Below are 113389 nucleotides of genomic sequence, written 5' to 3'. Positions count from 1 at the left end.
GCACGTGATGATCTACCGCGGCACACGCCGCGGTGAAACCGCCGGCCTCGGGTGGACGGAGGTGTACGACAAGGCGGCCGAGATCGAGATCAACACGCAGCTGACCGAAGTCGAGTACGAGGTGGAGGAGGGCGACCCGAAGTCGGAAGTGTCGACCCGCCGCGTGCCGCTCGACGATGAGGGGATGCGGCTCCTGCGCGAACACCGCGCACGGCAGCGTCGGGAGCGGCTGCGCCTCGGCCCGGCATGGGTGGACTCCGGGCGGGTCTGGACCCGCCCGGACGGTTCGGCCCTTCGGCCGTCGTGGATCGGCGACGAGTTCGAACGGCACGGCCGAGCCGCGGGCCTTCCGCCGATCCGGCTGCACGATCTCCGACACGTCGCGGCCACGCTCATGCTCGCAGCGGGTATCGACCTGAAGGTGGTCCAGGAAACGCTCGGACACTCGTCGTGGGTCGTCACGCGGGACACGTACACGAGCGTTCTTCCCGAGCTGGCACGCTCAGCCGCCGAGGCCACGGTGGCACTGGTACCCCGACGGAAAACACCAGGTAGATGGGTGTTTTCGATGGGAATTGAAGTGAGCCGCCAAGGGGGCTCGAACCCCTGACCTTCTGTTTACAAGACAGATGCTCTACCAGCTGAGCTATAGCGGCCGTGCCCAGGGCAGCCCGGGCAAGCCCAGTATATCGGCGCCCGCTCAGCCGTTCGCAGGCCGCACCCAGGGCTCCCCGGCCACCGTCCGGAAGCCGTGCGCGAACGTCACGGCGGTCGCCGGGTCTCGGCGGTCGGCGACGTAGTACCAGTTCATCCGGACGGCGTCCGGGGTCACTTCGAGGACGCCGGGGCCGTGCGAGTCGAGTTCCACGAAGCGAACGTGCGGGTTCAGCGCGCGGATGGCGGCCTCGACCTGGAGCGAGCCGGTCCGCGGTGGGACGCCGAGCTGCTCGTCGATGTTGTCCGAGGTGACCGACGGGCAGACGAACTCCACCGCGACACTCGTCCCGTCCCGCGGCACGTCGTTCGCCCACGAAGAGTGGACGTCGCCGGTCAGGAACACCGTGTTGCCCCGTCTCTGCGCCGCGACGGCGGCCAGCACCCGGCGGCGGTCGGCGGTGTAGCCGTCCCACTGGTCGGTGTTGACCGTGGTCGGCTGGCCGTCGAGCAAGTGGCCGAGCGCGAGTTTCTCGCGGGTGGGCAGCGCGGGGATCTTGAGCGGCGTGACCATCACGGAGTTCCCGATCAGGTTCCACGACGCCGTGCCGTGCGCGAGGCCTTCGAGGAACCACTGCCGCTGGTCGGCGCCGAGGATCGTGCCCTCCGGGTCCTCGGCGGAGCCGGGCTCGGGCTGCCGGGTCCGGTAGGTCCGCAGGTCCAGCATGGTCAGGTCGGCCAGTTTCCCGAACTTCAGCCGCCGGAACAGCCGGTCGCCGCGATGCCGCACCGGCATCCATTCGAAGTACGCCTGGTGCGCCGCCCGCATCCGGTCGAGCCAGTCGCCCTCGGTCGCCGGATCGTGCGACGGCGACCCGCCGGACCAGGCGTTGTCCGCCGCCTCGTGGTCGTCCCAGGTGGCGATCATCGGATGGCGGGCGTGCAGCCGCCGGAGATGATCGTCCGTCTTGTACATCGCGTGGCGCTGCCGGTAATCCGAAAGGGTGGTCAACTCGTGGGGTGGCAGCGAGGGCCGGAGATCACCCACGGGATTGGGAGCGCCCTCGTAGAGGTAGTCACCCAGGTGGATGAAGGCGTCAAGATCGTCACGGCCGGCCAGGTAGCCGTAGGGGGCGAAGTGACCGACAGCCCAGTTCGCGCACGAGACCACACCGAACCGCAGCCGCGCGACGTCCTCGTCGTGCGCGGGCGCGGTGCGCGTCCGCCCGATCGGCGAGGTCCGGCCCCGCGCGGTGAACCGGTAGAAGTACACGGTCGACGCGCACAGCCCGCCGGCCGTCACCTTCACCGTGTGGTCACGTTCCGGGCCGGTCCGGGCATGACCACGAGCGACGACGTCGGTGAACCCGGCGTCCCCGGCCACCTCCCACCGGACGTCCACCGGCGGTCCCACGCCGGACCCCGGGGTGGCGTCCGCCGAGGGAGTGACCCGGGTCCAGAGAAGCACCGAATCGGGCATCGGGTCACCCGAAGCGACACCGTGGGCGAAAACCGGGGCCTCCGCCCCGGTAGATGCACCCGAAAGGGTGAATGTCGCCGCCGTTCCGGCTGCGGTGACACCGGCTGCGCGAAGCATCGAACGCCTGGTCAAGGAAGGCCCCATGGCAGGCAGTGTGCCGCAAACCGACGAAGCCGCGACGATCTTCATCGGACGTGGCGGACGCCACTTCGGGTTACCTGCAACGGTCGGGCCACCGGCCCCGATGGTCCTCGGGAAAGTCCTTTGAAGAGACCTACGGACCAGAGTGAGGAGGTGGATCGATCATGAAGATCAACGAGCACACCAAGGGGGCCCGGCGCGGCAAACGCGGACTCGACAGGAACCAGGACGAAACACCCGAACGTGGCGAATGGCTGCTGGAAGCGCCGCGCCAGCGTGACGGTGAGCGATCGAACCACCAGGCGCGCTCGCACCGGCCGAACCTGCTGCGCCGCCGCGCCTGGCAGATCCTCGAAGCCCCGACGGCGGAACAGCCCGTCGTCGACGGCGCCGAGACGATGGGCCCGAAGCCGCCCGACGACACGACGGTCAACTTCGTACTGGACCTCGCCCTGCGCATCGGCGAGGTCCAGATGTCGAGCGGCGCCGGCGCCTCCGACGTCACGGCGACGATCATCGCGCTGACCTCCGCGCTCGGCCTCCCGCACTGCGAGGTCGACGTGATCTTCACGTCGATCACGGTGACCTGTCACCGCGGCACCGACATGGCGCCGGTGACGGCGCTGCGCGTGGTCCGTTCGCGCAGTCTCGACTACACGCGGCTCACCCAGACGGAGATCCTGGTCCGCAAGATCGTCCGCGGGAACATCGGCGCCGAAGAGGCGCAGCAGGAACTCCAGCGGATCACGACCGCGCCGCATCCGTACCCCCGCTGGGTGGCCACGGCCGCCTGGGGCGGGCTCGCCGGGTTCATCACCCTGATCCTCGGCGGCAGCCTCGACGTCGCGCTGGTCGCGATGGTGATCAGCGCGGTCATCGACCGGCTCGGCCGGTTCCTCAATCGCTTCGCGCTGCCGTTCTTCTTCCAGCAGGTGGTCGGCGGCCTGGTCGCGACCCTGTCCGCGATGGCGATAGTCAGCAGCGACCTGCTCACCACGGACAAACCGACACTGGTCGTCGCCGCGGCCGTCACCGTGCTGCTGTCCGGGCTCTCCACCGTCTCCGCCGTGCAGGACGCCATCACCGGCTACAGCGTGACGGCGGCCGGGCGCACGATGGAAACCGCGCTGATGAGTGCCGGGCTGATCGCCGGGGTGGTGCTGGCGCTGAAGATCGCGCTGCTGCTCGGCCTGCCGCGGACGCCGCTGCCGGAGGTCCTCTCCTCGACGCCGCAACAACTCCCGCTCATCGTCATCGGCAGCATCGGCGCGGCCGGCTGCTTCGCGCTCGCGTCGTACTCGACGCTGCGCGCGATGCTCGTCGCGTCGGCGGCCGGGGCGATCGGCGGCGCGGTGTACGGCGCGCTGATGCTCACCGACTTCCAGGCCGTCAGCTCGTCTGCCATCGCCGCCACCCTGGTGGGCTTCTGCGGTGGCGTGCTCGCCAGGCGGCTCAAGGTCACGCCGCTCGTGGTGGCTGTGTCCGGCATCACTCCGCTGCTTCCCGGCCTGTCCACCTATCGTGGTCTATACCAATTGGGCGTCGAGCCCGGCGGGGACATCTCCACGTTGATGACCGCGGTCGCAATAGGGCTTGCCCTGGCAGCGGGCGTGGTACTCGGTGAATACCTGGCGCAACCGGTGCGCACGGGGCTGGGCAGGCTCGAACGGAAGCTCGCCGGGCCGCGGATGGCGGGTCCGATGGAACCCGCCGAACGACGCTTGGAGTGATCGCGCGACGACCGGCCGTCGCCTCGGCGCGCGATAGGGTTTCCGCTTAGGGCAGCGACCCGCGATTCGAGGGAGCGGCTGGTGGACGAAGTGATTGCTGAGACGGGCAGAACGAATTCCGCGGACTTCGTCGTGGTGGCGAACCGGCTCCCGGTGGACCTCGAACGGACCGCCGACGGGAGCAGGCGCTGGACGGCGAGCCCTGGCGGACTGGTGTCGGCGCTCGAACCCTTCCTGCGCTCCCGCAAGGGCGCCTGGGTCGGCTGGCCGGGTGTGCCCGACGTCGAGGTCGAGGAGTTCGACGACGACGGCTTGGTGCTGCACCCGGTCTCCCTGACGTCGGACGACGTCCGCGACTACTACGAGGGCTTCTCGAACGCCACGCTCTGGCCGCTGTACCACGATGTGGTGGCCAGGCCGGTGTTCGACCGGAGCTGGTGGGAGTCCTACGTCCGGGTGAACCGGCGCTTCGCCGAGGCGAGTGCGCGGGTCGCCGCCGAGGGCGCGACCGTGTGGATCCAGGACTACCAGCTGCAGCTGGTCCCGGCGATGCTCCGCGAACTGCGGCCGGATCTCCGGATCGGGTTCTTCCTGCACATCCCGTTTCCCCCGGTCGAGTTGTTCATGCAGATGCCGTGGCGGACCGAGATCGTCCGCGGCCTGGTCGGTGCCGACCTCGTCGGTTTCCACCGGCCGGGTGGCGCACAGAACTTCCTCTGGCTGGCCCGCCAGCTGGCCGGGCTCGAATCCAGCCGGGGCGCGGTCGGTATCCGCACCCGCCCCGGCCTGATGCAGGTCGGCGACCGCACGGTGCGGGTCGGCGCGTTCCCGATCTCCATCGACGCCATCGGCCTGGACAAACTCGCCAAGACCAAGGGCGTCGCCGAACGCGCCGCCCAGCTGCGGCGTGATCTCGGCAACCCGAAGAAGGTCCTGCTCGGCGTCGACAGGCTCGACTACACGAAGGGCATCGACCTGCGGCTGCAGGCGCTGCACGAGCTGCTGCACGAAGGCCGGGTGCGCCCGGAGGACGTCACGTTCGTCCAGCTGGCCACGCCGAGCCGCGAGCGGGTGGAGCACTACCAGCGGATGCGCGGCGACATCGAGCAGATGGTCGGCAGGATCAACGGCGAATTCGCCCGCGTGGGTCACCCGGTCGTGCATTATCTGCATCAGTCCGTCGATCGCACGGAGCTGGCCGCCTTCTTCTCGGCGGCCGACGTCATGGTGGTCACTCCCCTGCGTGACGGGATGAACCTCGTCTGCAAGGAGTACGTCGCCTGCCGCCACGACCTCGGCGGCGCGCTCGTGCTGTCCGAGTTCGCCGGCGCGGCGGCGGAGCTGACCAGTGCTCTCCTGGTCAACCCGCATGACCTGGACGGGGTGAAGAACGCCTTGGAGACTGCCATTACGCTCGACCCCGCAGAGGGCCGCCGCCGCATGCGCGCCATGCGCCGTCAGGTCCTCACGCATGACGTCGACCGCTGGGCGCGCTCGTTCCTCCAGGCGCTCGGTGCCGAACCGGCCGACTGAAGCACTCCCATCCCCGCATAGTTCCCGAGGAGAAATCGTTGACCGCCGAGGCACTGCCCGCCGAGCTGCGGCGCGCGATCGTCCAGGTCGCGCGCACTCCGCGGCTGCTGGTCGCCTGCGACTACGACGGCACGCTGGCTCCGATCACGGCCAATCCGGACGAAGCCCGGCCGCTGCCCGAATCGGTAGGCGCGCTCAGGTCGCTGGCCGGCCTGCACGAGACGACCACCGCCGTCATCTCCGGCCGCGCGCTGCGTGATCTCGCCACCCTGTCCCGTCTCCCGGCCGAGGTGAACCTGGTCGGCAGCCACGGATCCGAGTTCGACATCGGTTTCATCCACGCCCTCGACGACAAGGCCCGCGAGCTGCACAGACGGCTTGAGGCCGAGCTGGAGAACCTGGTACTCGACGTACCGGGCGTCTCGCTCGAGGTCAAACCCGCCAGCATCGCGGTGCACGTCCGCCGCGCCGAGCACGAGGCGGGCCGCCGCGTCCTGCGCGATGTCCACAATGGACCTTCGCAGTGGGAGGGCGTCTCCACGACGGACGGCAAGGAGGTCGTCGAGCTCGCGGTCGTCCAGACGGACAAGGGCCGCGCGCTGGACACCCTGCGCCACCAGGTCGGCGCGACCGCGGCGATCTTCCTCGGCGACGACGTCACCGACGAGAAGGCGTTCGCCCGGATCTCCGGCCCGGACCTCGGCGTGAAGGTCGGCGAAGGCGAAAGCCTCGCGCAGTACCGGGTTCCGGACACCGTCGACGTCGCGCTCGTGCTCGCTTTCCTGCTCGAAGAACGCCGGAACTGGCTCTACGGCGAGCAGGCCCCGCCGATCGAGCGGCTTTCCATGCTGGCCAACGAACGTTCGGTCGCGCTGGTCACGCCGGACGCCCGGCTGACCTGGCTGTGCCACCCCGGTCCCGACGCGCCCGCGATCTTCGCCGACCTGCTCGGCGGCCCCGGCGCCGGCCACTTCTCGATCAAACCGCACCGCAACGGCCTGCCGCTCGGGCAGCGCTACCTGCCGAACACCATGACGGTGGAGACCCGCTGGTCGCGGCTGCTCGTCACCGACTACCTCGAGCCGGAGAGCCCCGCGCACCGCACGGATCTCGTCCGGGTGATCTCGGGCGAGGCGGCGGCGGAGATCGTGTTCGCGCCGCGGCCCGAATTCGGCGGGGTGCCGGTGAAGCTGGTCGCCCAGGGTGACGGGATCCTGGTGCAGGGCACCTCGGAGCCGTTCGCGCTGCGTTCGCCGGGTGTGGAGTGGGAGATCACCTCCGACGGGATGAACGACACCGCGACAGCGCTGGTGACGCCCTCCCCGGAGAAGCCGGTGGTGCTCGAACTGCGGTGCGGCACCACGGATCTCGGACCGCACGAACTGTCCGAAGTGGAGCGCCGGACCCGGGCGGGCGACTACTGGAGCACTTGGGCGCGGACGCTCAAGCTGCCCAGCGTGCAGACCGACCTCGTCGGCCGCTCCGCGCTCACCCTGCGTGGCCTGGTCAACACCGACACCGGCGGCGTGCTCGCGGCGGCGACGTCGTCGCTGCCGGAGGAGATCGGCGGCGTCCGCAACTGGGACTACCGCTACTGCTGGATCCGCGACGCGGCCATGACCGTGCGCGAACTGGTCCACCTCGGCTCGCTCGAGGAGGCCGAAGGCTACCTCCGCTGGCTGCACGGTGTGCTGTCCACTTTGGCCGGTCCGGAACGGCTGCACCCGCTGTACACCTTGGCGGGCAGCGTGATCGGCGCCGAGGCGGTCATCGAGTCGCTGCCCGGGTACGCCGGTTCGCGGCCCGTCCGCGTCGGCAACCTGGCGAACCACCAGGTGCAGCTGGACGTTTTCGGCCCGGTCGTCGAACTCGTGCAGACGCTGGCCGAGGCGCGCGGCGAACTGCGCGACGAGGACTGGCAGATGGTGCGCGCGATGGCCGAGGCCGTCACGCGGCGCTGGAACGAGCCGGACCACGGCATCTGGGAGGAGCGGCACGTGCCGCGCCACCGGGTGTACTCGCGGGTGATGTGCTGGGTGACCATCGACAGGGCGGTCAAACTGGGCGAGGTCTACGGCCGCGAGGTGCCGGGCGCGTGGCCGTCGCTGCGTGACGAGATCGCCGCGGACGTGCTGGAGAAGGGCTGGAACGAAGAGGTCCAGGCCTTCACCACCGCCTACGACGGCACCGACCTCGACGCCGCGTCGCTGTTCGTCGGGCTGACCGGGCTGATCGATCCGGCCGACCCGCGGTTCCAGTCGACGGTCACCGCGATCGAGGCGGAACTGCGCAGTGGGTCCACTGTGTACCGCTACCGCCGCGACGACGGCCTTCCCGGCGGCGAGGGCGGCTTCCACATCTGCGCGGCTTGGCTCATCGAGGCGTACCTGCTCACCGGGCGGCGCACGGAGGCCGAGGAACTGTTCACGCAGATCGTCGACGCCGCCGGGCCGACCGGCCTGCTGCCGGAGCAGTTCGACCCGATCGCGGAACGCTCGCTGGGCAACCACCCGCAGGCGTACTCGCACATCGGGCTGATCCGCTGCGCGAACCTGCTTTCCCGGTAACCCTCACGTGTCATAAGGGGTCCCCATAGGACGATTTTCGTCCTATGGGGACCCCTTATGACACTCAGCCACCGGCGACGGACGGGATGATCTGCACCTCCCTCGCCCCGGCGAGCGAGGTCTTGGCGCCGTCGAGACGGCGGCATTCCTCACCGTCCACATAGAAGTTCACGTACCGCCGCAGCGCGCCGGTCTCGTTCCGCAGACGGCGTTCCAGCGCGGGGAACTCGGCGCCGAGGGAATCCAGGACGGCGTCGAGCGTCGGGGCGTCGACCTGGAAAGTCCCCTCGCCGCCCGCGAGCGGCCGCAGCATCGCGGGCAGCAGGACCCGGACCACCTAGACCACCTGGGCCCGCACGCACAGCACGTCCGGCAGATGCGCGGCCACCTGATGCCAGGTGTCGCCCTCGTCCGGACTCGCCCACACTTCACCGGACCGCGTGCCGAAGTAGATCCCCGCCTCCTGATCGACGCACATCCCGTCCCGGAGCACACCCGCGTAGAAACCCTTGTCCGGCAAGCCGTTTCCGAGCCCGGTCCAGGTCTCGCCCGCGTCCTCGCTGCGGTAGACGCGGCAGCGGCCGTCCGGCGGGAAGCGGAGAACGTCGGCCACCAAAGGGAAGTTGTAGACGGTGTCCGGTTCGGCGGGATGGACGACCATGGCGAACCCGAAGTCGTTCGGCAGGCCGTCCGCGATCGACGTCCACGTCCTCGCGTCGTCGTCACTGCGGTAGACACCGCCGTGGTTCTGCAGGAAGAACCGCTCGGGGCGGGACGGGTGCATGGCGACCTTGTGCACGCACTGGCCGAATTCCGGCTCCTCGTCCGGCAGGAAACCCGCGCTGATACCTCGATTCGACGCCGTCCAGCTCTTGCCGCCGTCCTCGGTGCGGTAGACCCCGCCGGTCGACATGGCGACCGTGATCCGCCCCGGATCGGTGGGATGCGGCAGGATCGTGTGGATCATCTGGCCGCCGCCACCCGGAGTCCAGTGTGGACGGTGCTCGTGCTCCCACAGCCCGCGCACGAGTTCGAAGGTCTCGCCGCCGTCCTCGGAGCGGAACAGCGCGGAGGGTTCGACACCCGCGTAGACGACGTCACCGGAGACCACGATCTGCCAGATGCCTTCGAGCGCGGTGCCGGTGTCGGCGGGGAAGGCCACCGGGGCGTGGTCGGGCTCCGACCAGGTCTCCCCGAAGTCGCCGGACGTCGCGATCGAGGGGCCGAAATGCTCGTTGACCGCCGCGGCGTAGACCCGGGACGGCGTCAGGGCGAGCGCCCGGACGGCCTCCATCGGGAACTTCGGAGTGGACAGTTCCCAGTTCTGGCGGTCCTCGCTGCGGGCGAGGAACAAGCCCTTCCTGGTCCCGATCCCCAGCTGGAACTCCACGACGGCGTCCTCCTCGGTCGATGCTGTGACTCAGGTCACTCAGCACCGTACTACCGGGAGCGCGTGAAGGCCCCTTCGCTGGCGCCTGCGGGCGCGAACCCCGGCGTTGATGAAGGAATTGGGACACTCAACGTCCCAATTCCTTCATCGTCGGCCTGCGCCATGACGAAGAGGTGCCCGACCTGCACGATGCCGCCTTTGCCGGGACCCTGGCGTCCAGCGCAGCCAAGGATGCCTTCACGTACTACCCGTCCGACCGTAGGCCACAGCGCCTACCAGGGCGAGCGTGTTGGAAGTCCGTGAAGGCCTCCTTCCCTACCCTGAAGGTAGGCAAGGAGGCCTTCACGGACCAGAAAATGGAGGCGTCGCGCCGGCTGCTGTCCAAGGGGTCGCGACCTTCGCCTTCTCGGGAGAACGAAAGTCACAGACGAGCAGCCGGCGCGACGGGCTTGCGGGGTGTCAGGACCCGTTGATCAGGCGCAGGGCCAGGTCGGGGCTGAACGTTCCGGCTTCGACGTTCGGCGCGATGCCGCATTTGCCGTCGGAGTCGCCGGGGACCTTGACCCAGAGCAGCATCTCGGCGCCGCCGCCGGTCTGCGAGGTCACCCCGAGCTTGCGCCCGGCCGGATTGCACCACTCGGAGCCCAGCGGGCCGTTGCCGTTGCGGCTGGTGTCGATCACGAACGGCTTGGTGTAGCCGTACTTGCTCGACAGCGCCGCGCTGACGGCCTTGCCGTAGTTCGCCGAGTCGGTGGTGGTCTTGTAGTTCGACACGTTGATCGCGAGGCCGCGGATCGACTTCACGCCGGCGGCGTTGAGCCGGTCGGCCATGGTGGCGGCGGGGATCCAGGTCGAGTTGCCGCCGTCCATGTACGCCCAGGTGTTCGGGGCCTTCGAGGCGAACTGCTCCGCGGCGAACCTGAGCAGGTCGAGGCGGGTCTGGCGCTCACCGGTCGGCAGGCAGTCCAGCTGCGCGAGGGCGTCCGGCTCGATGACGACGACCGCGGGCTTGCCGCCGATGCCGGCGGCGAAGTTCGAGATCCAGCTCCGGTACGCGTCCGGGCTGCCGGCGCCGCCGCCGGAGTGCCCACCGCAGTCCCGGCCGGGGATGTTGTAGGCGACCAGGATCGGCAGCTTGTCGACCACGTCGGCGGCGTAGGTGTAGCCGTCGACGGCGGACTTGATGTCCCCGCTCCAGTTGCCGAACCAGCGTGCGCCCGCCTTGGTGGCGATGGCGGCCCTGATCTGGTCGGCGGTGCCGCCCGGGTGGTTCTTCACCCAGACCGCGGGATTGGAGTTCGGGTCGGTGTAGAAGCCGTTGGTCTTCTCAAGGGGGTTGCCGTCGGCGGCCTGGGCCGGCGCGGCGATGAGGGCCAGCAGCGAGGCGGCCAGCAGACCGAGCGTCTTGATGCGCATACCCATCAGGATCCAGCCGTCCCGTACAAGATTCGTACAACCCCACCCATTCAGTCCTCTGGTTGCGGCATTCCGCGTGCAAGTTACGCGACCAGAGGACTGAATGCGTCCGGGATCAGGCCGAGTAGCCCTTCGGTGGGATCAGGGTGGCGAGCTGGTTGAAGGTGAGCCAGTAGATCTGGTTACCGCCGAAGTTGGCCGGGTCGGCGATCTTCACGGTCATGTTGTCGGCGTTGTAGCCGATGACCGTGAAGTAGTGGTAGATCGTGTAGTTCGGGTAGCCCGGCGGGTGGTTGTTCGCCGGGGCGACGATGTTCGCGACGATCGCGTAGCCGTTGTTGATGTCCAGCACGATGTCGCGCCACAGGAGGTCACGCTGCGCCTGGGTCGGCGGGTCGTTCGGCATCTCCTTGGTCTCGTACCAGCCGCCCGCGACGTGGTTGTTGAGGACGCGGGTGACCTGGCCGATCCAGTCGGTGCCGTTGGTGGTGGTCGGCAGCTCGTTCGCAAGCTGCTGCTGGCTCGGCGGATTGCCGTTCTTGGCGGAGATGGCGATCCGGGTGGCGGCCGGGCCACACCAGTAGCCGGTCTGCTGGATCTGGTACTGGATGTTGAGCTCCGCGGCCGCCCTGACACCTTCGACCTTGGCGGGCGCGGGCATCGCTTTCACGAAGTCGGGCGCGGGTACGACGTATCCGTCTTGAGCGACGGCCACCGCCGGGGCGGTGAGCAGAGCGGACGCCGCAAGCGCGGTGACGACCGCGGTCCTGAGTCGACGCATGGTAATCCTTCCCCAGTTCCGATACTCGTTGGTGAATATCGAATAGATCGATATTCGCGTTCTTCGCGGCTTTTGTCTTGACCTCCACCTGGGCTTTCACCGATCGGCCCACGACGAAAGTAGGGTCGGATGAACGCTCGAGGGGACATCGGGCAAGAGGGATCGTGCAGGTGATGAACAAAGATCTCGGCCAGCCCGGCTCCCGGGGGCCGGACCGGCCGGATCTCGGCGGTCCCGACCCCGCGCCGGTCTTCGGCATGCTCTTCGACGCCCACGCGGCCCCGCTGCAGCGTTACCTCGCGCGCCGCGTCGGCACCGATACCGCGCACGACCTCGTCGCCGAGACGTTCCTGGTGGCGCTCCGGCGGCGGGAGACGTACCGCCCGGAGGCCGGGACGGCGCGGGCGTGGCTCTACGGCATCGCGACGAACCTGCTCCGGCACCACGTCCGCACCGAGACCCGCGCGCTCAACGCGACGGCGCGGCTCGCGGCCGCCGATCAGGTGGTCTCGGCCGGGCACGACGGCCGCGTCGCCGAGCGGGTCGACGCGCAGCTCCGCGCGGCCCAGCTGGCGGGCGCGCTCGCCGAACTGAGCGTGGCCGACCGTGACACCCTGCTGCTGGTCTCCTGGGCGGGACTGGAGCCGGGCGAAGTCGCCGAGGCGCTGGGAATTCCGCCTGGAACGGTCCGGTCCCGGCTGCACCGGATACGAAGATGGTTGCGTGCCAACGCGCCGGAGCTGAAGTCGGAGTCCACAGAGGACAAGGCAAGTGGAGAAGAGGTGCGCGAAAGTGGACGACGGTAGCGTCAGGAAGGTGTGGTCCGAGGCCGAGCTCGACGAGGCGCTGGCCGATCTCCACGCCGAACCCGAAGTCCGGCAGGACGAACTGTCCCGCGCCAGGGCCGCACTCCTGCGTGCCGCTGGCGAGGTCGAGGACGAACTCGTCCCGGTGGCGGTGCCCCCGGCAAAAAAACGGCCGGGCTCGTGGCGATGGATCGCGGCCGCGGCCGCGGCGGCACTGGTGTCCGGCGGGGGGATCGTGGCGGCGAACGCCTTCACCGGCGGCGACGGCCCGGACCCCGCGGCCCACTCGATCACCGCCCCGGGCGATGACGTCCTCGACGCCCTCCGCGGCGACGACTTCCCCCTTCGCGTGAACCAGTACCGGCTCGTCACGGAGTCCACCTGGACAACACACGTCACCAAATCCGGGCTGGTGTACCAGACCCACGAGATCACTGAGCGCTGGCTTTCGCCGCATACCTTGAACCTCGCCAAGAAACGGGTCACCACGACCGGCGAGATCCGCTGGATCAAGGGCGACTACCAGTCGGCGCAGGGGCTGGGAGAGGCGCTGCCCGGCCCGTCGACTTCGATCGGTGTGGACGAGATCCCGGCGCCGACCACGACCTCACAGGCGCCCCCGACGACGACAACGACCGGGCCGCCGCCGCCCATCCCGTCCAAGGCGCAGCTGCGACCCGAAAGCGGGTGGACGAACCCCACCGTGGAATTCCTCGCGGACCTGCCCACCGACCCGGCGAAGATGGCCGAGCGGCTCCTCCGGGACAGCACCTGGCGGGACGACCGGACGCCGGAGCGGCTGGACGCGGCACACGAGATGTTCCGGATGGCCTTCACCGTCCTCCGCTCCTCCCAGGGCTTCGGCGCCCAGCGGGTGGCGCTGTGCAAAGCCCTCGCGCGCATGCCGGGCATCACCACGGAGAGCACGGTCACCGACGGACGGCCCGCGTTGTCCTTCTCGGTCGCGTCGGCGGACCAGACCCGCACCTTCATCGTCGACGTGGCGACGGCGGCCGTCGTCCGCAACCGTGCCGTCCGGGCCCGCACCGACAAGGACTGGCCGGGACTGACCTTGTTCGACACGGCGATCTCGGTGGTGATCACCGACGCGGGCGGCCCGCCGGGCGGGCCCTAGCGGGCGTGCTTGGCGGCGTTGAGCGCGCTGCCGACGTCCGCCACTTCGAGTACCCGGATCCCCGGCGGGATCTTGCCGGAGTCCGGCGGCACCAGCGCGTAGGTGAAGCCGAGCCGGGCGGCCTCCGCGAGCCGCCGCCCGACGCTCGGTACCCGCCGGACCTCACCGGACAGCCCGACCTCACCCATCGCGACGAGCTTGGGTGAGAGCGGGGTGTCCCGCGCCGACGAGATCAGCGCGAGCACCACCGCCAGGTCGATCCCCGGCTCGGTGATCTTCATGCCGCCGACCGTCGCCACGTAGACGTCCTTGTCGCCGACCTTGATGTTCGCCCGCTTCTCGACCACGGCCAGCACCATCGCGACTCGCGCCGAATCAAGGCCGCTCACCGCGCGCCGGGGCTGCGGTGACTGGGTCGCCGACACCAGCGCCTGCACCTCCCCCAGCAGCGGCCGCTTGCCCTCCATGGTCACCGTGACCGCGGTGCCCGCGACCGGCTCGGCGGTGTGGCTCAGGAACAGTCCCGACGGGTCGGGCACGCCCACGATGCCCTCTTCGACCAGCTCGAAGCAGCCGATCTCGTCGGCGGCGCCGAAGCGGTTCTTGATCCCGCGCAGCATCCGCAGCGTCGAATGCTTGTCGCCCTCGAACTGCAGGACGACGTCGACCAGGTGCTCCAGTACCCGCGGCCCGGCGACCGAACCGTCCTTCGTCACGTGACCGACCAGCACGATCGGCAGCCCGCGCTCCTTGGCCAGCGCGACCAGCCCGGAGGTGACCGCGCGGACCTGGGTGACCCCGCCCGGCGCGCCCTCCACCTGAGGCGAGGCCATGGTCTGGACCGAGTCGACGATCAGCACACCCGGTTTGACGGCGTCGACGTGGCCGAGGATCGCGGAGAGATCACTCTCGGCCGCGAGGAACATCTCGTCGTGGACGTTGCCGGTGCGCTCGGCGCGCAACCGCACCTGGCCAGCCGACTCCTCGCCGGTGACATACAGCGCGCGGCCAGCGGTGGCCGCCCACTGGTAGGCGACCTCCAGCAGCAATGTCGACTTGCCGACCCCGGGCTCGCCCGCGAGCAGGATGACCGCGCCCGGCACGAACCCGCCGCCGAGCACCCTGTCCAGTTCGGAGACGCCGGTGGGCTTGGCGCGGGCCGTCTCGACGTCGACCTCGCCGATCGGGCGCGCCGGGGCGCTGGGTGCGCCGGCGGCGACCCTGGCTATCGCGGGGCGGGCGTCACCGCGCTCCTCGATGGTGCCCCATGCCTGACATTCGGGGCAGCGTCCGACCCACTTCGCCGCTTCGTACCCGCATTCACCGCAGCGGTAGGTGCTGCCCTTCTTGACCACTCCGCGAGGCTAGCGGGCACCACCGACAAACCCCGGCACCGACGGGCTGAAGGGGCCCTTCACCGCATCTGACGCAGCGAAAGGGCCCTTCACCGCGTCTGATGCGGTGAAGGGCCCTTTCGGCTCAGCTTTGGAGGACTAGTGCCCGCCGCCCTCGGCCTTGGGCTTCTCCGGCGCCGGCGCCCGGCTGCCCGGGTGCGACGGCGCCGCGATCGGCAGGTCCAGCGTGATCGAACCGGAGTTCTTGAAGACGAAGGTGACCTTGATCGTCTGGCCAGCCCACACCGGCTGCTTCAGCCCCTGCAGCACGACCGTGGCCTTGCCCACCTGGTCCGGCGCGTTGGACGGCTCCGGGCCCACGGTCGGCGTGACCGTCCCGGCGGCGCTCGACGACGGGGCGCCGGACTGGCTGCTCGACGGAGCACCCGAAGAAGACGGGGCACCCGAAGAAGACGGCGCGCCCGAGGACGGGGCACCCGAGGACGGCGGCGCGGAGGAGGCGCTGGTCGGAGCGACCTCCTTCGTCGACTCGACCGCGTCGGACGGGCCGATCACGAGCGCGTGGCTCGAGACGATGGCCTTGGCCCCGGAGATCTTGGCGTCACCGGTGGCGACGTCGGAGGTGACCGAGACGAGTTCGTCGTCCTGCTTGCCCTGGTTCACGATGGTCAGCGTCAGCGGCACGGCGGAACCGGCGGGGTACGCCTGGCCTTCCTCCGGGAACTGGAGCGCGGCGTTCCGCAGCACCAGGTCCTTCGCCTGTGCGTACGTCCCGTTGACCGCGGGCTGCTGCGAGTCGGTCTGGGTGATCTGACCAGCACCGCAGCCGGCGAGCACGAGCGCGGCGCCGAGCGCCAGCACACCTGCGCCGAACACGCGACGATTCTGCAGCCTCACGTCGGAGTCCTTCCATCTCACGGCCTCTTCACCGCGAAGACTAGCCGGGCGGCTTCCCGGCCGGAGAACCCGGTGCGTGTTGACACCCCACCAATGCGGTGACTTGCCCAAGATCAACCGTCCACAAAGGATTTGGAAACCGTTCGCTTCTCACCTGCATGAGCATGGGCGAATTGGGTTTGTCAACCCCCGGGCGGGCCACCGTCAGGCCGCTGACCTGCGACGACGATCGCGGGCCGCTAGGTGGGCCTCGTCGGCACGTGCTAAGATGAATTCAGCGAAAGGGGCAGAGGACACATGGTTTTCAAGGTCGGAGAGACCGTCGTCTACCCGCACCACGGTGCCGCACTCATCGAAGCCATCGAGACCCGCGTGATCAAGGGCGAGGAGAAGAAGTACCTCGTCCTCAAAGTCGCGCAAGGGGATCTTACGGTTCGCGTGCCCGCTGACAACGCCGAGATCGTCGGCGTTCGTGATGTCGTCGGGCAAGAGGGACTGGACAAGGTTTTCGACGTTCTGCGTGCTCCGCACACCGAAGAGCCCACTAACTGGTCTCGTCGGTACAAGGCCAACCTCGAGAAACTCGCCTCCGGCGATGTGAACAAGGTGGCCGAAGTGGTGCGCGACCTCTGGCGGCGAGAGAAGGACCGCGGACTTTCAGCCGGTGAGAAGCGCATGCTGGCGAAGGCGCGGCAAATTCTGGTCAGCGAGCTGGCGCTCGCGGAGGGCACCGACGAGGACAAGGCTGAAGTCCTCCTCGACGAAGTTCTGGAAACCGCGGCAGTCTGAACCGGCGGGTGTCCCACGCCAGGTGAGGCTGCGCGGGATACCTCTACGATCGCGCACATATGAGCACCGACCATATGAGCACGATCGTGTTCGTCACTGCCGTTCATCACCATGCCTCCGACGCGGAGCTCGCTCTCGCGCCGGTCAATGGTGAAGCATTACTCACGCACACCGTGCGGGGGCTGCTCGCTATGCCGGATCTCGATCTGGTCGTCGTAGCGGCCCCCGAGCGGTGTGCTCATTTGTTTGAGGCCGCTTTGCCCGGCTTCCCAGCGCGTTGCCGGATAGTACCCGGCCCGTCACTCCGGCATGTTTTCGACACCGTCGAAAAAGAGATCGCCGGAAATCCCGTCTTCCTCGTACACGACGCTTTGCGGGCATTCACTCCCGCGGACACGGTCCGTGCCGTCGCGGACGCGGTGCGTGCGGGATCGCCTTTCGTGGTTCCCGTGCTGCCGATGGCGGACACCGTGAAGGTGACCGACGCGGCGAAGGTGATCACGGGCACCGAAGACCGGGCATATCTGCGCACGGCGCAGACGCCCCTCGGCTTCACTCGTGAGACTTTTCTCTCTTATGTCGACAAACCGTCTCTCGGCGGGGCGCACACCGTCGCCGGGCATCCCGATGCGATGCGCGTCACCAACTCGTTCGAACTGAAACTGGCCGAAGCGATCGCTTCCGCCGGAAAAGAGGAAACCCTGTGAGGATCGGGAACGGCGTCGACGTCCACCCCATCGAAGCCGGCCGCGAATGCTGGATCGCCGGTCTCCTCTGGCCCGGCGTCGACGGCTGCGCCGGACATTCCGACGGCGACGTCGCCGCGCACGCGCTGTGCGACGCGCTCCTGTCCGCGGCCGGGCTGGGTGATCTCGGCGCGGTGTTCGGCACCGGTGATCCGCGGTGGGCGGGCAAGCACGGCGTCGAGTTCCTCGCCGAGGCGCGACGGCTGGTCGAGGCGGGCGGCTGGACGGTGGGGAACGCGACCGTCCAGATCGTGGGCAACGCACCGCGCGTCGGGAAGCGCCGCGAAGAGGCGCAGAAGGTGCTGAGCGAGGCCGTCGGCGGACCGGTGAGCGTCTCCGGGACGACGACCGACGGGCTCGGCCTGACCGGACGCGGTGAGGGCATCGCGGCTTTCGCGACGGCGTTGCTCCTGCCCTCGCAGGAATAGGCCGCGCCGGGCGGCGGTTCGGGCTGTCATGGCAGTCACACTTCCCGAACCGGTCCGCGAACTGGTGGACGGCAAGAACTTCGCGACCGTGGCCACGCTGGACGCCGACGGCGGCCCGCAGACCTCGGTCGTCTGGGTGGGCCTCGACGACGGCGATCTGGTCTTCAGCGCCACCGAAGACCGGCTGAAGGTGCGGAACCTCCGGCGCGATCCGCGCGCGAGCGTGTCCATCACCGACGCGGAGAACCCGTACCGGCACACGCAGCTGCGGGGCACGGTCACGATCACCCCGGACCCCGGCAAGGAGCTCCCGACGGGGTTGAGCCACAAGTACCTCGGCCAGGATCCGCCGCCGGAAGGTCCGGAGGTCGAGCGGGTGATCGTCCGCCTGCGGGTCGACAGGATCGCCGGGAACGTTCGTTGATTAGGCTCTCGCCATGGGTGTGACCTTCAACGACGCGACCAAGAAACTCCTCGACGGCAACAACTTTCCCGTCCTCGCCACCATCAACGCCGACGGCTCCGCGCAGACGTCCGTGCTGTGGGCGAAGCGGGACGGCGACACGGTGATCTTCGCGACCGTGCGCGGCCGTCTCAAGGAGCGGAACATGGCCAGGGACCCGCGGGTGTCCGTCACGGTCTTCGACCAGGAGAACCCGTACGACTACGTCGAGATCCGCGGAACCGTGGAGATGACCGACGAGGGCGGGCGCGAGCTGATCAACGAGCTCTCGCACAAGTACCTCGGCAAGGACTACCCCGATGAGCCCGCGGAGGTCGTCCGCGTACTGGTCCGGATCACGCCCACCAAGATCACCGGCAACGCCGCCTGACCCTGGGGCGCGCATGTTATGAACGGGACTTTCATTGCAAAATTTGTAATGAAAGTCCCGTTCATAACACCGGCGAGGAGAGGCGAACGTCCCCCGATCGTGGTTAATGTGGGCTTCGTGACCTTTCGCGCTGTGTTGTTCGACTTCTCCGGCACGATCTTCCGGCTCGAGCAGGACGAGACCTGGCTCGCCGACCTCACCGACCACGACGGGGAACGGCTCGACGTCGAGGCCCAGACCGAACTGATGCGCCGGATGACCGCGCCGGTCGGCCAGGTCGTCGATCTCGACGAGGAGCATCTGCACGCCTGGCACCACCGCGACCGCGACCCGGTGCTGCACCGCAAGGTGTACCTCGAGGTCCTCAAGCAGTCCGGTGTCCCGCACGCCGACCAGGCCGTCGCGCTCTACACGCGACTGATCGATCCCAGCCAGTGGACGCCGTACCCGGACACCGAGGCCGTCCTCAAGGGCGTCTCCGGCAAGGGCGTGAAGCTCGGCGTGCTGAGCAACATCGCCTTCGACATCCGGCCGGCCTTCAGCCGCCGCGGCTGGGACGCCTTCGTCGACGAGTTCGTCCTGTCCTTCGAGGTCGGAGCGGTGAAGCCGGAGCCGGAGATCTTCCGGCACGCCGTCGAGCGGCTCGGCGTCGACCCGGCGGAGACGCTCATGGTCGGCGACAGCGAGGAGGCCGACGGTGCCGCACGCGAGATCGGCTGCGCGTTCGCGCTGGTAGAGCCGCTGCCGACGACCGAGCGGCCGGACGCCCTGCTCACCGTCCTGCGTGCCCATAACGTGCTGTAATACGGTCACTGCGACACCGCTCACGCCGACCCCGTACCCTTTTAGGGTGGCACTACACCTCTATGACACGGCGACCCGGAGCGTGCGGGAATTCCATCCCGCCCGTAGCGGAACGGCGTCCATGTACGTGTGTGGTGCCACCGTGCAGGGCATCCCGCATATCGGCCACGTCCGCGGCGCGCTGAACTATGACGTTCTCCGCCGATGGCTCGTCCACAGTGGACTCGACGTGCTGATGGTCCGCAACGTCACCGACATCGACGACAAGATCCTCACCAAGGCCGCGGACGCGGATCGACCCTGGTGGGAGTGGGCGGCCACGCACGAGCGCGCCTTCGAGTCGGCCTACGAGTCGCTGGGCTGCCTGCCGCCTTCGATCGCCCCTCGGGCGACTGGGCATGTCACGCAGATGGTCGAGCTGATGCAGCGGCTGATCGACGGCGGGCACGCCTACGCCTCCGGCGGCGACGTGTACTTCTCGGTCAAGGCGTTCGACGGCTACGGCGACCTCTCCGGGCAGAAGCTCGACGAGGTCGTTCAGGGCGAGAGCCTCGGCGAAGGCAAGCGCGACCCGCGCGACTTCACCCTGTGGAAGGCCGCGAAGCCGGGCGAGCCGTCGTGGCCGACGCCGTGGGGCTCCGGCCGTCCCGGCTGGCACCTCGAATGCTCGGCGATGGCGACGTCCTACCTCGGCTCCGAGTTCGACATCCACGGTGGCGGCATCGACCTGGTGTTCCCGCACCACGAGAACGAGCGGGCGCAGTCCAACGCGGCCGGTGACCCGTTCGCGCGGTTCTGGCTGCACAACGCCTGGGTGACCCTGTCCGGCGAGAAGATGTCGAAGTCGCTGGGCAACACGGTCTCGATCCCGGAGATGCTCAAGAACTACCGGGCGCCCGAACTGCGGTACTACCTGGTCCAGCCGCACTACCGGTCGACGATCGAGTACTCCGACGGAGCACTCACCGAGGCCGCGCAGGGCTACCGGCGGATCGAGCAGTTCCTCCGGCGCACGGCGGGCATCGCGGGCGCGGTCCACCTCGGCGAGATCCCGGCGGAGTTCGCCGCGGCGCTCGACGACGACCTCGCCACCCCGCAGGCGTTCGCAGTGCTGCACAACACGGTCCGCGACGGTAACGCCGCCCTCGACGCGGCCGACAATTCCAAGGCACTCGAAGTCGCCGCCTCCGTGCGCGCGATGACCGACGTGCTCGGCCTCGACCCGCTCTCCGCGCGCTGGTCCGAGGCGGGCGGCAATGAGACGCCCACCCGGCAGGCACTGTCCGAACTCGTGGAAGGGCTGCTCGCCGAACGGCAGCAGGCCCGCGCCGAGAAGGACTTCGCCCGTGCGGACGCCGCGCGTGACCGCCTCCAGCAGGCGGGCATCGTGGTGGAAGACACCCCGAACGGTCCACAGTGGACCGTCAAGGACGTCTGACACTTACTCGGTTTCTAGCTCAAGGATTCTCACTGATGGCAGGCAACTCCCGGCGCCAGGGCGCTATTCGCAAGCCCGGCACGAAGAAGGGTCAGGTCGTCGGTTCCGGCGGCCAGCGCCGGAAGGGCCTGGAAGGCAAGGGCCCGACCCCCAAGGCCGAGGACCGGCCAGGGCACAAGGCGTACCGCATGTCGAACGCCCGTGACCGCAAGGAACAGGCGCGGCAGAAGAAGGCCGACAAGCCGGAACTGATCGCCGGCCGCAACCCGGTCGTCGAAGCACTCCGCGCCGACGTGCCGGCCACCGCGCTGTACGTCGCGGTGAACATCGAGATCGACGACCGCGTCAACGAGGCCGTCCGGCTCGCCGGTGACAAGGGCATCTCCATCCTGGAGATCCCGCGCGAAGAACTCGACCGCAAGACCAACCGGGCCATGCACCAGGGCCTCGGCCTGCAGGTGCCGCCGTTCGAGTACGCGCACCCCGGCGACCTGATGACGGCGGCGAAGGACTCCGGCAACACGCCGCTGTTCGTCGCGCTCGACGGCGTCACCGACCCCCGCAACCTCGGCGCGGTGATCCGCTCGGCCGCCGCGTTCGGCGCGCACGGTGTCCTCCTGCCGGAGCGGCGCAGCGCGGGCATGACCGCGGTCGCGTGGCGGACCAGTGCCGGCACCGCCGCCAAGCTGCCGATCGCCGTCGCGACCAACCTCACCCGCCAGCTGAAGGCGTGGAAGGACGACGGTCTGATGGTCGTCGGCCTCGACGCGGACGGCTCGGTCGACATCGACGAACTGAACCTCGCGGCGGACCCGCTGGTCATCGTGCTCGGCTCGGAGGGCCGTGGCCTTTCCCGGCTGGTGCGCGAGACCTGCGACGCGACCGTTTCGATCCCGATGGCGGCCGGTGTCGAGTCGCTCAACGCGTCGGTCGCGGCCGGCGTGCTCCTGGCCGAGGTGGCGCGCCGCCGCCGCATCGCGGGACGTGTCTGACCCCGCAGTTCGTCGACAAGGTGCGGGGCGCTCAGGCTAAGGTCACCAGCGGATAACGCGTAACCGCCCTGGGGGACCCCGCACCGATGTCGTTCATTTCGCCGCTGTTCCTGTGGTACTTCATGCCGGCGGTACTGCTCGCCGTGCTGGTGTGCCCGCGCAGCTGGCGCAACGGCATCGTCGCCGTCGGCAGCCTGATCTTCTACGCCACCGGCGCCGGGCCGTACACGCTGGTGCTGATCGGCTGCATGGTGGTCAACTTCCTGGCCGGGCCGGCGCTGGAGCCCAACGCCTGGGATCTGCAGAACACGCGGCGCAAGCGGCTACTGCTCGGCGTCATCGGCCTCAACGTCGGCATGCTGCTGATCTGGAAGTACGCGGGGTTCGCGACCCAGCAGATCGCGGCCGTGACGCACTGGTTCGGCGGTGGCTTCCCGGTGGCCGACCTGGTCATCCCGATCGGCATCTCGTTCTACACCTTCCACCACATCTCGTACGTGGTCGACATCTACCGCGGTGAACGCCGCGCCCTGCGCAATCCGGTTTCGTTCGCCGCCTACATCGCGATGTTCCCGCAGCTGGTGGCCGGGCCGATCGTGCGGTACCGGGAGATCGCCGACCAGCTGCCGCAGCAGCGGTCGCACCGCCTCGACGACATCGCGGCCGGTTTCCCCCGCTTCGCGCTCGGGCTGTGCAAGAAGACGATCATCGCGGACTCGCTCAGCCCGATGGTGGACGCCTGCTTCAACACGCCATCGGACCAGATGACCTTCGCGATCGCCTGGCTGGGCGCGATCGGCTACACCCTTCAGCTGTTCTTCGACTTCTCCGGATACTCCGACATGGCGATCGGGCTCGGCAGGATGCTCGGCTTCCGGCTCCCGGAGAACTTCGCGCGGCCGTACTCGTCGGTGACCATCACCGAGTTCTGGCGGCGCTGGCACATGTCGCTGTCCCGCTGGTTCCGCGACTACGTCTACATCCCGCTGGGCGGCAACCGCACCGGCGCCGGGCACACCTACCGGAACCTGTGCATCGTGTTCGTGCTGACCGGGTTCTGGCACGGCGCGCAGTGGACGTTCCTGGTCTGGGGCATCTACCACGGCGCGCTGCTGATCGTGGAACGCGCTTTCGGCTACGACGTCACCCCGAAGACCCAGGCCGCCCGGATCGGCCGCCGGGCGCTGACGCTCGTGCTCGTGGTCTTCGGCTGGGTGTTCTTCCGCGCCAAGGATCTGCCGCACGCGCTCAACATGATCGGGCACATGGTGCTGCCGGACTTCACCGGCCTCACCGACGTCGTCGAAGGCGCGGTGACCAACCAGCGGCTGATCATCCTGCTGTGCGCGCTGGCGATCGTGTTCCTGCCCGCGCATCCGGTGACCGGGCCGCTGCTGGAGTCCTCGCGAAGCCGCCCCGCCACGGCGCTGCGGATCGGCGTGATGACCGTGGGCCTGGTGTACGCGGCCATCCTGATCGCGACGGGCACGTTCAGCCCGTTCCTCTACTACCAGTTCTGAGGGAGCCCGGAGAATGACCGAAGCGACCGATCTGGCCAAGCTGCCGGGCGTGATCCCCTACGTCGACAACCACGACGGCCCGCGCCGCCTGCTCACCATCGACGTACCTCCCGTCAGCATGAACGCGGTGCGTCATTACGTGCCCTTCACGAGCATCGACGGGCGGCAGTACGTGGTGTCGTGGGGTTCGGTCACCTTCGAGATCCCCGCCGACCGGAACGTGCATGTCAGCGTGCACCTGCAGACCAACTACGCGGCCGGGCTGACGTCGACCCCGTACGCGTCGATCGTCCTCGCGCCGCACCCTTCGCCGGTCAGGCTGGCCACTCGATTCACCGACGCGGAGGGCTCGCTCTTGCCGGTCGGCTAGCTTGGTCGCATGACCGACGGCTGGACGCGGGTTTCGCGGTGATCAGCGATACGCAGTTTTTGCCGGGTTATTCGTCCTGCTGACCGACACTCCCGGCGTCGGCCGGTTGACCGATCTGCCGCGGACGCGGCGGCTGGAGTTCTCGGCGGACATGGAGTCGCTCGGCGAAGCGATCGAAAACGTCTGCGCGCGAAGGGATCCGGCCTTTCGCAGGGTGAACCTGGAGATCCTCGGCAACACCGACCCGTTCCTGCACGCCCATGTCTGGCCACGCTACGACTGGGAACCGGCGGACGTGGCCAGGCGGCCGGTCTGGCTCTACCCGGCGGAAAAGTGGGCTACGGCTCCGCTGGGCCCTGAGCACGACTCACTGCGTTCCGAGCTGACCGCGGAGATCGACAGACTGCGTGCCTGAGTACCCCGGGGAGCGCCCCGCCGCCGAAACCGGCGACGGGGCGCTGTCTCAGACGAGACCGGTCAGCAGATCGGCGAAGACCCGCGGCCGGCTGAAGTAGCCGACGTGCGACGAGGCCAAGGTGTGCACCTTGAAGGGGTTGTGCGGAGTCAGCTCGTCGGCCTTGCGGATCATGTGGTCCTGGACCGCCGGAGTGATGCTGAGATCCGCGGTGAGCCGGACGTAGGTATGGGGGACACGTCCCCATCCGTCCGACTGAACCAGCGCGCCCGGCTCGAGCACCGCGTAGCTCTCGTCCGGATCCAGGGAGTCGAGCAACAGCCGGAACTGGTGGTCGGTGGAGTCGGCCATGATGGCGGTCTTCAGTTCGGCGAACAAGGCCGGGTCACCGTGGGCACTGCGCCAGTTCAGCCGGGCCACCCCGGGTTCGTGCACGTCAGGCACGGCGATCCGCGCCGACAGCGCGTCCAGCAGGTTCTCGTCGACCACATCCCACGGTTCGGTGAGCATGGCCGGGTCGCTGAGACAGAGGGCGGAGAGATAGACGAGGCGGTCGAGCAGTTCCGGCGCGGCGTTGGCGACGGCGCTGATCGTCAGCCCACCGAGGCTGTTGCCGACCAGGACGAGCGGTCCTTGGCCCTCGAGCCGCCGGAGGGTGTCCACCACATGCCGCACGTTGTCCCGCAACGTGACTCCGCGCAGCGGGGAGGGAGCGGCCGCCAGTGCCGCGAGGTCCTGCGGTTGCCGGTAGTAGGCGGCGGGGCTGTCCGCGAGGTCGCCGTGACCGGGGAGGTCGACGGCGTGCGAACGGTACCCGAGCAGAGCCAGTTCGTTCTGCAACGGACCCCAGGCCCGTGCGTTACTGGAGCCTCCGTGAACGAATACGAAAATGGGGCGCGAAAGTGCGCTCATGATCAAGATCCTTGTCATCCTTTGGCGAACGGTGGACGTGGACCTCGACGCCGACGACGGGCGGCATCAGGTCAGCGCGCCGGCCGGATGCGAATGGCCTGCCAAGTGTGGATGACGGAACACATGCCGGGCACCTTAGCCGGAAGCTCCGCCGGACACCCCCGATTTACCGGGAGCCGGAGATCGACAGACTGCGTGCCGCGTCGAACACCAGGCACGAGAACTCCTGACCGCGCGCCATCGGCAGGTAGTGCCCCGCCTTGGGGACGTTGACCAGCCTGCCGTCGGCGCAGACGTCGAAGAAGCGGCGTTCGTGGCGCCTGAAGTGGTCGCGTGAGCCGTTGATGAGCCAGGTCGGCCCCGGATAGGCCGCGAGTTCCGCGAGCACGTCGAAGTCGGCGAAGGCCTTGGCGACGTCCGGGATCACCTCGGTCGCGATGCCGCCGTCGAGCACGGCTTGGGCGAGCTTCGGCGGGAGCACGCTTTCGAACTGCCGTCGGCTGAGTCGCTCCCCGCGATCGGGCAGCCGCATGAGCAGCCGATGCGCGAGACGGAACGGCGTCTCCAGTGTCTTGCCCGGCACGCAGGTCGAACCCGCGACAAGGAGGCCCGCGACGCGATCCGGATGCCGTGCCGCCGCGGCGACCGCGACGTAGCCGCCGAGGGAGTGCCCGACGACCAGAGCGGGCTCGTCGATGGCTTCGACGACGGCGTCCACCGCGCCGGCGAGGGTGAACCGTTCTCCTCGGCGGGCGCCGTGCCCGGGTAGATCGACCGCCGTGGCGGGCGGGTTCGCGCGTTCCAGCTGCTCGGCCCAGGCGGCGCCGCTGAGCCGGATTCCGTGGACGAAGACGACGGGGACCATGGACTACCTCCTGAATGCAACGCACCGTTGCGTTGCAAAGTACGCGCGTCACCCGAGCAACGCAACGATGCGTTGTATTCTTCGCGAGTGCGCACTCAGGACGGCCCCCGCAAGGCCGAGGCGATCTTCGCCGCCACTCTCGAACTGCTGACCGAGCACGGGTACGACAAGCTCGCGATCGAAGCCGTGGCCACGCGGTCCGGCGTCAACAAGACGACGCTCTACCGGTGGTGGCCGTCGAAGGACGCGCTTCTGGCCGCCGCCCTGCGCGATTCAGGGCTCTTCGCCCTCGACGTCCCGGACACCGGCAGCCTCCGGGGCGATCTCCTCACGGTGGCGACGCAGATCCACCGGTTGCTGACTTCGGAGCACACCGCGCCCGTCGTCACCGCGACGCTCACCGCGGGCCCACGCCGACCGGAACTCGGTGAGGTGTCACGGAGTTTCTTCGCCGACCGCATGGCGCGCGAACAGCCGATCTTCGAACGTGCCGCCGCCAGGGGCGAACTGCGGGCAGGCGCCGATCCGGTCGTCGTGATGGATCTGCTCGCCGGGTCGATCTGGTTCCGGCTGCTGCTTCGCGGCGGCGAAGCGGATCCGAAATTCCTCGAAGAAGCCGTCGACACCGTACTGAACGGAGCCTCGTGAAAAGCGCGCTGAAGATCGAATCCGAACGGCTCGAAGATTATCTCGTCGCCGACACGGTCGTCGATCACGATCATCCGCTGATCCGCGAAACGGCTGACGGACTGTCACCGACCGGCGGCACCGAGGTCGACGTGATTCGTTCGATGTTTCACTTCGTGCGCGACGACATCGCCCATACGGTGGACGCCGCCGATTCCCGCGTCACTCTTATGGCGTCCGAGGTTCTGCGCGAGCGGGTCGGCCTCTGCTACGCGAAGGCCCATCTGCTGGCCGCTTTGCTGCGCAGCCAAGGCATCCCCGCCGGGTTCTGTTATCAGCGGATCGGCGTTCTGCACGGGCTCAACGCCGTGTACCTCGCTGGTCTGGACCGCTGGATCCGGCTCGACCCGAGGGGCAACAAGAACGGCGCGAACGCCCAGTTTCCTTTCATACGAAAGAGTTCCGTGGAAGACGAGCGGCTCGCGTGGGACCTGGACCCCGCCAAAGGCGAGATCGACTTCCCCACCGTGTACACCGCGCCGTCTTCGGCGGTAGTCGAAACACTGTCGGCGGCGAAGCCCGGTCCGGCGTGGTACGAAGGAATCCTTCCGCACGCTCCGTGAGTGGTTTTTCCGCGATCCGGCGAAACCTCCGATGCGAAAGCGACATCGCCGAGCGTCACACTCGTTGTTGGGACCTTTCCCCCGAATTTCTTATTTCGACATTGTCACGATGCGCGTAGAGTAACTCCCCGCACTCAAACAGATACGCAATGCGTTCGTCCGTTCGAGTGCGGATCAAGGAGGTGACCCCCGTGCCCGCGGAAGCCGACCGGCTCCGCCGTACCCCACTGCAAGAGATCTTCTGGACCAGGACAAGTCTTCTGCTCACCGTACTGGTCGTCGTCGCGGGCCTGAGCCTGTGGATCTCCAGCATGATGGATCCCGGCGCCGGTAGAACACTGCTCACTTCACTGGGCACCGGCACCCTGATCTCCGCGGTGGTCGGCTTCGGCCAGACCCTGATCACCGCCACCGCGTCACAACGCGCGATGGTGACCCCGCTGATCGAGGAAAGCCGCCGCGCACTGGAAGCACTCAGCGCCGAATACCGTTCACTCAACAAGGAATTCTTCCCCACCCACGTCTTCGAGGCGACCACGGACCCCGATCCGTTGTTCAACCGGGTCATGACCGAAGACCTCGACGCGACCCGGCACTACTTCTTCCGCGGGTTCTCCGGCAGGCACGCCGCGGCCCGGTTGCTGTTGTCCCGCACCGAAAGGGAGCTTCGCGTGGTCATCGCCGACCCACGCGACGAGGGCGCCATCAGCGGCAGGGCGCGCTATCTCCTGCGCAGCGAAGAAGCGGGCTTGGACTACGAGACCATCCAAAAGCGGCTCGACGACGAGATCAGTATCGGACTGGTCGGGCTGTTCCTGGCCCGCAGCCGGTGCTCGCTGGTGGACATCACCGTCGTCGCCGACCCGCCGCTGGACCGGCTCGAAGTGTTCGACGAGAGCGTGTGGGTGACCTTGTACAGCGACATCCGCGGCGCCACCACGCTGTATCCGCGCACGTTGCGGTTCAGCGAAGGCTCCTTCCTCTACAACAAGGAGCGCTCCGAATTCCTGCGCGTGTCACAGTCCCGGTCCGGACGGCACTTCCGCATCTCCACCACGACGACAAGGGCGGATTTCCTCGCTCTGTACGAAAAAATCACCGGTTCTCCCCTGACCGAAGAGAACTTCCTCGAACTGGAAGGGAAATTCCACGCCTTCCGGAAGGAGTTCACCACACTCGCCGAGCTGAAGCCCTGACTTCGCGGCGCCGAAGAGTACTAGAACTGAGGAGCTGAAGTTGCTCACTCGCTTGTCCCCCCTCACCCAGCTGGCCGGGCTGCTCCGCACCACGGACCTGCCGCTGGCGCAGCATTGGCAAGTCGTCGACGAGATCTTCCGGGACTGGACGTCGAGACCGGATCTGCGCACCGATCTTCGGCGCCATCTGGAATCGCTGAGCCCCGACGAGGCCGACGCGGTACTCGGACGATCGCGCGAAACGACCACCCATTTCGCCTGGTGCCTGCTCGACTCCCCGACGGATCCCTTTTCGATCTGGCTCCACGAGTACAAGGCGCCGGAGGACTGGCGCGAGGGCTACGCCGATTCCGTGCACAACCACAGATATCACTTCTGCACCACGCTCCTCCGTGGCAACTACGTCCACGAGCGCTACTCGACCCTGCGCGATCCGATTTCGGGATTGATCACATCGGTTCGGTTACGACGTAGCACTCTGTGTCAGGCAGGGTCGGTAGGCGTCATGTACGCGGACGAGTTCCATCGGATTCCTGAAGCCACCGAAGGGACTATGACATTCTTGGTGAAATCACGCCCAGTAAGCGAGTTCAGTCTTTCCTATGACCCGAAGACCGGAATCGGGCACCGTCACGTTCCGGTTGAGGTCCGATTGGGGGACCTGGCCGCCCGCATCTAACTACACACCGCCGTCGAAGGCGCATACCATTACTCCACCCGTCGGTAAGCGGGATCGGAGAGGTGTATGCGCGCGCGAAAAAGCACGATTCCTTCCCAGACCATTGACAACGTCGAGCATCGCGTCCGGCAACTGTGCTGGCGTTATGCGGACAAACTGCAGTTCCACGGCTGGCATCATGTGAGTTTCGTCCGGGCGAAGGCCGCCGGATTCGCCGAGCACAACGGTGCGGATCGCACCGTCGTCGAGGTGGCGGCACTGGTCCACGACGTGAACTACATCGTGCTCCGGAACTCCCCCGCGGCCGCCGGACGAGATCTCCGGATGGGCATCCTGCGGGAGTGCGGAGTCGAGGACACCGTGGCGCGGTGGATCGACGACATCATCGACGAAGCCGAGATGGCCACCCGTGGCCGGGACATCTCGCTGGAGGCTCAAGCACTGAGCGACGCCGACACGCTGTTCAAGGCGCTGCCGGTGACGCCCGTCGTGCTCGCCCACCGCTATCTGCGGGAGAACGGGCTGAGCCTGCGCGAACTGGCGCACAAGATCGTCGGCGAACAACGCGACGTCCATGACAGCGGTTACTACTTCTACAACCCGAAGGCCGCGGAGACCTACTCCCGGTGGGCACTGGCGAATCTTCAGTTGTGGCAATGCATCAAGGAAGCCGTCGACGATCCGACGGTCGTCGAACTCCTCGACGCGGTGCACGCCGTCGACGACCTGGCCCTCGAAGCCGAGCCTGCCGCTTCCTAGCGCTGGCCGTAGCCGCGGAGTTTGGCCACGACATGCTCGATTTCGGCGGGCGGGAGCAGATTCGGGGTTCCCGCCGCCCGCGCCGTCAGCCAGACCTGGCAGACCCATTCGAGCTGCTGCGCCCGGCTGTACGCGGAACCGAGGCCGTCGCCGAAGGTGATCGTGCCGTGGTTGGCGAGCAGGCAGCCTCGGCGGCCTTCCAATGCCTCCAGCATGGCCTTGGCCAGTTCTTCGGTGCCATAGGTGGCGTACGACGCGACGCGGGCCGTCGGACCGATCGCGGCCAGCATGTAGTGGATCGGCGGCACCTCGGTGACGAGGGTGGAGACGGCCGTGGCGTGCACGGAATGCGTGTGCACCACGGCCGAGACCGGCTTGCCGTCCGGATCCGCGGCCTGCCGGTACACGGTGAGGTGCATCGGGAGTTCGCTGGTCGGTTTGAGTGAGCCGTCGACGATCTCGCCGTCGAGGCCGACCACCGGCACGTCTTCGGGCCGCAGCCCGGCGTAGTCGACGCCGGTCGGGGTCACCGCGACCAGTTCGCCCTGCCGTGCGGAGACGTTGCCGGACGTACCGACCACGAGGCCGTCCGCGGTCATCCGGCGGGCGAATTCGCAGACCGCCGCGCGTTCTTCGGCCAGGATCATCGGCGCGGGTAAGGCGTCGGTACAGCTGGTCGTGAGTGGCGATTCGGGTTAGAACCCGAATCGCCACTCACGACCAAGGCGACCGTCCTACGACGTCGCGCGATCAGGGCGAGGACCGTTGGTCTTGGTGGGGGTCGGCTTCTGCGCGGCCTCCGGTTTGGCCGATTCGGCGTCAGGGGCGGGCGCCAGCAGCCGGATGGCTTCCTGGACGGCGACATCCGTGGCGGAAAGCCGTTCGGCGACCTTCGTCCGGAGTTCCAGCGCGAGCTTCCGGGCCTGCTGAGCCTCGGCCTGCTGAGTCTTCGCGTCGGTGAGAGCCTCCGCGACCTGCTCCTGCTTCGCCGCGATGTCCTCGGCCGAAGACTTCTCCGCCTTGGCGATCTTCTCCGCGGAGATCCGCTCGGCTTCGGCGCGTTTCTCCGCCGACACCCGATCGGCTTCCGCGATCTTGTCGGCGGACGCCTTCTCCGCCTCCGCGCGGCGAGCCGCCGAGGCCTCCTCGGCCTTCTTGTCGGCGGCGGCGCGGGCCCGGACGCTTTCCATGTCCAGTTCCTTGCGCTTCTGCGCCGCCTCGGCGTTCAGCCGCTCGATCTCGGCCTTGGCGTCCGCGAGCAGTTTCTCCCGCTCGGCCTGCGCGTCCTTCGCCGCTTTGTCGCTGGCGCGCTGCGTCTCGTGGGCGTACCTGTCCGCCTCGGCACGCGTCGAGGTGGCGTCCGCTTCCGCGGCGGCCTTGAGGTCGGCGATCTCCTCCTCGGCCAGCTGCATCATCATGCGGACGCGTTCGGCCATCGCGCCGGCGCCGGACGGGCTCGAACTCATCCGGACGAGGGCGGCCTTGGTCTCGTCCAGTTCCTTCTGAGCGTGGCCGAGCGCCTTCGTGAGTTCAGCGGCGGTGGCCACGGCCTCGTCGCGGTTGCGCGAAAGCTGCTTGAGTTCGGACGACAGTTCGGCGAGCCGCTCGTCGACCTGACGCTTGTCGTAACCGCGGACAGAGCCCGCGAATTGGGGCGATTTCGCTGAGGGCGCCTGAGGCGCCGACTTCTCAGGAGCGACCATGGCGGCCACCTTAATGAGCAGGGGCCAGTCGAGTAGTACCGCCAAACGGCTGCACTCGGCACGCGACCGGTCGATCACATGGCATCCTGCATTGTTGACAGGTCGTAAGCAGGGGAGGCCCGGGTGGACATTTCGGCGATCCTCGACGACATCCAGGCGCACTGGCACGTCTACGCCACGATGCCGTTCATCGCCGCGCTCATCGGGTACATCACGAAACGCGTGGCCATCGAGATGATGTTCCGGCCACTGGAGTTCGTCGGGATCAAACCCTTCCTCGGCTGGCAGGGGGTCATCCCGGCCAATTCGCGCCGGATGGCGACCACCGCGGTCGATCTGCTGACCAAGAACCTCGTCGATCCGCAGGAGATCTTCTCCCGGCTCGATCCCGACGAAGTGGTCAAGGAACTCGAAGAGCCGCTGCTCAAGGCCGTCGAGGACGTGACCCGAGAGGTCATGGAGCAGTACCAGCCCCGGCTGTGGGAACTCCTGCCGACGCGAGCCCAGCGGATGCTGGTCGACCAGGTCAGGGCACAGGCGCCGAAGGTCGTCGCGCGGCTGATGCGTGAGGTGTCGACGAACATCGACGAGGTCCTCGACGTCAACGAGATGCTGATCAACGCGATGGTCCGGGACAAGTCGCTGACCTGCCGCCTGATCAAGGAGGTCGCGACCCCGGAACTCCGCTTCATCGCCCGGTCCGGGATCTACTTCGGCTTCGTGATCGGCCTGGTCCAGTTCGTCGTGTGGGCGCTGACGAAGCAGCCGTTGATCATGCCGATCTTCGGTTTCGTCACCGGATTCGTCACCGACTGGCTGGCCCTGAAGATGATCTTCTACCCGCGGGAGCCACGCCGGTTCCTGTTCTTCAGCTGGCAGGGGATGTTCCAGAAACGCCGCCAGGCGGTCGCCCGCGACTACGGCGCGCTGATCGCGGACGAGGTCCTCACCGTGCGGAACGTGATGGAGGCCGTCCTCACCGGGCCGAAGTCGGACAAGCTGTTCACGATGATCACCCGCGAGGTCCAGCGGACCATCGACGCGCAGGCGAGCATCGCGAAACCGTTGGTGGCGCTGACCGTCGGCGGCAAGCAGTACCAGGAGATGAAGAAGGCCGCGGCGGAGAAGGCGATCGCGTACCTCCCCGAAACGGTGAAACATGTGGAGAGTTACGCCACTGACGCGCTCGACGTACGCAACACGATCGTCGTGAAGATGCAGCAACTGACCCCGCTCGAGTTCGAAGGGATCCTGCGACCCGCCTTCCAGCAGGACGAATGGAAGCTGATCGCGGTCGGCGCGGTGATCGGCGGGCTCGTGGGTGAACTTCAGGTCCTGCTCCTCCTCCACTGAGGACAGGCGGCTAGGTTCCCCTCAAGCGAGACGCGGGAGGGGCTGCGAGTGGACGCCGTCATCGCCGATCTCGGCGAGCACTGGCCGGTGTACGTCACCATGCCGTTCATCGCCGCGCTGATCGGCTACGTCACCAAACGCGTCGCCATCGAGATGATGTTCAAGCCGGTGGAATTCGTCGGCGTCAAGCCGTTCCTCGGCTGGCAGGGCGTACTGCCTGCGAACGCCGAGCGGATGGCGGCCACCGCCACCGAGATGCTGACGAACAACCTCGTCGATCCGAAGGAGATCTTCGCCAGGCTCGACCCGGCGCAGGTCGCGAAGGAGATCGAGCAGCCGCTTCTCCGCGTCGTCGAGGACGTCACCCGCGAGGTGATGGAGCAGTACCAGCCCCGGTTGTGGGAAGTGCTGCCGAACACCGCCCAGCAGCTGCTGCTCAAACGCGTGCAGGGCGAGGCTCCGCGCGCGATCACGAAGATCATGGGCGAGATCGCCGAGAACATCGAGGACGTCCTCGACCTCAAGCACATGGTCGTGACGAACCTGGTGCGCGACAAGGCCTTGCTGAACCGGCTGATCCGGGACATCTCGCGGCCGGAGATGCGGTTCATCGCGCGGTCGGGGATCGTGTTCGGCTTCTCCCTCGGCTGCGTCCAACTGCTCGTCTGGGCGCTGACGAAGTCGCCGATCGTGCTGCCGCTGTTCGGTATCGGCATCGGCTGGTTCACCGACTGGGTCGCACTGAAGATGATCTTCCTGCCGCGGGAGCCGAAGCGGTTCTTCGGCTTCTACACCTGGCAGGGCGTGTTCCAGAAACGCAAGGACCAGGTGGCCGCCGACTACGGCGACATGATCGCGCGCGAGATCATCACCATCCCGAACCTGCTCGAAGCCGTGTTGAGCGGGCCGAAGTCGGACAGGCTGTTCACGATGATCACCCGCGAGGTCCAGCGGACCATCGACGCGCAGGCCAGCGTCGTGAAGCCGTTCGTCGCGATGGCCGTCGGGAGCAGGCGGTTCCAGGAGATGAAACAGACGGCGGCGGCGAAGGCGGCGGCGCGGATCCCGGAGACGATCCGGTACGCCGAGAGTTACGCGGTAAACGCACTCGACGTCCGGAACACCATTGTGGACAGAATGCGACGGCTGAACCCGCTCGAATTCGAGCAGCTGCTGCGCCCGGCGTTCCGGCAGGACGAGTGGAAGCTGATCGCCGTCGGCGCGGTGATCGGCGGCCTTGTCGGTGAACTTCAGGTGCTCCTACTGCTTCACTGACGGCTACCCGATACCGTTTCCCATCCCCGGAGTGCGAGCGAGGAGGTCCCATGGACGCCGTCCTCGACGACCTCGCCCGGCACTGGTGGCTGTACACCGCGATCCCGTTCATCGCCGCGCTGATCGGCTACGTCACCAAACGCGTCGCCATCGAGATGATGTTCAAGCCGCTCGAGTTCGTCGGCATCAAGCCGTTCCTCGGCTGGCAGGGCGTGGTGCCCAAGCACGGCGGGCGGATGGCCGCCGTCGCGACCGAGTTGCTGACGTCGAACCTGTTGGACGTCAAGGAGGTCTTCCGCCGGATCGACCCGGCGATCATCACGCGCGAGATCGAGCAGCCGTTGCTGCGGGCCGTGGACGAGGTCGCCCGCGAAGTGCTCGAAAAGCACCATCCCCGGCTCTGGGAGGTCATGCCGACGATGGCGCAGGAGCTGCTGATCAAGCAGGTCCAGGCGTCGACGCCGCGGCTGGTGCGCGAGTTCATGGCGGAGATGACCGAGAACCTCGACGAGGTGCTCGACTTCCAGCACATGACCGTGCAGCGGCTCACCAGGGACAAGAAGCTGCTCGTCCGGCTCGTCCGCGAGACGTCACGGCCGGAGATGGCGTTCATCGCGCGCACGGGGATCTACTTCGGTTTCGGGCTCGGTGTCGTGCAGGCGATCGTCTGGGCGGCGACGAAGGAACCGTGGGTGCTGCCGATCTTCGGTGGCTGCATCGGGCTGTTCACCGACTGGCTGGCGATCAAGCTGATCTTCGTGCCGCGGGAGCCGGTGCGGGTCGGCCGGGTGATCCTGCAGGGCAAGTTCCAGCGGCGGCGGGCCGAGGTCGCGCGTCAGTACGGCGAGCTGATCGCGAACGAGATCCTCACCGTGCCGAACCTGCTCGACGCGGTGTTGCGCGGGCCGCGGTCGGATCGGCTGTACGCGCTGGTCGAGCGGCTGGTGGCGAACGCCGTCGACGAGCAGGCGAGCGCCGCGAGGCCGATGGTGGCGATGGCCGTCGGCGGGCAGCGGCTGCACGAGATCAAACAGGCGGCCGCGCGGAAGGCGCTGGAGCGGCTGCCGCCGACGATCCGCTACGCCGAGGGCTACCTGACCGAGGCGATGGACGTCGCGAAGATCGTCGAGCGGCGGATGCTCGGGCTGACGCCGCTGGAGTTCGAGGGCCTGCTGCGGCCCGCGTTCCGGCAGGACGAGTGGAAGCTCATCGCCGTCGGCGGCGCTATCGGCTTCCTGGTCGGTGAACTCCAGGTCCTGCTCATGCTCCACTGACCGCGTCGCCTTTAGCGGGCTAAACGCGCTCCGGGCGCACTTGCGTTTCGCCCCCTAATCGCGATCCGCGGGAGGCGGGGCCGCGTCGCGTTTAGCGGGCTAAACGTGATCCGGGGCGCGGAAGTGAGGCGTTCTCACGTGCGCGCGACACGGGGTGATTACGGTGGTGGGGTGGCGTCCGAACCTCAGCAACTGCCCGCCGTGCACGAGGCGTGGCTTCCCCGCGAGCACGCGCTGCACCGTCCCCGTCACGGCGGCAGGCAGCTGACCGCGCTGGTCAGCGCGCTGCTGTTCTTCACCACCCCGGCACTGCTGTGGGTCTTCGGCGTGCGGCCGGGCGAGATCGAGAACCACAAGCTCGCGAGCTTCCCCGGCCTGGACAAGGGCTGGGCCTTCTTCACCGACCTGCCGGCCTGGGCCATCGACCAGCTGTCGTTCCGGCCGGGCGCGATCGCCGCAGCCGACGCGATCAGTCGCGGCGTCTTCGGCGAGGGCGCCCCGCTCGACCAGCCGCCACCGCAGCAACAGGCGGGCCCGATCCCCGCCCCGCCCGCCCCCTCGCCGACCAAGACCGCACCCACCCAGGGCCCGACGCCGAACGCCGCGTCCGGCTACCGCCGCGTCGTCCAGGGTCGCGACGGCTGGCTGTACTACGGCTACGACGCCGACGCGAAATGCGATCCGTCCCGTCCCCTGCCCGAGACCATCGCCAAGATCAACGAGCTGCGGCGCGCGGTCGAGCAGTCCGGGCGGCGGTTCGAACTCGTCGTCGCGCCGGACAAGTCGACGATGGTCCCGCAGTTCCTGCCCGACACCTACCCCGGCAAGGACTGCTCGCGGTCGGCCGAGGCGAGCACCTGGCACCGGATGATCAAGGACGCCCGCGCGATCGACCTGCGGCCCGAACTGCGCGCGTCCGAGGGCCGGGTGCAGCACCCGATCTACCCGTCGAACGACACGCACTGGGCCGACGAGGGCGCGCTGGTGATGACGCGCGCGATCGCGAACGCGATCAAACCGGGGGTCACGCAGACCTGGGTCAGCGTGCCCGTCGGCCAGTACGACACGGTCGCGGACCTGCCGCCGCTGATCAACAAGCAGGGCACCAAGACGAACACGCTCTACAGCCTCCGCCCCGACGGCGTGGTCGAGCGCGCGGGCGAATCCAACGGCGACATCGACCGGCCGGTGTACCGCACCGCGAGCCCGCTGATCGGGACCGTGGACGACAAGATCCTGATCTACGGCGACTCGTTCACGAAGGCGTCTTCGCGGTACCTCTCGGGCGCCTTCACGAACCTGACGATGCTGGCGCACTTCACCCAGAAGACGTCGCAGGCCGAAGCCGTCGACGCCTTCGTGAACGCGAACGTGGTCGTCCTCGAAGCGGTGGAACGGAGTGTGGCCGGTGGCCAGCTCGCGTTCATCGACCCCGGTTTCCTGGAAGCGGTCAAGAAGGCGCTCGCCGAGCACCCGATCCGCTAGCGCAGGACGGGCTGGGCCGCCGCCGTCGGCTCGACGCGGACCCGCGAACTCCGGCCGCGCAGCCACGCGATGAGGCGGCAGACCAGGTAGATCACGAACGAGATCGTCGTGACGAACGCGCTCACCGGCTTCCCCGGCGCGAGCGAAAGGATGATCCCGCCGAGCGCCGCGGTCTCCGCGAACACGATCGACAGCACGGTCGCCTTCCAGGGGCTGGCCGTGACCCGCGCGGCCGCCGCGGCCGGGGTCACCATCAGCGAGACCACGAGCAGCGCGCCGACGATCTGCACGCCGAGCGCGCTCGAGATCCCGACCAGCACCGCGAAGATCAGCGAAAGCAGCCGCACCGGTACGCCGCGCGCCGCCGCTACCGCGGGGTCGACCGTGGCGAACAGCAGCGGCCGGTAGATCGCCGCGAGCACCACGAGCACGACGACCGAGGCGCCGACGAGCAGGTTCAGGTTGGTCGAGTCGATGGTGATGATCTGCCCGACGAGGATGCCGAACTTGTTGGCGCTGCGGCCTTCGTAGAACGAGAGCAGCAGGACGCCCATGCCGAGTCCGAAGGCGAGGATCACGCCGATCACGGAGTCGCGTTCGGACTCGCGGCCGCCCAGGATCCCGATCAGCAGGGCGGCGATGACCGCGCCGGCGAGGCCGCCGAGTTCGACGCCGACGCCGAGCAGCAGCGCGCCCGCCGCGCCGGTGAAGGCCAGTTCGGCGGTGCCGTGCACGGCGAACGACATCCGCCGCATGACGACCAGCGGGCCGAGCACGCCGGCCACCAGGCCGAGGACGGCGGCCGCGAGCAGCGCCGTCTGCACGAAATCGAGACCGAGGAGTTCGCCGGTCAGGGCGAAGTCGAACATCTTGTCCACGGCGCTACGAGACCTGTTCGTCGATGTGGTGGGGTTCGTCCTCGCACAGCGCGCTCTGCGCCCCGGCGACGTGGATCTGGCCGCCGACCTTGAGCACCTCGATCCGCGTGCCGTACAGCTCGGACAACGTCTCCGAGTTCATCACCTCGTCCGGTTTACCGACCCGGAACTGGCCGTTCACCAGGTACAGCATCCGGTCCACATAGGACAGGATCGGGTTGATCTCGTGGGTGACGAACAAGACCGCGGTGTTCGCCGAACGCCGCCGCTCGTCGATCAGCTCGCTGACCGCGCGCTGGTGGGCGAGGTCGAGGGAGAGCAGCGGCTCGTCGCACAGCAGGACTTCGGGGTCGCCGACCAGCGACTGCGCGACGCGAAGCCGCTGCTGCTCGCCACCCGAAAGCCGTCCCACCGGCTGTTTCGCGTACGCCTGTGCCCCGACGGACTCGATCGCCCGCGAGACCAGCTGACGTCGTTTAGCGAGGCCGAAGAGCCCCGTCCCCCACCGGTGTCCGTCCAGGCCGAGGCCGACCAGGTCCACCCCGCGCATCGTCAGGCCCTCGTCGAGGGCGCGCTGCTGCGGGATGTAGCCGATCCGCCGGTTCTGCCCACCGGGGCGCCGCCCCGCGATCTCGACCGTGCCCTCGGGTAGTCCCTGCTGACCGAGCAGCACCTTGAGCAGGCTGCTCTTCCCGGAGCCGTTGGGCCCGAGGATCGCGAGGAACTCGCCGGGTTCGACGTCCAGGTCGAGTCCGGACCAGAGGGTCCTGGTGCCGAACGCGAGGCTCGCCCCGCGGACACGGACCGCGGGGCGAGCCTCGGCAGGTACGGAGCTCACTACTTCAGCGCTCCCGCCAGCGCGTCCACTTCCTTGGTCATCCATGCAATGTAGTCGGTCACACCCTGCGGCAGCGTTTCGGTGACGTCGACGACCGCGATCCCGGCGCCCTTGGCGTCGCCGACCACCTGCTGGGTGACCGGGGTGGTGGTCTGCGCGTTGTTGATCAGGGCCTTGACCTGCTTGCCGGTGATCAGCTGCTTGACCTCGTTGAGCGCGGCGGCGGGCACGTCCTGCTCCGCTTCCACGGCCTCGGCGAAGGCGGGCGGAGTCGCGTCGGTGACCTTCGCGCTGTCGAGCAGGTAGTGCGCGACGGGCTCGGTCGCGACGACCTTGGCGTTCGAGGCGCCCAGGCCCGAAACCTTCTTCAGCAGTTCCTGGGTCTTGCCCTTGAACGCGGTCGCGTTGGCGGTGAAGGCGTCCTTCGACGCGGGCTGGATCTCACCGAGCTTCGCGGCGACCTGGTCGGCGACCTTCTCGACGCCGGGGAGGCTGTACCAGACGTGCTCGTTCTCGTTGCCGGTCGCGGCGATGTCGACGGCGACCAGCTTCTGCGCGCCGGCGGCCTGGTCGGCGAGCTTCGAGAAGAAGTCGTCGTAGCCGCCGCCGTTGGACAGCGTCAGCTTCGCGTTCTTCGCGGCGACGGCGTCGCTGGCGGTGGTCTCGTAGGAGTGCGGGTCGGCCGAGGGGTCGTGGATGATCGAGGTGACCTCGACCTTGTCGCCGCCGACGGCGGTCACGACGCTGCCCCAGACGTCGGTCGAGGCGACGACCTTGATCTTCTCGCCGCCACCCGGGTTCGCGGCGGAGGCGTTCTGGGAACCGGATCCTGTCGACGCCTGGTCGCTCGACGCGCAGGCCGTCGCGCCGAGGGCGAGGACGGCCATGGCCGACACGGCCGCGAAAACACTCTTGGTACGGCGGGAATTCATCTACTGCACTCCTGCGGATGCCCAGGCCAGGTGTCCCAAATGCCGGGTAATGGAAACCGTTGTCAGATTCAACTGTACCCCACTCGGATGACAGGGCCTCATCGATCGCCGTCGGCTGTACCCAGGGTCACTCTGAATCGAGACCTGCCACACGTCGGGTGATGCTTCTGCAAAACGTTCTGAACCGTTACGGTTTGCGAATGGGCCGTCCTATCCGCACCAGGAGGCAGGCGACACTGGCGTCGCTGGCCGCAGAGCTCGGTGTGTCGAGGACCACCGTCTCGAACGCCTACAACCGACCGGACCAGTTGTCCCCTGAGCTGCGCCGCCGTGTCCTCGAGACAGCGCGCCGCCTCGGCTACCCGGGCCCGGACCCGGTCGCTCGTTCACTGCGGACGCGCAAGGCCGGCGCTGTCGGTCTTTTGCTCACCGAAAACCTCTCCTACGCCTTCCGCGACCCCGCGGCCGTCGGCGTGCTCGAAGGGCTCGCGCTGGCCTGCGAAGACGCGGGCGTCGGCCTGCACCTGGTCCCGGCCAGCCCGGGCCGCGAGGACGTCGCGGCGGTGCACCGCGCCGGTGTCGACGGCTTCGTCGTCTACTCCGTGCCCGACGACGACCCCCATCTGGGCGCCGTGCTGGAACGCCCGGTGCCGACGGTGATCGTCGACCAGCCCCGGGTGGACGGCGTCGACCGGGTCGGCCCGGACGACGCGGCCGCGGTCACCGCCATGGCCGAGCACCTCATCTCGCTGGGCCACCGCCAGATCGGCGTGCTGTGCATGCGGCTGGCCCGCGAGCGCAACGACGACTTCGTCTCCATCCAGCGGCAGAGCGCCGCGCACTTCCACGTCCAGCGGATCCGGCTGGAGGCGCTGGCCGCGGCCTTCTCCGCGGCGGGCGTCGACTGGGCGACCGTGCCGGTGGTCGAGCGATTCGACCACACCGTGGACGACGGCGCGTCGGCCGCGCGACAGCTGCTCGACGCGTATCCGCAGGTCACCGCCGTGATCTGCACTTCGGACATCCTCGCGCTCGGCGCGCTCGCCGAAGCCGAGCGCCGCGGGCTGCGCGTGCCGCAGGATCTGACGGTCACCGGTTTCGACGGCATCACCGAGGCCGAACGGTCCGGGCTCACCACGGTCCACCAGCCGGTGCTCGAAAAGGGCAAGGCGGCCGGGAAGCTACTGCTCAGCGCGGCCGACCGGGTCGGGCCGAAGGTGATCACCCTCGCCACCGAACTGCGCGTCGGCCGCACCTCGGCCCCGCCGCGGACGGTCGAGGAACGCTGGTTCGGGCCGTGACATGAACCCCGAAGAGTTGCCCTCCACCGGCTCACCCGGTTCCAATGGGCCGGTGACCTCCATCGACGTACTGCTCAAGCGCAATCAGGAGCTGGGCGATGTCACCCCTGGTGACCGCTCCTCCCCGAGGCCATCGCTCCACGTGACGATTCTGACCTGCATGGACGCCCGTATCCGGGTGTTCGAGATCTTCGGCCTGATCCAGGGCGAATCGCACATCCTGCGCAACGCCGGTGGTGTCGTCACCGACGACACGATCCGTTCGCTGGCGCTCAGCCAGCGGAAGCTGGGCACGCGCGAGGTGCTGATCGTCCAGCACACCGACTGCGGCCTGTCCATGGTCACCGAGGACGACTTCAAGGACGAACTCGAAGCCGCCAGCGGGCTGCGCCCGACCTGGTCGGTCGAGGCGTTCCGCGAGGTCGAGGACAGCGTGCGCCGGTCGGTGCAGCGTGTGCGGCGCAGCGACTTCCTGCCGCACCGGGACAACGTGCGCGGCTTCGTCTACGACGTGAAGACGGGGCGCCTGAACGAAGTCGCGTAAGGGTTTTAAGCTTGGCCACGTGGGCGTCGACGCGGTTGTGCTGAGCGAGTGGTTCGACGAGGTGGGACGCGACCTGCCCTGGCGTGAGCCCGACTGCACCGCCTGGGGTGTGCTCGTCAGCGAGATCATGTTGCAGCAGACGCCGGTCGCGCGCGTCCAGCCGATCTGGCTCGACTGGATGGCCCGCTGGCCGGTCCCGTCGGCGCTGGCGGCGTCGTCGCAGGGCGAGGTCGTCCGCGCCTGGGGCAAACTCGGTTACCCGCGGCGCGCGCTGCGACTGCATGCCGCGGCGGCCGTCATCGCCGCCGAACACGGCGACGTCGTTCCGTCCGATGTGGACACTCTGCTCGCGTTGCCTGGCATCGGCGCGTACACCGCCCGCGCGGTCGCCGCCTTCGCCTACGGCAAGCGGGCGCCGGTGGTCGACACGAACGTCCGGCGCGTGGTGGCCAGGGCGGTACACGGCGCGGGTGACGCCGGGCCGCCGTCGAACACCCGTGACATGGCCGACGTGGAAGCGTTGCTGCCACTCGAAGACGCTCCGGCGGCGAAGCTCTCGGCCGCGCTGATGGAACTCGGCGCGCTCGTCTGCACCGCCCGGTCGCCGCGCTGCGCGGACTGCCCGATCTACGACGACTGCGCCTGGCAGCACGCGGGCAAACCCGCCTACGCCGGGCCCGCGAAACAGGTCCAGAAATTCGCCGGTACCGACCGGCAGGTACGCGGGCTGCTGCTCGACGTCCTGCGCGGAACCGAAGGGCCGGTGGAAAAGGCGCGGCTCGATCTCGTCTGGCACGAATCCGGGCAGCGCGACCGCTGTCTCGACTCCCTGCTGGTCGACGGCCTGCTCGAACAGACCGGGGACGGCTTGTTCGCCCTCCCCGGTGAACACTAACGCATTACGACAAAAGTTGGTCAATGGTTGTCATCGGCGCGATGGCGGGTTAGCTTTCCGGCCAAAGCGCATGACGGGAGCACGCCCATGGCCGATTTCGACCGACGCACCGCGCTCAAGGGCGGCCTGACGGCAAGTGCCGTCGGGCTACTGGGGACAACGACCGTTTCCGCCGCGAACGCGGCGTCCGGGGTACCGGAACCACAGATCCACGGCACGGCCGCCTGGGGCGCGCGCCCGCCGAACGGGACGATCGAGGTGCAGAACCACAAACCGACGTACATCGTCGTGCACCACACGGTCGAGCCGGGCAATGTCACCGACTACACGCTCGAACACGCCTTCTGGGCGTCGCGCTCGATCCAGAACTTCCACATGGACACACGCGGCTGGATAGACACCGGCCAGCAGTTCACGAACAGCCGCGGCGGGCACCTCACCGAAGGGCGTCATCGCAGCCTGGAAGTGCTCCGCGGCGGAACCCGGCATGTGCTGGGCGCGAACGTGGGCAACAACAACAGCACCTGCATCGGGATCGAGAACGAGGGCCTCTACAGCACCGAAGACGTCACCCCGGCGCTGTGGAACTCGCTGGTGAAGATGGTCGCGTACATCGCGTCGCAGTACGGCATCAAACCGGAATTCATCAAGGGACATCGGGACTTCAACTCGACCGAATGCCCGGGAACCGTGCTGTACAACCGGCTTCCGGAACTGCGGACCGAGGTCGGGAAGCTCCTGGGTTCGGCGTCGCCGAAGGTGGACGTGCCGGAATGGCCGTTGCTCAAACCCGGCGACACCGGGCCCCGGGTGCGGGTGGCCCAGGAACTCCTGCGGGAACGCGGTTTCGCCGTTCCGGTCGACGGCGTGTTCGGTCAGTCCACAAAGGACGCCGTCGCCGCGGTGGCGGCCCGGAACGGACTTGAGCGCGACACCTGCGGAGCGACAGCGGTGACCGACGAGACCGGATTCCTCGGCTCCGACGTCTGGCCGCTCATCGCGCGACCCGGGACGCGATCGGGGGCACTGAAAGCACGACTCGCCGGCTGAACAGCAGCGGCGAGAGGATCACGAAGGCGGCGCACCACGGGAGCAGGAATGTTCCCAGCGGCAGCACCAGACCGCCGAGGAGCGCCCCACCGGCGACGGCGCCGTTCCAGGCCGCGATCGTGAGCGACTGGGCGGCGTCGGCGGTGGGGCCCGCGATCAGGGCTGTGACGGCTTGGAACGCTGTCGGAGCTCCGCCGAAGGCCAGGCCCCACAGGCAAGCGGCGGTCAGCACCAGGCCGGGGACGCCGTCGCCGAGTCCGATGAGGACGATGGCGGCGGCCGTCGCGGCGGTGCAGGTGATCAGGACGGCGCGCGGACGGCGGTCCAGCGCGGCGCCGACAGCGATCAGCCCGCCGACCGTGGCGCAGCCGAACACCAGCAGCACCGCGCCCAGCATGCGCACCGAGTCCAGTCCGGCGAGGATCGGGCCGATGTAGGTGTAGGCCAGGTTGTGCCCCAACGAGAACAGGACCACCGTCGCCAGCAGGGGCCGCATCCCCGGCAGCCGTGACGCGGCCAGCGGCCGGGTGGGCCGCACCGGATCCGCGGGCACGGCCGGTACCGCGACGAGCACCCACACCAGCAGCGGCACGGTGATCAGCGCCATCCCGGCGAACGCCCAGCGCCACTCGGCCAGTTCGCCGAGCGCGGTCCCGGCGGGCACGCCGAGCGCGAAGCCGATCGGGGTGCCGGACATGGCCACGGCCAGCGCGCGCCCGGCGAGTCCCGGCGGGGCGAGACGCATCGCGTATCCGGCCACGAGCGACCACATCACGCCGGTCAGCGCGCCGGAGAAGACCCTCGCGGCGAGGATCAGCGGGTACCACGGGGACAGCGCGATCAGCAGGTTGGTGACCAGGAATCCGGCGATCAGCGCCAGGAGCAACCGTTTGCGCGGAACGCGGAGGGTCGCCGTCGTGAGCGGGATGGCGGTGAGCGCGGTGGTGATCGCGTAAACCGTCACCAGCTGCCCGGTGGCCGACGGGGACACCCCCAGGTCCGCGGACATCCCCAGGAGCAATCCGGCGGGCAGGACTTCGGCGAGGCAGCCGAGGAAGACCGTCGTGGTCAGCGCGAGCAGCGCCGGGAGGGGCAGCATGCCTCGACGATCCCGTCGCGGAGGCGACGCGGGATAGTCCCGGGCGGTCATGCCGCGGGGTTATCGGGCGCCAGCTTGCACCCTCTCAAGCTCTGGTGAGCGGGAGCGGCCGGGCCGGTGTGTGGAAATAGGGACGTTGAGTGTCTCTGTTTCCACACACCGGTCACGTTCGGTCAAACCTCGGCGTCGTCGCCGCGAAATGGCGACGAACCCCGGCTTCTGACTTGAGGCTGTCGATGAGGGTGAGCCCCGGGAGCGGCCGGGCCGTGAAGGACTCCTTCGGGGACTCGCTTGCCTGCCCGCCGCTCCGGCTCGCGCCCCGAGAGCCGCACGCTGTGTGGCGGTGGCCCGTCGATGAAGGAATCGGGACACTCAACGTCCCAATTCCTTCATCGACGAGGTCGGTCGCGCCACTCACGCCCCTCGCCTCGATAACCCCAAGGCATGACCGGCTGACAGTGCCGCGCGCGGCGCGGACGATCGCACGATGACCGGGCACCCTCCCCCGTAGAGAGAAGGCTCGTTCATGACCGTGCGGATTCGGTGGCAGGAGCCACTGTGCACCGCGTTGCTCGCCACCACGATGATCGGCACCTGCCAGGCCTCGGCGGCGCAGCCGTCCCCTGGCAGCGACGGGTACGTGCACGTCTCGCCCAACGGCACCGTCCTCGGCGCCGATCCCTACTACCCCAAGGACGGCAACGGCGGCTACGACGTCTCCGCCTATTCGCTCGCGCTGGACTACGCGCCGTACTCGATGCTGGTGAGCGGCAAGGCGACGATCACCGCGACGGCCACCCAGGACCTGAGCCGGTTCGACCTCGATCTTCGCGGCCTCACCGTGCGCTCGGTGACCGTCGACGGCGTGGCCGCCACGTTCCGCCGGGCGGGTGAGCACGAGCTGGTGATCACCCCGCGGAAGCCGGTGGCCGAAGGCGCTCAGTTCACCGTGGTGGTCGGTTACGACGGGCGGCCGGAACCGATCGGCACGGCGCGTGGCCGGACCGGCTGGCTGGCCACGTCCGGCGATTCCGCCGTCGCCACCGGCCAGCCGCATTCGGCGATGACCTGGTTTCCGGTCAACGGCACCGAAGTCGACAAGGCGACCTTGCGTGTGTCCGTCACCGTCCTCGATGAATTCTCCGTGGTGGGCAACGGTTCCCAGGTCTCCGACGTCCCGGCGGGCTACGGACGGCACACCGTCACCTGGGCGGAGGACACCGCGCTCGCGCCGAATACGGCGATGCTCGGCATCGGGCGCTGGGAGGTCGAGCGGATCACGCTTCCCGGCGGCCGGACGGCGATCAACGCCTATCATCCGTGCGCCGTCGACCAGCGGAAGATCGGCGGACGGCTGCCCGAGGTGCTGGAGTTCCTCACCGGGAAATTCGGCGACTACCCGCAATCCGCGGCGGGCGGGCTGTTCCTCGACCGCTCGCTCGGCTACACGCACGGCGCCCAGACCCGGCCGGTGTACGGCCGCACGGCGACCATCGCCGATCTGGTGTACGCCACCGCGTACCAATGGTGGGGAGCGGGCGTGACCGGGAAGATGTGGCGTGACGCGCTGATGACCGAGTCCGTCGCGCGGTACGCGGTCTGGTTGTGGGACGAGGCCAAGAACGGCATCGACCTGGATCGGCGCTACCGAGACCTGGTGGCCGGGGTACGCGATGACGCCGGCTTCTGGGCGGCCAAGCTCACCGATCCAGGCAAGGGAACCGAATTCGCGCCCTCCACCAAGGCGGTGCTGCGGGTACACGCGCTGCGCCGTCTGCTCGGCGACGACGTGTTCTTCCAGATCATGGCGGGCTTCCCGCAGATCAACCCGCAGGGCAACCAGAACTGGCACGACTTCGAGCTGTACGTCTCCGCGATGGCGCAGCTCGACCTCGGCGAGTTCGACCGCGCGTGGCTGGACGGCACGGTGCGGCCGCCGGACGAACACCTCTACCCCGGGCCGCTGCGCCCGGCTCGGTGAAAACTCCCGCCCGGGTGGCGTGACCCGATCATCCGTCACCCGGGCGGGGCCCGAACTCACCTCGGGAAGCCAGATATCCGGCGTAGACCGGCGAATCAAGCGCCTCACGCCAGTACGTGTCGATCAGGGCGGCGGTGAGTTCCTCCTGCCGCGCCGTCACGAAGGTGTCCCGGTTCCAGGCGAGAATATGCCTGCGCAGCAACACATCCCCGCTCAGCGGACGGCTCACGATGCCGAGGTTCCGCGGATCGCAGATCGGTTGCGCGAGGCCGGCGGCGCCCGCCCGCACCACCAGCAGCGCCACCTGCTGCGAAGTCACCTGGTGGGTGACCGACGGGCTGAAACCGTGCCGCGCGCAGGTGTCGGCGAAATACTTGGTGAACGTGGCCGCCGACGAATCGGACACCATCACCCACGGCTCGTCCCGCAGTTCACCGAGGTCGATGATCTCCTTGTGCGCCAAGGGATGGAACTCCGGCAGCAGCACGAAGGTCGGCTCGATCGCCACCACCGCGGTGTCCACGTTGGCAGGCACTTCCAGTTCGTGGCCGGGATAATCCTTGACCAGTCCCACTTCCACGCGCCGCTGCGCCAGCAGGGAAAGCAGCCGTTCGGGATGGTCGTCGTGCACCACGGCCGCCTCGGACACCTCCGGCCACAACCGGGTCACCAGCGAGGGCAGATGCGCCACCAGCGCACTGGCCACCGCCGCCACCCGGACGACCTCCGGCGGGCCGCTGGGGCAGACGCGCTGCTCGATGTCTTCGAGCAGTTTGTCCAGCTGTGGAAGCAAAGCTGCCGTTCGGCGCAGCAGCAACTCACCCATCGGTGTCGGTGTCACGCCGTTCTCGCGACGCTCGAACAGCTGATAGCCCAGCATGTTCTCCAGCCGTTTGAGTTGCGCGGACACCGCGGGCTGCGTGATGCCGAGAGCGATCGCGGCACGGGTCAGGCTGCCCGTGTCCGCGATCGCCCTGATCACCCGCAGGTGGTGGACATCCAGCTGTACGACGTCGAACTCCTTTGTCACGTACGGGTTTTCGTCCCGTCGGAAGAAGTCATCGCCACGGAAACCGATGCGGCCGTGGTCCGTCTGCCGAGAAGAATATACAGGAGAAAAGCGCCGAAAACGGAATTCACCGTGGGAATTCCCCAGGGCAGCCAAGCACCCACCGCGGCCCCGGCCACCCAGCAGATCAGCGCGGCGGGTACCCACGCCGGACAGGTCCGCGGCAACTCGCCCGACGCCCGCGTCGCCGCGAGATCCGGTTTCCAGCGCCGGACCACGTAGTACTCGGCGATCACCACCCCGGCCACCGGTGGCGTCACCACGCCCACCCAGGTCAGGAAGGTGGTGAAGTGGTCGAGGATGCCGATCGCGGAGAGCACCGTGCCGAGGCCGCCGAGCAGCAGGGTGGCGGTGGTGCGGTCCAGCCGCCGGGAAAACAGCACCTGCACGGTGTTCACCAGGCCGAGCGAGGACGAGTACAGGTTCCAGTCGTTGATCTTCAGGATGGCGGTGACCAGGATCAGCGTGCCCAGCACACCGGAGGACGAGGTGATGATCCCGACGACGTCCGCGCTTTTCGCCGCGTGCGCGAGCAGTACGCCGATCAGTCCGATCAGGTACTGCCCGAGGGTGATGCTGACCAGGGTCTGCTTCACCACGTCGGACGCCGTCCGGTTGAACCGGGTCATGTCCGGGGTCATGATCGCCCCCATGATGAACGCGCCCGCCACCAGCGTGGTGCCCTGTGCCAGCGACATCGCCGGTCCCGGCGGCGGCGCGGACACCAGCGCGGACAACGCGTGGTCGTCGAGAGCCGTGATGATCGAATACCCGGCCAGCGCGAGGAAAGCGGGCACCGTCAGGTAGGCCGTCCAAGCCATCGCGTGGAAGCCGAACACGACGATCACGGTGACCAGCGCGCCACCTGCCAGCGCCCACACCCAGACCGGCGGGCCGCCCATCAACGCGTGGAGGCCGTGCGCGAACACGTCGTTCTGCACCCCGAACCAGCCGGCCAGGCTCAGCGTCATGAGCAGACCGACCAGGGAGGACCCGCCGGTGCCGAAACCGGTCCAGCGCGCGAGCACCGAGGTCGACAGGCCTTCGCGGGTACCGGCGATGCCCATCAGGATGGTGATGATCTCCAGCAGTACCGAACCGATCGTGATGGCCAGCACCGCGTTCCAGAACGTCATGCCGAAGCCGAGTACCGCGCCGAGCAGGAACTGGTGGAACGAGGAGACCTGCCCGAATCGTTGCAGCGCGACGGAAACCCAGGAGTAGCGGCGTTCGGCGGGAACCCGGCGCAGGGAGAAGTCGTCGTGCTCCACGGTCACTCCGCTCGTTCCGGGACGGCTTGTTCGAGGACGACGAAGCCCTGTCCCGGCAGCGGCCGCCACGACAGCTCGCCGCGGTACAGCCGTTCGAGGAACGGGACCCGCTGGTGGTAGGCGAACACGGAACTGCCGACACCGGCCACCGCCACGGTGCCGACGAACATCGGCAACTCGGCCAGGAAGTACCGGACCGCGCTGCGCAGCTGATCGGGAGTGGGGTGCTCGCCTTCGGGCAACCGCCGGTCCAGCACCCAGCCAGTGGCTCCGACGCACTGCGCGGCGAACTCCGGATCGGTCGCGAAGCGGTGGTGCGCCTCGGAAAGCAGGCCAAGATAGGCGGGGTCGGTTTCGAGCACGGCGGCGTCCAGGATCAGGGTGCGCGGATCGGAAGGGCACACCTGCTCCAGCGCGCGGATGATCTTGTTGCGCGTGTAATTGCCTTGCCGCTGCGCCTTCTGCGCGGCGCGGACCGGGTCGTAGCCGAGTGCTTCGAGGGTGAACGCGGACGGGCCGTCCGGGACGAAGAAATGGAAACCGCGGAAGCCCGACATGGCCCAGCGGGCGAGATCGGCGATACGTTCCACCGTGAAATGACTGTTGAACGGGCTGACGCCGAGGCACACGTGCTCGGCACGCGACAGTGGATCAGCGCAATGCTCGGTGAGCGGCAGTGGTCGCAGCAAGACGGCTCCTGATTCGCGGGATATGCGCCGGAGAAGAGGCGTCGACCGAACGTAGCCACGGCGGGGAACCGGCGGTATTGCCGATGATGACTGCCGTCGCGTTATGGGTCGTGAGTCGCGCGACCTTCGGAGGTGCCGGACGCCGGGCGAGGCGCGGTATACGAAGTCATGGAGATTCAGGTTCGGCATCTTCGCGTGCTCTGTGAGATCGCTTCCTCCGGCAGCCTCAACCGTGCCGCGGCCGGACTGGGGCTGGGACAGCCCGCGCTCAGCCACCAGTTGCGCCGGATCGAGCGGATGGTCGGCGGTGCGCTGTTCCACCGCGACCAGCACGGCGTCCGGCCGACCGAACTCGGCGCGCTGATCCTGCGGCGGGCCAGGGCCATCGTGCTCACCTTCGACGAATTGGACCACGACTTCCACCGTCAGGAACCCGCACCGGGCGAACCGCTCAGAATCGGCTGGAACGACAGCGCCATCACGGGTTCGCTGCTCGGCGTGCTGCGCGAACTGCGGCCGGGCGAACCGGTCCGCACCCGCGCGGACACCTCGCGCACCCGGCTGCTCGCCCAGGTCGCGAACCGCGGCATCGATCTCGCGCTGATCATGATTTGCGGCGGCCGCGGCCTGCCGGTGCCGCCGGAGGTGCGGACCACGACGCTGGCCACGGAGCCGTCGTTCGTCGCGGTCCCCGCCGGACATCCGCTGGCGGGCGAGGAGGAGATCGAACTCGCCGGACTGGCCGGGGAGGACTGGATCGTGTCGAGTGGTGGCGACGGTTGCCGCGTGGTGTTCCGGGAGATGTGCCTCGCGCACGGTTTCGATCCGCGGATCACCCACGACGTCGACTTCGACATCGCGCGGGAGGATCTGGTCGGCGGCGGGTACGGCGTCGGACTGGTCCAGCCGACCCGGCAGGCGGCGGACGGACTGGTCATCCGGCCGCTGGCCGGCGCGCCGATGTGCGTGCGGCACGTACTCGCCTGGCGCGAGGACGGTCCCTGCGCGGCCACCGTCCAGGACCTCGCCACCGAGGCGACGGCGGGATATTGGCGGCTGGCCGAGCGGACCGCGCCGTACCGGACCTGGCTGCACCGCCATGGCAGGCTGGCCGCCGGATAACCCCCTGGCATGCGGATGCGGCACTAGAGCGTTCTTCGCGCGACAACCGACGATGGGAATCGTCAATCACGGTCGTGGAGAGAAGGAGCACCATGCTGCCGCTGATCACTCGTACGGAATTGCTCTCCGGGATGGAGGCCGGAACGGTGGTCGTGGTCGACACCATGCCGGTCGCCTATTTCGAGAAGGAGCATCTTCCCGAAGCGCGCAACATCCCCGGGTTCCCGTACGAACAGGCCGCCGAATTCACCGACCGGCTGGCACCGGTGGTGCTTCCGGACAAGACCGCCGCGATTGTCGTCTATTGCGCGAACACGCCGTGCCGCAACAGTGAATTCGTCGGACGGCGCCTGCTGGAGCTCGGATACACGAATGTCCGCAAATACCGCGAAGGCATCGAGGACTGGGTCGCGAACGGACTGCCGACCGGTTCTTCGTCCTGAGTGGTTCCCCGCATCCAAGGAGATCGTCTTGTCCAAGTGCAAACGGTTCGTCTGTGTGCTGGCCGGTGTGCTGGCGCTCATCACCGGCTTCGGCAACGGCGCGGCTTCCGCCGCCCCTACGGCCGAGAACGTGATGACGGTGACGTCGGCCAACTACGCCGAGGTCATGAACATCTCGCGGCAGAAGCTGGTCATCATGGACTTCGGCGCGACCTGGTGCCCGCCGTGCCGCCAGATGAAGCCGGTGATCGAACGGCTCGCCGGTGAATACGGCGGCCGGTTCCTGCTGGGCGAGGTCGACGTCGACCAGAGCCGGGACCTGGCCGGCCGGTACAACATCCGCTACCTCCCGACGCTGGTCGGTGTCCGCAACGCCGCCGAACTGCCCAACTCGCGCAACATCGGCTACCCGGGCGAGACCCGGTTGCGCGCGTGGATCGACGCCCAGCTGGCGAAGGGCTGAGCAGGGCTACTTGACGACGTCGGAGAGGAACGCTTCGACAGCGCCGAGATAGGTCTCCGGCGCTTCGTCGTGCACCACATGCCCGGCGCCTTGGACGACGATGTGCCGTCCGAGGCCGCCGGGCACCCGCGCGGCCAGTTCGGCCTGCTGGCCGGCGGGCATCGCCGTCCGCTCCCCTTCGATGGCGAGCAGCGGACACTTGACGCGCTCGACGAACTCCCAGAAATCGCGCCGTCCCCATTCCGCCGCGATCTCGTACAGATCCGGGAGCGACGCGATCAGGTGATAACCGTCCTCGCGTTCTTCGACGCATTCGATGAAATAGTCGCCGGTTTCGCCGAAGAATTCGCGTACGTGGGCGAGCGAGCGGAACGGGACCGGCCACGACTCGAAGTACCCGCGCCAGGTGTCCACGGTCCGGCCACGCTGGTCCGGCGCGAAGTCCTCGCAGACCACGGCGCGGACGAGGCCGGGATGCCTGGCCGCGGTGACCCACGCGTGCAGGCCGCCCATGGAATGTCCGATCAGGACCGCGGGCTCGCCGAAGGTCCGCAACACGTCGGCGACGTCGTCGGCGAACCGCTCGGTGCGCCACGGTCCGCCCCGCGGGCCGCGGCCGTGGCCGCGCGCGTCGAGACCGAAGACACGCCCGTACGGTTCGAGCCGTCGCGCGACCCGCCACCACGTCGTCGCCCTGCCCATCAACCCGTGCAGGAGGACGATCGGCGGCCCCTCACCGCCGAAAGTGATCAACCCGTCGCGCTGAATCACCACTAAGCTCCCCTCCATGCGCAGCCGTGTCCCCGCAGCCGGTCTGGTCCTGGGGGTCGTCAGCGCCCTGATTATCGGCTGCAGTACCGATACTCCCCCGGCCCCGCCCCCTCCGCCGCCGCCGATGAACCCGGCACCGGGCGCTTCGGGCGCGGGTGACCCGTACTACCCGATGGACGGAAACGGCGGTTACGACGCCGTCGAATACCAGGTCGGGATCACTTACGACCCGGCGAAAGGGCGTCTCGACGGCGACACCACCGTGACCGCGAAAGCGACCCAAGACCTCAATCGGTACAACTTGGACTTACGCGGCTTGACGGTCCAATCCGTTGAAGTGGACGGAAAACCGGCGAAATTCGCCCGCGAAGGCGAATTCGAGCTGGTCGTGACGCCCGCCGAGCCGCTCCGGAACGGGACGACCTTTCACACGAGGGTCCTCTACGGCGGCGAGCCGTCGGCGACCCCGAAGGCGGGTGGCAGCGAGAACGGCTGGCAGAAGTCGAAGGACGGCGGCGCGTTCATCGTCGGCGAGCCGCATTCGGCGTCGTTCTGGTATCCCGTCAACGAAACCCCGCGTGACAAGGCGATGTTCACCCTCAGCGCCCGGGTGCCGGACGGCTGGACCGTCATCTCGAACGGACGCGAGATCCAGAAGACCTCGGCCAACGGCTGGTCCACGACGTCCTGGCAGGAGCGCACGCCCGTGGCGGCCTACCTGACCACGGTCGCGATCGACAAGTTCACCGTCGACCGGATGGCGCTGCCCGACGGGACGCCGCTGGTCAACGCGTACGCGCCGGGTGCGGAGGACAGGCGCGACACCGGCAGGCGGCTGCCGGAGATCATCGGCTTCCTGACCTCGAAATTCGGGCCGTATCCGGTGGACGCGGCAGGCGGGATCTATCTCGACGAGGACATCCACTTCTCCTTGGAGACCCAGACGAGGCCGACCTACGCGAAATGGGCCGACCTGATCACCGTGGTGCACGAAACGGCACACCAATGGTTCGGCGATTCGGTGACGCTCGATTCGTGGTCCGACATCTGCCTCAACGAATGTCTCGCCTCGTACGCGCAATGGCTGTGGCAGGAATCGCGGGACAACGAGAACCTCGACGACCGCTACCGCGCCGCACTCGAGATCATGCGGGGCAGCCCGGATTTCTGGACGCCGAAACTGGTCGGCATGGGGGCCGGGCAGGAATTCCACGGCGTCTACGACAAGGGGATCCTGGCCATCCACGCGCTGCGGCGGAAAATCGGCGAAGGGGCGTTCGCGCGGCTGCTCAAGGAGTGGCCGGCGGCGCACCGGAACGCGAACGCGTCGTGGGCGGACTTCGAGGCGTTCACGATCAAGCTTTCGGAGCAGGACCTGCGGCCGTTCTTCGACGCGTGGTTCCACGGCACGGTGATCCCTCCCGACGCCGAGCTGCTCCCGGGCACCCTGCGAGGCTGAGCCCCCAAGCGCCTTTAGCGGGCTAAACGCGCCCAGGTGCCCCCGCGACTTCGCGTTTAGCCCGCTAAACGCGACGCTCCGGCAGGTTCCCCGCATCACGTCGCGGCGCGAAAGAGTTTCGTCGTAGGCTGGCGGCATGGCAGTCGTGAAGATCAACGCGATCGAGGTCCCCGAAGGCGCAGGCCCCGAGCTGGAGAAGCGGTTCGCCGCGCGGCTGCACGCCGTCGACAACCAGCCCGGCTTCCTCGGCTTCGAGCTGCTCCGCCCGGTCTCCGGCGAGAGCCGCTACTTCGTCTACACGAAGTGGGAGTCCGAAGAGGCGTACCAGGCGTGGGCGTCCGGTCCGGCGCGCGAGGCGCACGCGGGCGAGCGCGCGAAGCCGGTCTCCAGTGGGGCGAATCTGCTGGAATTCGAGGTCGTCCAGGCTTCGAAGCCGGGTGAGTGAGCTCGAACGAGCCGCGGAACTGATCGACGGCGCCGGCGCGCTGCTCGTCTGCGCCGGCGCCGGAATGGGCGTCGACTCCGGCCTGCCCGATTTCCGGGGCGACGAAGGTTTCTGGAAGGCGTACCCGCCGTACGAACGGCTGGGCATCAGCTTCGTCGAACTCGCCGACCCGCGACATTTCGCCGAAGACCCCGGGCTGGCCTGGGGTTTCTACGGGCACCGGCTCGCGCTGTATCGCGCCACCGTGCCGCATGAGGGCTTCCGGCTCCTGCTGTCCTGGGGAGCGCGGAAACCCGGCGGCGTCCGCGCGTTCACGTCCAATGTGGACGGTCAGTTTCAGAAGGTGGGGTATCCGCTGGTCGCCGAGGCGCACGGATCCATCCACCACCTGCAGTGCCTCGCCCGGTGCACCGCCGAGATCTGGTCCGCGGCCGACGTCGAGGTCCCGGTCGACGAGGAAACGATGCGCGCGCCGGACCCGTTGCCGTCGTGCCCGCGCTGCGGCGGCCTCGCGCGGCCCAACATCCTGATGTTCGGCGACTACGACTGGCTCGGCGGGCGCAGCCAGGCCCAGCTCGACGAGCTGACCGCGTGGCGGCGGGCGCATCGCGACCTCGTGGTGGTGGAACTCGGTGCCGGGCAGGCCGTGCCGACGGTGCGGCGCTACTCGGAACTGGCCAGCGCCGCGACAGGCGCGCTGGTGCGGATCAACCCGCGCGAGCCACAGATCCGGCACGGCCGCGGTGTCTCTCTCGCGGCCAACGGCCTCGAAACGCTCCGGGCGCTGGACGCACTGCTCAGCTAGGCAGGACGATCTCGGCGTAGACGGCGTCGTGATCACTGCCCGGCGTCTCCAGCACCTTGAAGTCCGCGATCGCCGTCCGCTTGTCCGCCAGGACGTGGTCGATCGGCACCGGCGGCACCATCCCGTTCGTCCAGGTCCCCGTCAGCGCCTTCCCCAGCTGATCGGCCGCGTCGACATAACCCCTGGTCAGCAGCTCACGGAAGAGCGAGTGGTCCAGACTGGCGTTGAAGTCGCCCGCCAGGATCCGGATGTCGTGCTCGGCGTCGGCGTAGGGCAGGTCCTTGGCCTCGGCGACCCACGCGTGCCTGTCCCACATCGGCGCCGCCGGATGGACCGCGACGACCTCGATCCGGACGCCGTCGCCGAGGTCGGCGCTCGCGCTCGGCTGTTTCGCATCCGAATCGCCGCTCAGCTTCAACGGCGTGAGCGGATACCTCGACACCAGCCCGGAGCCGGACGCCCACTCCGCCGGGTGCAGTACGTGGAACGGCAGGATCTCGAACAGCCCGGCCCGGCCCAATGCCTCGACCGCCTCGGGGGTCATCTCGGTCAGGCTCAAGACGTCGACCTGGTGTTCCTTCACGTATCCGACGATCTTGCCCGGATCCGCCCGCCCGCCGAGCATATTCGACGCCAGCACCCGGACGTGCTTCCCGCCGAGCGCCTTCTGCTCGTTCGCGAACGCCCTGGGCAGCACCATCGCGGCGATCGTGAAGGTCAGCACCAGCGCGACGGCCGCGGTCCACCAGCGACGCAGTCCCAGCGCGAGGAGGGCGAGTATCAGCGTCGCGATCCCGGCGTACGGCGTCAGCGCGAGCGCCGCGATCGTGTAGGTGTTGCCGTCGTAGCCCACCAGCCGCAGCGCCGTCAGCACCGCGAACGGGACGAGCGCCGCGATGAGCAGGCCGCTGACCAGCGTCGCCCGGGTGCCTCCCCGGGTCCGGCGGACCACCGGCACGGGCCGTTCTTCGATCACCATGACGTCGAGTATGCCGATCGGCGATCAAGTGGCGGCGGCCTCCACAACACCTCCACAACCTCCTCACACCGCGCCTACCAGCGCTTATCAGTTCCTGTCAGGTTCTGCCAGCGCGCTGTGCGCGGTCTGCCAGGTCGGCGGGGCACCTTTGTCCGCGGGGCGAGATCCACAGGAGGAAACATGAGCCACGCGATCAGGGCCGAGGGACTGGTCAAGCACTATGGGGAGACGAAGGCGCTCGACGGGGTCGATCTGGAGGTCCCGGCGGGCAAGGTGGTCGGGGTGCTGGGGCCGAACGGCGCGGGGAAGACGACCGCCGTCCGGATCCTGGCCACCTTGATCCGGCCGGACCGCGGCCACGCGAGCGTCTTCGGCTACGACGTCGTCAAGAACCCGATGGCGGTCCGGAGCATGATCGGGCTGACCGGGCAGTACGCGTCGGTCGACGAAGACCTCTCCGGCACGGAGAACCTGGTCCTGATCGGCAGGCTGCTGGAGTTCTCCAGGGCGGACGCGAAGAAGCGCGCGGCCGAGCTGCTGGAGCGGTTCGAACTGACCGACGCCGCCGGACGTGCGATCAAGACGTACTCGGGCGGGATGCGGCGTCGGCTCGACCTCGCCGCGAGCCTGGTCGGCCGTCCCAAGGTGCTGTACCTGGACGAGCCGACCACCGGGCTCGACCCGCACGCCCGCAACGAGGTGTGGGCCGTGGTCCGGACGCTGGTCGCCGACGGCACGACGGTGCTGCTCACCACGCAGTACCTGGAGGAGGCCGACCAGCTGGCCGACACGATCACCGTGTTCGACCACGGCCACGTCGTGGCGAACGGGCGGGCCGACGAGCTCAAGCGGCGGACCGGCGGCCAGACGCTGCAGGTCCGGCCGACCGCGCTCGGCGATCTCGACGCCGTCGAGCGCATCCTGGCCGGGCTCACCGGGTCCCGGCCGAACCGGGACGACGACACCGGGCTGCTCACCGCGCCCGTCGCCGACCCGGTCCTGCTGTCCACTTTGGTCCGCAAGCTGGACGAAGCCGGGATCACCGCGGACGAGCTGGCGCTGCGGCTGCCCAGCCTCGACGAGGTGTTCCTCGCACTGACCGGCAAGAAGACCGACGAGTCCACAAAGGACGCGACTCCGGAAGGGAGCCTGGTATGACGACCATCGCAGCGCCCGCACCACCACGGCGCGTATCACTGTCGAGCAGCGTGCAGCACGGGCTTTCCCTTGCCTGGCGCGGTGTCCTGAAGATCCGCAAGAACCCGGAACAGCTGGCCGACGTCACGCTCGCGCCGATCATCTTCCTGGTCATGTTCGTCTACCTCTTCGGTGGCGCGATCGTGGGCAGCACCGAGGGCTACCTCCAGATGATCGTGCCCGGCATCATGGTGTTCAACATCCTGCAGGCCAGCATGACCGTCGGCGTCCAGCTGAACACCGACGTCACCAAGGGCGTGTTCGACCGGTTCCGGGCCATGCCGATCGCGCGGTCCGCGCCGCTGATCGGCGCCGTACTGGCCGACATCGTGCGGTACCTGGTGTGCCTGGTCGTCCTGATGGTGGTGGCGACGATCATGGGCTACCGGATCCAGACCGGACCGGCCGAGTTCGCGCTGGCGATCGTGCTCGTCATCGCGTTCGCGCTGTCGTTCTGCTGGGCTTCGGTGTTCGTCGGGATGTTGCTGAAGAGCCCCGGCGCGGTGCAGGGCCTGATGTTCGTGGTGCTGATGCCGCTGACCTTCGGCAGCAACGTGTTCGTGGGGACGAGCACGATGCCCGGCTGGCTGAAGGCGTGGGCCGACATCAGCCCGGTGACGCAGATGTCCGACGTCCTGCGCGGGCTGATGAACGGCGGACCGATCGCCGGTCCGCTGACCGGATCGCTGATCTGGATGGCGGCCGCGCTCGCGGTCTTCTTCCCGCTCGCGACCTGGGCTTATCGGAAGCGCGTCTGACTCCGGGTCAGGGGGGAACGCGCGTGAAGGCCCCCTTCCCTCAGTTCAGCTGAGGGAAGGGGCCTTCACGCGCTCACCTCGGCGCTGACCCAAGCCACCAGATCGGGCCGGGGAAGTCCGGCGTCCTGCCTCAGCAGCTCTTCGTAGCGCTCTTCCCCGAAGTGCGCGCGAAGGTCGTCGATCAGCTCCCGGATGGCGGGTTCACCGAGGTCCAGCTTGCCGCGGAGCAGCTTCGCCGCGCCGAGCATCCGGACGGCGGCGTCGGGCCGCCCCTGCCGGAACCGGATCAGGCCCAAGACCTCGACGATCCGCCCGAGATCGGGCATGTCACCTCGGTCCGCGGTGGACTTCACGACGATCGCGGCACCGCGTTCGGCCGCGTCCAGATCTCCGGCGGCCAGCGCGATCTCCGTGTCGATGTACCCGCCGAACTCCTCACCGAACAAGCCCGGCATCGGCACGTCGGCCATCAGCTCCCGGAACCGGGCGCCGACCTCGCGCGCCTCGTCGATCCGCCCGGCGCGGCTGAGCAGATCGGCCTTGCCCACCAGCACCATCACCGCGAGCTGGTCGTTGCCCGTGTCGTTCGCGTAGCGCTCCGCGTCGCGTATCTCGCGCATCGCCGTCTCGATGTCCCCGGCCCGCGCGTACTCGGTCGCGAGCCGCCAGCGCTGCTGGATCACGTCGTCCTGCGACCCCAGTTCGAGAGCGAGGGCGAGCCCTCGCCGGTACAGCGAGAGCGCGGCTTCGTGATCGCCCGACATCGAGATTTCGCTCGCCTTCATGCCCACGGCCATCGCGGTGCCCCAGCGATCGCCCAAGGCCGAGAACCCTTCGTAGGCCCTGTCCCTGGCCCTGTCCGCGCCCTCGGGGTCACCGTCGTCGACGAGGATGAAACTCTGCGCCCATGCCCCCGCCGACCTGGCCCACGGGTCCGGGCTCGACAACGCCCGATCCACCTCGCGGTGCGCGAGTTCCTTGTCGTGGCTGAAGAAGGCCAGCATGGGCAGGCCGATGGCCAGACCGGCGAACCGGGTGTGCGCGTTCGTCCGCACGCATTCGTCGATGAGTTCCCGCACGGCTTCGCGGTCGCCGACCCCCGGCACCATCGCGGTGATCTCGCGCATCGCCCGGAACGCGGCCGCGAAATCCTCGTCCAGGCGGTCGCCGAAAGTGAGCACTTCGGCGACGAACGACTCGACCCGGTTGCTGTCGCCCTTGATCAGCCAGTACCAGAAGGTGCTGCCGAACAGGCGCGTCGCCATTTCCACGTCGCCGGCGTCGATGGCCTGGCGAAGCGCGGTCACGATGTTGCCCTGCTCCGCGTCGTAGCGTGAGATGGCGACGAGCTGATCCGCCGTCCGCAGCATCGGCTCCAGCCGCTCGGCGAGCTGGGCGTAGTAGCGGTGATATGCCTTCGTCAGCTGTTCCCGTTCCCCGGCCTCGTCGAGACGTTCCGCCGCGTAGGCCCGGATGGTCTCCAGCATGCGGTAGCGCGGTTCGCCGTGATCCCCGGCGAGCGCGTCCACAATGGACTTTTCCACGAGCGAGCCGAGGACGTACAGGACGTCCTCGGCCGGCAGGCCGTCACCGGCGCAGACGCTCTCGACCGCTTCGACCTCGGCACCGGCCCCGAACACCGAAAGCCGCCGGGCCAGCACGCGTTCGGCGTCGTCGAGGAGGTCCCAGCTCCACTCGACCACGGCACGCAACGTGCGCTGCCTCGGCAACGCCGTGCGGCTGCCGGAGGTGAGCAGGCGGAACCTGTCGTCGAGACGTTGCGAGATCTGCGCGACGGTCATCGAACGCAGCCGCGCCGCGGCCAGTTCCAGCGCCAGCGGCATCCCGTCCAGCCTGCGGCAGATCTGCGCGACGTCGTCCACAGTGGACTCATCGAGCCGGAAGTCCGGGCGCACGGCGGCCGCCCTGTCGACGAACAGCCGGATCGCGCCCGCCTCGGCCGCTTGGGGGACCGTCGGCTTGCCTTCCGGCACGGACAGCGGGCCGAGCGGGCACAGCGTCTCACCGTCGATGGCCAGCGCCTCACGGCTCGTCGCGAGGACGCGCAGGGTCGGCACACGGCGCAGCAGGGTGTTCGTCAGCTCCGCTGCCGCGTCGACCAGATGCTCGCAGTTGTCCAGCACCAGCACCGACTCGCCCGCACCGAGTGTTTCCACGACCCGGACCAGCGCCTCCACCGGCCGCCGCATCGGGTCGCCGCCGTGCGAGAGTCCGAGATCCCACAGTTCCAGCGCGGCGAAGACCGCGCCGGGCAGGTCGCCGGGGTCCCGGATGCCCGCGAGCGGGACGAACCAGACACGTCCGCGCGCGTGCGCCGGGTGCCGCGTCGCGACCTCGGTGGCCAGCCGCGTCTTCCCGGCGCCGCCGGGCCCGACGAGCGTCACCAGCCGCGCGCCGGCGAGGAGTTCCGCGACCAGTTTCAGCTCGTCGTCGCGGCCGACGAAGCTGGTCAGCCGGACCGGGAGATGATCGGCGACCGCGGGGGGCGGGCCGAGTTCGCCGCGCAGCGCGGCGAGGTGGATCTCCTTGAGTTCGGCCGAGGGATCGACGCCCAGCTGGTCGGCCAGCGCCGCGCGGACCTCCTCGTAGACGGCGAGGGCGTCGGACTGCCGGTCCGCCGCGCACAACGCCCGCATCCACAACCCGGCGAGGCGTTCGCGCAGCGGGTTCCGCGCGACGGCCTCCTTGAGATCCGCCAGGACCCGGTCGTGCCCGCCGATCCGGATCTCGGCCTCGAACCGGTCTTCGGCGGCTTCGAGCCGCAGATCCTCCAGCCGGGTCGCCGGAGCCTGCGCGAAAGGGGCTTCGAGCACGTCGGACAACGCTGGGCCGCGCCAGAGGCCGAGCGCTTCGGCGAGGACGGCGGCCGCGCCGGAATCCCGGCCCGCCGCCAGCTCGGCCCGCCCTTCCGCGGCCAGCCGTTCGAACCGGAAGACGTCGACGTCCTCACGGGCGACGTCCAGCCGGTAGCCGCCGGGGCCCGAGTCGAGCGCGACGTCGTCGGCACGCAGGATCTTGCGCAGCCGCGAGACCAGGGACTGCAGCGCGTTCGCCGCGTCGGCGGGCGGCTCCGTACCCCAGAGACCGTCGATCAGTGCGGTCGCCGGGACCGGGCGGCCGGCGTCCAGCGCGAGCCTGGCCAAGAGCATGCGGAGGCGGACACCACCGATGTCGACCGGGGTGCCGTCTCCGGCCTCCGCTCCGACGGGGCCCAGCAACGTCACACGCACGGTCCCCAGCTTTCCAGAACCCGCAACCGCTTGGCCCCACAGGCGACGGAAGTGGGGATTATCCGGGCACGGAGGAGCTTTCCGGGCGGTCGGCCGAGGTCGCGGGACTAGGTTCGGGACCAAATGACAGCCGATCGACTGGGAGCGTGAATGAGGTACCGGAGTGTGGCCGTCATCGCAGCCGTGCTGGCCGCGAGTGTCCTCGGCGGTGGGACCGCCCTCGCCGATCCCGGCAAACCCGGCGCCGACGGCGCGGGCGACAGCTACTACCCGCAGGACGGCAACGGCGGCTACGACGTCGGCGACTACAACCTGAAGGTCGGCTACGAACCGGCCACCAAGCAGCTCACGGGCCTGCAGACGATCACCGGCCGGGCGACACAGGCGCTCAGCTCGTTCAACCTCGACCTGCACGGGCTGACCGTCGACTCGGTCAAGGTCAACGGGCGGAAGGCGACCTTCGCGCGGACCGGCGACCACGAACTGGTGATCACCCCGGCCCGTCCGCTGCGGAACCACGAGCGGTTCACCGCCGAGATCGCCTACCACGGCGTCCCGCAGCCGATCGAGGATCCGCTGCTGGGCGAGAACGGCTGGCAGTACGCGAAATCCGGCGGCGCGTTCGTCGCGGGCGAACCGAAGTCGGCGACGACCTGGTACCCGGTCAACGACACCCCGCGGGACAAGGCGACCTTCCACCTCACGATCACCGTGCCGTCGGAGTGGGGCGTCATCTCGAACGGCCGCGAGCGCGGGCACTTCGCCGAAGGCGCGAAGACCACCTACGTCTGGGCCGAGGAGACCCCGGCCGTGCCGTACATGACCACGGTCGCGATCGACAAATGGGAGTTCGAGCGGACGAACCTGTCCGACGGGACCCCGGTCGTCAACGCCTACGCCCCCGGCACACCCGCCACGACCAAACAGGCCGAGGCGCGGCTGCCGGAGATCATCGACTTCCTGGCGTCGAAGTTCGGCCGGTACCCGGTGGACGCCGCGGGCGGCATCTTCCTCGCCGAGCCGATCGGGTTCTCGCTGGAGACGCTGAGCAGGCCGATCTACTCGGGCGCGGCGGGCAACATCCCGACGATCGTGCACGAGAACGCCCACCAGTGGTGGGGCGACTCGGTCGCCGTCGACAAGTGGAAGGACGTCTGCCTCAACGAATGCTTCGCCTCGTACGCGGAGTGGCTGTGGTCCGAGGCGAAATCGGGTCAGGACCTCAAGGCGCGCTACCTGGCAGCCGTGCAGAAGGCCACGGACCGGTTCTGGGCCGGGAAACTGTACGACATGGGGCCCGGCAACGAGTTCACCTACGTGTACTCGAAGGGCCCGGTGGCGTTGCACGCGCTGAAGAACTACATCGGCGCGGCTCCGTTCGACCGCATCCTGAAGACGTGGCCGTCACTGCACCGGGACGGCAACGCGAGCCTGCCGGAGTTCCAGAAGTTCGCCGAACGCGTCGCGCACAAGAACCTCCAGGGCTTCTTCGACGCGTGGTTCTACGGCAACACCAAACCGGCGCCCGAGTTCCTCTACCCCGGGGACCTCAAGCCGGCCGCCTGACGCGTGTCACACGTTAGGGTGAGTGGCATGACGTCAGTGCTCCTCACCGGTTTCGAACCGTTCGGCGGTGAGCGGGTGAACCCGTCGTGGCAGGCGGTTTCCCTGCTCACCGGCCGGCGGCGAGACGCCGTGGCCGTCGAGCTGCCGTGTGTGTTCTCGCGTTCGCTGATCACCTTGCGCGACGCCATCGACGAATACCGGCCGGAACTGGTGGTCTGCGTCGGCCAGGCGGGCGGCCGCCCCGACGTCACCCCGGAACGGGTCGCGATCAACCTGATCGACGCCCGGATCCCGGACAACGCGGGCTCGCAGCCCGTCGACGTCCCGGTGATCCCGGGCGGGCCCAACGCATACTTCACGACCTTGCCGGTGAAGGCCTGCGTCGAGGGGATCAAGGCCGCGGGGCTTCCGGCGTCGGTCTCGCACACCGCGGGGACGTACGTGTGCAACCAGGTCTTCTATGGGCTGATGCACTTGCTGGACAACGACTTTCCCGGCGTGCGGGGCGGCTTCGTGCACGTGCCCTACACGCCGGAACAGGCCGCGCGGACGACCGCGCCGAGCCTCGCCGTGCATCGCGCGGCGGAGGCGCTGGAGATCATCGTCGACACCGCGCTCTCGGTGACCGAAGACCTCTCGACACCGGCGGGCACCCTGCACTGAACGGGGCGTATTTCGGCGCGCTGGTCGTGAGTGGCGATTCGTGTTCTAACCCGAATCGCCACTCACGACCCCTCAGGGTTTGAGCTGCGCGGTGAAGAAGTCGACCATCTCCTGCGTCGTCCGCGCGGTCCCGTCGCGGCGGGTCGAGACGAGCATCGCGCTCAACGGGGCGTCTTCGGTTCCGAAGAGCACGATGCCGCTTCGCTTGCCCGCACCCGCGAGGTAGCGGCCCCGCAGCCCGTCGGCCGCCCAGGTGCCCTCCACGGGCTTGCCCTTGGTCATCTGCCGCCGGGCGTCGTCCTCCAGGCCGGTCATCGCGACGCCTTGGTAGTAGTTGATCGCGTTCGAAGCCTCGTCGTTCTTGAACACGCAGGTGACCGCGGTCGCCGCCCCCATCGCGGCGGCCGCTTCCGGCGCGTCCCGGCAGGCGTCCCGCTGCGGGAGGACGGCGGCGATCCGGCGGAGGCAGTCCGTGAACCCCTGCGCGTCCTTCGGGCCGGCCTGATCGCAGTTCGGCTGCTGTGCCGGGACGGCGGGAGCCGGGGCCGCGACGGGTTCGTCCTCGCCACCGGTGAGCAGGACGATCGTCGTCACGATCGCCGCGAGGGCGAGCGCGACGACGCCGTAGGCCGTGGGCTTCTGCCAGTTCCGGCCGGGCGGAGGCGGAGGCGGTGACCAGCGCGGCGGTTGCGGCCGCCGGGGTGGCTGAGGCGGCGGCTGGACGGGCCGCTGCTGAGCGGGCGGGGAGACCGGGGCGAACGCGGGCACGGTCAGCTGGGAGTCCTCGCCGCCCGCCGGCACGTGGTGCAGCCCGAACGCGACCGCCGTCTCCGGCTGGTCCTGCGTCGTCGGCGCGATCCTGAGCTGATTCGCCAGCAGACTCGCCAGCAACGGCATCCGGCTCGGCCCGCCGACGAGGTAGACGCCGCCGAGCCGGTCCGGGGTGAGCCCGGCGCGGTGGATGGTGGTGGCCAGGAGTTCGGCACTGCGCAGGAAACTCGGCCGGACGAGTGCTTCCAGCTCCATCCGCGTGACCCGTACGTCCCCGAACGGCTCCGGCATCGGGATCTCGGTCTGCTGATGCCGGGACAGGCTCTCCTTGGCGTCTCGGACGTCCTGCAGCAGCGAACGGCGCGTCCGGCGGTCGCCGACCGACTGCGGGCGCAGCACCCGCTGCCAGACCGCCGGGTCGGAATGCGAGACCTCGCGGCCGATGTGGACCAGCAGCGCCTGGTCGATGTCGAGACTGCCGAGGTCGGGCAGGCCGTCCTCGGCGAGCACGGCGAACCCCTGGGCGCTGACCCCGACGACGGCGCAGTCGAAGGTGCCCGCCCCGAGGTCGTACACCGCGATCGGACCGGACGGCCGCAGCTGGCCCTGGTTGAGGGAGGCGTAATGCGCGGCCGCGGCGACCGGCTCGGGAATGAGCAGCGTGGTGCCGAATCCGGCCTTGAGCGCGGCGTCGCGGAGGATCTGCTTGCGATCCGGGCCCCAGCCCGCCGGATGGGAGATGCGCACCTGGGCGGGCGGGCGCGCGAGGAGCAGCTCGGCCTCCTCGCCGACACGGCGCAGGACGGCGGCGAAGGCGTCGGCGATGGGCAACGTGACATCGCCGAGCTGGAGGGCGCCCTCGTCGATGCGCCGCTTCGGATTCGCTTCGAACCGGCTCGGATCCAGCCGGGCGCGGCGTTCGGCGTCGCGGCCGACGAAGACGGTGCCGTCCTTGTCGGCGTAGATCGCCGACGACATCGTCACCGACCCGTCGATTTCGACGACCTGTGTCCCCCTGCCGTGGATCGAGAGCACCCCGACCGTGCTGGAGGTACCGAAATCGATCGCCAGAACGTCCACCTGACCCCCTCCCGGACCCGGTGGCATCGTCTCACGCGGAGAAAACGGCCTCGTGAGTGGTAATGACGGTTAGAACCGTCATTACCACTCACGAGGCTCAAGTGGCCCCGCACGCGGAAACGCCCGCCGCGGGTGAACCCGCGACGGGCGTTTCCGTAAATCACCGAGGCTTACTCGCTCTCGGCTTCACCGCTCTCTTCGCTCGTACCGGCGCCGATGCTGACCGGCGGGGCGTCCGGGACCGACGAGGGCCGCGCTTCGCCGCGGAAGACGAAGTGCGCCTTGTCGTCCTTCTCGCCCTCTTCGTCGTTCCAGCCTTCGACGTCGACCAGGATGATCTGGCCCGCCTGGACCTCGCCGAACAGGATCTTCTCCGACAGCTGGTCCTCGATCTCGCGCTGGATCGTGCGACGCAGCGGCCGCGCGCCCAGCACCGGGTCGAAGCCGCGCTTGGCGAGCAGCGACTTGGCCTTGGGCGTGAGCTCGAGCTCCATGTCCTTGGCCTTGAGCTGCGTCTCGACCCGCGCGATCATCAGATCGACCATCTGGATGATCTGATCCTTGGTCAGCTGGTGGAAGACGATGATGTCGTCGATCCGGTTCAGGAACTCCGGCCGGAAATGCTTCTTCATCTCCTCGTTGACCTTTTGCTTCATCTTCTCGTACCGGTTGGCGGTGTCGCCTCCCTGCGAGAAGCCGAGCGAAACGGACTTGGAGATGTCCGAGGTACCCAGGTTCGAGGTGAAGATGAGCACGGTGTTCTTGAAGTCGACCGTACGACCCTGGCCGTCGGTGAGACGGCCGTCTTCGAGGACCTGCAGGAGCGTGTTGTAGATCTCCTGGTGGGCCTTCTCGATCTCGTCGAACAGCACCACCGAGAACGGCTTGCGCCGCACCTTCTCGGTCAGCTGGCCGCCCTCTTCGTAGCCGACGTAGCCCGGAGGGGCACCGAAGAGCCGCGAAGCGGTGTAGCGGTCGTGGAACTCGCCCATGTCGATCTGGATGAGCGCGTCGTCCTCGCCGAACAGGAACGCCGCCAGCGCCTTGGACAGCTCGGTCTTACCGACACCGGACGGACCGGCGAAGATGAACGAACCGGAGGGGCGCTTCGGGTCCTTCAGGCCGGCGCGGGTACGGCGGATCGCCTGGGAGACGGCCTTGACCGCGTCCTCCTGGCCGATGATCCGCTTGTGCAGCTCGTCCTCCATGCGGAGCAGACGCGTGGTCTCCTCCTCGGTGAGCTTGAACACCGGGATACCGGTCCAGTTGGCGAGGACCTCGGCGATCTGCTCCTCGTCGACCTCGGCGACGACGTCGAGGTCGCCGTCCTTCCACTGCTTCTCCCGCTCGCCCTTCTGGCCGAGGAGGGTCTTCTCCTCGTCACGGAGGCGGGCGGCGCGCTCGAAGTCCTGCGCGTCTATCGCGGACTCCTTGTCCCGGCGCACGTCGGCGATCTTCTCGTCGAACTCGCGCAGGTCCGGCGGCGCGGTCATCCGGCGGATACGCATCCGGGCGCCCGCCTCGTCGATCAGGTCGATCGCCTTGTCCGGCAGGAACCGGTCGTTGATGTACCGGTCCGCCAGCGTCGCGGCGGCCACGAGCGCCGAGTCGGTGATCGAGACGCGGTGGTGCGCCTCGTACCGGTCGCGGAGACCCTTCAGGATCTCGATCGTGTGCTCGAGCGACGGCTCGCCGACCTGGATCGGCTGGAAGCGGCGCTCCAGCGCGGCGTCCTTCTCGATGTACTTGCGGTACTCCTCGAGCGTGGTCGCGCCGATCGTCTGCAGCTCACCACGGGCCAGCATCGGCTTCAGGATCGACGCGGCGTCGATCGCGCCCTCGGCGGCACCCGCGCCGACGAGCGTGTGCAGCTCGTCGATGAACAGAATGATGTCGCCGCGGGTCTTGATCTCCTTGAGCACCTTCTTCAGGCGCTCTTCGAAGTCACCGCGGTACCGGGAACCGGCGACCAGGGAGCCGAGGTCGAGGGTGTAGAGCTGCTTGTCCTTCAGCGTCTCCGGGACCTCGCCCTTGACGATGTTCTGCGCGAGCCCTTCGACGACGGCGGTCTTGCCGACACCGGGCTCACCGATCAGGACCGGGTTGTTCTTGGTGCGCCGCGACAGCACCTGCATGACCCGCTCGATCTCCTTGCCACGGCCGATGACCGGGTCGAGCTTGCCTTCGCGGGCCTGCACGGTCAGGTTGCGGCCGAACTGGTCGAGCACCAGCGACGACGACGGGGTGCCTTCACCGCGTCCGGAACCGGTCTCGGCCGACTCCTTGCCACCCTGGTAGCCCGACAGCAGCTGCAGAACCTGCTGACGCACCCGGTTGAGGTCCGCGCCGAGCTTGACGAGCACCTGCGCGGCGACGCCTTCTCCCTCGCGGATCAGCCCGAGCAGGATGTGCTCGGTGCCGATGTAGTTGTGGCCGAGCTGCAGCGCTTCGCGCAGCGACAGCTCAAGCACCTTCTTGGCCCGCGGGGTGAAGGGGATGTGCCCGCTCGGGGCCTGCTGCCCCTGGCCGATGATCTCCTCGACCTGCTGGCGGACGCCCTCCAGCGCGATGCCCAGCGATTCCAGCGCCTTGGCGGCGACACCTTCACCCTCGTGGATCAGACCCAGGAGGATGTGCTCGGTGCCGATGTAGTTGTGGTTGAGCATCCTGGCCTCTTCTTGGGCCAGGACGACCACCCGCCTCGCGCGGTCGGTGAACCTCTCAAACATGTGCACTCCCTCGACTGCTGCGACGGCGGCCCGTTTCCATCGTGCTTTCACCGCGATGGATTCAGCACCGTGAGACCACTCTAGTAGCCAAGCGGTCGCGCTGGCGTACCACTACGGCTGATTGCGGCCCGTTCGCGCCCCGGCCGTTCTCCGGCCGTGCGCTCCTTCATCTTCCGGTTGCCCTGCACCTTTACGTCAAGCCCAACGTGCGAACCCGCACTCGGATTCCGTCGGATGCGCCTTGTCCGCTGAGCGCGAACACACCGAGTCGGCCAGAGACAGCCCAGTGGATGGACACCCGACCGGAGTAGTCACCGACCGTATGTAAGGTTAGGCGTACCTAATGACGGGAGGGCCCGTGTCGCTTCACCACACGCTCGCGTCACCCGAAGGCGGCCTCCGCGCCTCGCTGTCGAGGATGCCCGAAGACGCCAGGCTCCGCAGCACGGTGCCCGGGAGCGAGCCGGACTGGGTCCGCTGCGACGCCCTGCTCGGCGAACCGGCGCGTCTCGTCCGCTGGCGGGAGCGGCTCGGCGGCTGGCTGGCCGGGACGTACCCGGAGGCGTCCGCGATCCCGGAGCGGATCCCGGCGAGCTGGATCCTGTCCTGGTATCTGCACGTCCCGGCGTTCGCCGGCGCGATGCTGCTGCACCACGAACGCCGCGTCCCGTCGCTGGCGCCGTCCGCGCTGGCCTTCCGGATCGGCGGAGACCGGCCGCATCCCGAGTCGATCGCCGTCCTCGGCGACGGGTTCCATTGCCTGCCGACCGACCCGGGTTCGGCGCATCCGGACGCCGTCGTCGTGCCGGACGAGCGAACCCTGGCGACCGTGCTGCGCGGAAGGTTCGTCGCGCACGCGAACCGGTTCATCGACGTCTACGGGCCGTTGACGAGGCTCGGGCGGCGGCAGCTGTGGGCGGCCGCCACGGACGCGCTCGACAACGCGCTGTGGTCGGCGGGGCGGCTGGGCGGGACCGCGGACGCCGAGGGCTCCGGCGTCGCGGACGCCGCGCTGGTCCTCGAAGCACGATTCCCGCCGCTGACGTCCGCGTCGAAGCTGAGGCTGGCCCCGGCCGCCGATGGTCGCCGCGAGTGGACGAGAAACCGGGAAAGCTGCTGTTACTCCTATCTGTTGCCCGCGGAATCGGAATGCGAGGGCTGCCCGCGAATCCGTTAAGGCGTCCAGCCGGGATTCCGTCCGGTCGCGCCCAGAGCACGTTCGAACGTCGTCGCGCCTTCCGCGACGGGCACTTCTTCGCCGTAAACCTTCATCGCCCGCGCCTGATCGCCGATCTCCAATGCGATCGCGTACACGGCGTCGGCGACTTCGGGGGCGACGGTGAACTCCGCGCCGGTCGCCCTGGCGAGGTCCCAGCCGTGGAAGACGAACTCGTCCAGCACCATGTACCCCGCCATCGAGGCGGGCATCGGCTGGCCGCCGAAGGTGGTCTGCCCCTGCCAAGCCTCGGGAGCGCCGAAGACGTCGACGAGCCGGGCGGTCTGCTCCTCGATGGCACCGATGGCACCGATGGCGCTGAGCCGATCGGCGCCCACGAGGTCCGCCTCCGCCTCGCCGGACGACACCTCGGGCGGCGGCGCCTTGCGTCCGGCGGCTTCGAGCCAGGGGCCCCAGTAGAGAAGGTGGTTCAGCAACGCGCGGACGTCGTACTCGGTACACGGGGTGCGCGCGGTGAGATCGGCTTCGCCCATCCCGCGCAGGACCGCGGTGAACTTCGCGGCGGCGGGGGCGATGAGAGCGGCGTGTTCGGGCATACGGGCATGAGTTCACGGCGGCCGCCACGCCGTCTTGAAGAAACGCGACACGATTACGTTGAGCGGGTGAGCAGGCACCGGATCCCGGCGGGGATCGTCAACGCGCGGGAGGCGAGCGCGAAGTTCAGCCTGGTCCGGCACGCGCCCGCACCGGAATTGCGCCCGTTCGTCGACCACCACTGGGTGCTGCGCTGGGACCTGACCGGCCGTCCGCCCCATGAACAGGTGGTACTGCCGAATCTCGCGGTCAACGTGACGTTCTTCCGCGACGCGGCCGGCGCCTTCGGGCCGGGGAAACGGCCTTTCCGCTACGTCGTCGACGGTGTGGATCAAGGTATCGGCGTGCGATTCCGGCCCGGGGCTTTCCGGGCATTCCTCACCGGTCCGGTCTCGATGATCTCCGGCGGTTCCGTTCCACTCACCGATCTCTTCCCCTGCGCCGGAGGAGTGACGGAATCGGTACGCAATGCGACGAACGACTTCGAAATGGTCCGCATGGCGGAGGAACTGCTCCTCGCGAAACGCCCTGTCCTCACCGCGGCGGCACGGACGGCCATCGAAGCGGTGGAAACAATCGCGGCCGAACCGGCCATTACCCGGGTCTGGAAGCTGTCAAGCCGAACGGGCCTGTCTCAGCGAAGTCTGCAACGACTGTTCGCCGAACATGTCGGCACCGCCCCCAAATGGGCGATTCAGGTATACCGGTTGAACGAAGCGGCGGCACGGATCGCGGCCGAGGAACAGCCGGACTACGCGAAACTGGCGACCGAGCTGGGCTATAGCGACCAAGCACACTTCATCCGGGATTTTCGCTCCGTGACCGGATGGGCGCCCACGGAGTACGCCCGCTTGAACCGTGTACAAGAACAAGAAAGCCGCCGGGAATAGGTTCCCGGCGGCTCGAAGGTCGAGGAGACCTCAGTTCTTCTTGTGGTAGGCCTCCACGACCTCGGACGGGATACGTCCACGGTCGGAAACCTGGAAGCCGTTCTTGCGGGCCCAGGCGCGAATGGCCTGGTTCTGCTCGCGGTCCACGGTCGCGGGGCGGGCGGCGGCCTTCACGCCGGCGACCGGACGAATGGCGGTGCGCTTACGGCCACCCGCGCGGCGGGCGTGCTCCACATACTGGGCCAGCGCGTCGCGAAGTTCTTCCGCGTTTTCCGCGGAAAGGTCGATCTGGTAGCTGACACCGTCCAAACCGAACTCAACGGTCTCTTCCGCCTCGCTGCCGTCGAGGTCGTCAACGAGCGAGACGAGCACCTTCTGTGCCATCTGTTTCCTCCTGCTGGGGGCTTACACGAATGATCTGGTACGGGGCATGCCCCGGACAGAAGACTTTGTCTAGCGACATTAATACCCGCTACCGAGACATAACGCAAATCTCGTTTACGAGAACGATCGAGGTATCTGTCACGCGGACGGGTTATTCAGGTCGGACGAGCGGGAACAGGATGGTCTCCCGGATACCAAGGCCGGTCAGCGCCATCAGCAACCGGTCGATCCCCATTCCGACACCACCGCTCGGCGGCATTCCGTACTCCAGTGCCCGGAGGAAATCCTCATCCAGGTTCATGGCCTCACTATCGCCCTGCGCGCCCAGCCTGGCCTGTTCCACCAGACGCTGGCGCTCCACCACGGGATCGACCAGCTCGGAGTATCCGGTGGCCAGTTCGAAACCGCGCACGTACAGATCCCACTTCTCGGCCACCCCCGGCTTGCTGCGATGTTGCCTGGTCAGCGGGGATGTCTCGACCGGAAAATCACGGACAAAAGTAGGTTCGTGCAGATGATCGCCGACGAGGTGTTCCCACAGTTCCTCGATGAGTTTGCCGTGCCCTAACTTGGGGTCGACCTCCAGCTCCCGCGCTTCGGCATAGGAACGCAGCTTGTCCACCGATGTCTCGGGAGTGACCTCTTCCGACAACGCCTCGGACAACGACTCGTACATTCCGAGTGTGGTCCACTCGCCGGACAGGTCGTACTCCGAACCGTCGGCGAGAGTGACCACCTGAGTACCGAGAACGTTCTGCGCCGCCTCCTGGATGAGCTGCCGTGTCATCACCGCATTGGAGTCATAGGTCGCATACGCTTCGTAGTACTCCAACATGGCGAACTCGGGCGAGTGGGACGAGTCGCTGCCCTCGTTCCGGAAGTTCCGGTTGATCTCGAAGACCTTCTCGATACCGCCGACCACGCAACGCTTGAGGTACAGCTCCGGCGCGATCCTCAAGTACAGATCGAGGTCGAAGGCATTCGAATGCGTGACGAATGGCCTGGCCGCCGCACCCCCGTGCAGCGTCTGCAGCATCGGCGTCTCGACCTCGAGGAATCCCCGGCCGTGAAACGAGTCACGCAGGGAACGCAGCACACCGGCCCGGGTACGGACCACGTCGCGCGCCTTGGGACGGACGATCAGATCGACATAACGCTGCCGGATCCGCGTTTCCTCGGCCAGGTCTTTGTACATCACCGGCAACGGGCGCAATGCTTTCGACGTGATCCGCCAGGAGTCGGCCATCACGGAAAGCTCACCGCGCTTGGAGGTGATGACCTCGCCGGAGACGAATACGTGATCGCCGAGATCGACATCGGACTTCCACGCCGCGAGCGCGTCCGCGCCCACCTTCGCGAGGCTGATCATCGCCTGCAACTCGGTGCCGTCGCCTTCACGGAGACTGGCGAAACACAGTTTTCCGGTATTGCGCATGAACATGACCCGGCCGGTCACACCGACGATGTCGCCGGTGGCGGTGTCGGCGGGAAGGTCGGAATGCTTCGCGCGCACTTCGGCCAGTGAGTGCGTCCGGGGCACCTCGACCGGATACGGATCGATACCCTCCGCGATTATCCGGTCGCGCTTGTCCCGGCGCACCCGCATCTGTTCCGGCAGGTCTTCGTCGGGGCTCACGCCCTCGGATGCGGGGATTTCAGTCATGCCGCACAGCGTACGAACCCACCGGTTCCCTACGCCAACCGGATTACCTTTTCCGGGTCCGGACCGGCTGGTTTTCTCTCCATTAACCTGGTTCGCGTGAACTCATCCACTCCCGGCATCGAACCCGAACTGCACGCTCGCCGCGCCGCTTCGTTCGGCGCGAAGGCCGCCGCCTATGCCGCGCACCGGCCCGACTATCCGGAAAAGGCACTGGCCTGGGGGCTGGCCGGCGCGAACCGGCCACCGGAACGGGTCCTCGACCTCGGCGCCGGTACCGGCAAGGTCAGCGAAGGGCTGGTCGCGCTGGGGGTCACGGTCACCGCCGTCGAGCCGGACGCGCAGATGCTCGAAGAACTCGCCAAGGCGCTCCCCTCCGTGACGCCGCTCATCGGGACCGCCGAGCGGATCCCGCTGGCGGACGAATCCGTGGACGCCGTGGTCATCGGGCAGGCTTTCCACTGGTTCGACCTCGATCTGGCCTATCCGGAGATCGCCAGGGTGCTGAGGCCGGGCGGAGTCGTTGCCGCGCTGTGGAATCACGACGACGAGTCGACGGGCTGGCTGGCGGAGTTCAACTCACTGATCAAGAGCTCGATGAGCAGGCGCTGGCTGAGCGACTACGAATCGCTGCCGGAACACGAGGCCTTCGAACCGTTCGAGAAGGAGACTTTCGACCACAAACAGCCCAGGACGGCGGAAAGCCTGGTGGAGACCATCGCCACCCATTCGCATCTCCTGGTCGCCCCGGAAGCGGAACGCGCGGCCAAACTGCGCGCGGCGCGGGAATTCCTCGACCGGAACCCGGAAACCGCCTCGGGGGAATTCGACCTCCCGCTCACCACCACGGTCTTCCGGACGCGCCGTCGATCTTGAGTGGCCCGGCCAAGGTCGCGACGGACGCGGGTGAAGGGCCCTTTGCCCTCATCTCACGCGGCGAAGGGCGCTTTCGCCGCATGCGATGCGGGGAAAGGGCCCTTCAGCCCCAGCGAGCACCCACCGCGCGCCCCGGTCAACCGCGTTCAGAGGACTAAACGCGGTGGTTGCGGTCGTAGACGAGGCGCAAGCCCAGCAGGGTGAGGTCCGGCACGTGCTCGGTGATCGTCTCCGACTCCTCCAGCACCAGCGGGGCCAGGCCACCGGTCGCGATCACGGCGACGGGCTCCGACCCGTCCGGCGAAAGCTCGCGCTTGATCCGCTTCACCAGGCCGTCGACCTGGCCGGCGAAACCGTAGAGGATGCCGGACTGCAGGCATTCCACGGTGTTCTTCCCGATCACCGACCGCGGCGGCACCAGTTCCACCTTGCGCAGCGCCGCGGCCCGCGCGGCCAGCGCGTCGACCGAGATCTCGATCCCGGGCGCGAACGCGCCGCCGAGGAACTCGCCCTTGGCGGAAATGGCGTCCACATTGGTCGAAGTGCCGAAATCCACCACGACGCAGGCGGTGGTGGGATGCAGATGGTGCGCGGCCAGGGTGTTCACCAGCCTGTCCGCGCCCACCTCCTTGGGGTTGTCGACCAGGAGCGGCACGCCCGTGCGCACCCCCGGCTCGATGACGATCTTCGGCAGCCTGCCGTAGTAGCGCGAGAGCATGACGCGCAGCTCGCGCAGTACGGCGGGCACCGTGGACAGCGCGCTGATGCCGGTGATCGCGTCCGCGTGCGCGCCGAGGAGCCCGCGCATGGTCAGCGCGAGCTCGTCGGCGGTGATCCGCGCGTCGGTGCGCATCCGCCAGTCACCTTTGAGTGCCGGGCCGTCGTAGAGGCCGAGCACGATGTTGGTGTTGCCGACGTCGATCGTGAGCAGCAACGACTCAGCTCTCGGCGTGCAGCAGCGCGTCGAGACGGCGGGCGTCGGCGGTTTCGGCGACCGGGAAGGTCATCGTGTCGTCGTCGGCCAGCGTCACGGTGCCGCTCAGCAGCCCGGACCCCTCCGGCGCGTGCCCCGGGTTGGCGCCCTTCTCGACGATCCGGTTGTCCGCGTCGACGAAGATGACCCGCGGCCGGAACGAGGCCGCCTCGGCGTTCTCCATCTGCCCGTACGAAATCAGGATCACCAGATCGCCGGGGTGCACCAGATGCGCCGCGGCACCGTTGATGCCGAGCACCCCGCTGCCGCGTTCGCCCGCGATCACGTAGGTCTCGAGCCGCGCGCCGTTGGTGACGTCCACAATGGACACCTGCTCGCCCGGCAGCAGATCCGCCGCGTCCATCAGGTCCTCGTCGACGGTCACCGATCCGACGTAGTGGAGATCGGCCTGGGTGACCGTCGCCCGATGGATCTTTGATTTCAGCATTGTGCGGTACATCGTGGACTCTCCCTATTCCCCTGCGTCCAGCGCGTGTTCCGGATGGTCGGCGGCCGCACCGAGCACCACCGGCACGTTGTCGATCAGCCGGGTACTCCCCACCCTGGCCGCGATCAGCAACCGCGCTTCACCGTCGACGGGCGCGGGCCCGAGGTCGGTTCCCCTCAATTCCAGATAATCGACCTCGACCGCGGGTCGCGCGGCGAGGGTCTTCCTGGCGGTCGCCAGCACGGCGTCCGCGCCGTCGCGGCCGACGAAGGCACCCGCGGTGAGTGCCGCCGACAACACGATCGCGTCCTCGCGCTGTTCAGGAGTCAGGTAGACGTTGCGCGAGGACAACGCCAGCCCGTCGCGCTCCCTGACCGTCGGCACCCCGATGACCCGGGTTTCGAAGTTCAGGTCGCGCACCATCTTCTTGATCAGCACCAGCTGCTGGTAGTCCTTCTCCCCGAAGAAGGCGTAGTCCGGCCGCACGATGTTGAACAGTTTCGCCACCACGGTCAGCACGCCGGCGAAATGCCCCGGCCGCACCGCCCCTTCCAGCTCGTCCCCGAGCGCGCCGGGGTGGACCGTGACGGCGGCACCTTCGGGATACAGATCCGACGCCTTGGGCAGGAAGCCCAGTTCGACGCCGTCCTCCTTCAGCACCTCGAGGTCCTTGTCCAGCGGACGCGGGTACGCCTCGAAGTCCTCGCCCTCCCCGAACTGCAGGGGGTTCACGAAGATCGACGTCGCGACGACCGTGTTCGGAAGCCGCTTGGCCCGGCGGATCAGCTCACGGTGACCCGCGTGCAGCGCGCCCATGGTGGGCACCAGCGCGACCTTGCGGCCGACCCCGTGCAGGGCACGCGTCACCTGGCTCACCTGCTCGGGCGGCTGGAAGGTGTGCAGCGTGCCTCGGGCGAATTTCGGTGTGGTCACTGGATTTGCTGCCCTTCGGCGGGATCTGTGGGGTCTGCCGGATCACTGAGGAGTTCGGTGAGCTCGGCGGCGGCCGAGGCGTTCAGGAGCCCGGCGGCATCGCTGCGCGCCACCGTGCGCTTGGCCAGCGCGCGATAGCCCGGAGCGACTCCGGGAGCCCGCTCGGCCAGCACCGCGAGATGCTTACGCACGGTGCCGAGATCACCACGGGCCACCGGCCCGGTCAGCGCCCGGTCCCCGTGCCGCAGAACATTATCCAATGCCGCCGACAACAACGGAGCCACCAGGCGTTCGGGCTGGGCGATTCCCGCTTCCCGCAACAATTCCGCGCAATCGGCGACCAGTGTCATCAGGTGGTTCGCCCCGTGTGCCAACGCCGCGTGATAGAGCGCTCGCGCTTCGTCAGGGATCCGGACGGGCTCCGCGCCCATCTCCACGGCCAGCGCTTCACCGACGTTCCAGGCCGCTTCGTCACCCTCCGTCGCGGTGACGCCGATGCTGCAGGCGGTGAGCCGGTCGAGGTCCTCCGCGCGGCCGGTGAAGGTCATCACCGGATGCAGGGCCAGCGGCAGCGCCCCGGCCTCGGCGGCGGGCGCGAGGACGTCGATACCGTGCGCCCCGGACGTGTGCACGACGATCTGCCCCGGCCGCAGGGAACCGGTCGCGACGAATCCGCGCACCATCCCGGGCAGCGTGTCGTCCGGCAGCGCGAGCAGGACGAGGTCGGCACGGCGCGCGACCTCGTCGGGAGGCAGAAGGGGGACTTCGGGGAGCAGTTGCTCCGCCCGGCGTACCGAGGCGTTGGAAAGGCCCGAAGCGGCGACGACCGTGTGCCCGGCCCTCGTGAGTGCGGCGCCGACGACGCTGCCGACCCGGCCCGCGGAAACGACACCCACGGCCAGCCGAGCGGGCCTCGTCATGGCGTGCGCCAATGGACGCTCATGGTCGAAAACTCCTCAACTCGTTCCAGTCCCGCTCGGTGGTCGCGGGTACCAGACGACGGCGCGAGGGTAACCCTCCGGCCCGTGTCTGAAACGACCCCCGTGACCAGCTTCACCTGACCGAGGTCACCCGCGCGGAGCACCGTCCGCCAGCCTCACGGCCTCGGCGCGCGAGGTCTTGAGCACCCGCAGCAGTTCACGCTGCCGCTGTTTCGCCTCGTCGGTGAGCTTCCGGCCCCGCCGCAGGAACGCCAGTTCGGTCACGCTGGCCTGGTAGCGGCCGACGGCCCTCGCCGCGTCCCGCCCCGACTGCTTCCGCGCCTGTTTCCGCCACGACCGCCGTCCGGACAGGCTGGCCAGCAGCGGCACCTCGGACGGCGCGATCCAGCGCGCGTCGACCATCATCGGCAGCGCGGCCGCGACGATCCGCTGCTCGCGGCGCCGCTGCATGACCACCACCGAGAAGACGCCGATGAACAGCGGCACCATGATCAGGAAGTAGACGTTCAGGAAGGTCTTGGCGCCACCGAGCAGCGCGGCGCCGTTCCACAGCGCGTGCAGCAGCACGGCGACGAGGTAACCGCCGATCGGCGCGAGGATCCGCAGCGAGCGGACCTTGCTGCTCGCCGCGACGCCGAGCCCGATCCCGGTCATCACCGCGAACAGCGGATGCGTGAACGGCGAAAGGACCCCGCGAAGGAAGAACGCGGCGACCACGCCCGCGCTCGTGCCGTCGCCGAAACCGTGCTCGGCGAAGGCCCGGCCGAAGTAGTAGATGTTCTCGGTGAAGGCGAATCCGGCCGCGGTGAACCCGGCGTAGACGATGCCGTCCACGACGCCGTCGAACTCGATCGGGCGGCGCCACCACAGCAGGAGGATGAACGCGGCCTTCGCGGCCTCCTCGACCAGCGGCGCGGAGACCAGGCCGCTGATCTTGCCGCCGCTGCCACTGCCGAGCAGCAGGTCACCGACGGCCTCGGCACCGCTGTTGAGCAGCAGCGCGATGATCGTCGCGACGCACGCTCCCCAGACGAAGGACAGCAGCAGGAGCTTCGGCGGCTCCGGTTCCCAGCGGTCGACCCACAGGAACGCGGTGACCACCACGGCGACCGGGACGAGCGCGGCGAGCACGCCGATCGTCACCGCGGGAAGGCCGACCTTCTCGGTCACCGTGCCGAAGACGAACAGCCCGCACAGCGCGACGGCGATCAGCCCGAGCACCGGCAGGAGCACGGTGATCGACCGAGGCCTGCGGGCGCGGTCGGAACCGGGCTCCGGGGAGGAAGGCTCGCTCACAGCGGGTCACCCTACCGTCGGTACGGGGCAGTGGTTGCCGCCGGAAGTCCTTCGGGGGTATTCGGCGGATCCGGGTTTCTGCTGGGCGTGCGGCCGGAAGGTCCTCGTACCGGGTTGTACTCGGGCCTTTCGGCCGTGCGTCCAGCAGGAAGCTGGGCCGTCGAGACCCCCGGAGGACTTCCGGCGGTGACCACTCAGTCCTCCGCACGCCGCCTGCGCCGCGGAGTGGACTCGTTCGCGCCGTTGGCGGCGAGCAGATCCATCACCGACCGGCCGGACGCGTGCGAGCCGGCGGGAGGCGTTTCGGGGCGGCTGTGCGAAGACCCGTTGCGGGACGGTGTCTCGTCGTCCGGCTTCGCCCGCCTGCCGCCGTGACGGCCACCCGAGGACTCGGTGTTCTGCCACGCCGGGGGTTCGCCGTCCGGACGGCGGCGACGGCCACCGCCGGTGGGCTCGGGCACGTTGGGGGCCGGGGTGAGCGAGGCCGAAGAGTCCTCCGCCGCCCGGCGACGGCGTCCACCGGGCCGGTTCTGCAGCGCGCGGACCTCTTCGGGCAGCGTCGGGTTGACCGCGGGCGGTTCCTCGACGGGGGGGCTGTGCCGCGCCGGGGTCTCGGCGGGCGGGCTGTGCCGGGACGGCGTCTCGGCGGCCGGACGGCGTACGGGTTCGGGCTCCGGCGGCCGCACCGGCTCGGCACGGCGAGGCGGCGGCTCGGAAACGACCGGGATCGACAGCGGGGTCGGGGGCTCCGGTTCACGACGGGGCTCGGGACGCGGCTCCGGACGTGACTGGGGGCTCGGGGCCGGGGGCCGCGGCGGGGTGGCCGACGGCTGGGGCTTCGACGGCGGCGTGGGACGCAGTCGGTCCTGGAAGTCGTCCTTCCGGGGGAACGCGGCGCTCAGGTCGGAGACCGGGCGCTCCTGCGTCCACGACGGCTTCCACTCGCCGGTGGCCTCCATCGGCTCCGGATCGGCGGGCTTGTTCACCGGCGGCGGCGTGCCACCGGCCGGACGGGGCCGTTCGACCGGTTTCATGCCGGGCCTGGTCAGGCCCAGTTCACGGTTCGGCCGGGGACGATCCGGCTCGACCTTCTTCACCGCCGGCTTCGCCTGCGCGGCGGGCTTCACCGGCGGCGTCTGCTTGCGGGTCTGCTCCTCCGGCCGCGACGCGGGCGGACGCTGCACGGTGCCGGCGTCGAGACGCTGCTGCAGCGAGGGCTGCTGCGGACGGCGCTGGGGTTCCTGGCGCGGGGGTTCCGGGCGCTGAGGCTGCCGCGCGACGGTGGGCATCGACGGCTGCGAGACCTCGGCGCGCGAAACGCCGGGCATGGCGGGACGGGACACCTCGGCCGGAGTCACCGGCGGCGGGGTCTTGCGTTTGGCGTCGACCCTCGGCATCGGCCGGGAGACCTCGGCGGGCGACATCCCGGGGTTGGACATCTCCAGCCGCTCGCGGCGGGCGGCTTCGGCGGCGAGCGCTTCGGCGGCCTTCGAGGCGCGGGCGTCGGCCTTGCGCATGCTGCGGCGAGTCGATTCGTCGACCGGCTTGGGCCGGGGCACCTGATTGCTCTGGCCGTAGCCGTTCGCGCCGCCGTTGACCCCGTTGACCCCGTTGGTGCCGTTGACCTGACCGTTCGACGGTTTGCGGCGCGCGGCGGCCGGGGCACCGGCACGGGCGGACGCGGGTTCGAGGACGCGGTCGATCATCTCGGTCGGGCGGTCACGCCCGCGTTCGCGGTCGTCGACGTCGATCGTGGTGCCGTTGGACGCCATGAGCTGCGGTTTGCCGTTGCCGTGGTCGGATCCCGCGCTCATCAGCTGCTTGTTGTCGAGGGACCGCATCCGGGTGGCCTGCGCGGTGAGCGCGACACGTTCGAGGAGAACCTCGCCACCGAAGAGCGACTGGAGGCTTTCACGCAGGGCGCTCACCTCGGCTCTGAGCGCTTCGAGTTCGTCGTGGGAGCGGCTCTCGGCGGCCTGCCGGGTCTCCGCTTCCATCTCCAGCTCGAACTCGCGGCGGGCGGCGATCTCGCGTTCCAGCTCCAGCTCGTAGACGGCCTGCGCCTCGGCGACGGCGTCCTCACTCTGTGACACGTGCTTGCGGTAGCGGACCGCCAGGAAGGCGCCGATCAACGCGGCCCACAGCGCCGCGACGATACCCAGGCGCAAGTAGCGGAGGTCGTCGGAAAGCACCAATGCGAGGGTCGCGCCGACGGCGAGAACCAAGCCGACGACAAGCCACGGCCTACCCGCAAGGCGGCCGCGCGAGTCGTCACCCACCCCGGTCATGCCCAACACCGTACCTTCTAGTAATCCGAACGAGACCTAGTCGGTACTTCGAGCGGCGTCTCCCGAGCGTTAACCGGTCGGCTCGGCATCGCGCTCCCGATCACCGCCTTCGGGCGTCCGGCAGCAGTGTTCGAGCCACAAAGCCGCAGCTACCAGGGCCACCGAGCTGACGATCCCGACCGTCGCCGAACGGAGATCACCGCTCGCCGCGAGGAGTTCGTCACGTCGCGGAAAAAGATACGCGAAAGCCGCCAGCCAGACACCCGTCATGGCGGATCCGGCGAGTGACGAGGCCTTGGCGAGTGCCACCGATCGGGCGACAGAGATCGCCGCCAGCACCCGGCCCTCCTTGATCCTCGAACGGATGATGAACGCGAGCACGAACTCGCAGAGAGCGAGGACGAGCAGCGTGATTCCGGCGAAGAGCGGAAGCGCGGGGATGGAACCGTAGGCGAGCTGGAAGAGCAGGTAGGCCAGGACCAAGCCCAGAAGGCCGGCCACCGCCAGCTCGCGTGGCCGGGTGAAGTGCATGGTCCAACGCTACCTGGCAGGCTTGACTCTCCACCAACTGGAGAGTCGACGATGAAGCATATGGGCACCGCAGCGGTTTTCACCATCGGGGAGCTGGCCAAACGGACCGGCCTGCCGGTGAAGACCATCCGCTTCTATTCCGACGAAGGGCTTTTGCCACCGACCGACCGCACCGATTCCGGTTACCGCCTCTACGACGCCACCGCGATGGCGCGCCTGGAACTGGTCCGGACGCTGCGGGAGCTGGGGCTGGGTCTCGCGGACGTGGAGCGGGCGCTGACCAGGGAAGCGACCATCGGGGACCTCGCGGTCCAGCATGTCGCCGCCCTGGACGAGCAGATCCGGCGACTGGAATTGCGCCGGGCGGTACTGCGAGCGGTGGCCAAACGGGACTCACCACTGGAGGAGGTCGAACTGATGAACAAGCTCGCATCGATGTCGGACGAAGACCGCAAACGTTTGCTGGACCAGTTCTGGGCGGACATGGTCGAAGGACTCGAACTGGATCCGGAGTTCTACGAGCGGATGCGCTCGGCGAAACCGGAACTGCCCGACGACCCGACGCCCGAACAACTGGAGGCATGGATCGAGTTCGCCGAACTCGTGCAGGACGACGAGTTCCGCGCGTCCATCCGCCGGATGAGCGAATGGCACTCGAAGCTCCGGAAGGAGGACGGGGCCGACTTCGGGCAGAAACAGCAGCAGCTGTGGATGGCGTGGAGTCAGAAGGCGTCCGAAGCGCTCGAAGCCGGCATCGCCCCGGACTCGCCGGAAGGGCGGGAACTGGCGGAGACGATCTTCACGGAGTCCTCGCGGAACGGGCAGGACCCGGCCGACCCTGCCTGGCGCAAGCGGCTGACCGACGGGATGGCGATCAGCTCCGACCCGCGGGCCGAGCGGTACTGGCTGCTGCTGGGGAAGATCAACGGCTGGCCGTCGTTCCCCTCGCAGATGCCGCAGGCCGAGTGGATCATCGCCGCCCTGCGTGCCGCCCTCGCCTGACCTGCGTTTCGTCCTCTGAATGCGGTAGTTCGTGGCGCCGACCACCGCATTTAGCGGGCTAAACGCGAACGACCGGCTCACGCATTCAGAGGACGAAATGCGTGAGGCGGACGGAGTCGCGGTCCGAGGCGGGGCGGGCGGCAAGGAGGTCGGCGACCGGGCCGTGGCCGGGGAGCACCGCGTCGGGCTCGATCTCCAGCCAGGGGATCAGCACGCTCGCGCGCTCCGGCGTGCCGGGATGCGGGAGCAGCAACTGGGGGTCGTCGGAGCGCACCCCGTCCACGGTCACTATGTCGACATCCAGCGTGCGCGGCCCCCAGCGGACCTCGCGCACGCGCTCCGCCGCCTGCTCGGCGGCCTGCCCGGTGCGCAGCCAGTCCCAGTGATCACGCGCCGGGTCGTCGACCAGGACGACGGCGTTGAGGAAGTCCGGCTGGTCCTCGACGCCCCAGGCCTTCGTCTCGTAAACCGACGACACCGCGACGACCGACGGCCGGACGGCGTCGACGGCCGACCGGAGGAACGCGAGCCGATCCCCCAGATTGGACCCGAGCGAAAGGCCCGCGCGGCTCATCGCTCCCGCCGCACCGTGACGGCGACGTCGTCGAAGTTCAGCGGGATCGGCGCGGACGGCTTGTGCACCGTCACCTCGACGGCGCTCAGCCGCTCGTCGCGCAGCACCTCGTCGGCGATCTTCCCGGCGACACTCTCGATGAGGTCGTACGGTTCGCCAGCCACGATCCCGGCGGCGAGCTGGGCCAGTTCGCCGTAGTGCAGCGTCTTGGTCAGGTCGTCGGACGCGGCGGCCGGGCCGAGGTCCAGCCACACCACGATGTCGACGACGAACTCCTGCCCGTCGCGCTTCTCGTGGTCGAAGACCCCGTGCCTGCCGAAGACCCGCAACCCGGTCAACGTGATCCGGTCAGACAACAGGACTCCCCTTTCGCCAAGCGGCCGCGACGGTCACGGCGTCGATACTCGCGCCCACCTCGTGCACCCGCACACCCCAGGCGCCCGCCGCCGCGGCGAGCGCGGACACGGCCGCGGTCGCGTTCTCACGACCGTCCGGAGGGGCGGGCTTTCCGTCCTTTCCGGACAACAGGCGCCCGAGGAACCGTTTGCGCGAGGCGCCGACGAGCACCGGGAAACCCAGCGACAGAAAGGAATCCAGACCGTTCAACAGGGCCCAGTCGTGCTCGGCGTTCTTCGCGAAACCCAGTCCGGGGTCGAGCACGATCGCATCGGCGTCGACGCCCGCGGCGAGCGCTTCGTCCACTCGGGACAACAGCTCGGCGCGCACGTCCGCGACGACGTCCTCATAGGACGCCAGCGCGTTCATGTCCTTGCTGTGCCCGCGCCAGTGCATCAGCACCCACGGGACACCGGTCTCGGCGGCGACCTTCGCCATGTTCGGATCGGCCAGCCCGCCGGAGACGTCGTTGATGACCGACGCGCCGGCCTCGACCGCGGCGAGGGCGACCTCGGCGCGCGTGGTGTCCACGGACATCGCGACACCGTCGGCGGCGAGCGAACGGATCACCGGCATGATCCGGGAAATCTCGGTGTCGGCGTCCACCCGGGACGCACCCGGCCGCGTCGACTCCCCGCCGACGTCGATCAGATCCGCTCCGCGCGCCCACATCTCGTGCGCGTGCTCCAGCGCCTGCTCGACGCCGAGGTAGCGACCACCGTCCGAAAAGGAATCAGGGGTGACGTTCAGAATGCCCATCACCGCGCACCGGCCGGGCCGGGGCAGGGCGGTCATCGACGGCCCTTGATCAGGTCCAGCGCCTCCGACCGCGAGGACGCCGAAGTCTGCAGCAGCCCGCGCACGGCGGACGTCGTCGTCCTGGCGCCGGGTTTGCGGATCCCGCGCATGGCCATGCAGAGATGCTCGGCCTCGACCACGACGATCGCGCCGCGCGGATTGAGTTTGCGCATGAGCGCGTCGGCGACCTGGGAGGTGAGGCGCTCTTGGACCTGGGGGCGCTTGGCGTAGAGGTCGACGAGGCGGGCCAGTTTGGACAGCCCGGTGACCTTGCCATGCTCATTGGGGATGTAGCCGATGTGAGCAACGCCGTGGAATGAGAGCAAATGATGTTCACAGGTCGAAAACATCGGGATGTCGGTCACGAGGACGAGTTCTTCGTGCGCCTCGTCGAACGTGCGGTCCAGGACGTGGTCCGGCTCGGTGTAGAGCCCGGCGAACATTTCCCGGTAAGCGCGAGCGACCCGGGCCGGGGTCTCAAGGAGACCGTCCCGGTCCGGGTCCTCACCACAGGCGAGCAGGAGTTCGCGTACGGCTTTCTCGGCCCGGTCCTGGTCGAAGACCGGGCTTGCGCCGTTATCGCTTGGTTTCGTCCTGTCCGTCGTCACGCCGTTGTTTTCCTTCGTCCTGCTGCTGACCGCCGGGCTGGTCAGGCTGGTCGGCAAACCAGCCGTCACGCGGGCGGTCTTCGGCGGGACGCCAGGGCTGGCTCGGCTGGCCGCCCGGCTGGGTCGCCGGGGTCCATCCGGGAGGAGCCCCGTAGTTCGGCGGGCCACCGACGGGCCCACCCTGGTAACCACCTGCCGGTCCGCCCGGCTGCTGCCCACCATATGCCTGCGGCCAGTGGCCGGTGCCGTTCGGCCCACCGTTGGGGCGACCACCGTTGGGGTAGGCGCCGGGCGGCGGAGGAGCGTAGGGGTTGGCGTTCGGGTCCGGCGGCGGGGCCGGGGCCCCGTACGGCGGGCCACCGGGAAGGTCGTTGCCGCCCTGCGCGGTGCCGACCGGGGTCGGCGCCGGCTGCAGCACCGGCTGTTCCTTCTTCTCCTCCGGCGGCGGCCACGGCTCGCCGCGCTCCATCGCCAGTTCGCCGGGGGTCTTGATCGGCGGCTTGTCCGACGGCTTCCGCTCGCCGAACTCGTTGAAGATGGTGATGTGCGGGCGCTTTTCGACGGTCGCGAAGATCCGCTCGAGGTCCTTGCGGGTCAGCGTCTCCTTCTCGAGGAGTTCGATGACCAGCTCGTCCAGCACGTCGCGGTAGGTGCTCAGCACGTGCCACGCCTCGGTGTGCGCGGTCTCGATGAGCTTGCGCACCTCCTCGTCGATCTCGTGCGCGACCTCGAGCGAGTAGTCGGCCTGGCGGCCCGCCGAGCGGCCGAGGAACGGGTCGCCCTGTTCCTGGCCGTACTTGACCGCGCCGAGCCGGGCGCTCATGCCGTATTCGGTGACCATCGCGCGGGCGATCTTGGTCGCCTGCTCGATGTCGGAGGAGGCACCGGTGGTGGGCTCGTGGAAGACGAGCTCCTCCGCGGTCCGGCCGCCCATCGCGAAGACCAGGCGCCCGATCATCTCCGAGCGGGTCATCAACTCCTTGTCGTCCTCCGGGACGAGCAGGGCGTGTCCGCCGGTGCGCCCGCGCGGCAGGATCGTCAGCTTGTAGACCGGTTCGATGTCCGGCATCGCCCACGCGGCGAGCGCGTGCCCGCCCTCGTGGTAGGCCGTGATCTTCTTCTCCTTCTCGGAGATGATCCGGCTCTTGCGGGCGGGGCCGCCGACGACGCGGTCGACCGACTCCTCCAGTGCGGCGTCGGTGATCACGTGCCCGTTCTGGCGGGCGGTGAGCAGCGCGGCCTCGTTGAGCACGTTGGCCAGGTCGGCGCCGGACATGCCGACGGTCCGCTTGGCGAGGCTGCTCAGGTCGGTGCCCTGTGCGATCGGCTTGCCCTTGGCGTGCACCTCGAGGATCGCCTTGCGGCCGCGCATGTCCGGTGCGGACACCGGGATCTGGCGGTCGAAGCGGCCCGGGCGCAGGAGCGCCGGGTCGAGGATGTCGGGACGGTTGGTCGCGGCTATCAGGATGATGCCGCCGCGCGCGTCGAAGCCGTCCATCTCGACGAGGAGCTGGTTCAGCGTCTGCTCACGTTCGTCGTGGCCGCCGCCGAGGCCGGCGCCGCGCTGGCGGCCGACCGCGTCGATCTCGTCGACGAAGATGATGCAGGGCGCGTTCTGCTTGGCCTGCTCGAACAGGTCGCGGACTCGCGAAGCACCGACACCGACGAACATCTCGACGAAGTCGGAACCGGAGATCGTGTAGAACGGCACGCCCGCCTCGCCGGCGACGGCCCTGGCGAGCAGCGTCTTACCGGTACCGGGCGGCCCGTAGAGCAGGACGCCCTTGGGGATCTTCGCGCCGAGTGCCTGGTAGCGCGCGGGATTCTGCAGGAAGTCCTTGATCTCGTACAGCTCTTCGACGGCCTCGTCGGCACCCGCGACGTCCCCGAAGGTCGTCTTGGGCATGTCCTTGTTGAGCTGCTTGGCCTTCGACTTGCCGAAGTTGAGGACGCGGTTCCCGCCGCCCTGGGCGTTGTTCATCATCCACATCAGCAGGCCCAGCACCAGCGCCAAGGGGATGGCGAAGATCAGGATCTGGGTGAGGACGTTCTGCTGGGTGACCTTGGTGGTGAACTTGATCGGGTTGTCACCGGTCTTGAGGGCGATGAGCTGGTTGTAGATGGTGCCCGCGACGTTCGCCGGGTACTGCGCGATGATCTGGTCGACCTGCTGGCCCTCGACCTCGATCTTCTTGTTCAGAAGCAGCTTGACCTGCTGCTCCTTGTCCTCTTGCGAGGCTTCCTTGACGTTGTTCGTGGTGATCTGCTGGTTCGCGACCGAGATCGGCACCTGGGTGTAGCCACGATCACTGTCGAAGATCGTGTTGTATGCGAGAAACGCCAGTACCGCCGCGAGAATCCAGAGCACTGGGTTCCTGAGCACGCTCTTCCGGTTCATACGACTCGGCCCTGGTGGCCTCGACCCTTCCTGGTTGGGCGGCTCCTGTGATACCCGCCATAACGATCTTGACGACCCATGGTGCTCCGACACCCGCCCCTCAGGATACCGCCCGCCTGGACGGACGAGGGTGGTGAGCCTCTCGGACGTCAACGGCGGACGCCTCGCGAGGGTTCCCGGAGCGTGAACGCGTCGGCCACCCTAACGTGTGTCGACCGCCACACCGGCGACCATTTCACCCAGTCGCATGCGCAGTGTCTTGACGTCGGCGGGTGAGACGGTGACCCACTCGCGTCCGTCCGGACCGGCCTGTGACGTGCTGAGGTAGCGCCCGCTGACGGTGTCGAACCAGCCGAGGACGCGGGATCGCTGCTTGGCGCCGACGTGGGACCGGCTGTTCGCTGCCAGCTGACCGCCGCGCAGCCGAGGCTGGCCGGTGAGCTTGCCGAACGCCTCGCGCGGGTCCGCCGTGATGCGCTCACTGAGTGAGACTCGGGCCTTCTCCTTGCGACGGGTCTTCGCCGCTTCGGACTCTTCGGACTGCTTCGTCGGGTTGACGGCGGCCCGGATCGGCTGGGTGCGGCGGGCGTCGTCGATCGGCAGCGTGACGGACGCTTCGGAGCCGCGCTGCCCCGGGGGCAGCAGGTCGACGACCGCGGTCGGCAGTCCGTCGGCCGGGGCCTCGCGCAGCCAGATACCGGACTGGTCCTGGATCGCGAGTACGCCGTCGCGGCCGTCGGTGGCGCCGAGTACGGCGATCGTCGGGGCCTGGAATTCGGGGATGTGCAACGCGTCGATGGTCAGCGAGCCGCGGGCGAGGAGGTAGAGCCAGTCCTCGATCCTCGGCTCCAGCCTTCCCCTGCTGTCGCGGATGCCGCGGGCCTTGAGTTCGACGTCGGTGCGGTTGCGCAGCGCGCGGCGCTCCGCCTCGGTGGCGCCGTGCGAGCGGTTCCGCAGCGGATACGGCAGGTCGCCGAGTTCGGCGGACTCCCAGAGGAAGTCGAACGCCATCGGCGTGAAATGTTCCTGGTGCATTGCTCTGTGCCCTCCCGGCACCTTGGCTCTTGCCGCGGGGTGTGTGCCCGCCGGGACGCCCCCGTGCCCGGCTGGTCGCTGTGCGTCAGGGCGCCCCGGGGTTCACGATAGCGAAGGGGTACGACAAGCGGTGGGCGGATCGGCGAAAGAGCGCCGGCGACCTGAGGGGAGCGGGACCGACGGGCCTCGCGAAGTGTCATAAGGGGTCCCCATAGGACGAAATTCGTCCCATGGGGACCCCTTATGACACACGCGGAGGAGATCAGCGAGGGACCGTGGACTCCGCGGCGATCTTCCCCAGCATCTCCGTGAGCCGGTGCCGCAGCGTCGCCGGATCCGCGGGCGCGATGGTGATCCAGTCCCGTCCGTCGGAGCCGCGGGTGGCCTGGGTGAAGTACCGGCCCGACTGCGTGTCGAACCAGCTCAGCACCGAAGACCGGCTGCGGGTGCCATGCCGGCTGCGCGCGTTGGCGCCGAACTGGCCGCCGCGCAGCCGGGGCTGCGCCTGAAGCCGCGAAAGGGCCTTGCGGTCCTCGTCGGACGTGGCCTGCCCGTCGACCTGCGGCTGGCGACGCTGGAGGAAGTCCGCGCCCGAAGCGCCGACGAGACCGTCCAGCGGGAGGGTGATCGACTTCTCCGTGCCGCGCGCGCCCGGCGGCAGCAGGGAGACGATCGCGCTCGCGAGGCCGTCCGGGGCGATGGGGTGGAAGTGGAAACCTCGCGGGTCCTGGGCGGTCAGGAGGCCCTGGCCGCCGAGCAGCGACGCGACCGCCAGCAGCGGTTCGGTGTTGGGGTTGTTGAGCTGGACGCAGTCCAGGCTCAGGTCCGGCCTCGCGAGGATGCCGAAGAAGTCTTCGAGGTGGGGTTCGGGACGCCCGCGGTCGTCGGCGAGACGGCGCTGGTTCAGCGACTCGAGGGTCTGCTTACGCAGCGCGGCGCGCTCGTCCACGGTCGCCCCGTGCGAACGGAGCCGCAGCGGGTACGGCAGCTCCCCGGCGTTCGCGGTCTCCCAGAGGAAGTCCAGTTCGACCGAGGTGAGCAGTTCACCGTTCGCCATTCAACGCCCCCATACAGGTCAGCGGGCGCGCGGCCGGTTCGGCCGCGCGCCCGGTGAAAACGGCTCTAGCGATCGTCGTCTTCGGTCCACGCGCCGATGACCGGCGGCGGGGTCGCCTCGTTGGCGCCGAAAGCGTCGTCCGGGTCCGGCTCGATGAGGAACGACGCGTGCGTGTGCTCCTCTTCCTGCTCGGCCTGCGCACCGGGGGCGCCCATGCCCATACCGCCGCCCATGCCCTGCATCGGCGGGGTGGGGCCGCCACCGATGGTGCCGCTGGAGGACACGATGCCCTGCTGAGGCACGGCCTGGGACGCGGCGCTCTGCGCGGGAGAGTTGTCCGTCGCCGCGGCGTCGGTGCTGTCGGTGTCCTTGGCGCCGGACTTGTTGCCCTGTCCGAGTGCCTTGGCACCGGCGTAGCCGAGACCGCCGCCGAGCGCGGCCGCGGTGAGTGCCTGCCCGAGCCCGTTGCCGCCGCTCGCCGGGGCGTGCGGGGCGATCGGGGCGCCCGCGCCGGAGGCGACACCGGCGCCGGGCGCGACACCCGCGGCCGGCAGGTTCCCGGTGGCGGGGCTGTAGCCCGCCTGCGAGAAGACGCCCGAGTCCGGTCCGGCGTGGACGGCCCCGGCGTGCGGGCCGCCCTGCGCGCCGCCGTAGCCGTGCGTGCCGGCGAGGACGGGGGTGCCGGAGACGGCACCGGGGTTGAGGCCGCCCGCGCCGACGTTGCCGACGCCGCTGAACGAGCTGCTGTTGTGCGTGGCCGTCGGCTTCATGCCGAGGGATTCGGGGCCGAAGCTCGGGGTCGAGCTGTCGACCTCGCTCATCTCCTTGGTGTAGGCCTCGAGGAACCTGGCCTGCTCCGCCCGCACTTCCTTGTCCTTGTCGGCAAGGGGCTTCTGGTCGGTGATCATGCCGATCGGGCCCGCCGCGAGGGCCTGGCCCATCGCCTTCTCGGGGCTGTAGTCGGTCGGCTTCGGCATCAGCTTGACCTTGGTGGCCGCGTCGGCCTGCTTCTGCAGCCTGTCCGACATCGTGACCGCGGCTTCGGAGGCCTGCGAGCCCGAGTTCGCGATGGCGACCAGCGCGCCCTGCGCACTCGCCGCGCCCTGGCCGATCCAGGCGGCGCCCAGTTCGGAGATCGCGTTGTAGAGGTCGTTCGACGCCTGGTTCAGCTGGCTGCCGTGCGAGCTCCACGACTGGCTGATGGCCGTCGCCGTGCTGGGGTCGTTGCCGAGGTTGGCCTGGTTCCACAGGTCCTGGCTGGTCGGCGCGCTCTCCCAGTTCGGCGGGTTGGTGATGGCGCGGTCGGCGCCGATCTCGAACCCGTCGGAGCGGCCGCGGGCGGACTCGACGATGCCGGACGTCTGCCCGCTGTCGCCGAGCTGGACCGGGGTGCTGCTCTGCTCGCCGTAAGAGTCGGCGCTGTGCTTCGGTGGCATGGCTTTCTGACTCCCCCTCAGACGTTACGGAACGGCTCGGCCGCGGCCTGGTCGATCTCGTGGTAGCGGGCCATCGCCGTCACGATGCCGGACTCGGCGGCCTCGTACTGCTGGTACAGGTTCTGGAGGGCCGCGGCGTACGAGTCGCCGCCGCCGTCAGCGCGGTTCGCGACCTTCGCGGCGATGGCGTGCCCGACCGGGTTGTCGCCCAGCTTCGGCGCCTGCCCGAGGTCACCGGCACGGTGCAGCAGGGACTCGATGGCGTCCTTGCCGGTACGGATCTTGTTCAGGACGGTCTGGGCCGCGTCCGGGTCGATCCCGACCTGACCCTGGGCCGCGGCGTTCTTGAACGCGTTCGCGTCCGCCAAGCTGCTGTTCCCCATCTGAGCTCTCTCCGTTTCCCCCGGGCCAGGCCACGACGTCTCCGTGGCAAAGGTCTTCGCATAGGTTAACGCACTTGATCGCAGCCTATGACGCGTTCTCGGTGCTCAGGGTTCCCCATTTCCGCCGACCCGGGCAAGCGGTTCTCAGGACGTGTAAACGTGCGGATCCAAGGTGCCGATGTAGGGCAGGTCCCGGTAACGCTCCGCGTAGTCCAGGCCGTATCCGACGACGAATTCGTTGGGGATGTCGAACCCGATGTACTTGACCGGTACGTCGACCTTGACCGCCTCCGGCTTGCGCAGGAGCGAGACGACTTCGAGCGAGGCCGGGTTGCGGCTGGCGAGGTTCTTCAGGAGCCAGGACAGCGTGAGCCCGGAGTCGACGATGTCCTCGACGATGAGCACGTCGCGGCCGGCGATGTCGCGATCGAGGTCCTTGAGGATCCGCACCACGCCCGACGACGAGGTCGACGAGCCGTAAGAGGAGACCGCCATGAACTCGAGCTGGGAGGGAAGAGGGAGTGCCCTGGCGAAGTCCGTCATGAACATCACCGCGCCCTTGAGCACGCCGACGAGCAGGAGGTCTCCCTGCCCGGCGCCGGGGCCGTCGGCCGGATAGTCCGCGGCTACCTGCGCGGCCAGCTCGGCGATCTTGTCGTTGATCTGCTGCTCGGTGACGAGCACGGAGGCGATCTCGCCTTCGTACACGGGACGTTCCCCTCTAGGTGGTGGAATGGGGTGCTGCGAGGGAGAGCCTGCCATGCGCCCGCGCGGCCACCAAGTCGCCGGGTAGCCAGACCCCGCCCTGACCCCGCCAGTTCCCCACCAGCGCGTCGACCGAACGCAGGTGGGCGTCGGTGAGTTCGCGGACGCCGGAGTCCAGCAGCCACCTGCGGAGGACACGCCGTCGCAGCGCGGGCGGCTCGGTGGAGAGCACCGCGATGTCGAGCCCTTCCTCGATGAAGGCACGCAGGTAGACCTCGTCGGCGAGTGTGTCCAACGCCTCGGTGTCCTCGCGCAGTTGCGCCGCGGTGCGGGCGAGCGAGGCCGCGACTCCGCCGGACAGCACCTCCTCCAGCAGGGGCAGTGCTTCCGTCCGTAACCGGACACGGGTGAACCGCGGATCCTCGTTGTGCGGGTCCTGCCACGGGTCGACGCCGAGCGCGCGGCACGCCCGCCGGGTGGTGGCGCGGGTGACGCCGAGCAGCGGCCGTCCCCAGGGCGGGTCGTGCGGCCGCATCCCGGCCAGCGATCGTGGTCCCGAACCCCGGCCGAGGCCGAGCAGGACGGTTTCGGCCTGGTCGTCGAGGGTGTGGCCGAGGAGGACGACGCCGTGTCCCTCCGGCAGCGCCGAGCGCAGGGCGCGATAGCGGGCCCGGCGGGCCGCCGCTTCCGGGCCGCCCGCGCCCTCGACGCGCACCGTGAGAACCTCGGCGGTGTCGACGCCCAGTTCACGAGCGGTGCTCGCCGCCTTCGCCGCCGTTTCGGCGGAGCCGTCCTGGAGGCCGTGGTCGACGACGAGCGCGCGAACCTTCAGCCCCGCGCGGGAACCGGTGAAGGCCGCGGCTTCGGCGAGCGCCAGCGAATCGGCACCGCCGGAGACGGCGACGCACAGCTCGTCACGGACGTCGGTGATCGACGCGAGGAACTCCCGCACGGCCGTTCGGACGGCCGCGATCGCCGGATCCGGCCCGCTCACCCGTGCAGGCGCCGCACCCAGGCCGCCGGATCGGTGATCTCGGCGCGGGTCGGCAACGTGTTCGGCGAGGTCCACACCGCGTTGAAACCGTCCATGCCGACGGCCCCGACGACGTGCTTCGTGAACTTCGCGCCCTGTTCGTACTGGCGCATCTTCGCGTCCACGCCGAGCAGGGTGCGCAGCACGCGGTCGATCAGCCCGCCGCCCTTGCGCCGGGCGGTGAACCGCGACCGGATCAGCTCGACACTCGGCACGACCTGCGGGCCGACGGCGTCCATCACGAAGTCGGCGTGCCCCTCCAGCAGGGTGGAGAGGGCGAGCAGCCGGTCGAACACCGCGCGTTCGCCCGGCGACTGCAGCAGCTCCGCCAGCCCCGCGCCGCCCGTCTTGCCCTTGCCGATCTGCTTGATCGTGTCCGGCAGCCGCCCGACCAGGTCGCTCAGCCCGTCCGCGTCGCGGCCGGCGAGCCCGCCGATCAGGCGCTCGACCTCGTCGGCGAAGTAGTCGCGCAGCCAGGTGACCGCGGTGAACTGCAGCCGGTGGGTGCACTCGTGCAGGCAGACCCACAGCCGGAAGTCGTGCCCCGGCACGTCCATCGCGCGCTGGGCGGCGACCACGTTCGGCGCGACGAGCACCAGACGGCCCTCACGGTCCGGCCCGCCGAACGGGTCGTACTGGCCGAGCACCCGGGAAGCCAGGAAAGCGAGCACCAGACCGGTCTGGACGCCGGCGCCGGAGGCCAGCACGGGACCGAGCGGCCCGCCCTGCGCCTGCGGCAGGGCGCGGCCGGTGAGCGCGTCGAGCCCGGCGGCGGCCGAGCGGACCCAGCCGGGCCTGTCGACGACGTCGGCGGGCAGCAGCGGCAGGTCGAGCCCGAGCCCGGTCAGCTCACGGACGTGCCCCTCCGCTTCGCTGGTCAGCTCGCGAAGATCGGCGACGGCTTCTTCGGCCTCTTCGCGATCGACCACCGGGCCGCCACGCACCAGCAGGGCGCCCGTCGAGGCGGCCAGGGACCAGTCGACCATCGAACGTGTCTTGGTCGGCGTTTCCTCAGTCACTCTTATGACGCTACCCGCTGAAAGGCCGGATTCCGCCGCGAATTCCTCACGCTCCGGTTCCGGTCGCTCACGGAAGTCACCGGCAACCGCATTTGTGCAGCGTCGCCGCGACGACGTCGAGCGCGGCCCGGCCCTTGTTCTGATCCGAGCCGGACGACATCAGCGCGAACACCAGCATCCGGCCGTCGGTGTCGAGCACCACCCCGGCCAGGGTGTTCACCCCGGACAGCGTCCCGGTCTTGCCGCGGACCCAGCCCCGGCCCGCCGACGACGCCGGATCGCCGTAGCGCTTCTCCAGCGTCCCGCTGCCACCGGCGACGGGGAGGCCCGCCAGCATCGGCCGCAGTTTGGCCGTCCGCGGATCCTGCCCGTCCGGCGCCGCCGCCACCGCGAGGATCTCGCTGAGCACCTTGGCCGGGATCTTGTTCTGGTCGGACAGCCCGCTGCCGTCGTTGAGCTGGACGCCGGTGAGGTCGAAACCGGCCTGCTTCAGGACGTCCATCGTCGCGGACGCGCCACCGGCGAACGACGGCTCGGCGCCCTTCGCCAGCGCGACCTGGCGGGCGAGGGCGTCGGCGAGCATGTTGTCCGAAAGCTGCAGCAGCGAGTTCGCGAACTCCGTCAACGGCTGAGACTTGACCTCGCCGAGCACCTTCGCGTCCTTCGGTGCCGTCGTCGTGCCACCGGCCTGGGCTTCGAGCTTTCCAGCGATCTTCTGGGTCAGCGCCGTCGCGGGGTTCGCGACACGGGGCGAGTGGTCGTTCTTCGGATCGGTGCGGCCGCCGTCGGCCATCACCGGGACGACCGGCGCCATGTAGGTGTTCCCGGCGGCGGTGTCCTCGGGATCCCAGCCCACCGCCCCTGTCGGCCCCTTGAACAGGCTGACGTCCAGCTGGACCTTGGAGATCTTGCCGCCCGCCGCCTTCTTGACCTGGGCGACGAGGTCGTCGACATGGGCGGCACCCGGATACAGCGGCGAGTCGGTGCCCAGCGGGAGCGCGGTCAGCGAGGGGTCGCCACCCGCGACGAGGATGACCGTGCCCGGGTCCGCGCCCTGGACGATCTTCGTCGAGATCTGCGTCCCGTGGTCCATCGACAGCAGCGCGGCCGCCACGACGAGGATCTTCGTGGTCGACGCCGGGGTCAGCGGGGTGGCGGAGTTCTTGTCCCAGAGGACGGTCCCGCTCGCCGCGTCCACGACGGTGCCGGTGAGCGTGCCGAGGTCGGCGGACCCGGCGGGGCCCTTCAGCGCGGCGGCGAGCCCTTCCTTCGTCGGCCCGGCGCCGTTGACGTCCGGGCCGTGCAGGACCCGGGTGACGCCGGCGGGCTTCGGGATCTCGCCCTTCGGCGCGTTCGGTGCCCACGGCAGGCCGAGCCGGTTCGACACCTTCGGCATCGCGGCGGCCCCGCCGAGGCCGGCGAGCAGCAGGACGACGACCACGGTCGTGATCACGAGGACCTTGCGCTTGCGCTTCTTCGGCTTCGGCGCGGGTGCGGCCTCGGTCTCGGCGGCCGGGGGCTCATCCGACGGCGGTTCGGCGTGCCGCATCCCGACGGTGGCTTCGGAGTCGAACCGCTCTTCGGCCGGCTCGATGCGGACCGGCCGCGCGTGCATGGTCGCCGACGGGACCGGCGCCGGACTCGGCGGCTCGACCCGGTTCTGCTCAGGACGGCGCTGAGGTTCTTGACGCTGGGGCTCCTGGCGTGGCGGCTCCTGGCGCTGGGGTTCTTGACGCGGCTCGGGATCGCGGGACGGCGTGCCGGCGTTTCGGTCGAACTGGTCCCAGTCGGGTTCGGTCAGGTGCTGCGGCTGGACAGGCTGCACGAAGACCGTCTTCGGCGCCTCGGGCTCCTTCGGCTCGACCGGTGTGACCGGGGCGAAGGCGGACCACTGCGGCGTGGGGGTGTCCGGGACGTCCGGTTCTTCCTCGACCTCGACGACCGGCTGGAACCACGAGCCACTTTCGGGTGTGACCTTGGGCACTGACAGCTCTTCGGTCTTGCCGCTCGCCAGGCCCGACATCGGCAGCCAGACGGTGGACTCGCCGTTCCCCTCGGTGCCCTTGGGCTCGGTGGATGAGGTGTCCTTGTCGTCCGACGGCCACCTCGGGTCATCGTTTTCCGGCACTCGACACTCCTTCATCCACCGCCAGGGGAAGGGGCCAAGCTCACATACGACCACATCGATGCGACCGTCCGGGCCCCCGTGGTCCACACTAGTGAAGACAAGACGATGATTTCGGTGAGCCGTCGCGACGGCGGGGCGTACCAAAGACGAGAGCAGCGAGGCCGGCGTGGAATTCGACGTCACTATCGAAATCCCCAAGGGGGAGCGCAACAAGTACGAGGTGGACCACAAGACCGGTCGGATCAAACTCGACCGGACGCTGTTCACCGCCACCCAGTACCCCGCCGACTACGGGTTCATCGACGACACCCTCGGCCAGGACGGCGACCCGCTCGACGTGCTGGTGCTCGTCCAGGAGCCGACCTTCCCGGGCTGCCTGATCCGCTGCCGCGCGATCGGCATGTTCCGGATGACCGACGAGAAGGGCCCGGACGACAAGGTCCTCGCGGTCCCGACGAACGACCCGCGCCTGGAGCACCTGCGGGACATCCACCACCTGAACGAGTTCCACAAGCTCGAGATCCAGCACTTCTTCGAGGTGTACAAGGACCTGGAGCCGGGCAAGAGCGTCGAGGGCTCGTCCTGGGTCGGGCGTGCCGACGCCGAGGCCGAAATCAAGCGTTCGCTCGAACGTGAGACCGACCGGCTGGCCAAGGAGGCCATCGACGGTCCCGCGGCTCACTAGTTCTCCGCGACGAAGGGGCCTTTCGCCACGTCTGACGTGGCGAAAGGCCCCTTCGCTGCGTTCTGTCGCCCTAGGGTCCCTCAGGCGAGTCGCGTTTAGCCCGCTAAACGCGACTCGCCTGCCTAGGCCGAGTAGCCCGGGATCGGGAACGGCGCCAGGAACTCGCGGATCTCGGCGGCGATGGTGTCCAAAGCGGACTGTTCCTCGGCCGCCGCCGCGGTGATCGTGCGGTCGATCCAGTCCGCGACCTGCACCTGGTGCTCCGGCTTGAGCCCGCGGGTGGTGATCGCGGAGGTGCCGAGCCGGATACCCGACGGGTCGAACGGCTTGCGCGGGTCGAACGGCACGGTGTTGTAGTTCAGCTCGATCCCGGCGCGGTCCAGCGCCTGCGCCGCGGGCTTGCCCGGCACGTTCTTGTTCGTCAGGTCGATGAGCAGCAGGTGGTTGTCGGTGCCGCCGGACACGAGGTCGTAGCCGCGTTCGGTCAGCGCCTCCGCCAGCGCCTTCGCGTTGGCCACGATCGCGTGGGCGTACTCGGCGAACTCAGGCTTCTGCGCCTCACCGAGCGCCACCGCGATCGCCGCGGTCGTGTGGTTGTGCGGGCCGCCCTGCAGACCCGGGAACACGGCCTTGTCGACGGCCTTCGCGTGGTCGGCGTCGGAGAGGATCATCGCGCCGCGGGGGCCGCGGAGCGTCTTGTGCGTGGTCGTGGTGATGACCTGCGCGTGCCCGACCGGCGACGGATGCGCGCCACCGGCGACGAGCCCGGCGATATGCGCGATGTCGGCGACGAGGACGGCGTCGACCTCGCGGGCGATCTCCGCGAACGCCGGGAAGTCGATGGTTCGCGGGATCGCCGTGCCGCCCGCGAAGATCAGCTTCGGCCGGTGCTGCAGCGCGAGTTCGCGGACCTGGTCGAGGTCGACACGGCCGGTCTCCTTGCGGACGCCGTAGCGGACGGGGGTGAACCACTTGCCTGTCGCGGACACGCTCCAACCGTGCGTGAGGTGGCCGCCGTCCGGCAGCGCCATGCCGAGGACGGTGTCGCCCGGCTGCGCGAAGGCGAGGTACACCGCGAGGTTCGCCGGGGAGCCGGAGTACGGCTGGACGTTGGCGTGGTCGACGCCGAAGACGGCCTTCGCGCGCTCGATGGCGAGGTTCTCGACCTGGTCGATGAGCTGCTGGCCCTCGTAGTACCGCTTGCCGGCGTAGCCCTCGGAGTACTTGTTGGTGAGGACGGTGCCCGTCGCCTCCAGTACGGCCTGGGAGACGTAGTTCTCGGACGCGATCAGGCGGATCTTGTCGTGCTGGCGTTTCGCCTCGTCCTCGACGAGCCCCGCGATCTGCGGGTCGGCGGCGGCGAGCGCGGAAAGTTCGGGCTGGTGTGTCATCGGACGTACTCCTGCCAGAGACGGCCGGACCCAGGCGCGCGGTACCGGCCTTGTCGTCGCTTCCCGGTGGTGCTCCACCTCAAATGGCGCCAGTCGCTGGTGCGCACCAGACTAGTGCACTCCGCTCGTGCCGGGCTCGGCGTGCGGACGATGCCCGCTGCACCAACGGCGGCTGCACCCGGACGTCCGATCGCAGAACGCCTGGGCGCAGACGGCGCAGCGTTTGAGCCGCCGCCAGCCGCCGTACGCGACCAGTCCGGCCAGCCCGGAAGCGCCCGCGACCAGGTCGCCGCAACCCGGCCACGACGTCACATGCACTACGCGCCAACCGTTTCCGGCACGGCGCAGGCGCGGCGCCGCCCCCGTGCCCGCCAGGATCCGGTTGAGCCGGTCCGCGGCCGCGGGTTCGTCGGGCAGCGCCGCCACCACCCCGTCGAGCCACGGATTCCCTTGGGCCAGCAGCCTTTCCGCGAGCTCGAGTTCCGGGTCGAGGTCGCGGAAAGGCGGGACGATCACGTGCTTGCGTGTCACGGTTCTTCGATCGCGACGCCCATCGAGCGGGCGGTGCCCGCGATCGTGCGCATGGCCGCGCCGAGGTCGCCGGTGTTGAGGTCCGGCAGCTTCCGCTCGGCGATCTCGCGCAACTGGTCCTGGGTGAGCTTCCCGGCGACCTCATGTCCTGGACGGCCGGATCCCTTGCCGCCCAGTGCTTTCTTGATGAGGAACGACGTCGGCGGGGTCTTCAGGCGGAGTTCGAACGAGCGGTCCTCGAACACCGAGACGACCACCGGGACGATGTCGCCCCGCTGCGCCGCCGTCGCCGCGTCGTAGGCCTTCTTGACCTCGACGAGGTTCACGCCGGTCTGGCCGAGCATCTTGCCGAGGTCGACCACCGGCGCGTTGCCGGCGGTCAGCTCGAGCGTCGCTTGGTGGGTCTTCTTCTTGGTCTTCGGTGCCATAGGCCCGAAGCTAATGTCTCCAGTTACTGGAGAGTCAATCGATCTGCTTGACGCTCTCCGCGTGCCTGCGCGCCAGGTCCTGGTAGATCGCCGCGTTGTGCTCGACCCAGCCGCGGGCGGTGCCGTCGAGCGGGACGTGCTTCTTCGCCGGGCTGCCCATGGCGACGGTCTCGGGCGGGATGATCATGCCGGGCGTCACCGTGGCACCGGCCGCGACGAGCGCCTTCGCGCCGATCTGCGCCTTGTCGAGCACGGTCGAGCCGTTGCCGATCAGCGCCTGCTCGCCGATCGTGCAGTCGTGCACGAGGCACTGATGCCCGACGGTGACGTTCTTGCCGACCTCGGTCACGCCGCCATTGACGTGGATGACCGAGTTGTCCTGGATGTTGGCGCCCTCGCGGATGAGGATCCGCCCGAAGTCGGCGCGCAGGACGGCGCCGTACCAGACGGAGGCGCCCTTCTCGACGACGACGTCGCCGATCAGGGTGGCGGTGGGGGCGATCCACGCTTCGGGATCCACCTGGGGTCGGTGCCCCTCGAATTCGAACATCGGCATGCCCCGCACCCTATGCGCGAAAGTCCGTGAAGGCCTCCTTCCCTACCTTGAGCGTGGGGAAGGAGGCCTTCACGGAACGCTGAAGCGTCAGCCGATGGCGGTGTTCAGCAGGAGGTCCACGGCCTTGTCGTTACGCGTGGTCTCCCGGACGATCACCTCGTCGGGCGGGTAGAAGCCGGGGCTCGAACCCCGCGGGTACATCTCGAAGGTGAAGCTCAGGATCTTGTGCGTGCCCCACATCCAGTCGTCGATCGTCCCGTCCGTGATGTACAGGTCGCTCGACTGCTGCGGCGTGTAGCCGTTGGTCGCCGCGAGCTGCCTGCCCAACGTCTGGAAACGCTGCGCCTCGGCCGCGGTCATCCCGGGGGCGGTGTCGTTGTAGGTGAAGCCGAACGGCCACAGGACGAGTTCCGAATAGGTGTGGAAGTCGATGCTCGCCTTGATCTGCTGGACGCCGCCGATCTTGCGCGAGTTCACGAAGTTCGACACCGCCTTCGTCTCCGGCGCGGAGAAGGCCGAGGGGCCGCGATAGGTCTCGCTGGTCGTCGAGCCCGACGAACCGCCGCAGCAGCCCCAGTTGTAACCCCAGTTGCGGTTGGGGTCGGTGCCGTTGCCCTGGCGGTTCTTGCGCCAGTACTTGTAGCTGCCGCCGGAGATGTCGTACTCCGAGCCGTCCGGGTTGACGTTCGGGATCACGTAGATCTCGGTGCTGTCGACGAACCGCTTGATCGCGGGGTCGGAGGCGTAGCCCTGGGTGAACCGGTTCACGATCCGCAGGCACATCTCGGTGGTGAGGTGCTCGCGGGCGTGCTGGTTGCAGGTGAAGAGGACTTCGGGCTCGTTCTCGTCGGTCCCGACGTTGTCGCTGATCTTGAGCATGTTCAGCGCGCGGCCCTGATAGGAGTTGCCGACGCTGCTCAGCCGCGCGATCGAACCGTAGTTCGTCTGGGCGTTGCGCAGTTCCGTCGTGACCTCGGTGTAGTTGTGGAAGCCGGAGTCGGCGGGCGGGAAGTCGTTGATCGCGTTCGTGCTCACCTCGGGCGAGCGGTCGACGACGCCGCGCTGCTCGACGCGGAAGCCGAGCGAGCGGATCTTCGCCGCGTCGCGTTCCTCGCCGATGAACGTCGTGGTGCCGTTGGCGGAGCCGAGGACGTCGACGCCCAGCCGGGAGATCTGGGTGCGCTGCTGCGAGGTGCCGGTCCCGAAGACCTCGTAGATCTGGACCTGCGCTTCTTCGGCCCGCTGGTCGGCGGTCGCCGGACTCGCGGCGACCGGGATGGTGAACGCCGCGACGGCCGCGATCGCCACGGCCATGCACCGTCTTATGCGCATCGTCGTCTCCTAGCTCTCAGGCAAGGGAAGGGAACCTCACCATGGCCGGAGCGCGGAGACCGAACAATCCGTAACGGTACGGATCTAATGCGTATTTCTACCCGTAGTTCGCGAAACAGAGCGCTTCGATGTCGCCGCGCAGTGCGGCGAACGGCCGCCGCCGGACACGCTGCTGGACGATCGCGCCGAGGAGATAGGACAGCAGAGCCCTCGCCCGCGCCCGCGGGTCCTCGACGTCCAACGGGGCGAGGAGTTCCGCGAGCAGTTCGGTGATCGACGTCAGCATGACGTCGATGGCCTGCGGATGCTGCGCGCGGCCCGCGGCGATCCAGTACTCGAACCAGAGGAAGGCCGCGTTCGGGCGGCCGGAGAACTCGGCGAGGAACGCTTCGAGCGCCGCGAAGAGCCGCTCATCCGGGTGATCGTGGTTCGCCGCGATTTTGCGCAAATCGGCCGCGAACGTTGTGATATGCGCCGCCATGGCCCGGTCGATCAGGACGTCGATGTCCGCGAAGTAGTAATGAATCGCACTTTTCGTGAGTGGCCCGGCCTCCGCGATCGCCCGCACCGTGCACCCCGCGAGCCCGTCCCTGGCCAGCACGACGCGCGCCGCTTCGACGATCTGCTCCTGTTTCTGCAGCTGGTTGGGGGAAAGCCGCTCGCTGCGGCCCGGTACGACGGTCACGGGGTTCCTTACACGAATTCTTCAGGACAGTGGCCCTGAAGTTTAGGCCGTGCGTCCCGGCCGATCACAGCGGGTGAAAAATCTAGGTGGCTCGCAGCCGATCCGTAGCGGACAATGCCCGGCATGGTGACCTCAGGGGACAACGGGTTCAGTCCGGCCGCGCGCCGGCAGCTGGAGAAGGAACTCGCCGATCTGCGTGCGCAGCGCGACGCGATGGCGCCGCTCGTCGGCGAACAGGAACGAACCGGCGACGCGGCCGACCAGGCGGAGGTGCTGGACCGCGCGGAAGCCGCGGCCTACCTCGACCGGCGCATCGCCGACGTCGCCGCGAAACTCGAGCACGGCGGGCGCAACAGCAAGGGCCTGCTCCCCGACGGCACCACCGTCACCCTCCGGTTCTCCGACGGCGACGAGGACGAACTCCACATCGTCACCATCCCCGGCGAGGACGCCGACGCCTCGACGGTCACCTCGGACAGCCCGCTCGGCCTCGCGCTCGTGGGCGCCAAGGAGGGCGACGAGATCAAGTACCGGACGCCGCGCGGCGAGACCAGCGCCACCGTCGTCACCCTGAAGCCGCCTGCCTGACCTCGGTACAGGTGGTCGTGAGTGGCGATTCGGGTTCTGACCCGAATCGCCACTCACGACCGACCCGACCCACCACCTCCCGCGGCCTTCACGCGCCTGGACGGCAGAGGACCGGATTCGCCAGCTCCGCACACGGCCGGTGCCCGTGCGACCGCACGATGTCCTTCCCGACCTGGTTGGTCAGGTACCGCAGGAAGCTCGCGACGAGCGAGTCGGCCTTCGGTTCCCCGAACGTGTAGGCGTACTCGGTCTCCCAGAACGGGTACGCCGCGTGGATCGCGCCTTCCAGGGTCGCCTGGTGGCCGTCGATCCGGACCGGCAGGACCTCTTCGCGTTTCGTCGCCGCCCCCAGTTCGCTGTAGCCGAGCGCGCCGGGGACCCGCGCCACCGCGTCGAGGACGTCGTTCGTGGACGGCCTCGCGCAGCGCACCACCCCCGGCTGGGCGCCCGGCGCCTGTTTGAGGCAGTCGTCGGAGTTGTCACCCGGCTCCCGCTTGCCCGCCAGTAGCCGGACCTCGAACGTCCGCCGCGTGCCCGAGTCGGAATGCCGGTCGACGAGCCGGACGGGCTGGTCCTTGCCGCCGATGTCCTTCCAGTTCGCGATCTTGCCGTCGTAGAGGTCGCGGATCTGCGCGAGCGACAGGTCCTGGACGCCCGCCTCCTTGTTGACCACGAGCGTGAACAGCGAGAACGCGACCGGACGCGGCAGCAGCTGCGGGAAGCCCTCGCCCTTGGCGCCGTCGGAGAACGCCAGCACGCCGTCGTTCCCGGCCTGGTTCAGGCTGCCGAGCCCCTCCGCGCTCCCCCGGGTGTCGAAGGCGAACGAAGTGCCCGGGCACGTCTTCGCGTACGAGGCCGTCGTCTCCTTCAGCACCGGCGTGAACGCCGTCGATCCGGTGATCGTGAGCTTCCCGGACGCGCAATCCAGTGGAGGCGGCTTCTCGTCGAAGACCAGCGAGCGGGTCAGCTGGAAGATGCTGAGCACCACGAGGAAGAGGATCAGCGCCATCACCGAACCGGTCGGCCCGGTGCGGCTCTTGGTCTCGCGGAGGCTGCCGCCCTTGATCTCCCCGACGACCTGAGGATCGGCGAAGTCTTCGGTCGAGCCGTTCGGGATCCGGTCGAGTACGGCGAGGATCTTGTAGTGCGCGCCGCGGTTCAGCGGCACCCTCGGCAGGTCGATCACCCCGACCGGCCGCTCGGGATTCTCGTCGCGCGCGCCGAAGCCGGAGTCGTCGCCGAAACATTCGTGCAGATGCGGCGAGCTGAGTTCGGTCACCACCATCCCGGCCACGGTGCGGCCGGGGAACTTCACGCGGACGCCGACGCGGTCGTTCTCGTTGACCGCGTAGTCGTCGGTGTCGATGTCGGTGGTGCCGCTGTTCTCGATACGCAGCAGCACGAACGACGGGTCGACGAGCCGCTCGCCGTTCTCGTGCTGCAGCTGCGCGAGTGCGTCGGCGGTCGGCGCGAACCCGCGTTCGGATCCCGTCGGGGTGTCCATCTGCACCCGGTAGCCGAGCCGTTTGCGGCCGACGAGCACGAACTCCCACAGGAACGCGACGGCCGGGACCGCGATCCCGACCACCGCGAGCAGGACGTCCCAGGGAAAGCCTTCCAAGACCAGCCTCCAGGTTCGGGAAATCGAACCTAAGGCTCAGCCCGGCCAGGGACGGCGGACTTCAGCCAGTGTTCACCGGCCGTCCGCGAAGGCGTAGTCGTCGAGGTCGAAGAACCGGCTCGTCACCATCGTTTCCAGTGTCGGTGACGCGCGGAACGGCACGTCCCCGTTCGCGTCGAAGTAGTAGCTGTTGGCCAGCGAGCAGCTGTCCTGGAAGAACACCTGGTGTTCGCGGCGGCCCAGCATGGTCCGGAAGTACCGGTCGTTGGCCTCGGCCGTGACCTCCACCCGCGTCGCGCCGGTCTTGCGCGCGTTGCGCAGGCACCGGACGATATGCGCGGTCTGCGTCTCGATCAGGTTGAAGTACGAGGAACCGTTGTAGCCGTAGGGCCCGAGAATGGTGAAGAAGTTCGGGAAACCGGGGACGCTGACGCCCTGATAGGCCTGGAACCGGTTCTCCTCCCAGAACTTCTCCAGGTCGGCACCGCCCGTTCCGCGCACGGTGAAGGCGGGCATGTTGCCCTTCTCGAACACCTTGAACCCGGTCGCCAGCACGAGGACATCGACAGTGTGTTCGGTGCCGTCGACGGTGCGCACGCCGTGTTCGGTGATCGCGTCGATGCTCGTGGTCTCCAGCGTGACATCGTCGCGGTTGAACGTCTGCAGGTAGTCGTTGGAGAAGCTCGGGCGCTTGCAGCCCAAGGCGTATCGCGGCGTGAGCTTCTCGCGGGTCACCGGGTCCTTCACCGCACGGCGCAGATGCGCGAGCCCGATCCGCTCACCGGCCCCCGCGGTCGGCAGGAGGTTATGGAAATGCGCGGCCAGCGGGAAGGTCAGTTCGACCAGCGCCTGGCTGGCCAGCCGGGACACCAGTTTCGCGCCCGGCAGCCTTCGCAGCGCCAGCCGTGCCGGCCGGGGAAGGGCGGCGTCGGGTTTGGGCAGGCACCAGATCGGCGTCCGCTGGAACACCGTCAGATGCCCGGCTTCCGGCGCGATGGACGGGATGACCTGCACGGCCGAGGCCCCGGTCCCGACGACGGCGACGCGTTTGCCGCGCAGATCGACGCCATGGTCCCAGCGGGCGGTGTGCATGACGGTGCCGCGGAAGTCGGCGAGGCCGTCGATGTCCGGCGGTTTCGGCTGGGTGAGCACACCGGTGGCGCCGACGACGAACCGCGCCGTCATCGACCAGCCGTCGGCGGTTTCGAGGCGCCACAAATGCGTTTCGTCGTCGAAAGTGGCTCCGACGACCTTGGAGCCGAGCCGGGTGCGGCGGCGGATGTCGTACTTGTCGACGCAGTAGTCGGCGTAGGCCTTCAGTTCGCGGCCCGGCGCGTAGACCCGCGACCAGCCGGAGATCTGCTCGAACGAGAACTGGTAGCTGAACGACGGGATGTCGACGGCGACGCCGGGATAGGTGTTCCAGTGCCAGGCGCCGCCGACGCCGTCACCCTCCTCCAGCATCAGGAAGTCGCCGAAACCCGCCTTTTCCAGCAGGATCGCGGCGCCGATGCCGGAGAAACCGCCGCCGATGATCGCGATCTCGTGGTCGGGCGTGGTCATGCGGGAAGTCCTTCCTTGGCGAACAGCGAACTCGCGCCGAGTACGACGACGTCCGCCTGGTGCTCGATGCCCTCGGCGGTGCGGACACCGTGGGGCGCGAAGGCGTAGACCGGCCAGGTGATGAGCTTGCAACCGGGCCGTGCGAGCGCGCCGTAATAGCCGAGGCCCGGCGCGGTCTTCCGCGAGCCAAAGCGGCGGTCGGGCGTCAGCAGCCTGCGGAGCCAGGGGTCTTTCACCTGCCAGCGCAGGAAAACGCGGGCGACGGCGATCCCGACGACGGTCGGCCCGGGAACCGGCATCGGCACCACCCAGTCCGGTTCTTCCTGGAACACCTTCACCGAAAGCGCCGTGGCCGCCACCTCGGGCACGATCTGCGCGGCCTCACGGCCAGGTGCGACGACGGCCACCCGCTGCCCCGCGAAGTCGTGCCCGAACCATTCGGTGCCGCGCAGCACCTCGCCCCGGAACTCGCCGAGCATCATGACGCGACCGGTTCGTGGGTGATCTCCTCGGTCCACGACTGCGGTTTGCCCAGCAGCCGCGCGGGGATCAGGCGGGTCACCTTCACCATCGGGTCGGCCAGCAGCCGGTGGTAGACGTGCGAGCGGTCGACGATCATCGCCGCCTGCGCCTTGAGCACGTGATACGCCGGGATGCGCTTGGTGAACTCGCCGCGGCCGCCGATCGCGGAGAACCGCTTCACGGCGTTGTACAGCTTTTTCTCCGGCAGGCCCATCGCGACGATGTTGTCCCGCATCTTGTGGATCAGCGGGACGAACACCACGATCAGGCCCAGCACGATCTGCGGTTTGAGCGAGCCGACGGATTCGGTGACGATCTTGGTCGTCGAGCCGGCTCCGATCAGTTCCAGCACCTCGAAATCGGCGGTGATGTGCCGCGACTCGTCGGAGTTGATATGCCGGAACACCTGATGGCACACCGGATCGGAGACCTCTTCGAGCAGGAACTTCACCAGTGCCCCGTCCAGCGCGCATTCCAGCAGCGGGATGAGCGTGGCCAGCGCGGTCAACGGCAGCGAGTCGCCGTAGTCGTCGAGGACCTTGATAGCCAGCTTGACGTTGATGTTCGGCTCGGGCATCGAACCGTTCTCGTCGAGCATGCCCCAGCGCTTCATCAGGGCCAGCTCGGCGTTGGCGTGTTTCTGTTCCTCCGCGTGGAAGTACCGGTAGATCTCCTGGATCACCGGCGTCGGCGCCTTCTTGGCCAGCGACGCGAAGCCGCGTGCTCCGACGTGTTCGATCCACACGAGATCGGCCATGAACGGCCGCATCTTGGCGCGCAGTTCGTCGGTCATCGTCTCGGCGCCGGGCGCGTCCCAGTCGATGTCGGCCAGCGACCACTGCTTGTCCTTGATGGTCTGGAGCATCGCGGCGAAGTCGTAGGCCATCACTTCTCCTTTTCAGCGGGCAGGAACCGGCCGAGCAGACCGGCGATCCGCGTATACGGAACCGGCACGAACCGCTTGGCATGCCACAAAAGCTGGGCGTCGGGTTGCGGCACCACGTACAGGCGCCCGCGATCGTGGGCGTCGAGCGTCATCCGGGCGACGCGCTCCGGCGAGAACCCGACGACATCGGAGACCCGCTGCGCGAGGCCGCGTGCTCCGGCGTCGATGAGTTCGCCGCCGAAGATGTTGGTACGCACGAAGGTCGGGCACAGTACAGTCACCGCGACGCCGGTGCCGGACAACTCGGCGGCCAAGGTTTCGGAAAGACTGACGACCCCGGCCTTGCTCACGTTGTACGCGGCCATCCTCGGCGCGGCCGTGAACCCGGCCGCCGAGGCGACGTTGATGACGCCGCCCGCCTTCGCCGTCCGCATGGCGGGCACGAAGGTGTGGCAGCCGTGGATCACGCCCCAGAGGTTCACCCCGAGAGTCCGTTGCCAGTCGGCCAGCGGGCTCTCTCCCACCAGGGTTCCGCCCGCGCCGATCCCGGCGTTGTTGACGACGAGGTCCGGCTCGCGTCCGAGCCAGGAACGCGCCTGGCTCGCGAGTTCGGCGACGTCGTCCACAAGGGACACGTCACAGGCGACGGCGACCGCTTCGCCCTTTTCCTTGAGCATCCTCACGGTTTCTTCGGCTGCTTCGAGGTCGATGTCGGCGCAGACGACCCGGCTGCCGCGCCGGACGAGTTCGGCCGCGATCGCCCGGCCGATCCCGCTGCCCGCGCCGGTGACGACGGCATGCGCTCCGTGGGTCCGTTTCGTCATGCCGCCCTCACGATCGCCGGAAGGTTGCCGGTGAGGAACCGGCAAGCCCGCTCCATCGCCGGTGCCGCTTCAGGGATGAAGCGGGTCAATGCCTGGAAGACGTGCATCTGGCCGGGGACGATGTCGAGTTCGCAGTCCGCCCCCGCGCGGCGCAGTGCCCTGGCCAGTTCGATGGCGTCCGCGGCGAGCATTTCGAGGCCGCCCGCCTGGATGAGCGTCGGCGGGAATCCCTTGATGTCGTCGAAGGCGAACCGAAGCCGCGTCGACGCGAGATCGGCGTCCACTGTGTACAGACCGACCAACCGCGCGGCTGCGGCGGCGGAGATCATCGGATCGCGCCGCATACGCTCCCGTTCCGCCGCGAGCCCGAAGGTCACGTCGAACAACGGCGAGAAGAGGGCGAGCGCGGCTGGTGGCGCCTTGCGCTCCCGGATGAGCTGCGCGGCGAGGTCGACCGCGAGATGCCCGCCCGCGGAGTCGCCTGCCACGAGAATCCGCCGGTATCCCTGGCCGACGAGCCTGTCGTAGGCCGCGCGGACGTCGTCGGCGGCGTTCGGGAACCGGTGCCGGGGCGCGAGCCGGTACTCGCAGGCGAACACCGGCAACCCGGTGCCGGCGGAGACCCGCGTGGTCAGCCCGCGATGCGTGCGAGCGGAACAGAGCGCGTACCCGCTGCCGTGGATGTAGAGGACCACGGCGTTGCCTTCGGCCACCTCGGGCGCGCGGACCCACTCGCCGCGGACGCCTGGTTCGATGCGGCTTCCCTTCAGCGGCGGCGAAGCCAACCACAGGCTGCTCGCGATGAAGGCACGGGAGAAGGCAACTCCGGCCCGGTTGGCGGGGATCGCGTTGGCGATCGGCCTCACGAAGGCGGACGTCAGCGTGGCGGCCAAACCGGGTCGCAGGCCATTCTGCGGTCGCATGCCCTCAGAATGAATCTGAGGGCACCTGCTGTCAAGATGGAGGGATGACCGCGTCCCGCCGCTACAGCGGCAAAACCGCCGACGAGCGCCGCGCCGAACGACGGCTCGCCCTGCTCGGCGCCGCCTTGGACATCTGGCAGGAGCAGGGCTGGGCGGCGGTCACGATGCGGGGTGTGTGCGCGCGGGCGAACCTGACCGACAGGTACTTCTACGAGAGCTTCACCAACCGCGACGAACTCCTCGCCGTCGCCTGGGAACAGGTCCGCGACGAAACCCTGCGGATGGTCCTCGACGCGGTCGCCGCACACATCGACAAGCCCGCCCTGGAACAGCTCCGCGCCGCCCTCGACGTCGTCGTGCACCACGTGCAGGAAGAACCCGCCCGCGCGCAAATCCTGTTCGGCGACCACGCGGGCAGCGCCGTCCTCGAGCAACTGCGGCGGCAGACCGTCCAGGAGACCACCGGGCTGCTGATCGAACTGGCCCGGCCGCATCTGAAGCCGGACGTGGACGGACTGGAGTTCCGGGTCAACGTCCTGCTGGGCATCGGCGGCTTCGTGGAGATCATGCTCGCGTGGCGCTCCGGCCTGCTCGACGCGGACGCGGACACCCTCGTCGAGCACCTCACCGGTGTCGGCACGTCGCTGTCGCGGATGTTCCTCAAGGGGTGACGTCACCGTGCGCCCTGACGTTAGGTTCAGAGGCGCTATGCACCTCAGGGCTCGGGCGAACCGTCGTCGCGATCAGAAGTGTGCGGCGCGGGCGCCGAGGACATCTCCCGTCGGCCAGGATTGAGGGCGCGGATGATCTCCGCCCGCTCGGTGGGCCGGGTTCCCCGAAGCGCAACCACCAAAGGCAGCGTGCGCCCCACCGCCAAGACGAGGGCGACAAGAAGACTCATCAGGCTGATGCTCTCCAGCATGGTCATCCCCTCGGCTCGGTCCGTCGAGAACACGGTGGACCGGAGACCTGACTTGAACCGCCGGTCGAGGTGAACGGAAGGTGAACTGGTTTGTCCCAGCGTCATTTGAGCGAAGGCTGATCGGACGCGCCCGCCCTACCCCGGATCGGGTGAACTTGAGCGGGACCACGCGCTGACCGCCCGGTCACCCCGAGCAAAGGTCAGGGCCCCATCCGGAGTATCCGAATGGGGCCCTGACCTGCGGAGCCGCCTAGGGGAATCGAACCCCTGACCTATTCATTACGAGTGAATCGCTCTGGCCGACTGAGCTAAGGCGGCGGACATCGGGCTCGCACCCGATGACGGGGTCAAGTGTAGCGGAGGCTTGAACGTCACCTTCCAGGGCCACCGTCGTTAGGGTCCTATGACGCCGGTCTCAGTCCCCCAAGATCGGCCCATCCCCACTGGAGGACCTGTTCATGCGGCAACGACTGCCCCGTGTGCTGGCGCTTCCGGCCGCCGCGGCCCTGCTTCTGCTGACCGCGGCTCCGGCGACCGCCCAGACGATGCCCACGACGCCGATCCCCGATCCGGCGAATCCGGGTCAGCCGCCGATGTCGGCGCCGATCGGACCGCAGCCGCTGGGCAGGGCGGTCGGTGACGCGGGGGCGGCCCTCGGCGTGCTGCGGCTGCTGCCGAACGCGGTGCCGACGAGCGCCATCCTGCCCGGCGCCGGCGAGATGCTGCCGAAACAGTCCGCGCTCGAAGCGGGGATGGGACTTTCCAGCGCGCAGGCCAACTCCGAGGCCTACCTGAACTACGAGAAGTCGATCGCGCAGTCGTCGCCGTTCGGCCTGTCGGCCGTGGGCAACGCGCCGCAGACGCCGGGCAGCCTCGTGCAGACGGCGTTGCCGGACAACCCGAAGCCGATCAGCGGCGGCCTCAACGCGCCGAAGAACCCGCTGTTCAACCTCGGCCTGCTCAACGGTGAGGCGCACGCGCGCTGGAGCCCGACGCTCGGGCCGTGCGTCGGCACGATCGCCGACTCGAGCACGTCGATCGCGAACCTCGCGCTGCTGCCGACGATCCCGAACATCCCTGGCGCCGAACAGCTCACCGCGGCGAGCGACCAGCTCAAGGCCGGGCTCGCCGGACTGCCCGGCCCGCTGGCGAACCTCGGCGGGCTGCTGTCGGGGACCAGCGCGGGCAGCGACGGCAAGGGCGCGGTGCTGAGCCTGCCGAACACGCTGTCGTCGCGTTCGATCGTGCGGCTGGTCGACATCCCCGGCTCGAAGAACAAGGCCGTCGAATCGACGTCGACCCTGCAGGCGGCCAGCATCGAACTGCTGAAGGGCACGCCGCTCGGTCTGACGATCAAGGTCGCCAGCCAGCCGACGCTGCGGGTCACCTCGACCGGCGACAAGAAGACGTCGAAGGTCGAGTACACCGCTCCGGTGCTGCAGATTCTCCGCGGCGACAAGGTGCTCTACACCCTCGACGCGAACAACCCGACGAAGGACATCCCGATCGGGATCCCGCTGCCGTCGCTCAAGCAGGTCCCGGGCTTCGAGCAGCTGAAGAACGTGCCGGTCATCGGCGGGCTCGCCGAGATGCTGAACGGTGCCACGAAACAGCTTCCGGGCGGTGAAGCCGGGAACGGGCTCACCCTCGACCTCGGCGTGCTGAAGCTGTCGATCGCCGGGCTGAACCAGAAGTCGAGCGACATGACGTCGCCGTTCAAGGGCTTCCAGATGGGCGCCTCGGCGCGGCTGCTGGACCTGCAGATCCTGCCCACCACCGCGCTGCAGAAGGCGCTGCCGCCGGACGCCGCGAAGAAGCTGCCTTCGTCGCTGGCCCAGATCTCGCTCGGTGAGCAGATCGCCCGGGCGTACGCGCCGTCGGGCGGGGTGGAGTGCGGCACGGTCACTCCGCCGCCCGCGGGCAACAACGGTGGCGCGGCGCCGAAGGGCCCGGTCAAGAACCTGGCCTACACCAACGCCGCGTACGACACCGTGCCGATGTTCTGGACGGGTACGGCGATGCTGCTGATCGGTGTGGTCCTGGTGGCCGCGATGCCGGGACGCCGTCGGCTTGTTCCGGTTCCGGTCTCGAAGGACTCGCCCGGCTTCAAGCCTTCGCCGCGACCGCGGGACTAGACGGGGCGAGGAGGGTGATGAACGGTCCTTTCACGCCTTGTCCCCGCGTGGGAGGCCCGTTCGTACCGGCTTTCGCTGATGCTCGTGTCGTGAGGGGTCCCCATAGGACGAATTTTGCCCTATGGGGACCCCTCACGACGTTCCCGAGCGCGGTCGCCGCCCTCCACCGGCGCCGCTGAGCGGACCCTCCGCACCTGCCCCGCCCGGCCCAGAAACACCGCGATGACCCGAATCCCCTTCACTTACCCACAGCACTTATCCACAACCCGCTCTCACTGTGGACAACTCGCGCTACCAGCACTTTCCCCGCCCCACCCCCGGTAGACTGGACTCGGGGACGCCCCCCTGGGACGGGCGGGGGCTGGGGTAGGCGCGTCAGCCTTGGCGCAGCGTGGTGACCATGGCTTCGACGGCGATTCGCGGCTTCACGTTCAGGTCGATGGCGTCGCGGCATTCCAGGACGGCTTCGAGCCGGCGCAGGATCGAGTCCGGCGCCCAGGCGGAGGCGGCCTGCGCGATTTCCGCGGCGTGGTCGGGGTGGTTCAGCGTCGCCTTCGCGCCGCTCGCGGTCACGAGCACGTCCCGGTAGAACGCGGCGAGGTCCACCAGCGCGAGATCGAGGGTGTCCCGCTGCGTCCGGGTCGCCCGCGACTTCTGGCGCTTCTCGAGTTGCTTCACCGCGGCTTCGGCGGCCCGTTTCGCCCCGGCGACGCCCTTTCCGATGCCGTCACCGCCCATCGCGGTACGGAGTTCGGAACGCTCGGCCTCGTCGCGGACCTTGCTCTCCTCGCCCGCGTCGGCCTCGGCCGCGCTGATCAGCTGATCGGCGCAGGTGAACACATCGGACGGACGGCGCAGGCCGAGCGGGATCCGCAGCACCGTCGCCCGCCGCTGCCGGGCCGCCTCGTCGGTGGCGAGCCGCCGCGCGCGGCCGACGTGTCCACTGGAGACGGACGCGGCCCACCGCGCGCGCTCGGGGTCGACACCGTCGCGTTCCACCAGCACCTGCGCGATCGCTTCGGGCGGCGGCGTCCGCAGGGTGACCAGACGGCACCGCGAGCGGATCGTCACCGAGACGTCGTCCGGGTGATCGGACGGCGCGCACAGCAGGAACACCGTGCGATCCGGCGGCTCCTCGACGGCCTTCAGCAACGCGTTCGACGCGCCTTCGGTCAGCCTGTCGGCGTCCTCGATGACCACCACCTGCCACTTCCCGTTGGTCGGACGGCGGGCGGCGGCCTGGACTAGCGAACGCATTTCGGCGACCGAGATCGAAAGACCCTCAGGCACGACGAGCTTGACGTCGGCGTGGGTACCGGCGAGCACGGTGCGACAGCCGGGACATTCCCCGCAACCGGTGCCGGTGCTGCACTGCAACGCCGCCGCGAACACCCTCGCGGCGGTCGAACGCCCCGATCCGGGCGGGCCGGTGACCAGCCACGCGTGGGTCATCGCACCGGGCGCGACGGGCTGGTTCTCGATGATCCGCGTGGCCGCCGTCGACGCCGAGGAAAGCGTGCGCGCGGCTGGCTCCTGGCCGACGAGCTGCTTCCAGACACCGATCAGCACAGGGGCTTCAGTCATCTCACCTCGACCTTTTCCTCCGCCGGGGCGAGCCCGGCGAGCCTGCCGACGAGCACCGCGCGGATCGCGGTCCGGATCCGGTCGCTCACCTCGTCCTCGGTGCCGTCCGCGTCCACCACGACATACCGGTCCGGATCGGCGGCGGCCATCTCCGTGAGCAGATGCTGCACCCGCCACTGCGCGTCCAGCGACTCCGACTTCACCATCACCGTGCCGGGATCGGCGTCGAGCAGGACGGTGATGTCGGGCCGCAACCTGCCGGTCGCCCAGTCGGCGAGCCCTTCGAGTTCCTGGCTGTCCAGTCCGGCGACCGCGGACAGATGCGCCAGCGGCGAATCCACGAACCGTTCCATCACCACGACCGAACCGGCGTCGAGCGCGGGCTGGATGTCCCGTTCGACGATGTCGGCGCGGACCGCGGCGGCGGCGAGCGCCTGCGCCCGCGCGCCGGACAGCGAAGCACCGGAGAGGAGCTTCGCGAGCCGCTGGTCGTCCAGGGCCGGGTCGGCCGCCAGGACGACGGGACGCGTACCCGCGCGCAGCCATTCGGCCAGCCGCGCGGCCTGGGTCTCGGTGTTGACCGCCCGCGTGCCTTCGAGCGCGATCAGCAGCCCGTTGACGCGACGCGGG

110 protein-coding genes and 2 tRNA genes (2 of these 112 cut by a window edge) are annotated in these 113389 nt (G+C 68.8%); 49 read left to right on the top strand and 63 right to left on the bottom strand.

Features of this window, described 5'->3' with window-relative positions; genetic code table 11:
* Positions 1-610, top strand: partial view of a site-specific integrase gene (locus tag SD37_RS41795; RefSeq protein WP_167369604.1) — the 3' portion only. 35 nt of this gene lie to the left of the window's left edge; 610 of the gene's 645 nt are visible here — the last part of the coding sequence; its start codon lies beyond the left edge, outside the window; the stop codon is at positions 608-610.
* Here the strand turns inward: SD37_RS41795 and SD37_RS03325 are convergent.
* Positions 584-656: transfer RNA gene (locus SD37_RS03325), tRNA-Thr, on the bottom strand. The two genes, SD37_RS41795 and SD37_RS03325, sit on opposite strands and share 27 nt — an antisense overlap.
* A gap of 44 nt (positions 657-700) precedes the next feature.
* Complete coding sequence (locus SD37_RS03320; RefSeq protein WP_145926879.1) at positions 701-2251, bottom strand: alkaline phosphatase D family protein; 1551 nt, start codon at positions 2249-2251, stop codon at positions 701-703.
* 188 nt (positions 2252-2439) lie between these two features.
* Between SD37_RS03320 and SD37_RS03315 the strand changes: the two genes are divergently transcribed.
* From SD37_RS03315 to otsB, 3 genes are all read left to right on the top strand, one after another.
* Positions 2440-4005 (top strand): threonine/serine exporter family protein, encoded by a 1566-nt coding sequence (locus SD37_RS03315; RefSeq protein ID WP_044853776.1) that lies wholly within the window; start codon positions 2440-2442, stop codon positions 4003-4005.
* Positions 4006-4086: 81 nt separating this feature from the next.
* A complete protein-coding gene (locus SD37_RS03310; RefSeq protein WP_044853775.1) occupies positions 4087-5538 on the top strand; it encodes an alpha,alpha-trehalose-phosphate synthase (UDP-forming) in 1452 nt (483 codons plus the stop codon).
* A 38-nt stretch (positions 5539-5576) separates the two neighbouring features.
* Positions 5577-8105 (top strand): trehalose-phosphatase, encoded by a 2529-nt coding sequence (gene otsB, locus SD37_RS03305; protein ID WP_044853774.1) that lies wholly within the window; start codon positions 5577-5579, stop codon positions 8103-8105.
* Between the two features lie 64 nt (positions 8106-8169).
* Here otsB and SD37_RS03300 read toward each other — a convergent pair whose 3' ends face one another.
* From SD37_RS03300 to SD37_RS03285, 4 genes are all read right to left on the bottom strand, one after another.
* Positions 8170-8442 (bottom strand): MoaD/ThiS family protein, encoded by a 273-nt coding sequence (locus SD37_RS03300; protein ID WP_145926513.1) that lies wholly within the window; start codon positions 8440-8442, stop codon positions 8170-8172.
* Positions 8443-9495 carry a sialidase family protein gene (locus SD37_RS03295; protein ID WP_044853773.1) on the bottom strand — a complete coding sequence of 351 codons (1053 nt, stop codon included), beginning with the start codon at positions 9493-9495 and terminating at the stop codon, positions 8443-8445. It abuts the gene before it with no gap.
* A 459-nt stretch (positions 9496-9954) separates the two neighbouring features.
* Positions 9955-10911, bottom strand: a complete 957-nt coding sequence (locus SD37_RS03290; protein WP_044854051.1) for a glycoside hydrolase family 6 protein — start codon at positions 10909-10911, stop codon at positions 9955-9957.
* Between the two features lie 115 nt (positions 10912-11026).
* Positions 11027-11692, bottom strand: a complete 666-nt coding sequence (locus tag SD37_RS03285; protein WP_044853772.1) for a C39 family peptidase — start codon at positions 11690-11692, stop codon at positions 11027-11029.
* A gap of 164 nt (positions 11693-11856) precedes the next feature.
* Between SD37_RS03285 and SD37_RS03280 the strand changes: the two genes are divergently transcribed.
* Both SD37_RS03280 and SD37_RS03275 read left to right on the top strand, forming a co-directional pair.
* The gene (locus SD37_RS03280; RefSeq protein ID WP_037318227.1) at positions 11857-12498 is read left to right on the top strand and encodes an RNA polymerase sigma factor; all 642 of its coding nucleotides are present in this window, start codon (positions 11857-11859) and stop codon (positions 12496-12498) included.
* On the top strand, positions 12485-13633 hold the full coding sequence (locus SD37_RS03275) for a CU044_5270 family protein (RefSeq protein ID WP_145926512.1): 1149 nt from the start codon (positions 12485-12487) through the stop codon (positions 13631-13633). Before SD37_RS03280 ends, SD37_RS03275 begins: the two co-directional genes overlap by 14 nt.
* Here SD37_RS03275 and radA read toward each other — a convergent pair.
* Positions 13630-14988 (bottom strand): DNA repair protein RadA, encoded by a 1359-nt coding sequence (gene radA, locus SD37_RS03270; protein ID WP_044853771.1) that lies wholly within the window; start codon positions 14986-14988, stop codon positions 13630-13632. The two genes, SD37_RS03275 and radA, sit on opposite strands and share 4 nt — an antisense overlap.
* A gap of 138 nt (positions 14989-15126) precedes the next feature.
* Positions 15127-15885: a copper chaperone PCu(A)C gene (locus SD37_RS03265; protein WP_044854049.1), complete on the bottom strand. Its 759-nt coding sequence runs from the start codon at positions 15883-15885 to the stop codon at positions 15127-15129.
* 297 nt (positions 15886-16182) lie between these two features.
* On the opposite strand from SD37_RS03265, the gene SD37_RS03260 reads away from it, so the two are divergent.
* The 11 genes from SD37_RS03260 (at position 16183) to SD37_RS03210 (ending at position 24220) form a co-directional block, all read left to right on the top strand.
* The gene (locus tag SD37_RS03260) at positions 16183-16674 is read left to right on the top strand and encodes a CarD family transcriptional regulator (protein WP_005165253.1); all 492 of its coding nucleotides are present in this window, start codon (positions 16183-16185) and stop codon (positions 16672-16674) included.
* A 59-nt stretch (positions 16675-16733) separates the two neighbouring features.
* Positions 16734-17381, top strand: a complete 648-nt coding sequence (locus tag SD37_RS03255) for an IspD/TarI family cytidylyltransferase (RefSeq protein WP_236725263.1) — start codon at positions 16734-16736, stop codon at positions 17379-17381.
* On the top strand, positions 17378-17848 hold the full coding sequence (gene ispF, locus SD37_RS03250) for a 2-C-methyl-D-erythritol 2,4-cyclodiphosphate synthase (RefSeq protein ID WP_005165257.1): 471 nt from the start codon (positions 17378-17380) through the stop codon (positions 17846-17848). The genes SD37_RS03255 and ispF overlap by 4 nt, the downstream gene beginning before the upstream one ends.
* Positions 17849-17876: 28 nt before the next feature.
* Positions 17877-18272 (top strand): PPOX class F420-dependent oxidoreductase, encoded by a 396-nt coding sequence (locus tag SD37_RS03245; RefSeq protein ID WP_044853770.1) that lies wholly within the window; start codon positions 17877-17879, stop codon positions 18270-18272.
* A 13-nt stretch (positions 18273-18285) separates the two neighbouring features.
* Positions 18286-18681, top strand: coding sequence for a PPOX class F420-dependent oxidoreductase (locus SD37_RS03240; protein ID WP_044853769.1), 396 nt, complete (start codon positions 18286-18288; stop codon positions 18679-18681).
* A 117-nt stretch (positions 18682-18798) separates the two neighbouring features.
* Complete coding sequence (locus SD37_RS03235; protein ID WP_044854047.1) at positions 18799-19485, top strand: HAD family hydrolase; 687 nt, start codon at positions 18799-18801, stop codon at positions 19483-19485.
* Between the two features lie 46 nt (positions 19486-19531).
* Positions 19532-20923: a cysteine--tRNA ligase gene (gene cysS, locus SD37_RS03230; protein WP_044853768.1), complete on the top strand. Its 1392-nt coding sequence runs from the start codon at positions 19532-19534 to the stop codon at positions 20921-20923.
* Positions 20924-20958: 35 nt separating this feature from the next.
* Positions 20959-21915 (top strand): 23S rRNA (guanosine(2251)-2'-O)-methyltransferase RlmB, encoded by a 957-nt coding sequence (gene rlmB / locus SD37_RS03225; RefSeq protein ID WP_037318240.1) that lies wholly within the window; start codon positions 20959-20961, stop codon positions 21913-21915.
* A gap of 86 nt (positions 21916-22001) precedes the next feature.
* The gene (locus SD37_RS03220; RefSeq protein ID WP_044853767.1) at positions 22002-23435 is read left to right on the top strand and encodes an MBOAT family O-acyltransferase; all 1434 of its coding nucleotides are present in this window, start codon (positions 22002-22004) and stop codon (positions 23433-23435) included.
* A gap of 13 nt (positions 23436-23448) precedes the next feature.
* On the top strand, positions 23449-23805 hold the full coding sequence (locus SD37_RS03215) for a hypothetical protein (RefSeq protein WP_044853766.1): 357 nt from the start codon (positions 23449-23451) through the stop codon (positions 23803-23805).
* A 106-nt stretch (positions 23806-23911) separates the two neighbouring features.
* Positions 23912-24220 carry a hypothetical protein gene (locus SD37_RS03210; RefSeq protein WP_201788867.1) on the top strand — a complete coding sequence of 103 codons (309 nt, stop codon included), beginning with the start codon at positions 23912-23914 and terminating at the stop codon, positions 24218-24220.
* 48 nt (positions 24221-24268) lie between these two features.
* Here SD37_RS03210 and SD37_RS03205 read toward each other — a convergent pair whose 3' ends face one another.
* Together SD37_RS03205 and SD37_RS03200 are read right to left on the bottom strand one after the other, a co-directional pair.
* On the bottom strand, positions 24269-25132 hold the full coding sequence (locus SD37_RS03205; protein WP_044853765.1) for an alpha/beta hydrolase: 864 nt from the start codon (positions 25130-25132) through the stop codon (positions 24269-24271).
* Between the two features lie 166 nt (positions 25133-25298).
* On the bottom strand, positions 25299-25997 hold the full coding sequence (locus SD37_RS03200) for an alpha/beta fold hydrolase (RefSeq protein ID WP_044853764.1): 699 nt from the start codon (positions 25995-25997) through the stop codon (positions 25299-25301).
* 87 nt (positions 25998-26084) lie between these two features.
* Between SD37_RS03200 and SD37_RS03195 the strand changes: the two genes are divergently transcribed.
* The 5 genes from SD37_RS03195 (at position 26085) to SD37_RS03175 (ending at position 29881) form a co-directional block, all read left to right on the top strand.
* The gene (locus tag SD37_RS03195) at positions 26085-26645 is read left to right on the top strand and encodes a TetR/AcrR family transcriptional regulator (protein WP_044853763.1); all 561 of its coding nucleotides are present in this window, start codon (positions 26085-26087) and stop codon (positions 26643-26645) included.
* Positions 26642-27247: a transglutaminase-like domain-containing protein gene (locus SD37_RS03190; RefSeq protein WP_044853762.1), complete on the top strand. Its 606-nt coding sequence runs from the start codon at positions 26642-26644 to the stop codon at positions 27245-27247. The genes SD37_RS03195 and SD37_RS03190 overlap by 4 nt, the downstream gene beginning before the upstream one ends.
* Positions 27248-27396: 149 nt before the next feature.
* Positions 27397-28443, top strand: a complete 1047-nt coding sequence (locus tag SD37_RS03185) for a hypothetical protein (protein WP_081736550.1) — start codon at positions 27397-27399, stop codon at positions 28441-28443.
* Positions 28444-28483: 40 nt separating this feature from the next.
* Entirely contained in the window at positions 28484-29122 is a 639-nt protein-coding gene (locus tag SD37_RS03180; RefSeq protein ID WP_037318253.1) for a hypothetical protein, read from the top strand.
* A 66-nt stretch (positions 29123-29188) separates the two neighbouring features.
* Positions 29189-29881, top strand: a complete 693-nt coding sequence (locus SD37_RS03175) for an HD domain-containing protein (RefSeq protein WP_044853761.1) — start codon at positions 29189-29191, stop codon at positions 29879-29881.
* On the opposite strand, the gene SD37_RS03170 is transcribed toward SD37_RS03175, so the two are convergent.
* Both SD37_RS03170 and SD37_RS03165 read right to left on the bottom strand, forming a co-directional pair.
* Positions 29878-30528, bottom strand: a complete 651-nt coding sequence (locus SD37_RS03170; RefSeq protein WP_044853760.1) for a class II aldolase/adducin family protein — start codon at positions 30526-30528, stop codon at positions 29878-29880. The genes SD37_RS03175 and SD37_RS03170 overlap by 4 nt on opposite strands.
* Positions 30529-30615: 87 nt before the next feature.
* Positions 30616-31584 (bottom strand): coiled-coil domain-containing protein, encoded by a 969-nt coding sequence (locus SD37_RS03165; RefSeq protein ID WP_044853759.1) that lies wholly within the window; start codon positions 31582-31584, stop codon positions 30616-30618.
* Positions 31585-31707: 123 nt separating this feature from the next.
* Between SD37_RS03165 and SD37_RS03160 the strand changes: the two genes are divergently transcribed.
* The 4 genes from SD37_RS03160 to SD37_RS03145 all read left to right on the top strand — a co-directional run bounded on the left by SD37_RS03160 (position 31708) and on the right by SD37_RS03145 (position 36971).
* Positions 31708-32937 carry a DUF445 domain-containing protein gene (locus SD37_RS03160; RefSeq protein ID WP_044853758.1) on the top strand — a complete coding sequence of 410 codons (1230 nt, stop codon included), beginning with the start codon at positions 31708-31710 and terminating at the stop codon, positions 32935-32937.
* A gap of 48 nt (positions 32938-32985) precedes the next feature.
* The gene (locus tag SD37_RS03155; RefSeq protein WP_418189800.1) at positions 32986-34212 is read left to right on the top strand and encodes a DUF445 family protein; all 1227 of its coding nucleotides are present in this window, start codon (positions 32986-32988) and stop codon (positions 34210-34212) included.
* Between the two features lie 50 nt (positions 34213-34262).
* A complete protein-coding gene (locus tag SD37_RS03150; protein ID WP_044853756.1) occupies positions 34263-35486 on the top strand; it encodes a DUF445 domain-containing protein in 1224 nt (407 codons plus the stop codon).
* A 171-nt stretch (positions 35487-35657) separates the two neighbouring features.
* Positions 35658-36971, top strand: coding sequence for an alginate O-acetyltransferase AlgX-related protein (locus SD37_RS03145; protein ID WP_044853755.1), 1314 nt, complete (start codon positions 35658-35660; stop codon positions 36969-36971).
* Here the strand turns inward: SD37_RS03145 and SD37_RS03140 are convergent.
* From SD37_RS03140 to SD37_RS03130, 3 genes are read right to left on the bottom strand one after another with little or no spacing between them, the layout of a single operon-like run.
* Positions 36968-37849 carry a metal ABC transporter permease gene (locus tag SD37_RS03140; RefSeq protein ID WP_044853754.1) on the bottom strand — a complete coding sequence of 294 codons (882 nt, stop codon included), beginning with the start codon at positions 37847-37849 and terminating at the stop codon, positions 36968-36970. The genes SD37_RS03145 and SD37_RS03140 overlap by 4 nt on opposite strands.
* A 4-nt stretch (positions 37850-37853) precedes the next feature.
* On the bottom strand, positions 37854-38687 hold the full coding sequence (locus SD37_RS03135; protein ID WP_037318285.1) for a metal ABC transporter ATP-binding protein: 834 nt from the start codon (positions 38685-38687) through the stop codon (positions 37854-37856).
* On the bottom strand, positions 38687-39619 hold the full coding sequence (locus SD37_RS03130) for a metal ABC transporter solute-binding protein, Zn/Mn family (protein ID WP_044853753.1): 933 nt from the start codon (positions 39617-39619) through the stop codon (positions 38687-38689). Before SD37_RS03130 ends, SD37_RS03135 begins: the two co-directional genes overlap by 1 nt.
* A gap of 200 nt (positions 39620-39819) precedes the next feature.
* Between SD37_RS03130 and SD37_RS03125 the strand changes: the two genes are divergently transcribed.
* The 4 genes from SD37_RS03125 (at position 39820) to SD37_RS03110 (ending at position 43409) form a co-directional block, all read left to right on the top strand.
* The gene (locus SD37_RS03125; RefSeq protein WP_044853752.1) at positions 39820-40920 is read left to right on the top strand and encodes a LacI family DNA-binding transcriptional regulator; all 1101 of its coding nucleotides are present in this window, start codon (positions 39820-39822) and stop codon (positions 40918-40920) included.
* A 52-nt stretch (positions 40921-40972) separates the two neighbouring features.
* Complete coding sequence (locus tag SD37_RS03120) at positions 40973-41464, top strand: beta-class carbonic anhydrase (RefSeq protein ID WP_044854045.1); 492 nt, start codon at positions 40973-40975, stop codon at positions 41462-41464.
* Positions 41465-41483: 19 nt separating this feature from the next.
* A complete protein-coding gene (locus tag SD37_RS03115) occupies positions 41484-42359 on the top strand; it encodes an HhH-GPD family protein (RefSeq protein ID WP_044853751.1) in 876 nt (291 codons plus the stop codon).
* A gap of 87 nt (positions 42360-42446) precedes the next feature.
* On the top strand, positions 42447-43409 hold the full coding sequence (locus SD37_RS03110) for a peptidoglycan recognition protein family protein (protein ID WP_044853750.1): 963 nt from the start codon (positions 42447-42449) through the stop codon (positions 43407-43409).
* Here the strand turns inward: SD37_RS03110 and SD37_RS03105 are convergent.
* Positions 43354-44508 (bottom strand): MFS transporter, encoded by a 1155-nt coding sequence (locus tag SD37_RS03105; RefSeq protein WP_044853749.1) that lies wholly within the window; start codon positions 44506-44508, stop codon positions 43354-43356. The genes SD37_RS03110 and SD37_RS03105 overlap by 56 nt on opposite strands.
* Before the next feature lie 526 nt (positions 44509-45034).
* Between SD37_RS03105 and SD37_RS03100 the strand changes: the two genes are divergently transcribed.
* Positions 45035-46489 (top strand): M1 family metallopeptidase, encoded by a 1455-nt coding sequence (locus SD37_RS03100; RefSeq protein ID WP_044853748.1) that lies wholly within the window; start codon positions 45035-45037, stop codon positions 46487-46489.
* 28 nt (positions 46490-46517) lie between these two features.
* Here SD37_RS03100 and SD37_RS03095 read toward each other — a convergent pair whose 3' ends face one another.
* Genes SD37_RS03095 through SD37_RS03085 form a run of 3 tightly spaced genes read right to left on the bottom strand, consistent with a single transcriptional unit; the run spans position 46518 to position 49518 of the window.
* Entirely contained in the window at positions 46518-47519 is a 1002-nt protein-coding gene (locus SD37_RS03095; protein WP_044853747.1) for a LysR family transcriptional regulator, read from the bottom strand.
* Complete coding sequence (locus SD37_RS03090; RefSeq protein ID WP_044854044.1) at positions 47516-48829, bottom strand: purine-cytosine permease family protein; 1314 nt, start codon at positions 48827-48829, stop codon at positions 47516-47518. The genes SD37_RS03095 and SD37_RS03090 overlap by 4 nt, the downstream gene beginning before the upstream one ends.
* A gap of 2 nt (positions 48830-48831) precedes the next feature.
* Complete coding sequence (locus tag SD37_RS03085) at positions 48832-49518, bottom strand: tRNA-dependent cyclodipeptide synthase (protein WP_044853746.1); 687 nt, start codon at positions 49516-49518, stop codon at positions 48832-48834.
* 168 nt (positions 49519-49686) lie between these two features.
* Between SD37_RS03085 and SD37_RS03080 the strand changes: the two genes are divergently transcribed.
* The 3 genes from SD37_RS03080 to SD37_RS03070 all read left to right on the top strand — a co-directional run bounded on the left by SD37_RS03080 (position 49687) and on the right by SD37_RS03070 (position 51546).
* Positions 49687-50640, top strand: coding sequence for a LysR family transcriptional regulator (locus SD37_RS03080; RefSeq protein WP_044853745.1), 954 nt, complete (start codon positions 49687-49689; stop codon positions 50638-50640).
* 92 nt (positions 50641-50732) lie between these two features.
* Positions 50733-51083: a rhodanese-like domain-containing protein gene (locus SD37_RS03075; RefSeq protein WP_044853744.1), complete on the top strand. Its 351-nt coding sequence runs from the start codon at positions 50733-50735 to the stop codon at positions 51081-51083.
* Positions 51084-51111: 28 nt separating this feature from the next.
* Positions 51112-51546, top strand: a complete 435-nt coding sequence (locus tag SD37_RS03070) for a thioredoxin family protein (RefSeq protein ID WP_044853743.1) — start codon at positions 51112-51114, stop codon at positions 51544-51546.
* Positions 51547-51552: 6 nt separating this feature from the next.
* Here SD37_RS03070 and SD37_RS03065 read toward each other — a convergent pair whose 3' ends face one another.
* A complete protein-coding gene (locus SD37_RS03065) occupies positions 51553-52335 on the bottom strand; it encodes an alpha/beta fold hydrolase (RefSeq protein ID WP_145926511.1) in 783 nt (260 codons plus the stop codon).
* Here SD37_RS03065 and SD37_RS03060 point away from each other — a divergent pair.
* From SD37_RS03060 to SD37_RS03050, 3 genes are all read left to right on the top strand, one after another.
* Complete coding sequence (locus SD37_RS03060; protein WP_044853742.1) at positions 52334-53776, top strand: M1 family metallopeptidase; 1443 nt, start codon at positions 52334-52336, stop codon at positions 53774-53776. The genes SD37_RS03065 and SD37_RS03060 overlap by 2 nt on opposite strands.
* 136 nt (positions 53777-53912) lie before the next feature.
* On the top strand, positions 53913-54221 hold the full coding sequence (locus SD37_RS03055; protein ID WP_005165349.1) for an antibiotic biosynthesis monooxygenase family protein: 309 nt from the start codon (positions 53913-53915) through the stop codon (positions 54219-54221).
* Entirely contained in the window at positions 54214-55026 is an 813-nt protein-coding gene (locus tag SD37_RS03050; protein ID WP_044853741.1) for an SIR2 family NAD-dependent protein deacylase, read from the top strand. The genes SD37_RS03055 and SD37_RS03050 overlap by 8 nt, the downstream gene beginning before the upstream one ends.
* Here the strand turns inward: SD37_RS03050 and SD37_RS03045 are convergent.
* Entirely contained in the window at positions 55019-56005 is a 987-nt protein-coding gene (locus tag SD37_RS03045) for an endonuclease/exonuclease/phosphatase family protein (RefSeq protein WP_083254864.1), read from the bottom strand. The two genes, SD37_RS03050 and SD37_RS03045, sit on opposite strands and share 8 nt — an antisense overlap.
* A 180-nt stretch (positions 56006-56185) precedes the next feature.
* Between SD37_RS03045 and SD37_RS03040 the strand changes: the two genes are divergently transcribed.
* The gene (locus tag SD37_RS03040) at positions 56186-57163 is read left to right on the top strand and encodes a daunorubicin resistance protein DrrA family ABC transporter ATP-binding protein (RefSeq protein WP_044853740.1); all 978 of its coding nucleotides are present in this window, start codon (positions 56186-56188) and stop codon (positions 57161-57163) included.
* Positions 57160-57960 (top strand): ABC transporter permease, encoded by an 801-nt coding sequence (locus SD37_RS03035; protein WP_044853739.1) that lies wholly within the window; start codon positions 57160-57162, stop codon positions 57958-57960. Before SD37_RS03040 ends, SD37_RS03035 begins: the two co-directional genes overlap by 4 nt.
* 65 nt (positions 57961-58025) lie before the next feature.
* Here the strand turns inward: SD37_RS03035 and SD37_RS03030 are convergent, their stop codons facing one another.
* Positions 58026-61211, bottom strand: coding sequence for an AfsR/SARP family transcriptional regulator (locus SD37_RS03030; RefSeq protein ID WP_044853738.1), 3186 nt, complete (start codon positions 61209-61211; stop codon positions 58026-58028).
* 150 nt (positions 61212-61361) lie between these two features.
* On the opposite strand from SD37_RS03030, the gene SD37_RS03025 reads away from it, so the two are divergent.
* Positions 61362-62777 carry a M1 family metallopeptidase gene (locus SD37_RS03025; protein WP_044853737.1) on the top strand — a complete coding sequence of 472 codons (1416 nt, stop codon included), beginning with the start codon at positions 61362-61364 and terminating at the stop codon, positions 62775-62777.
* Between the two features lie 27 nt (positions 62778-62804).
* On the top strand, positions 62805-63440 hold the full coding sequence (gene pcp / locus SD37_RS03020; RefSeq protein WP_037318317.1) for a pyroglutamyl-peptidase I: 636 nt from the start codon (positions 62805-62807) through the stop codon (positions 63438-63440).
* A gap of 72 nt (positions 63441-63512) precedes the next feature.
* Here the strand turns inward: pcp and SD37_RS03015 are convergent, their stop codons facing one another.
* On the bottom strand, positions 63513-65291 hold the full coding sequence (locus SD37_RS03015) for an Hsp70 family protein (RefSeq protein WP_044853736.1): 1779 nt from the start codon (positions 65289-65291) through the stop codon (positions 63513-63515).
* Between the two features lie 170 nt (positions 65292-65461).
* Positions 65462-68020 (bottom strand): ATP-dependent Clp protease ATP-binding subunit, encoded by a 2559-nt coding sequence (locus tag SD37_RS03010; protein WP_037318325.1) that lies wholly within the window; start codon positions 68018-68020, stop codon positions 65462-65464.
* Between the two features lie 358 nt (positions 68021-68378).
* On the opposite strand from SD37_RS03010, the gene SD37_RS03005 reads away from it, so the two are divergent.
* Complete coding sequence (locus SD37_RS03005) at positions 68379-69197, top strand: (2Fe-2S)-binding protein (RefSeq protein ID WP_145926510.1); 819 nt, start codon at positions 68379-68381, stop codon at positions 69195-69197.
* Here the strand turns inward: SD37_RS03005 and SD37_RS03000 are convergent.
* Positions 69194-69793, bottom strand: coding sequence for a TIGR03086 family metal-binding protein (locus SD37_RS03000; RefSeq protein WP_044853734.1), 600 nt, complete (start codon positions 69791-69793; stop codon positions 69194-69196). The genes SD37_RS03005 and SD37_RS03000 overlap by 4 nt on opposite strands.
* 66 nt (positions 69794-69859) lie before the next feature.
* On the opposite strand from SD37_RS03000, the gene SD37_RS02995 reads away from it, so the two are divergent.
* A complete protein-coding gene (locus SD37_RS02995) occupies positions 69860-70681 on the top strand; it encodes an AraC family transcriptional regulator (protein WP_044853733.1) in 822 nt (273 codons plus the stop codon).
* 30 nt (positions 70682-70711) lie between these two features.
* On the opposite strand, the gene SD37_RS02990 is transcribed toward SD37_RS02995, so the two are convergent.
* On the bottom strand, positions 70712-71065 hold the full coding sequence (locus SD37_RS02990) for a histone-like nucleoid-structuring protein Lsr2 (protein WP_037318336.1): 354 nt from the start codon (positions 71063-71065) through the stop codon (positions 70712-70714).
* A 151-nt stretch (positions 71066-71216) separates the two neighbouring features.
* On the bottom strand, positions 71217-72728 hold the full coding sequence (gene lysS, locus SD37_RS02985) for a lysine--tRNA ligase (RefSeq protein WP_044853732.1): 1512 nt from the start codon (positions 72726-72728) through the stop codon (positions 71217-71219).
* Positions 72729-72824: 96 nt separating this feature from the next.
* On the opposite strand from lysS, the gene SD37_RS02980 reads away from it, so the two are divergent.
* Positions 72825-73601 carry a class I SAM-dependent methyltransferase gene (locus tag SD37_RS02980; protein WP_044853731.1) on the top strand — a complete coding sequence of 259 codons (777 nt, stop codon included), beginning with the start codon at positions 72825-72827 and terminating at the stop codon, positions 73599-73601.
* A gap of 154 nt (positions 73602-73755) precedes the next feature.
* On the opposite strand, the gene SD37_RS02975 is transcribed toward SD37_RS02980, so the two are convergent.
* From SD37_RS02975 to SD37_RS02945, 7 genes are all read right to left on the bottom strand, one after another.
* Entirely contained in the window at positions 73756-74535 is a 780-nt protein-coding gene (locus SD37_RS02975) for a type III pantothenate kinase (protein ID WP_044853730.1), read from the bottom strand.
* A gap of 4 nt (positions 74536-74539) precedes the next feature.
* Positions 74540-75034, bottom strand: coding sequence for an aspartate 1-decarboxylase (gene panD / locus SD37_RS02970; RefSeq protein WP_044853729.1), 495 nt, complete (start codon positions 75032-75034; stop codon positions 74540-74542).
* 12 nt (positions 75035-75046) lie between these two features.
* Positions 75047-75955, bottom strand: a complete 909-nt coding sequence (panC, locus tag SD37_RS02965) for a pantoate--beta-alanine ligase (protein ID WP_044853728.1) — start codon at positions 75953-75955, stop codon at positions 75047-75049.
* Positions 75952-76875 (bottom strand): Rossmann-like and DUF2520 domain-containing protein, encoded by a 924-nt coding sequence (locus tag SD37_RS02960; RefSeq protein ID WP_044853727.1) that lies wholly within the window; start codon positions 76873-76875, stop codon positions 75952-75954. The genes panC and SD37_RS02960 overlap by 4 nt, the downstream gene beginning before the upstream one ends.
* 147 nt (positions 76876-77022) lie before the next feature.
* The gene (locus SD37_RS02955; RefSeq protein WP_083254863.1) at positions 77023-78192 is read right to left on the bottom strand and encodes a PrsW family intramembrane metalloprotease; all 1170 of its coding nucleotides are present in this window, start codon (positions 78190-78192) and stop codon (positions 77023-77025) included.
* Positions 78193-78386: 194 nt separating this feature from the next.
* Positions 78387-80480: a DUF6779 domain-containing protein gene (locus tag SD37_RS02950; RefSeq protein ID WP_044853726.1), complete on the bottom strand. Its 2094-nt coding sequence runs from the start codon at positions 80478-80480 to the stop codon at positions 78387-78389.
* 69 nt (positions 80481-80549) lie between these two features.
* Positions 80550-81011, bottom strand: a complete 462-nt coding sequence (locus tag SD37_RS02945) for a DUF3180 domain-containing protein (protein ID WP_044853725.1) — start codon at positions 81009-81011, stop codon at positions 80550-80552.
* Between the two features lie 60 nt (positions 81012-81071).
* On the opposite strand from SD37_RS02945, the gene SD37_RS02940 reads away from it, so the two are divergent.
* Complete coding sequence (locus SD37_RS02940) at positions 81072-82013, top strand: MerR family transcriptional regulator (protein ID WP_044853724.1); 942 nt, start codon at positions 81072-81074, stop codon at positions 82011-82013.
* 85 nt (positions 82014-82098) lie between these two features.
* Here SD37_RS02940 and folK read toward each other — a convergent pair whose 3' ends face one another.
* The 13 genes from folK to dacB all read right to left on the bottom strand — a co-directional run bounded on the left by folK (position 82099) and on the right by dacB (position 95583).
* Positions 82099-82587, bottom strand: coding sequence for a 2-amino-4-hydroxy-6-hydroxymethyldihydropteridine diphosphokinase (folK, locus tag SD37_RS02935; RefSeq protein ID WP_065912742.1), 489 nt, complete (start codon positions 82585-82587; stop codon positions 82099-82101).
* Complete coding sequence (gene folB / locus SD37_RS02930) at positions 82584-82943, bottom strand: dihydroneopterin aldolase (protein WP_037318356.1); 360 nt, start codon at positions 82941-82943, stop codon at positions 82584-82586. Before folB ends, folK begins: the two co-directional genes overlap by 4 nt.
* Positions 82936-83778 carry a dihydropteroate synthase gene (gene folP / locus SD37_RS02925; protein ID WP_044853722.1) on the bottom strand — a complete coding sequence of 281 codons (843 nt, stop codon included), beginning with the start codon at positions 83776-83778 and terminating at the stop codon, positions 82936-82938. Before folP ends, folB begins: the two co-directional genes overlap by 8 nt.
* A complete protein-coding gene (gene folE, locus SD37_RS02920) occupies positions 83775-84389 on the bottom strand; it encodes a GTP cyclohydrolase I FolE (protein WP_044853721.1) in 615 nt (204 codons plus the stop codon). The genes folP and folE overlap by 4 nt, the downstream gene beginning before the upstream one ends.
* On the bottom strand, positions 84358-86787 hold the full coding sequence (gene ftsH / locus SD37_RS02915; RefSeq protein WP_044853720.1) for an ATP-dependent zinc metalloprotease FtsH: 2430 nt from the start codon (positions 86785-86787) through the stop codon (positions 84358-84360). The genes folE and ftsH overlap by 32 nt, the downstream gene beginning before the upstream one ends.
* Positions 86788-86988: 201 nt before the next feature.
* On the bottom strand, positions 86989-87822 hold the full coding sequence (locus tag SD37_RS02910) for an ESX secretion-associated protein EspG (RefSeq protein ID WP_044853719.1): 834 nt from the start codon (positions 87820-87822) through the stop codon (positions 86989-86991).
* Positions 87823-88084: 262 nt separating this feature from the next.
* Positions 88085-88879 carry an ESX secretion-associated protein EspG gene (locus SD37_RS02905; protein ID WP_044853718.1) on the bottom strand — a complete coding sequence of 265 codons (795 nt, stop codon included), beginning with the start codon at positions 88877-88879 and terminating at the stop codon, positions 88085-88087.
* A 65-nt stretch (positions 88880-88944) separates the two neighbouring features.
* Positions 88945-90315: a WXG100 family type VII secretion target gene (locus tag SD37_RS02900; RefSeq protein WP_044853717.1), complete on the bottom strand. Its 1371-nt coding sequence runs from the start codon at positions 90313-90315 to the stop codon at positions 88945-88947.
* Between the two features lie 17 nt (positions 90316-90332).
* On the bottom strand, positions 90333-90698 hold the full coding sequence (locus SD37_RS02895; protein ID WP_037318375.1) for a hypothetical protein: 366 nt from the start codon (positions 90696-90698) through the stop codon (positions 90333-90335).
* A gap of 144 nt (positions 90699-90842) precedes the next feature.
* Positions 90843-91406: a hypoxanthine phosphoribosyltransferase gene (gene hpt / locus SD37_RS02890; RefSeq protein WP_037318378.1), complete on the bottom strand. Its 564-nt coding sequence runs from the start codon at positions 91404-91406 to the stop codon at positions 90843-90845.
* A 13-nt stretch (positions 91407-91419) separates the two neighbouring features.
* Positions 91420-92397 carry a tRNA lysidine(34) synthetase TilS gene (gene tilS / locus SD37_RS02885; RefSeq protein ID WP_044853716.1) on the bottom strand — a complete coding sequence of 326 codons (978 nt, stop codon included), beginning with the start codon at positions 92395-92397 and terminating at the stop codon, positions 91420-91422.
* Entirely contained in the window at positions 92394-93422 is a 1029-nt protein-coding gene (locus tag SD37_RS02880) for a zinc-dependent metalloprotease (RefSeq protein WP_044853715.1), read from the bottom strand. Before SD37_RS02880 ends, tilS begins: the two co-directional genes overlap by 4 nt.
* A gap of 109 nt (positions 93423-93531) precedes the next feature.
* Positions 93532-95583 (bottom strand): D-alanyl-D-alanine carboxypeptidase/D-alanyl-D-alanine endopeptidase, encoded by a 2052-nt coding sequence (dacB, locus tag SD37_RS02875; RefSeq protein WP_044853714.1) that lies wholly within the window; start codon positions 95581-95583, stop codon positions 93532-93534.
* A gap of 166 nt (positions 95584-95749) precedes the next feature.
* On the opposite strand from dacB, the gene SD37_RS02870 reads away from it, so the two are divergent.
* Complete coding sequence (locus tag SD37_RS02870) at positions 95750-96268, top strand: inorganic diphosphatase (protein WP_037318389.1); 519 nt, start codon at positions 95750-95752, stop codon at positions 96266-96268.
* Between the two features lie 122 nt (positions 96269-96390).
* Here SD37_RS02870 and SD37_RS02865 read toward each other — a convergent pair whose 3' ends face one another.
* The 6 genes from SD37_RS02865 to SD37_RS02840 all read right to left on the bottom strand — a co-directional run bounded on the left by SD37_RS02865 (position 96391) and on the right by SD37_RS02840 (position 101191).
* Entirely contained in the window at positions 96391-97659 is a 1269-nt protein-coding gene (locus SD37_RS02865; RefSeq protein WP_044853713.1) for a serine hydroxymethyltransferase, read from the bottom strand.
* A gap of 111 nt (positions 97660-97770) precedes the next feature.
* Positions 97771-98190, bottom strand: coding sequence for an ABATE domain-containing protein (locus SD37_RS02860; protein WP_052675058.1), 420 nt, complete (start codon positions 98188-98190; stop codon positions 97771-97773).
* Positions 98187-98618: an uL11 family ribosomal protein gene (locus SD37_RS02855; RefSeq protein WP_044853712.1), complete on the bottom strand. Its 432-nt coding sequence runs from the start codon at positions 98616-98618 to the stop codon at positions 98187-98189. The genes SD37_RS02860 and SD37_RS02855 overlap by 4 nt, the downstream gene beginning before the upstream one ends.
* 34 nt (positions 98619-98652) lie before the next feature.
* Entirely contained in the window at positions 98653-99174 is a 522-nt protein-coding gene (locus SD37_RS02850) for a gamma carbonic anhydrase family protein (protein WP_044853711.1), read from the bottom strand.
* A gap of 87 nt (positions 99175-99261) precedes the next feature.
* Positions 99262-100488, bottom strand: a complete 1227-nt coding sequence (locus SD37_RS02845; protein WP_052675057.1) for a M14 family metallopeptidase — start codon at positions 100486-100488, stop codon at positions 99262-99264.
* Between the two features lie 115 nt (positions 100489-100603).
* Positions 100604-101191 (bottom strand): TetR/AcrR family transcriptional regulator, encoded by a 588-nt coding sequence (locus tag SD37_RS02840; protein WP_037318402.1) that lies wholly within the window; start codon positions 101189-101191, stop codon positions 100604-100606.
* A gap of 123 nt (positions 101192-101314) precedes the next feature.
* Here SD37_RS02840 and SD37_RS02835 point away from each other — a divergent pair, with 123 nt between their 5' ends.
* On the top strand, positions 101315-101779 hold the full coding sequence (locus SD37_RS02835; protein WP_044853710.1) for a GreA/GreB family elongation factor: 465 nt from the start codon (positions 101315-101317) through the stop codon (positions 101777-101779).
* Between the two features lie 88 nt (positions 101780-101867).
* Here SD37_RS02835 and SD37_RS02830 read toward each other — a convergent pair whose 3' ends face one another.
* The 6 genes from SD37_RS02830 to SD37_RS02805 all read right to left on the bottom strand — a co-directional run bounded on the left by SD37_RS02830 (position 101868) and on the right by SD37_RS02805 (position 108118).
* Positions 101868-103400 carry a PstS family phosphate ABC transporter substrate-binding protein gene (locus tag SD37_RS02830; protein WP_044853709.1) on the bottom strand — a complete coding sequence of 511 codons (1533 nt, stop codon included), beginning with the start codon at positions 103398-103400 and terminating at the stop codon, positions 101868-101870.
* Positions 103401-103472: 72 nt separating this feature from the next.
* Positions 103473-104963 carry a flavin-containing monooxygenase gene (locus SD37_RS02825; RefSeq protein WP_044853708.1) on the bottom strand — a complete coding sequence of 497 codons (1491 nt, stop codon included), beginning with the start codon at positions 104961-104963 and terminating at the stop codon, positions 103473-103475.
* Positions 104960-105445 (bottom strand): NAD(P)/FAD-dependent oxidoreductase, encoded by a 486-nt coding sequence (locus SD37_RS02820; RefSeq protein WP_037318415.1) that lies wholly within the window; start codon positions 105443-105445, stop codon positions 104960-104962. The genes SD37_RS02825 and SD37_RS02820 overlap by 4 nt, the downstream gene beginning before the upstream one ends.
* Positions 105442-106371, bottom strand: a complete 930-nt coding sequence (locus tag SD37_RS02815; protein WP_044853707.1) for a hypothetical protein — start codon at positions 106369-106371, stop codon at positions 105442-105444. Before SD37_RS02815 ends, SD37_RS02820 begins: the two co-directional genes overlap by 4 nt.
* Complete coding sequence (locus SD37_RS02810) at positions 106371-107195, bottom strand: SDR family NAD(P)-dependent oxidoreductase (protein WP_044853706.1); 825 nt, start codon at positions 107193-107195, stop codon at positions 106371-106373. Before SD37_RS02810 ends, SD37_RS02815 begins: the two co-directional genes overlap by 1 nt.
* Complete coding sequence (locus tag SD37_RS02805; protein ID WP_174567818.1) at positions 107192-108118, bottom strand: alpha/beta hydrolase; 927 nt, start codon at positions 108116-108118, stop codon at positions 107192-107194. The genes SD37_RS02810 and SD37_RS02805 overlap by 4 nt, the downstream gene beginning before the upstream one ends.
* A gap of 44 nt (positions 108119-108162) precedes the next feature.
* Here SD37_RS02805 and SD37_RS02800 point away from each other — a divergent pair, with 44 nt between their 5' ends.
* Positions 108163-108789, top strand: a complete 627-nt coding sequence (locus SD37_RS02800; RefSeq protein WP_044853704.1) for a TetR/AcrR family transcriptional regulator — start codon at positions 108163-108165, stop codon at positions 108787-108789.
* Between the two features lie 44 nt (positions 108790-108833).
* Here SD37_RS02800 and SD37_RS02795 read toward each other — a convergent pair whose 3' ends face one another.
* Positions 108834-109040: a hypothetical protein gene (locus tag SD37_RS02795; protein WP_145926508.1), complete on the bottom strand. Its 207-nt coding sequence runs from the start codon at positions 109038-109040 to the stop codon at positions 108834-108836.
* 244 nt (positions 109041-109284) lie between these two features.
* A tRNA-Thr gene (locus SD37_RS02790) sits at positions 109285-109358 on the bottom strand.
* A 140-nt stretch (positions 109359-109498) separates the two neighbouring features.
* On the opposite strand from SD37_RS02790, the gene SD37_RS02785 reads away from it, so the two are divergent.
* Complete coding sequence (locus tag SD37_RS02785) at positions 109499-111175, top strand: hypothetical protein (protein WP_145926507.1); 1677 nt, start codon at positions 109499-109501, stop codon at positions 111173-111175.
* 375 nt (positions 111176-111550) lie between these two features.
* Here SD37_RS02785 and SD37_RS02780 read toward each other — a convergent pair whose 3' ends face one another.
* Both SD37_RS02780 and SD37_RS02775 read right to left on the bottom strand, forming a co-directional pair.
* On the bottom strand, positions 111551-112759 hold the full coding sequence (locus SD37_RS02780) for a DNA polymerase III subunit delta' (protein ID WP_044853702.1): 1209 nt from the start codon (positions 112757-112759) through the stop codon (positions 111551-111553).
* A protein-coding gene (locus SD37_RS02775) for a bifunctional MFS transporter/dTMP kinase (RefSeq protein ID WP_044853701.1) crosses the window boundary here: on the bottom strand, positions 112756-113389 show its 3' portion. 1421 nt of this gene lie beyond the right edge of the window; only the last 634 of its 2055 coding nucleotides appear in the window; the start codon falls outside the window, past its right edge; its stop codon occupies positions 112756-112758. The genes SD37_RS02780 and SD37_RS02775 overlap by 4 nt, the downstream gene beginning before the upstream one ends.

It is taken from the genome of Amycolatopsis orientalis, assembly GCF_000943515.2.
Classification (GTDB): domain Bacteria; phylum Actinomycetota; class Actinomycetes; order Mycobacteriales; family Pseudonocardiaceae; genus Amycolatopsis; species Amycolatopsis orientalis.
This window is presented reverse-complemented; position numbering and strand designations above follow the sequence as displayed.

Excerpts from the sequence above, each read along its gene's own strand:
- SD37_RS02945 (WP_044853725.1), bottom strand. The coding sequence starts at position 81,011 with ATGCACTTCACCCGGCCACGCGAGCTGGCGGTGGCCGGCCTTCTGGGC.
- SD37_RS02785 (WP_145926507.1), top strand. The coding sequence starts at position 109,499 with ATGCGGCAACGACTGCCCCGTGTGCTGGCGCTTCCGGCCGCCGCGGCC.
- SD37_RS02855 (WP_044853712.1), bottom strand. The coding sequence starts at position 98,618 with ATGGCACCGAAGACCAAGAAGAAGACCCACCAAGCGACGCTCGAGCTG.
- pcp (WP_037318317.1), top strand. The coding sequence starts at position 62,805 with ATGACGTCAGTGCTCCTCACCGGTTTCGAACCGTTCGGCGGTGAGCGG.
- SD37_RS03040 (WP_044853740.1), top strand. The coding sequence starts at position 56,186 with ATGAGCCACGCGATCAGGGCCGAGGGACTGGTCAAGCACTATGGGGAG.
- SD37_RS03200 (WP_044853764.1), bottom strand. The coding sequence starts at position 25,997 with ATGGTCCCCGTCGTCTTCGTCCACGGAATCCGGCTCAGCGGCGCCGCC.
- SD37_RS03060 (WP_044853742.1), top strand. The coding sequence starts at position 52,334 with ATGCGCAGCCGTGTCCCCGCAGCCGGTCTGGTCCTGGGGGTCGTCAGC.
- SD37_RS02795 (WP_145926508.1), bottom strand. The coding sequence starts at position 109,040 with ATGCTGGAGAGCATCAGCCTGATGAGTCTTCTTGTCGCCCTCGTCTTG.
- SD37_RS02950 (WP_044853726.1), bottom strand. The coding sequence starts at position 80,480 with ATGACCGGGGTGGGTGACGACTCGCGCGGCCGCCTTGCGGGTAGGCCG.
- SD37_RS03240 (WP_044853769.1), top strand. The coding sequence starts at position 18,286 with ATGGGTGTGACCTTCAACGACGCGACCAAGAAACTCCTCGACGGCAAC.
- SD37_RS03285 (WP_044853772.1), bottom strand. The coding sequence starts at position 11,692 with ATGCGTCGACTCAGGACCGCGGTCGTCACCGCGCTTGCGGCGTCCGCT.
- SD37_RS02850 (WP_044853711.1), bottom strand. The coding sequence starts at position 99,174 with ATGCCGATGTTCGAATTCGAGGGGCACCGACCCCAGGTGGATCCCGAA.
- SD37_RS03065 (WP_145926511.1), bottom strand. The coding sequence starts at position 52,335 with ATGGAGGGGAGCTTAGTGGTGATTCAGCGCGACGGGTTGATCACTTTC.
- SD37_RS02845 (WP_052675057.1), bottom strand. The coding sequence starts at position 100,488 with ATGGCCGTGGCGATCGCGGCCGTCGCGGCGTTCACCATCCCGGTCGCC.
- SD37_RS03105 (WP_044853749.1), bottom strand. The coding sequence starts at position 44,508 with ATGCTGCCCCTCCCGGCGCTGCTCGCGCTGACCACGACGGTCTTCCTC.
- SD37_RS02990 (WP_037318336.1), bottom strand. The coding sequence starts at position 71,065 with ATGGCACAGAAGGTGCTCGTCTCGCTCGTTGACGACCTCGACGGCAGC.
- SD37_RS02960 (WP_044853727.1), bottom strand. The coding sequence starts at position 76,875 with ATGACGAGGCCCGCTCGGCTGGCCGTGGGTGTCGTTTCCGCGGGCCGG.
- SD37_RS03170 (WP_044853760.1), bottom strand. The coding sequence starts at position 30,528 with ATGATCCTGGCCGAAGAACGCGCGGCGGTCTGCGAATTCGCCCGCCGG.
- SD37_RS03110 (WP_044853750.1), top strand. The coding sequence starts at position 42,447 with ATGGCCGATTTCGACCGACGCACCGCGCTCAAGGGCGGCCTGACGGCA.
- SD37_RS03255 (WP_236725263.1), top strand. The coding sequence starts at position 16,734 with ATGAGCACCGACCATATGAGCACGATCGTGTTCGTCACTGCCGTTCAT.
- SD37_RS03075 (WP_044853744.1), top strand. The coding sequence starts at position 50,733 with ATGCTGCCGCTGATCACTCGTACGGAATTGCTCTCCGGGATGGAGGCC.
- rlmB (WP_037318240.1), top strand. The coding sequence starts at position 20,959 with ATGGCAGGCAACTCCCGGCGCCAGGGCGCTATTCGCAAGCCCGGCACG.
- SD37_RS02825 (WP_044853708.1), bottom strand. The coding sequence starts at position 104,963 with ATGACCACGCCCGACCACGAGATCGCGATCATCGGCGGCGGTTTCTCC.
- SD37_RS02865 (WP_044853713.1), bottom strand. The coding sequence starts at position 97,659 with ATGACACACCAGCCCGAACTTTCCGCGCTCGCCGCCGCCGACCCGCAG.
- SD37_RS03205 (WP_044853765.1), bottom strand. The coding sequence starts at position 25,132 with ATGAGCGCACTTTCGCGCCCCATTTTCGTATTCGTTCACGGAGGCTCC.
- SD37_RS03315 (WP_044853776.1), top strand. The coding sequence starts at position 2,440 with ATGAAGATCAACGAGCACACCAAGGGGGCCCGGCGCGGCAAACGCGGA.
- SD37_RS03260 (WP_005165253.1), top strand. The coding sequence starts at position 16,183 with ATGGTTTTCAAGGTCGGAGAGACCGTCGTCTACCCGCACCACGGTGCC.
- SD37_RS03010 (WP_037318325.1), bottom strand. The coding sequence starts at position 68,020 with ATGTTTGAGAGGTTCACCGACCGCGCGAGGCGGGTGGTCGTCCTGGCC.
- SD37_RS03045 (WP_083254864.1), bottom strand. The coding sequence starts at position 56,005 with ATGGTGATCGAAGAACGGCCCGTGCCGGTGGTCCGCCGGACCCGGGGA.
- SD37_RS03215 (WP_044853766.1), top strand. The coding sequence starts at position 23,449 with ATGACCGAAGCGACCGATCTGGCCAAGCTGCCGGGCGTGATCCCCTAC.
- SD37_RS03025 (WP_044853737.1), top strand. The coding sequence starts at position 61,362 with ATGAGGTACCGGAGTGTGGCCGTCATCGCAGCCGTGCTGGCCGCGAGT.
- SD37_RS02905 (WP_044853718.1), bottom strand. The coding sequence starts at position 88,879 with ATGGCGAACGGTGAACTGCTCACCTCGGTCGAACTGGACTTCCTCTGG.
- SD37_RS02800 (WP_044853704.1), top strand. The coding sequence starts at position 108,163 with ATGACCGCGTCCCGCCGCTACAGCGGCAAAACCGCCGACGAGCGCCGC.
- SD37_RS03290 (WP_044854051.1), bottom strand. The coding sequence starts at position 10,911 with ATGCGCATCAAGACGCTCGGTCTGCTGGCCGCCTCGCTGCTGGCCCTC.
- SD37_RS03220 (WP_044853767.1), top strand. The coding sequence starts at position 22,002 with ATGTCGTTCATTTCGCCGCTGTTCCTGTGGTACTTCATGCCGGCGGTA.
- folK (WP_065912742.1), bottom strand. The coding sequence starts at position 82,587 with ATGAGCCGCGCGGGCCTTTCGCTCGGGTCCAATCTGGGGGATCGGCTC.
- SD37_RS03080 (WP_044853745.1), top strand. The coding sequence starts at position 49,687 with ATGGAGATTCAGGTTCGGCATCTTCGCGTGCTCTGTGAGATCGCTTCC.
- SD37_RS02895 (WP_037318375.1), bottom strand. The coding sequence starts at position 90,698 with ATGGGGAACAGCAGCTTGGCGGACGCGAACGCGTTCAAGAACGCCGCG.
- SD37_RS03320 (WP_145926879.1), bottom strand. The coding sequence starts at position 2,251 with ATGCTTCGCGCAGCCGGTGTCACCGCAGCCGGAACGGCGGCGACATTC.
- SD37_RS02835 (WP_044853710.1), top strand. The coding sequence starts at position 101,315 with ATGGTGACCTCAGGGGACAACGGGTTCAGTCCGGCCGCGCGCCGGCAG.
- SD37_RS02910 (WP_044853719.1), bottom strand. The coding sequence starts at position 87,822 with ATGCACCAGGAACATTTCACGCCGATGGCGTTCGACTTCCTCTGGGAG.
- panD (WP_044853729.1), bottom strand. The coding sequence starts at position 75,034 with ATGTACCGCACAATGCTGAAATCAAAGATCCATCGGGCGACGGTCACC.
- SD37_RS02810 (WP_044853706.1), bottom strand. The coding sequence starts at position 107,195 with ATGACGAAACGGACCCACGGAGCGCATGCCGTCGTCACCGGCGCGGGC.
- SD37_RS02900 (WP_044853717.1), bottom strand. The coding sequence starts at position 90,315 with ATGCCACCGAAGCACAGCGCCGACTCTTACGGCGAGCAGAGCAGCACC.
- SD37_RS02940 (WP_044853724.1), top strand. The coding sequence starts at position 81,072 with ATGGGCACCGCAGCGGTTTTCACCATCGGGGAGCTGGCCAAACGGACC.
- SD37_RS03185 (WP_081736550.1), top strand. The coding sequence starts at position 27,397 with ATGCGTTCGTCCGTTCGAGTGCGGATCAAGGAGGTGACCCCCGTGCCC.
- SD37_RS03000 (WP_044853734.1), bottom strand. The coding sequence starts at position 69,793 with ATGCCCGAACACGCCGCTCTCATCGCCCCCGCCGCCGCGAAGTTCACC.
- SD37_RS02780 (WP_044853702.1), bottom strand. The coding sequence starts at position 112,759 with ATGACTGAAGCCCCTGTGCTGATCGGTGTCTGGAAGCAGCTCGTCGGC.
- SD37_RS02880 (WP_044853715.1), bottom strand. The coding sequence starts at position 93,422 with ATGGTCGACTGGTCCCTGGCCGCCTCGACGGGCGCCCTGCTGGTGCGT.
- SD37_RS03100 (WP_044853748.1), top strand. The coding sequence starts at position 45,035 with ATGACCGTGCGGATTCGGTGGCAGGAGCCACTGTGCACCGCGTTGCTC.
- SD37_RS03055 (WP_005165349.1), top strand. The coding sequence starts at position 53,913 with ATGGCAGTCGTGAAGATCAACGCGATCGAGGTCCCCGAAGGCGCAGGC.
- SD37_RS03130 (WP_044853753.1), bottom strand. The coding sequence starts at position 39,619 with ATGAATTCCCGCCGTACCAAGAGTGTTTTCGCGGCCGTGTCGGCCATG.
- folP (WP_044853722.1), bottom strand. The coding sequence starts at position 83,778 with ATGACCGCCCTGCCCCGGCCCGGCCGGTGCGCGGTGATGGGCATTCTG.
- SD37_RS03125 (WP_044853752.1), top strand. The coding sequence starts at position 39,820 with ATGGGCCGTCCTATCCGCACCAGGAGGCAGGCGACACTGGCGTCGCTG.
- SD37_RS02815 (WP_044853707.1), bottom strand. The coding sequence starts at position 106,371 with ATGGCCTACGACTTCGCCGCGATGCTCCAGACCATCAAGGACAAGCAG.
- SD37_RS03035 (WP_044853739.1), top strand. The coding sequence starts at position 57,160 with ATGACGACCATCGCAGCGCCCGCACCACCACGGCGCGTATCACTGTCG.
- ftsH (WP_044853720.1), bottom strand. The coding sequence starts at position 86,787 with ATGAACCGGAAGAGCGTGCTCAGGAACCCAGTGCTCTGGATTCTCGCG.
- SD37_RS02805 (WP_174567818.1), bottom strand. The coding sequence starts at position 108,118 with ATGCGACCGCAGAATGGCCTGCGACCCGGTTTGGCCGCCACGCTGACG.
- lysS (WP_044853732.1), bottom strand. The coding sequence starts at position 72,728 with ATGACTGAAATCCCCGCATCCGAGGGCGTGAGCCCCGACGAAGACCTG.
- SD37_RS03165 (WP_044853759.1), bottom strand. The coding sequence starts at position 31,584 with ATGGTCGCTCCTGAGAAGTCGGCGCCTCAGGCGCCCTCAGCGAAATCG.
- SD37_RS03175 (WP_044853761.1), top strand. The coding sequence starts at position 29,189 with ATGCGCGCGCGAAAAAGCACGATTCCTTCCCAGACCATTGACAACGTC.
- SD37_RS03150 (WP_044853756.1), top strand. The coding sequence starts at position 34,263 with ATGGACGCCGTCCTCGACGACCTCGCCCGGCACTGGTGGCTGTACACC.
- SD37_RS02820 (WP_037318415.1), bottom strand. The coding sequence starts at position 105,445 with ATGATGCTCGGCGAGTTCCGGGGCGAGGTGCTGCGCGGCACCGAATGG.
- SD37_RS03245 (WP_044853770.1), top strand. The coding sequence starts at position 17,877 with ATGGCAGTCACACTTCCCGAACCGGTCCGCGAACTGGTGGACGGCAAG.